General features: G+C 58.3%; 116 protein-coding genes, 2 tRNA genes and 1 riboswitch (2 of these 119 running past the window's edge). Of the genes, 64 read left to right on the top strand and 54 right to left on the bottom strand.

Going from position 1 to position 112,545, the window contains the following annotated elements; genetic code table 11:
• A protein-coding gene (locus tag GS612_RS09300) for a Tad domain-containing protein (RefSeq protein WP_171639739.1) crosses the window boundary here: on the bottom strand, positions 1-259 show its start. Its footprint begins 1,370 nt before the window's first position; 259 of the gene's 1,629 nt are visible here — the first part of the coding sequence; the start codon lies at positions 257-259; its stop codon lies beyond the left edge, outside the window.
• Between the two features lie 390 nt (positions 260-649).
• On the opposite strand from GS612_RS09300, the gene GS612_RS09295 reads away from it, so the two are divergent.
• The 4 genes from GS612_RS09295 to rpoD all read left to right on the top strand — a co-directional run bounded on the left by GS612_RS09295 (position 650) and on the right by rpoD (position 6,625).
• On the top strand, positions 650-2,080 hold the full coding sequence (locus GS612_RS09295; RefSeq protein WP_152457543.1) for a Glu/Leu/Phe/Val dehydrogenase: 1,431 nt from the start codon (positions 650-652) through the stop codon (positions 2,078-2,080).
• A gap of 119 nt (positions 2,081-2,199) precedes the next feature.
• Positions 2,200-2,496 carry a hypothetical protein gene (locus GS612_RS09290; protein ID WP_152457544.1) on the top strand — a complete coding sequence of 99 codons (297 nt, stop codon included), beginning with the start codon at positions 2,200-2,202 and terminating at the stop codon, positions 2,494-2,496.
• Positions 2,497-2,576: 80 nt separating this feature from the next.
• Positions 2,577-4,523 carry a DNA primase gene (gene dnaG, locus GS612_RS09285; RefSeq protein ID WP_171639738.1) on the top strand — a complete coding sequence of 649 codons (1,947 nt, stop codon included), beginning with the start codon at positions 2,577-2,579 and terminating at the stop codon, positions 4,521-4,523.
• A 113-nt stretch (positions 4,524-4,636) separates the two neighbouring features.
• Positions 4,637-6,625: an RNA polymerase sigma factor RpoD gene (rpoD, locus tag GS612_RS09280; RefSeq protein ID WP_171119526.1), complete on the top strand. Its 1,989-nt coding sequence runs from the start codon at positions 4,637-4,639 to the stop codon at positions 6,623-6,625.
• A 161-nt stretch (positions 6,626-6,786) separates the two neighbouring features.
• Here rpoD and GS612_RS09275 read toward each other — a convergent pair whose 3' ends face one another.
• Complete coding sequence (locus GS612_RS09275; RefSeq protein WP_171639737.1) at positions 6,787-7,827, bottom strand: AraC family transcriptional regulator; 1,041 nt, start codon at positions 7,825-7,827, stop codon at positions 6,787-6,789.
• A gap of 459 nt (positions 7,828-8,286) precedes the next feature.
• On the opposite strand from GS612_RS09275, the gene GS612_RS09270 reads away from it, so the two are divergent.
• From GS612_RS09270 to ribD, 4 genes are all read left to right on the top strand, one after another.
• On the top strand, positions 8,287-8,691 hold the full coding sequence (locus GS612_RS09270) for a hypothetical protein (protein WP_171639736.1): 405 nt from the start codon (positions 8,287-8,289) through the stop codon (positions 8,689-8,691).
• 21 nt (positions 8,692-8,712) lie between these two features.
• A complete protein-coding gene (locus GS612_RS09265) occupies positions 8,713-9,126 on the top strand; it encodes a secondary thiamine-phosphate synthase enzyme YjbQ (protein WP_171639735.1) in 414 nt (137 codons plus the stop codon).
• A gap of 120 nt (positions 9,127-9,246) precedes the next feature.
• On the top strand, positions 9,247-9,717 hold the full coding sequence (gene nrdR, locus GS612_RS09260; protein ID WP_171639734.1) for a transcriptional regulator NrdR: 471 nt from the start codon (positions 9,247-9,249) through the stop codon (positions 9,715-9,717).
• A complete protein-coding gene (gene ribD / locus GS612_RS09255) occupies positions 9,714-10,814 on the top strand; it encodes a bifunctional diaminohydroxyphosphoribosylaminopyrimidine deaminase/5-amino-6-(5-phosphoribosylamino)uracil reductase RibD (RefSeq protein ID WP_171639733.1) in 1,101 nt (366 codons plus the stop codon). Before nrdR ends, ribD begins: the two co-directional genes overlap by 4 nt.
• A gap of 2 nt (positions 10,815-10,816) precedes the next feature.
• Here ribD and GS612_RS09250 read toward each other — a convergent pair whose 3' ends face one another.
• The 3 genes from GS612_RS09250 to GS612_RS09240 form a co-directional block, all read right to left on the bottom strand.
• Entirely contained in the window at positions 10,817-12,817 is a 2,001-nt protein-coding gene (locus tag GS612_RS09250; RefSeq protein ID WP_171639732.1) for a capsular polysaccharide biosynthesis protein, read from the bottom strand.
• Positions 12,818-12,820: 3 nt separating this feature from the next.
• Complete coding sequence (locus tag GS612_RS09245) at positions 12,821-13,954, bottom strand: polysaccharide biosynthesis/export family protein (RefSeq protein ID WP_371809325.1); 1,134 nt, start codon at positions 13,952-13,954, stop codon at positions 12,821-12,823.
• An 80-nt stretch (positions 13,955-14,034) separates the two neighbouring features.
• Positions 14,035-15,333: a capsule biosynthesis protein gene (locus GS612_RS09240; protein WP_171639731.1), complete on the bottom strand. Its 1,299-nt coding sequence runs from the start codon at positions 15,331-15,333 to the stop codon at positions 14,035-14,037.
• A 141-nt stretch (positions 15,334-15,474) separates the two neighbouring features.
• Between GS612_RS09240 and GS612_RS09230 the strand changes: the two genes are divergently transcribed.
• From GS612_RS09230 to GS612_RS09210, 5 genes are all read left to right on the top strand, one after another.
• Complete coding sequence (locus GS612_RS09230) at positions 15,475-16,062, top strand: riboflavin synthase (protein ID WP_171639730.1); 588 nt, start codon at positions 15,475-15,477, stop codon at positions 16,060-16,062.
• Positions 16,063-16,161: 99 nt separating this feature from the next.
• A complete protein-coding gene (ribB, locus tag GS612_RS09225; RefSeq protein WP_171639729.1) occupies positions 16,162-17,283 on the top strand; it encodes a 3,4-dihydroxy-2-butanone-4-phosphate synthase in 1,122 nt (373 codons plus the stop codon).
• Between the two features lie 2 nt (positions 17,284-17,285).
• The gene (locus GS612_RS09220; protein ID WP_171231892.1) at positions 17,286-17,837 is read left to right on the top strand and encodes a 6,7-dimethyl-8-ribityllumazine synthase; all 552 of its coding nucleotides are present in this window, start codon (positions 17,286-17,288) and stop codon (positions 17,835-17,837) included.
• On the top strand, positions 17,834-18,316 hold the full coding sequence (nusB, locus tag GS612_RS09215; RefSeq protein WP_171639728.1) for a transcription antitermination factor NusB: 483 nt from the start codon (positions 17,834-17,836) through the stop codon (positions 18,314-18,316). The genes GS612_RS09220 and nusB overlap by 4 nt, the downstream gene beginning before the upstream one ends.
• A 59-nt stretch (positions 18,317-18,375) precedes the next feature.
• The gene (locus tag GS612_RS09210; RefSeq protein WP_171170548.1) at positions 18,376-18,681 is read left to right on the top strand and encodes a hypothetical protein; all 306 of its coding nucleotides are present in this window, start codon (positions 18,376-18,378) and stop codon (positions 18,679-18,681) included.
• A gap of 214 nt (positions 18,682-18,895) precedes the next feature.
• Here GS612_RS09210 and GS612_RS09205 read toward each other — a convergent pair whose 3' ends face one another.
• Both GS612_RS09205 and GS612_RS09200 read right to left on the bottom strand, forming a co-directional pair.
• Positions 18,896-19,321 (bottom strand): SRPBCC domain-containing protein, encoded by a 426-nt coding sequence (locus GS612_RS09205; protein WP_171639727.1) that lies wholly within the window; start codon positions 19,319-19,321, stop codon positions 18,896-18,898.
• Positions 19,314-19,637 (bottom strand): helix-turn-helix transcriptional regulator, encoded by a 324-nt coding sequence (locus GS612_RS09200; RefSeq protein WP_171639726.1) that lies wholly within the window; start codon positions 19,635-19,637, stop codon positions 19,314-19,316. Before GS612_RS09200 ends, GS612_RS09205 begins: the two co-directional genes overlap by 8 nt.
• Positions 19,638-19,751: 114 nt before the next feature.
• Here GS612_RS09200 and GS612_RS09195 point away from each other — a divergent pair, with 114 nt between their 5' ends.
• Positions 19,752-20,183: an MmcB family DNA repair protein gene (locus tag GS612_RS09195; protein WP_152457561.1), complete on the top strand. Its 432-nt coding sequence runs from the start codon at positions 19,752-19,754 to the stop codon at positions 20,181-20,183.
• Between the two features lie 2 nt (positions 20,184-20,185).
• Here GS612_RS09195 and GS612_RS09190 read toward each other — a convergent pair whose 3' ends face one another.
• On the bottom strand, positions 20,186-20,374 hold the full coding sequence (locus GS612_RS09190; RefSeq protein WP_152457562.1) for a DUF6324 family protein: 189 nt from the start codon (positions 20,372-20,374) through the stop codon (positions 20,186-20,188).
• A gap of 77 nt (positions 20,375-20,451) precedes the next feature.
• Here GS612_RS09190 and GS612_RS09185 point away from each other — a divergent pair, with 77 nt between their 5' ends.
• Positions 20,452-20,934, top strand: coding sequence for a GNAT family N-acetyltransferase (locus GS612_RS09185; protein ID WP_171639725.1), 483 nt, complete (start codon positions 20,452-20,454; stop codon positions 20,932-20,934).
• 47 nt (positions 20,935-20,981) lie between these two features.
• A tRNA-His gene (locus GS612_RS09180) sits at positions 20,982-21,058 on the top strand.
• A 94-nt stretch (positions 21,059-21,152) separates the two neighbouring features.
• Here GS612_RS09180 and GS612_RS09175 read toward each other — a convergent pair.
• The 12 genes from GS612_RS09175 to secG all read right to left on the bottom strand — a co-directional run bounded on the left by GS612_RS09175 (position 21,153) and on the right by secG (position 30,396).
• A complete protein-coding gene (locus GS612_RS09175) occupies positions 21,153-21,959 on the bottom strand; it encodes an ABC transporter permease (RefSeq protein WP_152457564.1) in 807 nt (268 codons plus the stop codon).
• On the bottom strand, positions 21,956-22,843 hold the full coding sequence (locus GS612_RS09170) for an ABC transporter permease (protein ID WP_171170555.1): 888 nt from the start codon (positions 22,841-22,843) through the stop codon (positions 21,956-21,958). The genes GS612_RS09175 and GS612_RS09170 overlap by 4 nt, the downstream gene beginning before the upstream one ends.
• 82 nt (positions 22,844-22,925) lie before the next feature.
• Positions 22,926-23,675 (bottom strand): transporter substrate-binding domain-containing protein, encoded by a 750-nt coding sequence (locus GS612_RS09165; RefSeq protein ID WP_152457566.1) that lies wholly within the window; start codon positions 23,673-23,675, stop codon positions 22,926-22,928.
• Between the two features lie 33 nt (positions 23,676-23,708).
• A complete protein-coding gene (locus GS612_RS09160) occupies positions 23,709-24,485 on the bottom strand; it encodes an ABC transporter ATP-binding protein (protein WP_152457567.1) in 777 nt (258 codons plus the stop codon).
• Between the two features lie 109 nt (positions 24,486-24,594).
• Positions 24,595-25,353 (bottom strand): phosphate/phosphite/phosphonate ABC transporter substrate-binding protein, encoded by a 759-nt coding sequence (locus GS612_RS09155; RefSeq protein WP_216603564.1) that lies wholly within the window; start codon positions 25,351-25,353, stop codon positions 24,595-24,597.
• Between the two features lie 5 nt (positions 25,354-25,358).
• Positions 25,359-25,796 (bottom strand): TerB family tellurite resistance protein, encoded by a 438-nt coding sequence (locus tag GS612_RS09150; RefSeq protein WP_171639723.1) that lies wholly within the window; start codon positions 25,794-25,796, stop codon positions 25,359-25,361.
• 20 nt (positions 25,797-25,816) lie between these two features.
• Complete coding sequence (locus GS612_RS09145) at positions 25,817-26,266, bottom strand: TerB family tellurite resistance protein (RefSeq protein WP_152457570.1); 450 nt, start codon at positions 26,264-26,266, stop codon at positions 25,817-25,819.
• Positions 26,267-26,308: 42 nt separating this feature from the next.
• Positions 26,309-26,602, bottom strand: coding sequence for a DUF1330 domain-containing protein (locus GS612_RS09140; RefSeq protein WP_171640012.1), 294 nt, complete (start codon positions 26,600-26,602; stop codon positions 26,309-26,311).
• 75 nt (positions 26,603-26,677) lie between these two features.
• Positions 26,678-27,454 carry an isocitrate lyase/phosphoenolpyruvate mutase family protein gene (locus tag GS612_RS09135; protein ID WP_171639722.1) on the bottom strand — a complete coding sequence of 259 codons (777 nt, stop codon included), beginning with the start codon at positions 27,452-27,454 and terminating at the stop codon, positions 26,678-26,680.
• A gap of 167 nt (positions 27,455-27,621) precedes the next feature.
• On the bottom strand, positions 27,622-28,104 hold the full coding sequence (locus GS612_RS09130; protein ID WP_152457573.1) for a bacterioferritin: 483 nt from the start codon (positions 28,102-28,104) through the stop codon (positions 27,622-27,624).
• A gap of 122 nt (positions 28,105-28,226) precedes the next feature.
• Entirely contained in the window at positions 28,227-29,870 is a 1,644-nt protein-coding gene (locus tag GS612_RS09125; protein WP_152457574.1) for a CTP synthase, read from the bottom strand.
• Between the two features lie 160 nt (positions 29,871-30,030).
• On the bottom strand, positions 30,031-30,396 hold the full coding sequence (gene secG, locus GS612_RS09120) for a preprotein translocase subunit SecG (RefSeq protein ID WP_152457575.1): 366 nt from the start codon (positions 30,394-30,396) through the stop codon (positions 30,031-30,033).
• A 151-nt stretch (positions 30,397-30,547) separates the two neighbouring features.
• Here secG and nthA point away from each other — a divergent pair, with 151 nt between their 5' ends.
• The 5 genes from nthA to GS612_RS09095 all read left to right on the top strand — a co-directional run bounded on the left by nthA (position 30,548) and on the right by GS612_RS09095 (position 33,918).
• Complete coding sequence (gene nthA / locus GS612_RS09115) at positions 30,548-31,162, top strand: nitrile hydratase subunit alpha (RefSeq protein ID WP_171639721.1); 615 nt, start codon at positions 30,548-30,550, stop codon at positions 31,160-31,162.
• Positions 31,159-31,836 (top strand): nitrile hydratase subunit beta, encoded by a 678-nt coding sequence (nthB, locus tag GS612_RS09110; RefSeq protein ID WP_152457577.1) that lies wholly within the window; start codon positions 31,159-31,161, stop codon positions 31,834-31,836. Before nthA ends, nthB begins: the two co-directional genes overlap by 4 nt.
• A complete protein-coding gene (locus tag GS612_RS09105; RefSeq protein ID WP_171639720.1) occupies positions 31,833-32,162 on the top strand; it encodes a nitrile hydratase accessory protein in 330 nt (109 codons plus the stop codon). Before nthB ends, GS612_RS09105 begins: the two co-directional genes overlap by 4 nt.
• A gap of 224 nt (positions 32,163-32,386) precedes the next feature.
• Entirely contained in the window at positions 32,387-33,682 is a 1,296-nt protein-coding gene (locus GS612_RS09100; RefSeq protein ID WP_171639719.1) for an adenylosuccinate synthase, read from the top strand.
• On the top strand, positions 33,682-33,918 hold the full coding sequence (locus GS612_RS09095) for a DUF2842 domain-containing protein (protein WP_171228487.1): 237 nt from the start codon (positions 33,682-33,684) through the stop codon (positions 33,916-33,918). The genes GS612_RS09100 and GS612_RS09095 overlap by 1 nt, the downstream gene beginning before the upstream one ends.
• A 149-nt stretch (positions 33,919-34,067) precedes the next feature.
• Here the strand turns inward: GS612_RS09095 and GS612_RS09090 are convergent, their stop codons facing one another.
• A complete protein-coding gene (locus GS612_RS09090) occupies positions 34,068-35,768 on the bottom strand; it encodes a hypothetical protein (protein ID WP_171639718.1) in 1,701 nt (566 codons plus the stop codon).
• A gap of 123 nt (positions 35,769-35,891) precedes the next feature.
• Here GS612_RS09090 and GS612_RS09085 point away from each other — a divergent pair, with 123 nt between their 5' ends.
• Positions 35,892-36,599 (top strand): thiamine diphosphokinase, encoded by a 708-nt coding sequence (locus tag GS612_RS09085; protein WP_171639717.1) that lies wholly within the window; start codon positions 35,892-35,894, stop codon positions 36,597-36,599.
• On the opposite strand, the gene GS612_RS09080 is transcribed toward GS612_RS09085, so the two are convergent.
• From GS612_RS09080 to GS612_RS09065, 4 genes are read right to left on the bottom strand one after another with little or no spacing between them, the layout of a single operon-like run.
• Entirely contained in the window at positions 36,544-37,458 is a 915-nt protein-coding gene (locus GS612_RS09080; RefSeq protein WP_171639716.1) for a DMT family transporter, read from the bottom strand. The two genes, GS612_RS09085 and GS612_RS09080, sit on opposite strands and share 56 nt — an antisense overlap.
• A gap of 45 nt (positions 37,459-37,503) precedes the next feature.
• On the bottom strand, positions 37,504-37,920 hold the full coding sequence (locus tag GS612_RS09075; RefSeq protein WP_171639715.1) for a GFA family protein: 417 nt from the start codon (positions 37,918-37,920) through the stop codon (positions 37,504-37,506).
• Positions 37,921-37,943: 23 nt separating this feature from the next.
• Positions 37,944-39,317, bottom strand: a complete 1,374-nt coding sequence (locus GS612_RS09070; protein ID WP_171639714.1) for an L-serine ammonia-lyase — start codon at positions 39,315-39,317, stop codon at positions 37,944-37,946.
• Between the two features lies 1 nt (position 39,318).
• Positions 39,319-40,020, bottom strand: coding sequence for a glutathione S-transferase family protein (locus GS612_RS09065; protein ID WP_171639713.1), 702 nt, complete (start codon positions 40,018-40,020; stop codon positions 39,319-39,321).
• 167 nt (positions 40,021-40,187) lie between these two features.
• Between GS612_RS09065 and rpiA the strand changes: the two genes are divergently transcribed.
• The 6 genes from rpiA to GS612_RS09035 all read left to right on the top strand — a co-directional run bounded on the left by rpiA (position 40,188) and on the right by GS612_RS09035 (position 46,391).
• Positions 40,188-40,976 (top strand): ribose-5-phosphate isomerase RpiA, encoded by a 789-nt coding sequence (gene rpiA, locus GS612_RS09060; protein ID WP_171231878.1) that lies wholly within the window; start codon positions 40,188-40,190, stop codon positions 40,974-40,976.
• Positions 40,977-41,102: 126 nt separating this feature from the next.
• Positions 41,103-42,461, top strand: a complete 1,359-nt coding sequence (gene gor / locus GS612_RS09055; protein WP_171639712.1) for a glutathione-disulfide reductase — start codon at positions 41,103-41,105, stop codon at positions 42,459-42,461.
• A 72-nt stretch (positions 42,462-42,533) separates the two neighbouring features.
• Positions 42,534-43,676 (top strand): FtsH protease activity modulator HflK, encoded by a 1,143-nt coding sequence (gene hflK / locus GS612_RS09050; protein ID WP_152457589.1) that lies wholly within the window; start codon positions 42,534-42,536, stop codon positions 43,674-43,676.
• Positions 43,676-44,572: a protease modulator HflC gene (hflC, locus tag GS612_RS09045; RefSeq protein WP_152457590.1), complete on the top strand. Its 897-nt coding sequence runs from the start codon at positions 43,676-43,678 to the stop codon at positions 44,570-44,572. Before hflK ends, hflC begins: the two co-directional genes overlap by 1 nt.
• Complete coding sequence (locus GS612_RS09040; protein WP_152457591.1) at positions 44,572-44,766, top strand: DUF2065 domain-containing protein; 195 nt, start codon at positions 44,572-44,574, stop codon at positions 44,764-44,766. Before hflC ends, GS612_RS09040 begins: the two co-directional genes overlap by 1 nt.
• A gap of 110 nt (positions 44,767-44,876) precedes the next feature.
• Entirely contained in the window at positions 44,877-46,391 is a 1,515-nt protein-coding gene (locus GS612_RS09035; protein WP_171639711.1) for a DegQ family serine endoprotease, read from the top strand.
• 223 nt (positions 46,392-46,614) lie between these two features.
• On the opposite strand, the gene GS612_RS09030 is transcribed toward GS612_RS09035, so the two are convergent.
• The 5 genes from GS612_RS09030 to GS612_RS09010 all read right to left on the bottom strand — a co-directional run bounded on the left by GS612_RS09030 (position 46,615) and on the right by GS612_RS09010 (position 50,850).
• Positions 46,615-47,283 (bottom strand): Crp/Fnr family transcriptional regulator, encoded by a 669-nt coding sequence (locus GS612_RS09030; protein ID WP_171639710.1) that lies wholly within the window; start codon positions 47,281-47,283, stop codon positions 46,615-46,617.
• Between the two features lie 115 nt (positions 47,284-47,398).
• Positions 47,399-48,004, bottom strand: a complete 606-nt coding sequence (locus GS612_RS09025; protein WP_171639709.1) for an inner membrane-spanning protein YciB — start codon at positions 48,002-48,004, stop codon at positions 47,399-47,401.
• Between the two features lie 16 nt (positions 48,005-48,020).
• Positions 48,021-48,923, bottom strand: coding sequence for an EamA family transporter (locus GS612_RS09020; RefSeq protein WP_171170590.1), 903 nt, complete (start codon positions 48,921-48,923; stop codon positions 48,021-48,023).
• Positions 48,924-49,013: 90 nt separating this feature from the next.
• Complete coding sequence (gene ftsY / locus GS612_RS09015) at positions 49,014-50,153, bottom strand: signal recognition particle-docking protein FtsY (RefSeq protein ID WP_171639708.1); 1,140 nt, start codon at positions 50,151-50,153, stop codon at positions 49,014-49,016.
• A gap of 58 nt (positions 50,154-50,211) precedes the next feature.
• Complete coding sequence (locus GS612_RS09010; RefSeq protein ID WP_171639707.1) at positions 50,212-50,850, bottom strand: lysoplasmalogenase; 639 nt, start codon at positions 50,848-50,850, stop codon at positions 50,212-50,214.
• A gap of 140 nt (positions 50,851-50,990) precedes the next feature.
• Between GS612_RS09010 and GS612_RS09005 the strand changes: the two genes are divergently transcribed.
• On the top strand, positions 50,991-51,386 hold the full coding sequence (locus GS612_RS09005; protein ID WP_253286111.1) for a hypothetical protein: 396 nt from the start codon (positions 50,991-50,993) through the stop codon (positions 51,384-51,386).
• Here the strand turns inward: GS612_RS09005 and GS612_RS09000 are convergent, their stop codons facing one another.
• The gene (locus tag GS612_RS09000) at positions 51,387-51,608 is read right to left on the bottom strand and encodes a glutathione binding-like protein (protein WP_152457599.1); all 222 of its coding nucleotides are present in this window, start codon (positions 51,606-51,608) and stop codon (positions 51,387-51,389) included.
• Between the two features lie 22 nt (positions 51,609-51,630).
• Positions 51,631-53,115, bottom strand: a complete 1,485-nt coding sequence (xseA, locus tag GS612_RS08995) for an exodeoxyribonuclease VII large subunit (protein WP_152457600.1) — start codon at positions 53,113-53,115, stop codon at positions 51,631-51,633.
• A gap of 75 nt (positions 53,116-53,190) precedes the next feature.
• Here xseA and purD point away from each other — a divergent pair, with 75 nt between their 5' ends.
• Entirely contained in the window at positions 53,191-54,459 is a 1,269-nt protein-coding gene (purD, locus tag GS612_RS08990; RefSeq protein ID WP_171639706.1) for a phosphoribosylamine--glycine ligase, read from the top strand.
• A gap of 134 nt (positions 54,460-54,593) precedes the next feature.
• On the opposite strand, the gene GS612_RS08985 is transcribed toward purD, so the two are convergent.
• The gene (locus GS612_RS08985; protein ID WP_253286110.1) at positions 54,594-55,337 is read right to left on the bottom strand and encodes a VCBS repeat-containing protein; all 744 of its coding nucleotides are present in this window, start codon (positions 55,335-55,337) and stop codon (positions 54,594-54,596) included.
• Positions 55,337-55,660, bottom strand: a complete 324-nt coding sequence (locus GS612_RS08980) for a 2Fe-2S iron-sulfur cluster-binding protein (protein ID WP_039534845.1) — start codon at positions 55,658-55,660, stop codon at positions 55,337-55,339. Before GS612_RS08980 ends, GS612_RS08985 begins: the two co-directional genes overlap by 1 nt.
• Positions 55,661-55,787: 127 nt before the next feature.
• Between GS612_RS08980 and GS612_RS08975 the strand changes: the two genes are divergently transcribed.
• Entirely contained in the window at positions 55,788-56,180 is a 393-nt protein-coding gene (locus GS612_RS08975) for an OB-fold nucleic acid binding domain-containing protein (RefSeq protein WP_171639705.1), read from the top strand.
• 225 nt (positions 56,181-56,405) lie between these two features.
• The gene (locus tag GS612_RS08970; RefSeq protein ID WP_152457604.1) at positions 56,406-56,792 is read left to right on the top strand and encodes a hypothetical protein; all 387 of its coding nucleotides are present in this window, start codon (positions 56,406-56,408) and stop codon (positions 56,790-56,792) included.
• A 69-nt stretch (positions 56,793-56,861) separates the two neighbouring features.
• On the opposite strand, the gene GS612_RS08965 is transcribed toward GS612_RS08970, so the two are convergent.
• A complete protein-coding gene (locus tag GS612_RS08965) occupies positions 56,862-57,560 on the bottom strand; it encodes a glutathione S-transferase N-terminal domain-containing protein (RefSeq protein WP_171639704.1) in 699 nt (232 codons plus the stop codon).
• A 121-nt stretch (positions 57,561-57,681) separates the two neighbouring features.
• Positions 57,682-57,759, top strand: a riboswitch (SAM riboswitch).
• Positions 57,760-57,821: 62 nt separating this feature from the next.
• Here GS612_RS08965 and metZ point away from each other — a divergent pair.
• The 5 genes from metZ to GS612_RS08940 all read left to right on the top strand — a co-directional run bounded on the left by metZ (position 57,822) and on the right by GS612_RS08940 (position 64,495).
• Complete coding sequence (metZ, locus tag GS612_RS08960; protein WP_171639703.1) at positions 57,822-59,027, top strand: O-succinylhomoserine sulfhydrylase; 1,206 nt, start codon at positions 57,822-57,824, stop codon at positions 59,025-59,027.
• A gap of 232 nt (positions 59,028-59,259) precedes the next feature.
• The gene (gene folE2, locus GS612_RS08955) at positions 59,260-60,363 is read left to right on the top strand and encodes a GTP cyclohydrolase FolE2 (protein ID WP_171639702.1); all 1,104 of its coding nucleotides are present in this window, start codon (positions 59,260-59,262) and stop codon (positions 60,361-60,363) included.
• Positions 60,364-60,496: 133 nt separating this feature from the next.
• Complete coding sequence (locus GS612_RS08950) at positions 60,497-61,420, top strand: hypothetical protein (protein ID WP_216603517.1); 924 nt, start codon at positions 60,497-60,499, stop codon at positions 61,418-61,420.
• Between the two features lie 52 nt (positions 61,421-61,472).
• Positions 61,473-62,921 (top strand): TrkH family potassium uptake protein, encoded by a 1,449-nt coding sequence (locus GS612_RS08945; protein ID WP_171639700.1) that lies wholly within the window; start codon positions 61,473-61,475, stop codon positions 62,919-62,921.
• Positions 62,921-64,495 carry a thiamine pyrophosphate-binding protein gene (locus GS612_RS08940; RefSeq protein WP_171639699.1) on the top strand — a complete coding sequence of 525 codons (1,575 nt, stop codon included), beginning with the start codon at positions 62,921-62,923 and terminating at the stop codon, positions 64,493-64,495. Before GS612_RS08945 ends, GS612_RS08940 begins: the two co-directional genes overlap by 1 nt.
• Before the next feature lie 51 nt (positions 64,496-64,546).
• Here the strand turns inward: GS612_RS08940 and GS612_RS08935 are convergent, their stop codons facing one another.
• Entirely contained in the window at positions 64,547-66,286 is a 1,740-nt protein-coding gene (locus GS612_RS08935) for a serine protease (protein ID WP_171639698.1), read from the bottom strand.
• A 206-nt stretch (positions 66,287-66,492) separates the two neighbouring features.
• Between GS612_RS08935 and GS612_RS08930 the strand changes: the two genes are divergently transcribed.
• Entirely contained in the window at positions 66,493-67,422 is a 930-nt protein-coding gene (locus tag GS612_RS08930) for a glycine--tRNA ligase subunit alpha (protein ID WP_152457612.1), read from the top strand.
• A gap of 8 nt (positions 67,423-67,430) precedes the next feature.
• On the opposite strand, the gene GS612_RS08925 is transcribed toward GS612_RS08930, so the two are convergent.
• Entirely contained in the window at positions 67,431-68,063 is a 633-nt protein-coding gene (locus GS612_RS08925) for a MarC family protein (protein ID WP_171206867.1), read from the bottom strand.
• A 78-nt stretch (positions 68,064-68,141) separates the two neighbouring features.
• Between GS612_RS08925 and GS612_RS08920 the strand changes: the two genes are divergently transcribed.
• From GS612_RS08920 to glmM, 9 genes are all read left to right on the top strand, one after another.
• On the top strand, positions 68,142-68,663 hold the full coding sequence (locus GS612_RS08920) for a DUF6446 family protein (RefSeq protein WP_171170622.1): 522 nt from the start codon (positions 68,142-68,144) through the stop codon (positions 68,661-68,663).
• A gap of 8 nt (positions 68,664-68,671) precedes the next feature.
• A complete protein-coding gene (gltS, locus tag GS612_RS08915) occupies positions 68,672-69,880 on the top strand; it encodes a sodium/glutamate symporter (RefSeq protein WP_171639697.1) in 1,209 nt (402 codons plus the stop codon).
• Positions 69,881-69,889: 9 nt separating this feature from the next.
• A complete protein-coding gene (glyS, locus tag GS612_RS08910; RefSeq protein ID WP_171639696.1) occupies positions 69,890-72,109 on the top strand; it encodes a glycine--tRNA ligase subunit beta in 2,220 nt (739 codons plus the stop codon).
• Positions 72,110-72,198: 89 nt separating this feature from the next.
• On the top strand, positions 72,199-74,739 hold the full coding sequence (locus GS612_RS08905; protein WP_171119583.1) for a pyruvate, phosphate dikinase: 2,541 nt from the start codon (positions 72,199-72,201) through the stop codon (positions 74,737-74,739).
• Positions 74,740-74,926: 187 nt separating this feature from the next.
• Complete coding sequence (locus GS612_RS08900; protein WP_171231857.1) at positions 74,927-75,568, top strand: cell wall hydrolase; 642 nt, start codon at positions 74,927-74,929, stop codon at positions 75,566-75,568.
• A gap of 73 nt (positions 75,569-75,641) precedes the next feature.
• The gene (locus GS612_RS08895; protein WP_171639695.1) at positions 75,642-77,018 is read left to right on the top strand and encodes a multicopper oxidase family protein; all 1,377 of its coding nucleotides are present in this window, start codon (positions 75,642-75,644) and stop codon (positions 77,016-77,018) included.
• Positions 77,019-77,119: 101 nt separating this feature from the next.
• Entirely contained in the window at positions 77,120-78,040 is a 921-nt protein-coding gene (locus tag GS612_RS08890) for a dihydroneopterin aldolase (RefSeq protein ID WP_152457620.1), read from the top strand.
• Positions 78,037-79,035, top strand: coding sequence for a dihydropteroate synthase (folP, locus tag GS612_RS08885; RefSeq protein ID WP_171639694.1), 999 nt, complete (start codon positions 78,037-78,039; stop codon positions 79,033-79,035). Before GS612_RS08890 ends, folP begins: the two co-directional genes overlap by 4 nt.
• Positions 79,036-79,068: 33 nt before the next feature.
• On the top strand, positions 79,069-80,412 hold the full coding sequence (gene glmM, locus GS612_RS08880; protein ID WP_171228515.1) for a phosphoglucosamine mutase: 1,344 nt from the start codon (positions 79,069-79,071) through the stop codon (positions 80,410-80,412).
• Here the strand turns inward: glmM and GS612_RS08875 are convergent.
• On the bottom strand, positions 80,409-81,311 hold the full coding sequence (locus GS612_RS08875) for a DMT family transporter (RefSeq protein ID WP_171639693.1): 903 nt from the start codon (positions 81,309-81,311) through the stop codon (positions 80,409-80,411). The genes glmM and GS612_RS08875 overlap by 4 nt on opposite strands.
• Positions 81,312-81,442: 131 nt before the next feature.
• Positions 81,443-82,465 carry a ketol-acid reductoisomerase gene (gene ilvC / locus GS612_RS08870; protein WP_171170636.1) on the bottom strand — a complete coding sequence of 341 codons (1,023 nt, stop codon included), beginning with the start codon at positions 82,463-82,465 and terminating at the stop codon, positions 81,443-81,445.
• Positions 82,466-82,596: 131 nt separating this feature from the next.
• Between ilvC and GS612_RS08865 the strand changes: the two genes are divergently transcribed.
• Positions 82,597-83,052 (top strand): Lrp/AsnC family transcriptional regulator, encoded by a 456-nt coding sequence (locus tag GS612_RS08865; RefSeq protein WP_171119589.1) that lies wholly within the window; start codon positions 82,597-82,599, stop codon positions 83,050-83,052.
• Positions 83,049-83,507: an Lrp/AsnC family transcriptional regulator gene (locus tag GS612_RS08860; RefSeq protein WP_171639692.1), complete on the top strand. Its 459-nt coding sequence runs from the start codon at positions 83,049-83,051 to the stop codon at positions 83,505-83,507. Before GS612_RS08865 ends, GS612_RS08860 begins: the two co-directional genes overlap by 4 nt.
• Positions 83,508-83,513: 6 nt before the next feature.
• Here the strand turns inward: GS612_RS08860 and GS612_RS08855 are convergent, their stop codons facing one another.
• Positions 83,514-84,215, bottom strand: coding sequence for a GntR family transcriptional regulator (locus GS612_RS08855; protein ID WP_371809324.1), 702 nt, complete (start codon positions 84,213-84,215; stop codon positions 83,514-83,516).
• 229 nt (positions 84,216-84,444) lie between these two features.
• Between GS612_RS08855 and GS612_RS08850 the strand changes: the two genes are divergently transcribed.
• Complete coding sequence (locus GS612_RS08850; protein WP_171639691.1) at positions 84,445-85,572, top strand: aminotransferase class V-fold PLP-dependent enzyme; 1,128 nt, start codon at positions 84,445-84,447, stop codon at positions 85,570-85,572.
• A gap of 12 nt (positions 85,573-85,584) precedes the next feature.
• Here GS612_RS08850 and GS612_RS08845 read toward each other — a convergent pair whose 3' ends face one another.
• The 3 genes from GS612_RS08845 to GS612_RS08835 all read right to left on the bottom strand — a co-directional run bounded on the left by GS612_RS08845 (position 85,585) and on the right by GS612_RS08835 (position 87,834).
• On the bottom strand, positions 85,585-86,781 hold the full coding sequence (locus GS612_RS08845) for a UbiH/UbiF family hydroxylase (RefSeq protein WP_171639690.1): 1,197 nt from the start codon (positions 86,779-86,781) through the stop codon (positions 85,585-85,587).
• Positions 86,782-86,855: 74 nt separating this feature from the next.
• Entirely contained in the window at positions 86,856-87,104 is a 249-nt protein-coding gene (locus GS612_RS08840) for a hypothetical protein (protein ID WP_171639689.1), read from the bottom strand.
• An 85-nt stretch (positions 87,105-87,189) separates the two neighbouring features.
• On the bottom strand, positions 87,190-87,834 hold the full coding sequence (locus tag GS612_RS08835) for a pyrimidine 5'-nucleotidase (protein ID WP_171639688.1): 645 nt from the start codon (positions 87,832-87,834) through the stop codon (positions 87,190-87,192).
• A 100-nt stretch (positions 87,835-87,934) separates the two neighbouring features.
• Here GS612_RS08835 and GS612_RS08830 point away from each other — a divergent pair, with 100 nt between their 5' ends.
• Complete coding sequence (locus GS612_RS08830) at positions 87,935-88,582, top strand: GntR family transcriptional regulator (RefSeq protein WP_171119596.1); 648 nt, start codon at positions 87,935-87,937, stop codon at positions 88,580-88,582.
• Between the two features lie 3 nt (positions 88,583-88,585).
• On the opposite strand, the gene GS612_RS08825 is transcribed toward GS612_RS08830, so the two are convergent.
• The gene (locus GS612_RS08825) at positions 88,586-90,463 is read right to left on the bottom strand and encodes a glycosyltransferase (RefSeq protein WP_171639687.1); all 1,878 of its coding nucleotides are present in this window, start codon (positions 90,461-90,463) and stop codon (positions 88,586-88,588) included.
• Between the two features lie 81 nt (positions 90,464-90,544).
• Positions 90,545-91,711 (bottom strand): glutamine-hydrolyzing carbamoyl-phosphate synthase small subunit, encoded by a 1,167-nt coding sequence (gene carA, locus GS612_RS08820; protein ID WP_152457634.1) that lies wholly within the window; start codon positions 91,709-91,711, stop codon positions 90,545-90,547.
• 183 nt (positions 91,712-91,894) lie between these two features.
• On the opposite strand from carA, the gene GS612_RS08815 reads away from it, so the two are divergent.
• Positions 91,895-92,380, top strand: coding sequence for a GatB/YqeY domain-containing protein (locus GS612_RS08815; RefSeq protein ID WP_152457635.1), 486 nt, complete (start codon positions 91,895-91,897; stop codon positions 92,378-92,380).
• Between the two features lie 18 nt (positions 92,381-92,398).
• Here the strand turns inward: GS612_RS08815 and GS612_RS08810 are convergent, their stop codons facing one another.
• The 3 genes from GS612_RS08810 to ctaD form a co-directional block, all read right to left on the bottom strand.
• Positions 92,399-92,890: a DUF2244 domain-containing protein gene (locus GS612_RS08810; RefSeq protein ID WP_171119599.1), complete on the bottom strand. Its 492-nt coding sequence runs from the start codon at positions 92,888-92,890 to the stop codon at positions 92,399-92,401.
• 44 nt (positions 92,891-92,934) lie between these two features.
• Positions 92,935-93,534, bottom strand: coding sequence for a 2-hydroxychromene-2-carboxylate isomerase (locus tag GS612_RS08805; RefSeq protein WP_171206854.1), 600 nt, complete (start codon positions 93,532-93,534; stop codon positions 92,935-92,937).
• Positions 93,535-93,658: 124 nt separating this feature from the next.
• Positions 93,659-95,317, bottom strand: coding sequence for a cytochrome c oxidase subunit I (ctaD, locus tag GS612_RS08800; RefSeq protein WP_170346621.1), 1,659 nt, complete (start codon positions 95,315-95,317; stop codon positions 93,659-93,661).
• A 305-nt stretch (positions 95,318-95,622) separates the two neighbouring features.
• On the opposite strand from ctaD, the gene GS612_RS08795 reads away from it, so the two are divergent.
• Positions 95,623-96,042, top strand: coding sequence for an HIT family protein (locus GS612_RS08795; RefSeq protein WP_171639686.1), 420 nt, complete (start codon positions 95,623-95,625; stop codon positions 96,040-96,042).
• Here the strand turns inward: GS612_RS08795 and GS612_RS08790 are convergent, their stop codons facing one another.
• Positions 96,043-96,465: a helix-turn-helix domain-containing protein gene (locus GS612_RS08790; RefSeq protein ID WP_171639685.1), complete on the bottom strand. Its 423-nt coding sequence runs from the start codon at positions 96,463-96,465 to the stop codon at positions 96,043-96,045.
• Positions 96,466-96,547: 82 nt separating this feature from the next.
• Between GS612_RS08790 and GS612_RS08785 the strand changes: the two genes are divergently transcribed.
• Complete coding sequence (locus GS612_RS08785; protein ID WP_171228529.1) at positions 96,548-97,489, top strand: cation diffusion facilitator family transporter; 942 nt, start codon at positions 96,548-96,550, stop codon at positions 97,487-97,489.
• 315 nt (positions 97,490-97,804) lie between these two features.
• On the opposite strand, the gene lipB is transcribed toward GS612_RS08785, so the two are convergent.
• The gene (gene lipB / locus GS612_RS08780; protein ID WP_171231840.1) at positions 97,805-98,461 is read right to left on the bottom strand and encodes a lipoyl(octanoyl) transferase LipB; all 657 of its coding nucleotides are present in this window, start codon (positions 98,459-98,461) and stop codon (positions 97,805-97,807) included.
• Positions 98,462-98,500: 39 nt separating this feature from the next.
• Positions 98,501-99,160, bottom strand: coding sequence for a DsbA family oxidoreductase (locus tag GS612_RS08775; RefSeq protein WP_171170660.1), 660 nt, complete (start codon positions 99,158-99,160; stop codon positions 98,501-98,503).
• A 141-nt stretch (positions 99,161-99,301) separates the two neighbouring features.
• Between GS612_RS08775 and GS612_RS08770 the strand changes: the two genes are divergently transcribed.
• Positions 99,302-99,388 (top strand) — tRNA-Leu (locus tag GS612_RS08770).
• 318 nt (positions 99,389-99,706) lie between these two features.
• On the opposite strand, the gene GS612_RS08765 is transcribed toward GS612_RS08770, so the two are convergent.
• The gene (locus GS612_RS08765) at positions 99,707-100,459 is read right to left on the bottom strand and encodes a TylF/MycF/NovP-related O-methyltransferase (RefSeq protein ID WP_171639684.1); all 753 of its coding nucleotides are present in this window, start codon (positions 100,457-100,459) and stop codon (positions 99,707-99,709) included.
• A 567-nt stretch (positions 100,460-101,026) separates the two neighbouring features.
• On the opposite strand from GS612_RS08765, the gene GS612_RS08760 reads away from it, so the two are divergent.
• Positions 101,027-101,659 (top strand): class I SAM-dependent methyltransferase, encoded by a 633-nt coding sequence (locus tag GS612_RS08760; protein ID WP_171639683.1) that lies wholly within the window; start codon positions 101,027-101,029, stop codon positions 101,657-101,659.
• 40 nt (positions 101,660-101,699) lie between these two features.
• Here GS612_RS08760 and GS612_RS08755 read toward each other — a convergent pair whose 3' ends face one another.
• Entirely contained in the window at positions 101,700-102,797 is a 1,098-nt protein-coding gene (locus GS612_RS08755; RefSeq protein WP_171328781.1) for an acyltransferase, read from the bottom strand.
• A gap of 317 nt (positions 102,798-103,114) precedes the next feature.
• Between GS612_RS08755 and GS612_RS08750 the strand changes: the two genes are divergently transcribed.
• The 4 genes from GS612_RS08750 to GS612_RS08735 all read left to right on the top strand — a co-directional run bounded on the left by GS612_RS08750 (position 103,115) and on the right by GS612_RS08735 (position 108,762).
• Complete coding sequence (locus tag GS612_RS08750; protein ID WP_171639682.1) at positions 103,115-104,998, top strand: glycosyltransferase family 2 protein; 1,884 nt, start codon at positions 103,115-103,117, stop codon at positions 104,996-104,998.
• 94 nt (positions 104,999-105,092) lie between these two features.
• The gene (locus tag GS612_RS08745) at positions 105,093-105,764 is read left to right on the top strand and encodes a class I SAM-dependent methyltransferase (RefSeq protein WP_171116453.1); all 672 of its coding nucleotides are present in this window, start codon (positions 105,093-105,095) and stop codon (positions 105,762-105,764) included.
• Between the two features lie 22 nt (positions 105,765-105,786).
• Positions 105,787-106,839, top strand: a complete 1,053-nt coding sequence (locus GS612_RS08740) for a glycosyltransferase family 2 protein (RefSeq protein WP_171639681.1) — start codon at positions 105,787-105,789, stop codon at positions 106,837-106,839.
• A gap of 27 nt (positions 106,840-106,866) precedes the next feature.
• Positions 106,867-108,762 (top strand): ATP-grasp fold amidoligase family protein, encoded by a 1,896-nt coding sequence (locus GS612_RS08735; RefSeq protein ID WP_171639680.1) that lies wholly within the window; start codon positions 106,867-106,869, stop codon positions 108,760-108,762.
• A gap of 49 nt (positions 108,763-108,811) precedes the next feature.
• On the opposite strand, the gene GS612_RS08730 is transcribed toward GS612_RS08735, so the two are convergent.
• Positions 108,812-109,114: a DUF6476 family protein gene (locus GS612_RS08730; protein ID WP_170346635.1), complete on the bottom strand. Its 303-nt coding sequence runs from the start codon at positions 109,112-109,114 to the stop codon at positions 108,812-108,814.
• On the opposite strand from GS612_RS08730, the gene GS612_RS08725 reads away from it, so the two are divergent.
• The 4 genes from GS612_RS08725 to GS612_RS08710 all read left to right on the top strand — a co-directional run.
• The gene (locus tag GS612_RS08725; RefSeq protein ID WP_171639679.1) at positions 109,113-110,147 is read left to right on the top strand and encodes an RluA family pseudouridine synthase; all 1,035 of its coding nucleotides are present in this window, start codon (positions 109,113-109,115) and stop codon (positions 110,145-110,147) included. The two genes, GS612_RS08730 and GS612_RS08725, sit on opposite strands and share 2 nt — an antisense overlap.
• 145 nt (positions 110,148-110,292) lie before the next feature.
• Positions 110,293-111,189: an RNA polymerase sigma factor RpoH gene (rpoH, locus tag GS612_RS08720; RefSeq protein WP_171116444.1), complete on the top strand. Its 897-nt coding sequence runs from the start codon at positions 110,293-110,295 to the stop codon at positions 111,187-111,189.
• A gap of 269 nt (positions 111,190-111,458) precedes the next feature.
• Positions 111,459-112,433 (top strand): Gfo/Idh/MocA family protein, encoded by a 975-nt coding sequence (locus GS612_RS08715; RefSeq protein ID WP_171639678.1) that lies wholly within the window; start codon positions 111,459-111,461, stop codon positions 112,431-112,433.
• Between the two features lie 58 nt (positions 112,434-112,491).
• On the top strand, positions 112,492-112,545 hold the 5' portion of the coding sequence (locus tag GS612_RS08710; protein ID WP_170346639.1) for a DksA/TraR family C4-type zinc finger protein. It continues 216 nt past the right edge of the window; only the first 54 of its 270 coding nucleotides appear in the window; the start codon lies at positions 112,492-112,494; the stop codon falls past the right edge of the window.

Genomic DNA, 112,545 nt, shown 5'->3' with positions numbered 1-112,545 from the left:
CGGTGACGGTCACGGTTTTCTCAAGATGGCCCAGCCCGGCCTTTTCCATATAGGCGTCGACAACATCCTTGGGTGGCAGCTTTTGGTCAAGATCTGCTGCAGCAAGCACCGCGCGGTCCAGCGTGGATTGCAGGCTGGCGCGGTCGCGCTCGTACGTCATCAGATCCATCGCCATGCCGGTAATGGCCAGCATCAGGATTAAAATGAGCAGGGTGAATATCGTAAAAGTGCCGTCTTCTTTTCGGGCAAACAGCCGCAACTGGGAAATCTTGTGTTTCGGCTTCGAGCCGTCGTCCTGAAGCGAGAAAATTATCATTTGATGACTCCGCCTCGCACATAGAAGTCGTGCGCCAAAGAAAGGAAATTCCGGTTAAATTTAATTTTCAAACGTGGCGTGAATTGGGCGAAACAGGCTTGGTTTTGGCCTTTTTGCGCACTCAAGGGGTATAATTTTCACGTTTTCCCCTGGTCTGTCGATGAAATGAAGACAATCAGTTAAGCGATTGACCGGATTGGGCGACTCACCATCAGGAACTCAAGTCTCTGTTAAGAAGGTGATGAAAAAAAGTGCATTGTTTGATTGCAGCCAGACTTGAGTGGTGCGACAAAACGTCATGACGTTTCGTCATCCAGCGGTACGGAGGATTTTATGACCGGCATCCAAGAACCAAGCTTTCGCGAGAGTGTTGACCTGATGTTCAACAGGGCGGCCGCCCTGATGGAACTGCCGCCGGGGCTGGAGCAGAAAATCCGGGTTTGCAACGCGACCTATACAGTTCGGTTTGGTGTGCGTCTGCGAGGTGAGATCCATACGTTCACCGGGTACAGGTCTGTCCATTCCGAACATATGGAGCCGGTCAAAGGCGGCATTCGCTATGCCACTGCAGTGAACCAGGATGAGGTCGAAGCGCTGGCTGCGTTGATGACGTACAAATGCGCTCTTGTCGAAACGCCTTTTGGCGGATCGAAAGGCGGGCTTTGCATTGATCCGCGGAAATACGAAGAACACGAGCTGGAGCAAATCACGCGACGCTTTGCTTATGAACTTGCAAAGCGGGATCTGATAAACCCGTCGCAAAACGTTCCCGCGCCCGACATGGGAACGGGCGAACGCGAGATGGCCTGGATGGCCGACCAATACGCCCGGATGAACACCACCGACATCAATGCACGGGCCTGTGTGACCGGCAAGCCATTGAACGCAGGTGGTATCGCTGGGCGGGTTGAAGCCACCGGACGTGGCATTCAGTACGCTCTGCGCGAATTTTTCCGTCACCCCGAAGACGTCAGGGCGGCAGGCCTGTCGGGCAAGCTGGACGGCAAGCGTGTTGTGGTGCAGGGGCTCGGCAATGTGGGCTATCACGCTGCGAAGTTTCTGAGCGAGGAGGACGGTTCACGCGTTGTAGGTATCATCGAATGGGACGGAGCGCTCTATAACCCGGATGGTATCGACGTCGAAGCCGTCCGCCAGTGGATCGTCAAGCATGGCGGCGTCAAGGATTATCCGGACGCGACTCATTCAGCGGAAGGCACAAGCGTTCTGGAGGCTGAGTGTGATATTCTGATTCCGGCGGCCTTGGAGGGTGTCATCAACCTTTCCAACGCCGAGCGGATCAAGGCACCTTTGATCATCGAAGCAGCGAACGGCCCGGTCACCGCTGGCGCGGATGAGATTCTTCGCAAGAAAGGTACCGTTATCATCCCGGATATGTATGCCAACGCGGGTGGTGTGACGGTGTCTTATTTTGAATGGGTCAAGAACCTTAGCCACATTCGTTTCGGCCGGATGCAGCGTCGGCAGGAAGAGGCGCGACATGAATTGATCGTCAGCGAACTGGAGCGGCTGGACCGTTATCTGGGTGACGCGTGGTCGATGTCTCCGGACTTCAAGGCAAAATACCTCAAGGGTGCCGATGAGCTTGAACTGGTGCGCTCGGGCCTCGATGACACGATGCGTATCGCTTATCAGTCGATGCGTGAAGTGTGGCACAGCCGCGACGATGTCGAAGACCTGCGTACTGCGGCCTATATCGTGGCGATCGACCGCGTGGCCAAAAGCTATCGCGCCAAGGGGCTCTGAAGCAGGCGGGCGGGGTGATCATTTCGCCCCGCCGGTACACGCCGCGGCTTGAATGTCGATGGCGGCCCGTTAGTTTGACGGATAGTAGACACTCAGAGAAACGAATCCCGGAGACCTCCATGTTGCGTATAGCCATTGTCGCGGCTCTGCTGGCCACCCCTTTGGCCGCTCAGGAAACTAAGGAACAAAGCTGCAAGTATCAGGCGGATGTGGTGGCAGCGATCCAGAAGGCGCGGCTGGACCGCGTGAAAGAACGCGATGTGGCGCAAGCCGTGGCTGATAGTGGCCCGACATGGCCCGAGAACTACAACGCCGCGATTCCGCTGATCACACCGTGGGTCTATGAACAAAAGATGCGCGACGTGCGCAAAAAGGATCTGGGTGCCGCTTGGCTTGAGCTGTGTTTGCAGCAATAATCCACAGCCCGGACATTTCCCTGTGGACAAACGCGCGCCTTCCCCTTGGCGCGCTTTCCTGTTTCTGTCAGGTTTGACTCATGTCACTGCCCCCAGGATTTCTGGATGAACTGCGCACCCGCCTGAGCTTGTCTCAGGTCGTCGGGCGCAAGGTGATTTGGGATCAGCGCAAATCCAATCAAGGCAAAGGTGACATGTGGGCGCCTTGCCCTTTTCATCACGAAAAGACGGCCTCATTCCATGTCGATGATCAGAAGGGGTTTTATTACTGCTTCGGCTGTCACGCCAAGGGCGACGCAATCAGCTTTGTGAAAGAAACGGAAAATGTTTCGTTCATCGAAGCGGTAGAAATCCTCGCCCGCGAGGCTGGCATGCCGATGCCTGCGCGGGATCCGAAAGCACAGGAAAAGCAGGATCGCCGCAGTCAGCTTGCCGATGTGATGGAACAGGCGGTGCAGTTTTTCCGCTTGCAGCTGAAAACAGGGGCGGGGGCAGAGGCACGGGATTACCTGTCGCGCCGGGGCTTGGATCAAAGCGCGCTGGATCGGTGGGAGATCGGGTTTGCGCCGGACAGTTGGCAGGCGCTTTGGGATCACCTGCGCGGCAAGAGCATCCAAGAGGAGCTGATCCTTGGCGCCGGGCTGGCCAAGCCTTCAAACAAGGGCAAAAAACCCTATGACACCTTCCGCAACCGGATCATGTTCCCGATCCGGGATCCGCGTGGGCGCTGCATTGCATTCGGTGGCCGCGCGATGGATCCGAATGACAACGCGAAATACCTGAACTCGCCCGAGACCGAGTTGTTCGACAAGGGGCGCAGCCTTTACAATCAAGGTCCGGCGCGGCAGGCGGCGGGCAAAGGGCAGCCGCTGATCGTGGCCGAAGGGTATATGGACGTGATCGCGCTGGCCGAGGCGGGGTTTGGCGCGTCGGTTGCGCCTTTGGGAACGGCCATTACTGAACATCAGTTGCAGCTGCTCTGGCGGATCGCGGATGAACCGATCATTGCACTTGACGGGGATGCCGCGGGTCTGCGGGCGGCCATGCGGGCGGTTGATCTGGCACTGCCGCTGCTGGAGGCCGGAAAATCCCTGCGTTTTGCCTTGATGCCCGAAGGTAAGGACCCGGACGATCTGTTGCGCACCGAAGGCCCGGGCGCCGTTCAGGCCGTTCTGGAAGGGGCCATACCGATGGTCAAACTGCTGTGGCAGCGTGAGACCGAAGGAAAGGTATTCGACAGCCCGGAACGCAAGGCAGCACTGGACAAGGCACTGCGGGACAAGATCAAGCTGATCCGAGATCCCTCGATCCGCTCGCATTACGGTCAGGAAATCAAAGACCTGCGCTGGCAACTGTTCCGCCCCCGACGACAACCTCAAAACCGTCCGTGGCAACCGCGGGGAAAATGGCAGCCGCAGCAGACCGCGACGCCGGGCGCGCGCAGTTCGTTTCTGGCCTCTTCGGAAAACGCGGATATCCAGCTGCGTGAAGCCGCTATTCTGGCGATTTCAATTCTGAATCCCAAGGTTGTTGTACAATTTGAGCAACAGTTGGAAGAAATGGAATGTCACAATCCTGACTACGCGGCGTTGCGCGATGCTGTCCTGCGTCACGCAATTGATGATCCGGACAACCTGAAAGACCACATTATCGCATCAATGGGGCCGGACGCCCTTGAAAACCTGCTGACCCTTCGCCATGTGGCAGTCATCCCCTGTGTGTCCAAGCCAGGCGACGTTGAAAAGGCCGAGATGACACTGGCCGAGGAACTCGCAAAGATCAAAGCGCTCCGGGGGTTGGATGCCGAGATTGCCGAAGCGGCAGAGGAACTGTCCGATCTGCCCGATGAGGCGCTGACATACCGGCTGGCGCAAGCCGCCGAAGAGCGCAACCGCACGAGTCGAAGCCAGAACGAGGATAGGGCCGTTTTCGACATTGCTGACAATGGGGCGCGAATCAATCGTGACGAGAAAGACGCGTTTGCGGCGATCATGTCTGGTATCAAATTCGAGCGGAAACGCCGATAAGTGGTGTTTTCGTAAGGCACTGGAAAAGAAAAACGGGTAAACGGGTGGCCGAATCACTTATACGCGCTAATGATTCGGCTGAGACGAATCACCCATCCCTGCAGGAGCATTGAATGGCCGCCAAGGATACGAACGAAGACCGCAAATCCGACGAGCAGGAACAGGAAATCTCGCTGGACATGAGCCAGGCGAACGTCAAGAAGATGATCGCCGAGGCTCGCGAGAAAGGTTACATTACATACGACCAGCTCAATCAGGTGTTGCCGCCTGATCAGGTCAGTTCGGAACAGATCGAAGACGTAATGTCGATGCTGTCCGAGATGGGCATCAACATCATCGAAGATGAAGAGGCCGAAGAAGAAGAGAACAAAGGCTCGACCGAACTGGTTGCCGCGGAAAGCAACCGTGAGGTTGCACTGGCCGGTTCCGGCACTGAAAAGCTGGATCGCACCGACGACCCTGTGCGCATGTATCTGCGTGAGATGGGGTCGGTCGAACTGCTGAGCCGCGAGGGTGAGATCGCAATCGCCAAGCGGATCGAAGCCGGTCGCAACACGATGATTGCGGGCCTGTGTGAAAGCCCGCTGACCTTTCAGGCGATCACCATCTGGCATGACGAATTGTTGTCCGAAGACATTCTTCTGCGGGATGTCATTGATCTGGAAACCACGTTCGGCAACCAGTTGGACGAAGACGGTGACGTTGAAGAGCCGGTCGTCGATACCTCGGCCGTGCAGGCGAACAAGCCAGCCAAGGATACCGGCCCTGAGCTGGATGCGGATGGCAACCCGCTGAACAACGATGACGATGACGACGAAGACGATCAGGCCAACATGTCGCTGGCCGCGATGGAAGCGGCGCTGAAGGATCAGGTCCTGACCACGTTGGAGCGTATCTCGACCGACTTCTCGATGCTGTCTGAAATGCAGGACAGCCGGATTTCGGCCACGCTGAACGAAGACGGTACGTTCAGTGAAAAGGACGAAGAAACCTATCAGAAACTGCGAGCTGAGATCGTCGAACTGGTGAATGGCCTTCACCTGCACAACAACCGGATCGAGGCGCTGATCGACCAGCTTTATGGCATCAACCGCCGCGTCATGTCTCTGGACAGCGCGATGGTCAAGCTGGCCGATCAGGCACGCATCAACCGCCGTGAGTTCATCGAAGCGTATCGGGGACGTGAGCTGGATCCGAACTGGCTGGCCGAGATGGCCGAAAAGCCGGGCCGGGGATGGCAGATGTTCATCGAACGCTCGACCGCGAAGGTCGAGGAACTGCGCAACGACATGGCTCAGGTCGGCCAGTATGTCGGTCTGGATATCTCGGAATTCCGCCGCATCGTGCAGCAGGTTCAGAAGGGCGAGAAAGAGGCGCGGCAGGCCAAGAAGGAAATGGTCGAAGCCAACCTGCGCCTGGTGATCTCGATCGCCAAAAAGTACACCAACCGTGGCCTGCAATTCCTTGATCTTATTCAGGAAGGCAACATCGGCCTGATGAAGGCAGTGGACAAGTTCGAATACCGTCGTGGCTACAAGTTCTCGACCTATGCGACCTGGTGGATCCGTCAGGCGATCACCCGCTCGATCGCGGATCAGGCCCGCACGATCCGTATTCCGGTTCACATGATCGAAACGATCAACAAGCTGGTGCGCACGGGCCGTCAGATGCTGCATGAAATCGGCCGCGAGCCGACGCCGGAAGAACTGGCCGAAAAGTTGCAGATGCCGCTCGAGAAAGTGCGCAAGGTGATGAAGATCGCCAAAGAGCCGATTTCTCTGGAGACGCCGATTGGCGACGAGGAAGACAGCCAACTGGGCGATTTCATCGAGGACAAGAATGCCGTGCTGCCCCTGGACAGCGCCATTCAGGAAAACCTCAAGGAAACCACCACAAGGGTTCTGGCCTCGCTCACCCCGCGCGAAGAACGGGTTCTGCGGATGCGATTTGGCATCGGCATGAACACCGATCACACTTTGGAAGAAGTCGGCCAGCAGTTCAGCGTGACCCGCGAACGGATCCGTCAGATCGAGGCCAAGGCGCTGCGGAAGCTGAAGCATCCCAGCCGTTCACGAAAACTCCGGTCTTTCCTGGATCAATAAGAACAAAGATCTATCAGAACAAAGGCGCCCCGTCAGAGGCGCCTTTGTTCGTTCACATTGGCTGGTTCTCGCATCACGTTGGCGCGAATGCACAAGGCCGGGGCGGTGTGCCTTTCTATATCGGTCTTGTCCACTCATGGGACAGGCCGGGGCGAGGCTTTTCAGGCTGATGACCCCCGGCCAGCTGGCCGAATGGGATGTTCCACTCGGGTCTTGAAGGCGCTGGGCGGCTGACCTGTCCACCGTTTGAAGGCCGTAGAAAAAGCTGCCTGATCGGCATACCCCAGCGCATATGAGATTTCAGACAGAGTCATGCCATTTGTGATGAAAGTCTGGGCCAGATCACATCTTAGATCGTCCACAATATCGCGATAGCTTGTGCCTTCTTCCTTGAGACGTCGACTGAAGGTTCTGAGGCTCATCCCCAGATCAGCCGCCGCATCTTCGGCTTGCAGGATTGCGCCGGGCAGGGATCGGGTGATCAGACCTTCGACACGGGCGCGGGTCTGGTGCTTGGGAAGTGGTTTTTCGGCCAGCAGACGTTCACCGTATTCCAGCAAATGCTCCCGCAGCTTGGGATCATAGGTCGGCACTTTCAATTCCAGCGCAGATAGCGGCAGAATGATCTCAATCTTTTCAGCGCTGAAAACCACCGGGCAGCCCGCCAGCTTTTCGTAGGTTTTGGCGTGGCTTCCAACTTTGTGCTGAAAGCGCATCTCGATCGGGTGCAACTTCACCTGCGTGAGGTTTCTCATCCTGGCCAGCGCAGCGAACAACAGGAATTCCGTGCGCCGATGATAGCGGGCAAAGCTGGCGTCTTTCCAATCGGCCTCAAGGGCCGCGAAGTTACCGGCAACACGGAAGCTGAGCCCGATGGCCGGATCGATGATGCCGTGAAAACGGGACAGGTTTTCCATCACCTGCCTCAAATCGCGTGAGTATTTACTGATATACCCCGTCACGGTCGAAGCCGACGTGACCTCGAGCCCAGTGCGCGCCGCAAATGTGATGTCACCAACGGCGTCACAGGCGTGCCGGATGAAAAGGGCCTCTTTATGTGCGCTGTAGACTGCGGCAGGGGGCGCGATATCCTGCTGACGCAGCCCAGCCTGTTTCAATACCCGCTGGGATACTTTGCTGTTGCCGGCGTGGCGATCCAGTGCCTGGATCAAAAAATGTAGTCGGTCGATATCTACATCCATCGTGGTACAACACCTTGCATTCTCAAATACACTAACAGTTTACTAGGGGAATCCCTCTTTTGACTTTGGCTATTGGCAGACAGGATTCTGCACTTGAGTACTACTTGTTGGCAAGTTCTCGAAAGGTTTTGACCGGAACGCGCATGAAGTGCAGCGCGCGGCTGTCCAAATCAGCTTTGTTGCCGGGTCGGGACCTTTATGGGGATGAGGTCAGAGCCTCGGAGAAATCACCAATCTCTGCTCAGGGCTCCCCGGCACGCTCTTTTTCCCGCAGGTGACGCGTTGGTCTGCGACACCGGGCTTGGGCCTGCTGATCCGCTGTCAAGGCTGGCTCACACCGGATCACGCTATGTACCAGACGGGCTGAATTGATCGTGAGGCACCCTGTGCACGCGGTGAAGTTCGACTAACCTATTCAGAGGTCACTATTTGGAACAAGCAATCAGGGAAGAAATTACCATGAAACAGTCATACACTTTCGCCGCGCTGGCAGCCTTGGCCTTCAGTGTTCCATTGACAGCAGATGCTGCGCGGAACGGATTTCGAACGGAACCCATAAACGCCACTGATTTTGAGGTCATCCCCCGCGGCGACATGCGTACCGAAGGCTATTGGTGCGCGGCCGCAGATTATGCGCGCCGAACCTTGGGATTGGGTTGGACGGACCGGATTTACGTGCTGCGCGGGTACGGGCCCAGTGTCACAACTGGTCGCAGAACAGCGGTTCAGTTTTCCATCAAGCAACCTCAAACGGTTGATGCGCAACCAAGCAGCTTTGTCTCGTTCGGGTTTCAGCCTGGCAACAGTGAATCTGTACAAGGAGCGAATGCACGGTGTAACTATCGACCGTTCTTCAACGACTGATTAACCCGCAGGATCGTCACGATGCAGACCGAGTTCGTTTTGCACACCCAAGGGCCGGGGCTCTACGAATTCACGCCCGACGTTCTGCAATGGCTTGAACGGGTGGCGAAAGATGGGGTTTTGACCCTGTTCGTTCGCCATACCTCCTGCTCACTGCTGATTCAGGAAAACGCGGACCCCGAAGTTCAAACAGATCTTCAGGCGTTCTTCGGGCGCCTGGTTCCACCGTCAGACAATCCCGCCATGTCGTATCTGCGGCACACATATGAAGGCCCGGACGATATGCCTGCGCATATCAAGGCCGCGCTCCTGCCGGTTTCGCTGACGATCCCGGTGTCGCAGGGACGGCCCGTACTTGGAACATGGCAAGGGATTTACCTGTTTGAACACCGCACTGCGCCGCATCAAAGGAAGGTTGCGGCGTATCTGGCCTGACCCACTATTTAGCGGTTTGAATTTCCGACTACCCAAACCCTAGCGGCTGCCCTATAGTTGTGGATAAGTAAGCCGCAGCGCTTACAAAAAGAGGCCGAACATGGGACGAGGAGACGGCGGATGCGCTGCCCGTTTTGCGGAAATATCGACACTCAGGTGAAAGATTCACGCCCGGCAGAGGACCACGTGGCAATCCGCCGACGCCGGTTCTGTCCGGCCTGTGGCGGACGGTTCACGACCTACGAACGTGTGCAACTGCGTGATCTGGTTGTCATAAAGACCAATGGAAAACGCGAAGATTTCGATCGCGACAAGCTGGAGCGTTCGATCCGCATCTCGATGCAGAAACGCCCCGTTGATCCCGAACGGATCGATCAGATGATTTCGGGCATCGTGCGCCGTCTGGAAAGCATGGGCGAGACGGATATCCCGTCCAACAAGATCGGTGAGATCGTTATGGAAGCTCTGGCGCGGATCGACACTGTCGCCTATGTTCGCTTTGCGAGTGTGTACAAGAATTTCCAGGCGGCCGATGATTTCGAGGAGTTCGTCCACGAACTGCGCCCGCCGCAGCCTTCGACTGACGAGTGAACGAAACAGATAAGCGATTCATGGCGCTTGCCCTGTCTTTGGGGCGGCGCGGTCAGGGGACGTGCTGGCCGAACCCCGCTGTGGGGTGTGTCATCGTTCGTGATGACCGGATCATCGGGCGGGGCTGGACACAGCCGGGTGGCCGCCCTCATGCCGAGACCGAAGCCTTGGCTCAGGCCGGGCAGGGTGCGCGTGGTGCGACCGCCTATGTAACGCTGGAACCCTGTGCCCATCACGGCAAAACGCCGCCCTGCGCCGAGGCCTTGATTGCGGCAGGTGTCTCCCGTGTTGTGGCCGCTGTCGAAGACAGCGATCCGCGCGTGGCCGGGCAGGGTTTTGCCATGTTGCGCGAGGCGGGGATTGACGTTGTAACTGGCGTTCTTGCGGAACAGGCAGAACGGGATCTGGAAGGCTTCTTCCTCAAGACTGAACAAGGCCGGCCTTTCGTGACGCTGAAGATGGCCAGCAGTTTTGACGGGCGCATCGCAACCTCGACAGGGCACAGTCAATGGATTACCGGACCCCATGCACGTCGTGTTGTCCATGCCATGCGTGCGCGTCACGATGCGGTGATGGTCGGGGCAGGGACGGCGCGCGCCGACGACCCCTCGCTGACCGTTCGGGATCTTGGCGTTGAGCATCAACCCGTCCGCGTCGTGGTGTCCCGCCATATGGATATTTCTCTGATGGGGCAGCTGGCGCGCACGGCCTCAAAGATACCTGTCTGGCTCTGCCATGCGCATCACCCGGATGCCGAACGTGCACAGGCGTGGGAGGGATTGGGGGCAAAGCTGATCCCCTGTGCGTTAAAAGACCATCATATCGATGCGGTGGATCTGCTTCAGCAACTGGGTCAGGCCGGTTTGACCAGTGTCTTCTGCGAAGGCGGTGCCGCGCTTGCGGCCTCGCTGCTGGCCGAAGATTTGGTGGATGAGCTGATCGGGTTCACTGCCGGCTTAACCATCGGGGCCGAGGGCCTGGCCGCAGTTGGGACACTAGGTCTGGAAACGCTGGAGGCCGCCCCCAGGTTCGAATTGATCGAGACGCAGGCGGTCGGCGGGGATGTATTGCACCGTTGGCGCAGAGCGTCGGAATAACGTCAACGCCAAAGATGAGCGTGCGTTGCGAACGCGCCCTGAAGCTTTGACAGAAACCGGTTGAACGGACCGGACGGTGCCGAATACCCCAGCGCCAAGCGTTCAACGGCCACTTCGACAGGGCAGGGTTGTCTGGTGATCGGATCGAAATAGCGTGGATAGTCAATCAAGGTGGCGTGCACCAAGCCCATCAGCGATGGCCGTGCACCTCGCCTGACCGGGACGGTATCCAGATCGGTGGTCAGGCCCCATCCCGCATAGAAGGGCGCGCCCAGGGTCGTGACCTTTACCCCGCGCAACAATGCCTCGAACCCAAATAGCGATGTCATCGTCCACACCTCGTCCACCTGCGTCAGCAGCGAGGCAGGGTCAGTCTGGGTCACGACAAGGTCCGCAAGTGACTCTGCGTCTATCTGGCCATCCCGCAAACCGGCTTCGACATCGGGGTGCGGTTTGTAGATCAGGATTGCATCGGGGTTGGCTTCGCGCGCCGTTTTCAGCAAGTCCAGATTGCTGCGCACCGTGTTGGTGCCCAGCAGGATCGAGGCGTCATCTTCAACCTGTCCGGGCACCAGAATTCGGTGCCCATGGGGCAGAACCGGCGCGGATTGGCCCGTGTTGTATTTGCTCAAACCATCGGCCAGCAATCTCTCGACAAGCCGTTCAGCGCGCAATTCCTGATCCGGGCGCAATGTTGCACGCTCGCTGATCAGGTTTTCCAACTGGCTGGGCTTTGTGGGGTCATAGTAGATACCGATTTCGTCGGTTACCAGGGATAGGGGGGGAACAAGCGCCGCCCCCAGTCCGCGGGAACGCAAAAAACCGTCTTCCACACGAACGGCCCCTTCGCTGTCGCGCGCCTGACTGGCCCAGACCATGTGCGGGCGATCCGAGGTGTCGGGCTGTGTGGCCGTAAAGCGCAGCGTGCCATGTCGCCCGAAAATCTGTTGCATGTGCTTGCGTTTCCACAGACGCATACCGGCAGCCGTCCAACCGTGCCTGTCCTGCCGCCATGCGCGGGTCTGCGCCTCCAAAATGTCCAGAACCGTTTCCAGTTCGCACAGCTGATCGCGAAAGGGGTCGTACCAGGTTGGGTAAAGCAGCATCGTGGCCGCGAACAGTTGCGCGCGCGTCAGGTTGCGCTGACGGCGCTGGACTGGGAATTCATCCTGCGTCAGGCCCCAGCCGGCATAGAACGGTTGACCGAAAACGCGCGGTTTGTGACCGGCCAGGATTGCTTCAAAGCCCAGTTGCGAGGACACGGTATAAACCGCAACGGCGCCCTCAAGCAGGGGCCAGGGGCTGATGGGCTTGTCAAACCACGTGACCCGGTCTGACAGGTCCTGATCGGTGAAATGCCCCTGACGATGACCTGCCATCGTTTCTGGATGTGTCTTGATCAGAATGCGCGCGCCTGGGTTTTCCTCCTGCGCGACCACGAGCATTTCACGAAAACGGGCACGATCGGCACCGCTTGCCGAGACGGCGGCATCGCCAACCGTCTGGTCGATGACCAATACGTAACCGGGGTCAGGTGCGGCAAGATCGGGGTCAAACGCGGAATACTTGCTGAGGTGCAATTCCCTGACCCGCTCCATCGCCGCGCGTGCGCGGTTCAGCAGCGCGGTGTCGTCCAAGGGATCAGTGTTCAGCAGCTTCTCAAGGTCCGAAGGTTCTGCCGCATCGAAATGCGGGCCTGAACGGTCCAGCAAAAGACCCAAGGGCGGTTCACCGGCGCGCCCCGGGTGCAGAGACCTGAGAAAGGCATCCTCGACCCGCAGAACGGGTGCACGGTGTTTTTCGGCGATGCGCAGACCCCGATACGCGGTCGGGCTGTTGCCCCATATGCCCACGCAATCGCCATCCTTGGGAAGACCCAGACGGATGTCATATCCGGCAAGCGTCAGAATCCGTCGCAGGCGTTTTTGCGAAAGAAACCCGCCGTTGTAGACGAACAGCCGGGTGCGCTCGGCCCCGGCTGCGTTGTCCGGATCGGGTGCCATGCATCAGCTGCCGGTCAGCGTGGCGACGTTTGCGATGGGGGTCAGGCCACCAGCGATCAGCGAGATCGATTTGCTCCACTGTGCATAGGGTGCTTCGGTCACATAAATCGTATCATCGTCGCGGATCACGAAATCCCGCGCGATGAACAGGCCGTTGGGGGCCGTCAGGTTCAGCAGGTAGATCATGCGTTGATCCCCCTTCAGGTCGGCGCGTCCGGTGATGCTGCGCGCGATGTCCTGACGCTCTTTTCGCAGAATGAAAATGCCGGTTGGATCAGAGGACAGTGTTAGCAGACCACCGACCTGAGCCAATGCTTCCAAGGCGGTAAGGTCCTGACTGTCAAAGGCCACACGAGACTGACCCCCGGTCGCGCCGAGTGCTATGTATGATCTGCTGTCTTCTTCCACCAAAATGCGGTCGCCGCCACGCAAAGCGACATCCAGTTTAGGGTCGCGGAACAGATCTTCGTACCAGACGGTGCCCTTTTGATCCCCTCGGATCAGCGTCACCAGCGCGATATCCGACGCTACTGAGACCCCGCCCGCCTTGGACAGCATGCCAAGCAGGGAACGGGTTGGCCGTTCGATCGGATAGATGCCGGGGGTTGCGACTGTACCCGTCAGCGAGACGGTGGAACCGTCACCCGCAACACGCCGCACTTCGATCTGTGGGTCGGGTGTCTGTTCCCGCAGCTTGTTCGTGATCAAAACGCGAAGCTGTTCCGGCGTGTTTCCCGCGGCCCGAATCCGACCCGCATAGGGGACGAAGATGAACCCATCGCTGTCGACCTGGACTTCATCCAGGGCGGTTGCCGCACCGGTTTCGCCGGACAGCAACCCATCGTCCACGTTTTCCCATATGGTCAGGCCCAGCACGTCACCGGGGCGGACAGTGTCGGCGGTCAAGGCCTGGGCGCTGCTGAACGAGGGCGAAAAGCCAAACTGAGGCACGGCGGATGTAATGCGAGTTACGCGGTCATCGACTTCGACGACAAACGCGTTGCCACCATTCTGGACTGCGCCCGCCAGAATTTCGGTCTTGTTCGGCCCGGATTTCGGAAGTTGGCAGGCCGCCATCAAGCCGATTGCGGCCACAAGGGAAACCCCCCGCATCCATCGCTTAGGAGAGAATTGCACTGCCGGATATCCTCAGTCTTTTGTTGTTGCGGGAAGATTAGCCGGGAAGCAGCACAACTTCCAGTCACAGAGCGCCCGAATTACTCGACGATTTTCAACTGTGGCGTCGGTGCCTCGTTCTTGTTCAGAAGGGCCTGATAAGGGTCACTGCTGCTGAGCATCATGTCCACGGCGCGGCGCAGCAACTGCCGCCTGCCGCGCCGGGAATAAAACCCGCCCGGAACCTGGCTGGTTTCCAGCAGGAATTGCCGGTAACAGCGATAGGCGTCGACATCCGGCGCGTCTGGTTCAGCAAAAAAAGCGGCGATCGTCTGCTGTGATACGAAGTCGGTCTTGTCATAAACCGAACGTCCGAAAATACGCAGCGGAATACCCCGCCACAAGACCTGCTGCCCCGCAGTGGAATTCACGGTGACGGCCGAATTCGCCTCATCCAGCAAACCTGCCAGTTTTCCGCCGGGGACATAGTGAACACGGTTCTGCACCCCGTGTTTCCGGGCAATCTCCATGGCGCGCAGGTGCAATGGTTCACGGTGGTTTTCCAAAGGGTGCTCTTTCACGACCAGCCTGTGATGCGCCGGTGCGCCTTGCGCGAATCCTGCGATGACCAGTTCCAGAAAATCGGACATGCAGGAGAATTCGGAATGGGCCTGAACCGAACTGTCATGCCCCAGTTGCAGCAACACGAGGTGATACGGGAAGCCCCCCCATCTGACGCGCGCCGTGGCAATGCCGCGTTGCAAGCGATGAACGGGCATCAGCATCAGACGTTTGAAATACAACCGGAATTCCTGTGAAACCGACAGATCACGATGAGGCCTGAAATTGCGGTATCTCTCGTTCAGGAACATGACGAACCAATGATAGAGGGCACCGTAGAATATGTGTTGCCGCATATCCCCCCAATGCGATGGCGGCGGGGGCGTTTTGCCGTCCGACCGGGCCAGAGCCTGCCGCATCTGGTCGACATCCAGTGACATCAGGCGCGAGTGCCCGTTTGACCCGTTCCGTTCGTACGTAACCCACCAGGGCCGCAGGTAGCCTTCTTCGAAAACATGAATTGTCAGCCCTTGAGACTTGGCAATTTCAACTGCACGGGCGTGGACCGGTCTCGTGTCGCCATAAAGAACGATATCCGTGACGCCCTTGTCGGCAATCAACCTGTTCAATGTCTCGGGCCAATCGCCGGGCTTGTTACGGAACGCGATGAAACTTGCCTTGTCGAACCAGAACGCCTGATCGCCCGCATTGAACCCAACCCGCCAGACCTGTGCCCCCGTGGCGCGCAACATCTGCCCGAGTGTCGAGAAAAACGGCCCGTGAGGTCCCTGAAGAAACAGGAAGACCCGTTTGTCTGAGCCTGAAGGCATTTGCGGCATCTGGACTGCTCTTTTGGTATTTGTTGCCGAAACTATGCCCGTTTGGGCCTTGTACGGCAAGGCGGGGCTTGCCCGCGCGGCCCATTGGGCTTACCTCGACGGTGAATAGCAGGCACAGGTTAGGAACTGAGGGTTAACGGAATGTTCACAGGGATCGTCACCGACATCGGCACCGTCACCGAGCTGAAACAGCAGGGGGATCTGCGCGCCCGGATCAAGACGGCCTATGACACGGCCGGTATCGATATCGGGGCCTCGATTGCCAGTGATGGTGTGTGCCTGACGGTGATCGCACTGGGCGACGATTGGTATGATGTTCAGATCAGCGCCGAGACGGTTTCGAAGACCAATCTTGATACCTGGGCCGTCGGCAAACGCGTCAATCTGGAGCGAGCGCTGAAAGTCGGTGATGAACTGGGCGGTCACATCGTTTCGGGTCATGTGGATGGCGTGGCCGACGTGGTCGCGGTCGAAGATGAAGGCGACAGCACACGTGTCACCTTGCGCGCACCGAAGGAACTGGCCCGGTTCATAGCGCCCAAAGGGTCGGTTGCGCTGAACGGGACATCGCTGACGGTCAATGACGTGAATGATTGCGAGTTTGGCATCAATTTCATCCCTCACACCAAGGAAGTCACGACCTGGGGCGATGTGGGTGTGGGCGATCGCGTCAATCTTGAGATCGATACGCTGGCCCGGTACGTCGCGCGCCTAGCCGAGATGTCCTGATACGTCGCGTCGGAAAACCCCAGCGCCGTTTGTGGACTGGTCTTTGCGCCCTCAGTGGTCTATTCCGCCGAGCAAACCTGCCATGTGAAAGGCTGCACCATGAGCTTTGAAACCCCCGGACCGGTCGAGGCCCAGTTGCGTGACGCGATCAGCCCGATCGAAGAAATCATCGAAGAGGCGCGCGCCGGCCGGATGTACATTCTGGTCGATCACGAAGATCGCGAGAACGAAGGCGATCTGGTGATCCCGGCCGAGTTTGCGGATGCCGAGGCGATCAACTTCATGGCCACCCACGGGCGCGGCCTGATCTGTTTGCCGATGACGGCGGAACGGATAGATGCGCTGGGCTTGCCGATGATGGCCGTGAACAACTCATCCCGCCACGAGACGGCCTTTACGGTTTCGATTGAGGCGCGCGAAGGTGTCAGCACCGGGATTTCAGCCGCCGATCGGGCGCTGACCGTGGCGACCGCGATCAACGAACAGAACACGATGGCGCATATCGCCACCCCGGGCCATGTCTTTCCGTTGCGGGCAAAGCGGGGCGGGGTGCTGGTGCGCGCAGGCCATACCGAGGCCGCCGTGGATATCTCGCGTCTTGCCGGGCTGAACCCGTCAGGCGTGATCTGCGAGATCATGAATGAAGACGGAACCATGGCGCGCCTGCCAGATCTGGTCGAGTTCGCCAAAAAGCACAACATGAAAATCGGCACGATCAGCGACCTGATCAGCTATCGGGCGCGCAATGACAATCTGGTTGTCGAGACTTCTCGTCAAACAGTCACCTCGGAATACGGCGGTGAGTGGGAAATGCGGATTTTCACCGATCAGACCCACGGCATTGAACATGTTGTCATGATCAAAGGTGACATCACCACGCCCGAGCCCGTTCTGACGCGCACGCACGCCCTGCACGAAGCGCCGGATATCCTGGGGCTTGGTCCGAAATCATCGCGCGAGTTGCCGCGCGCGATGGAAAAGATCGCCGAAGAGGGCCGCGGCGTGGTCTGCCTGTTCCGCCAGCCGCGCAACTCGTTGTATGCGGTCGAAGATGAAGGCCCGCGCACCATCAAGCAAACCGGTCTGGGGGCGCAGATCCTGTCGAAGATGGGCATTCAGGAACTCGTACTGCTGACCGACTCGCCGGAAACCGTGTATCTGGGCCTCGATGCCTTTGGGCTGTCGATTGTGGGGACCCGCTCAATTTTCAAGGATGACTGATCGTGGCTGAACAAGACAAACACGGCGTGCTGCCGACACCGACATTCGACAAGCCGGTGAAACTGCTGATCGTTGTGGCGCCGTTCTATCGCGCCATCGCCGACAATCTGGTTGCAGGCGCAGAGGCCGAGATCGAAGCGGCAGGTGGCACATGCGAAGTCGTTGAGGTGCCCGGTGCGCTGGAAATCCCCACGGCCATTGCAATGGCTGATCGCCAGTGCAACTTCGATGGCTATGTCGCGCTGGGCTGCGTCATTCGCGGTGAGACCACGCATTACGAAACTGTCTGTAACGACTCCAGCCGTGCGATCCAGTTGATGGGCCTTCAGGGGCTGTGTATCGGCAACGGTATCCTAACCGTCGAAAATGACGACCAGGCCGAAGTCCGCGCAAATCCCGAAAAGATGAATAAAGGTGGCGGAGCCGCTGCTGCGGCCTTGCATCTGATCGCACTCAGCCGTAAGTGGGGCTCTTCCAAAAAGGGCGTCGGATTCAAGCCGCCGTCCGAGTCCATCCTTGTGGCGGGCGACAGCAACGGACCCACGACAGCATGACCCAGACAGACGCGCCGAAGCCGGCCAATCAGAAACGACTTATGAAGTCTGCCGCGCGGCTCTATGCCGTGCAGGCCCTGTTCCAGATGGAACAGTCGGGCCAGACGACCGAGCAGGTGGTCGACGAGTTTCTGGACCACCGGTTCGGCGCGGTCTACGAGGGCGACGAGATGCTCGAGGGCGACAGCACGCTGTTCCGCAAGCTGGTGGATGACGCCGTGAACTATCAGGCGCCGATCGACCAGATGACCGACCGCGCGCTGGTGGCGAAATGGCCGATCGCGCGCATCGACCCGACCCTGCGCGCGCTGTTTCGCGCGGCGGGTGCGGAACTGACCCAAAGCGGCACACCGCCCAAGGTGGTGATCACCGAGTTTGTCGATGTGGCGCGTGCCTTTTTTTCAGAAGGTAAAGAACCAAAATTCGTCAATGCCGTGCTGGATCACATGGCGCGCGAGGCCCAGCCCGAGGCGTTCTGACACGTTTACCTGAACCAGACATGCGCTAGGATTGTTGTCGAAGCGCAAGGAGGTTCGCCATGCCCAAACTGATCCGCCTGTATATCACGCAAGTCGCCTGGGGTTTTGTCATTTCGGCAGTGTTTGTCGGGGTGCTCTTGGCGCTGAACGTCGCGAACCTTCGGCATCTGATCACCGGGTCGGAAATCGGCCTGATCGCGTTGGTGATGATCTGGTTCATGAACGGCATCGTCTTTGCCGGCGTTCAGTTCGCGTACAAGATCATGAGCATGGCGGAAAAGCCGCAGGGGCCGCGTCGGGGAACACCGGTCGCACACAGTTTTGAGCCGGCAACCGTGAAACAGGAAGCCCACGCAGGGCGCTGATATTTCAGGGAAAGTGCGGCGGGACCACCAGTCAACCGTGCGGTTTGATTCCCGAGGACCTGTATGTACAGGTGGGCGCCGGGTAATCAGGCCAGGACCTGAACAGAGCCAGCCCCCTCGGAATTGCTTAAGGCCACCAGAATGCTACCTGTCACAAGAAGGGCAGAACCCGCCACGCGCTTAAGTAGGGCGTCTGACGGGTTCGCGCAAGAGGTCAGACGTCAACAGTTTCGTGCAATGACACACGCAACTTGCCGAAATGTTCATCCCATCCTTTGTCCAAAGCCAGGATCAGATCGAATGCAGCGACGCCTTGCGGTAATCCTTCGTGCACAAGCTCAAGACGTGTGCCGCCCAAGACCGGCTCCAATGTCCATTTGACCACGCTTACAGCGTCTCCCATCGGTTTGACGGTGAAGGTGTGTTCAAGATATTTTGGGGGGCGGGCGACACGGACATCTCCCCAGATCAGCAAGTCGCCGTTTGTTGTGCCGAACATCTCAAGCTTCTGACCTTCTGCCAGTGTTCTTTCCGGTTTGTGGAACCATTCCGCCAGATGCTCAGGTTCCGTCAGATAGGCCCAAACGGTTTCCGGTTCCGCCCTGAGGAAAATCGATTTCTTCAATATGGCATCAGTCATTTTGTTTCCTTTCAATGGCTTCCTTGAGAGAGTTGAGGCGATCGTCCCAGAGCTGGTCAAAATAGCTGAGCCAGTCGAGAACCGGGGCCATACCCTGTGGTTCAAGCCGATTGATGCGTTCCCGGCCGCGCGCTTCAACTGTGATCAACCCACCGTCGGACAGAATCGTCAGGTGCTTTTTGACCGCAGCCCGGGTCATGTCGAACCGGTCCGTCAACTGCCCGATCGTCATGTCCTGTGACGAGAGCAGTCGTACGATGTTCCGGCGTGTGGGATCGGCCAGCGCGCGAAACGCGTTTTGAGTTTGGTTCTCCATAAGTAACCCCAAAAACAGTACCTTTTAGTATCATATTTATGCGATACCAAAAGGTACTATGTCAAGGCGCAAAGGTGCTTTACTTTTGTTCGCTAATTGTTCACATTTTCAGCTATGACTTTGGATTTGCAACCTGGACAGAGACTGGCGCGTGGCGTCGCCCGGCATCTTGCGGCCCATGGCTTTGTTTCCGTAGAGGAATTCGTGCCTGCGCGCGGGTTGCGCGTTGATGTGATGGGGCTGGGGCCAAAAGGTGAGTTGTGGGTGATTGAGTGCAAATCCAGCCGTGCCGATTATCAGTCGGATTCGAAATGGCAGGGCTATTTGGAATGGTGTGACCGATTCTTTTGGGCCGTCGACACGGAGTTCCCGACCGATCTGTTGCCAGATGAAACAGGCCTGATCATCGCCGATGCCTATGACGCGGAAATCGTGCGCATGGCGCCCGAGGACAAAATCGCACCGGCGCGGCGCAAGAAGATGATCCAGAAATTTGCAACGGATGCGGCGCGCCGTTTGCACGCGCTTCGGGATCCCAGGCTGTAAGGTCAGCCTTTGACGGCAAGGGCGGCTTGTACCGCAGCGCGAATTTCGTCGGCGATTTCTTCTGCTTCTTCCGGGTCAAAATCCATCGGTATTTCGATGCCGTCAGCTTCGATGAACAGGCGGACCATACCCTGATCGGTCGGGCCGATTTGCAGGTTTGCCTGAATGTCGCGTTCGGTATTGATGCCCATCTGTGCCTCCGAGACTGAGCGTTCCTGCTAGCGCGCACGGGGTTGAGAATCAAGTCACCTTTGCGGTCAGATGAGATATGAAAGACGCCGTTCTCAGACCCTTTCGCCCCGATGACGCCGCGTGGCTGGTTGAACAGCACGGTCTGCTTTATGCGCGCGACGAAGGGTTTGATGACAGCTTTGCGCCCCTGGTGGCCAGCATCCTTGACGACTTCATCACCAACAGTGACCCCGAGCTTGAAAGAGGCTGGATCGCCGAGCAGGACGGGCAGCGTCTGGGCAGTATTTTCTGCGTTGCTGTTGACCGGAATACCGCCAAGTTGCGGCTGTTTCTGCTTGTCCCGAAAGCACGAGGGCTGGGGCTGGGAAAGCGCCTGCTGCAAGCATGTACTGCCTTCGCACGAGGGGCAGGATACAAAGAAATGGTTCTGTGGACGCACGAAAGCCATACCGCCGCCTGCGCACTTTACAAGGCGTCCGGCTGGGAATTGACAGACAGCAAAGCGGTGCATTCCTTCGGTGTCGATCTTGTCGAACAAAGCTGGAAATTTCGGCTTTAATCCTCTTGCATTCCGCGGGCGTGTTCGGTACATCGCCCCTCACGAGTGCCGCCTTAGCTCAGTTGGTTAGAGCGCTGGATTGTGGATCCAGAGGTCCCCTGTTCAAGCCAGGGAGGCGGTACCACTTCTCCCCTTTTGAATGTGCTGCAAAGCGCGCGGGTGCGCGGTGATTGGCGTTGATTTGGTTTGGTGTACAGACGTGACTGGCGCGCCGAAACTCAGCGCGCCAGGTTCAGTTTGAACCGCATCTTGGCCCGTTTTGCGACCGGCAGGTGCCGGTTCAGGCGTTTGTTGATCAGGCCAAAGCCCCCGACGATCACCAGCGTCAGCAGGATGAAATAGAACGCCAGTATCGGGTATGGGATGAACGGGTTGAACGTCTTGTCCGCAAAGTAACTGGCATAATACAGGGCGTCTCCGCGTTGCTGCCATGCCGGGAAGGCTGAAAAGAAGACCAGTGTTGTTGCGTGGAAAAGAAAGATCGCTTCGTTTGTGTAGGCAGGCCAGGCAAGCCGCAACATGGTGGGCCAGACGATCCGGCGAAAACGGGCCCAGCCTGACATGCCATAGGCATCTGCGGCTTCGATATCGCCCTTGGGAATGGACCTTAGCGCTCCGTAAAAGATCTCGCCCGAATAGGCTGCGGTGTTGAGGAACAGCACGATCAGCGCCCCCAGCCAGGCTGAGGTGAAGGCGTCGAACATCGGGTTGGATTTCTTCAGCGACAGGAACAGGAAATAGGCGAAGAAAAACTGGATAAACAAGGGCGAGCCGCGAAACAGGAAAATGAACCATTCCGAAGGCTTGCGAAGCCATTTGTTTGCTGAGGCCTTGCCGACGGCCAGGGCCGTGGCCAGAAAGAATCCGGTCGCCAGCGCCATGATCCCGAAATAGACATTCCAGATCATCCCCGACCCGATCAGCGTGAATTGTTCGCACAGGGTGAAGTCACTTTTGGGCAGCAGGCGCTCGCCGATACCCAGGGACCGCAGGCCGTAATCTTGAATCGTCTGCAAGCAGCTCATGCCGTGGTCTCCTTGCGCAGAAGCTCGCCGCCGGACGTGGCCTGCCCGTGGGACAGTTTCCGCATCAGCTTTTCAAGCCCAAGTTCAGATACGCGCGTCATGCCGAGGTAGAAGACAAGCAGGAACAGGAAGTACCACATGCGCCAGTCGCCATGCGGATACTGGGTGAACTTGGACGTCTTGGTGCCGCCAAGTTCGCGGGCCCAATAAACGATGTCTTCGATCCCCAGCAGGAACAGCAGCGGAGTGGCCTTGATGAGAACCATCCAAAGATTCGACAGGCCGGGCAGGGCATAGACCCACATCTGCGGCACAAGGATGCGCCAGAAGGTCTGGCGACGGGACATGCCATATGCTTCGGCAGTTTCAAGCTGCGCGTGGGGCACGGCGCGCATTCCCCCAAACAGAACGTTTGCCGCAAACGCGCCGAAAACAATCGAGAAGGTAACGACGGCCAGGAAAAAGCCGTAGGTTTCATGCACCCATTCCGGTGCGGTCCCCAATGGCAGCTTGGCCGCCTGACAGACGATAAAGTCATTTCCCTGCCGGATCGGGTCGGTCCATTCGGGGCACAATATCTTGTGCCGCGTCCATTCGAACGCCTGATCCAGGGCTATTACGAAAAACAGGAAGAAAGCGATGTCCGGAACACCGCGCACGATGGCAATATACCCTTTGCCCAGCCAGCTCAGCGGCGGGAAATGTGATCGGGCGGCCATTGCGCCAACAAAACCAAACGCCAATGCGACCGGCGCGGTCACCGCCAGCAATCCCAACACCTTGAGGAACGACAGGTAGAAGGACCAGTGCACGCCGTTGGTCAGGTAGCAGGAGAACCATCGGAATGTTCCGAGCGTGTCAGGGTCAGCGCAATAGGAAAACATGAAGCGTCTTTCGAACGTCGTACCCGGTTGTTCCACCGGGCAGGGTTCGGCGCGATGGACGCGCCGAACCGCTTGATACGGATTAGTTTGTAACGACCGAACCGTCAGCGTTGTAGGTCGGAACGCCTTCGCCGAACCACTTGATGATCAGTTCGTTCAACGAACCGTCCGCTTTCATCGAGGTGATCGCTTCGTCGAACTTTCCGCGCAGTTCGCCATCCGATTCACGGATGCCCAGCCCGATGCCACCGCCCAGCGGAACGTCATCACCCACGAAGACCAGCTCTCCGGCGGATTCCTCAACGATCGGCACCAGGAAGTCCTTGTCGGCAAACACGGCATCGGCTTCACCGTTGCGGACGGCTGCAATGGTTTCTTCCGGAGTTGCAAACTCGACCAGAGTCGCGCCCGACTCGGCTACGTGGCCTGCCTGAATGGTGGCGGTCTGTGCGGCAACGACGCCGGTGGTGACATCAACATCCTCAGACGCACCGACATAGGCCGAAGCCGCAGGCGGGAAGTAGTTCTGGGTGAAGTCGATGACTTCGTCACGTTCGTCCGTGATCGACATGCCCGCGATGATGGTGTCGTAGTTGCCCGAGACCAGGTTCGGAATGATCGAATCCCAGTCGTTCTTGACCCATTCACATTCCAGGTTCGCGCGCTTGCACAGTTCATCGCCGACTTCACGCTCGAAGCCGTCGATTTCGCCTGCATCATTGATGAAGTTGTACGGAGGGTAGGCGCCCTCGGTTCCCATGCGGACGGTGTCGGCCATGGCGATACCGGCGGTCAGCGCCAGTGCGGCAGTGGACAGAATCAGATTTTTCATTGGTTGCTCCCCAGTTTGGTTCTGTTTTTGAAGTTAAGCCGCCTGAGTGGCGGAGAGAAAACCCCGAAGCCGTTCGGATTCAGGAGATGTGAAGATATCTTCGGGCGTGCCTTCTTCCTCGATCAGGCCCTGGTGCAGGAACACCACGTGGCTTGAAATGTCGGCGGCCATTTTCATGTCATGCGTCACGATGATCATGGTACGCCCTTCGGCGGCCAAGTCTTTGATCACCTTGATCACTTCCTGTTCCAGTTCAGGGTCCAAAGCCGAAGTCGGTTCATCAAACAGCAGGGCTTCGGGTTCCATGCACAGGCCGCGGGCAATGGCGGCGCGCTGTTGCTGCCCGCCGGACAATTGCGCCGGATAGGCGTCGCATTTGTCGCCGATGCCAACCTTGTCCAGATACTTGCGCGCGCTCTCTTCCACCTCGGCCCTGTCGCGCCCCAGAACGGTCACGGGGGCTTCCATCACATTTTGCAGGATGGTCATATGCGCCCAAAGATTGAACTGTTGAAACACCATCGACAGGTTAGTTCGTATGCGCAGAACCTGTTTGGAGTCGGCGGGGCGGCGCCCGTGGCTTTCCCCGGACCATTTCACAGGCTCACCCTTGAAAAGGATTTCTCCTTGCTGGCTGTCCTCCAAAAGGTTGCAGCATCGCAGAAGCGTCGACTTGCCGGACCCGGACGACCCAATCAGTGATACCACGTCACCGCGATGTGCCGTGATATCGACCCCCTTCAACACTTCAAGATTTCCGAAGCTTTTGTGAAGGTCTTTGATTTCGATAACGGGTGCAGTTTCTGTCACGGGCAGTCCAGTGGTTGGTGGTGTTGGTCCGGTACTAGGACCGAAAAAAAAGGTCAATGCAATGTGCAAATGACAGAATCAAGCGGAGAAACACCCAAATTGGCCAAAATCAGTCGACAAATTGGGCAGTCGTTGTTCCGCCATCTTTGGGGGGCGCCGGAGTGGGGACAGCCAAGTAGTGCGCCGCGGGAATATCGATCAACCCGCGAATATGTAGCAATCGTTGATCGTCGTCGCAAAGCTGGTCAATCGCGGCCCGAACAGCGCCCGCAATGACCTGCGGATTCCGACCCATCGAAGTGATGTAGGGAAGGGTCGGAGTCGGAGTCGTTCTTGCCAGTTCGCGCAGTTTGGTCCCCAAATTGCTATGTTGTTGCAGCATCAGCCACGTCAGCATGTCCAGCGCGGCAAAGTCCGCTTTGCCATCTGCGACGGCTTGGGCAGACAGCGCATGCCCGCCGGTTTCCAACAATCCGGCGGGGTGCAGGTTTGCCTGGGTCATATGTGTGATCGGGGCAGCCCAGCCGGATTGGGACAAGCCCTCATTATACGCGAAAACCCCTGTGCTCAGCCCCGCCAGATCCCGATCGTCGCCAAGCCGCGCCACAAAGACCGAGCAATAATACCCGGGTGGACATCCGGGCAGGCCGTAGTCCGGGGTGCCAACCAGTTGCACGTGACCATGCAATCGGGTTCGAAGCGGCATGCCACAGGTTTGTGCCAGAATCAGGTTTGGGTCCCGCCAGACCGTCCACACGTCTTTGTCGCGGGTAAGGTGTTCCGGGCCTGATCCAAGTTGTGTGCGAATCAGGTTCCAGAACCTGTCATTGGCGGCTTGCAGGGCAGGCATGTCATACATGCCCAGCATGGCAATCACGATTTTGCAGCCTTTTGCCGTGCCAAAGCGGAATCCACGTCACTTACGCCCAGAAGACTGACCACCAGACGCAGCAGCGAATCTTCCTCGCTTGTGCGGTGCCCATCGGCCAACGCCACGGACCACAGTGCCTGAACGACCGCAAGCCGATCTTCATAGGCAACCGCCTCTTTGATGGCTCGGGTAAAGCGGACGGTGTCAGGGGCCTCGGCCTCAAGATCTTCTGCGCGGGCACGCAGGGCGGCGCATTCGAACGGAGACAGGCCATAGCGTTGCGCCGAAATTCGGTCGATACGGGCCATTTCGGAATCGGAATAGTCATTGTCGGACCGCGCCAGTCGCACCAACAGGGCCGTCAGGGCAAGGCGGGCGTCATCGTCGACAAGAGGATCGGGCTGAGGCTGCGTAAGCCTGGAAAGAAACTCACTGAACATGCGTTAGATATAGCGAGCGCCTAACTCACATCCAAGCGGCTTTGAACGCGTTCACGTGCGGCCTTGCTGTCGTTAAAGCTCAACCCCATGGCAACGCGGGCTTCCTCGACGATTTTCACCTCGCCTTCGTCGGTGTTTCCATCTGCCAGGACAACTTCCCACAGCGCATCCAGAGCGGCCAGGCGTTCCTTTAGATCCGTGGTCTCGCGGATCAGCTTGCCGAAGGTATCGGTATCCGGCGCTGCCGCGTGAAGCTTTTCGCATGTGGCACGCACCTTGGCTGCTTCGATCGCGTTGTGCTGGTAGAGACGGGCCAGGATTTTGTCGATCAGGCGGATTTCTTCCAGCTTGTAGTCCCGATCAGCCTGCGCCACGCGCACCATGAGCGCACCCAGAGCAAGTTCGGCATCCGGGTCCGGAAGATGTTCATGCTGGGGCGGCCTGAGCGCCTGAAGGAACTTTTTCAACATGGCAAAAGGTTATTCCATATTTTGTGGTGCGCCAAGCGTAGTCTACCCGTCATAGCCCTGAATGATCACAAGATCGCCCATCGATACCGGGGCGCGCAGTGCTTTGGCTTTCTGGTAAGCTTCGCTTTCGTAACAGGCAAGCGCATCCTCATAGCTGGGAAATTCGATCACGACGGTCCGGGCGCGCGCTGCGCCTTCCTTCACTTCGCGCTTTCCACCGCGCGTCAGAAAGCGCGCACCGTAAGCTGCAAAGGGTTCTGCATTTGCAGCAATGTAGGTATTGTATGTGTCCATGTCGTCCACATCGACATGTGCAACCCAATAGCCTTTCATCAGGCTAGCCTCCTGTTCGGTTTCAAAAGCAGGGTGATGAGAAGCGGCGGCAATTGCAATCCCACAACTTCTGGGTGATCAGTTGCGGTAGTGAATAGCGGCGTGCGCCTGATCTGTTAACCACTTGATCATCTGGCGATAAGGAACCGGACCATAGCTGACGCGCGCAACCCCCAGTTCAGCCAGACGCGGTGTGCCAGGAGTGCCGGGCAGGGCGATGATGTTGACCGGCAGATTCGTATGCTCGCACAGACGGCTGATCATCGCCTCGTCTTTCAGCCCCGGAGCAAAAAAACCGCTGGCGCCCGCAGCCTCATAGGCCGAAGCACGGGCAATGGCGTCGTTCAGCATGGCCTCATCATGTGTTTCTGCCGGGGCTTTCAGGAATATGTCGGTTCTTGCGTTGACATAGGCAGGTATGCCCGCGTCTTCGCAGGCCGCGCGCATGGCTTCGACGCGTTTGGCCTGAACAGCTGTATCGTACAGCCCGTCACCGCCGATGATCTGATCTTCGAAGTTGAAACCAACCACGCCGCAATACAGCGCACGCTTGACGTTTTGTGCAATGCCCAGTGGATCTTCGGCATATGCCCCTTCGAAATCCAGTGTCACCGGAAGATCAACCGCTGCAACCATGCGGCGCGCATTGTCCAATGCGGTCTCAAGCGGGATGTTCTGACCGTCGCCAAAACCCTGTGCCATGGCAACAGGTGCACTGCCAGTTGCAATGGCTTGCGCGCCTGCATCCCGCACCGCGCCGGCACTGCCAGCATCCCAGATGTTGAACAGAATGACGGGGTCGCCCTTTTTGTGAAGGCTCGCAAAGGTCTTCGCGCGTTGGGATTGATCGCTCATCGGGGCTCTCCTGTCGTGGTGTGATCAACAGTTAACCCCATGAGGGCAGACCGAGTAGAGGTTTTTTGCTCGGCAGCGTCACATTGAAGTGACGGAAACCGCACGGCCCGGTCCATTGCAAGATGGTCCGGGCCATGCTGGTGCATGGGTAAGCGGCGGTGCGTGCCTCAGGCTTCTTCTGCGGCGCCGGATACGAATTTTGCGCTGAAGTTGGCCTCACCCAAACGCTTCAACAGGTTCAGCTGAGTGTCCAGCCAGTCCTTGTGGCCTTCTTCTTCCAGCAAGATGCGTTCGAACAGGGTCCTTGACCCAACGTCGCCGACCTCGGCGGCCTGCAACGCGGCCTTGGTATAGAAGTCGACCGCCTCGGTTTCATCCTTCAGGTCCGCGGCAAACATGTCTTCCAGAGACCCCGCGGCGACTGGGCTTTTCTGAAACGCAAGCTCGGGCACGCCGCCAAGGAACAGGATACGCTCGATGAACGCGTCGGAGTGACCCAATTCTTCCTGCATTTCAGCGCGCATTTTTTCGGCAAGGATGTCCAGCCCCCAGTCCTCCAGCACATGGGCATGCAGCTGGTACTGGTGCGCCGCCGTCAGCTCCATATGAAGCGCTTGCTGGAGGTTGGTAATCGTTGTTGCGTTGCTCATCGGAAATCTCCTGAAACTCTGAACGGCATTGAGCCTGCGAAGCAGAAATTCTGCCTGCACATACAGTTAAGAGATCAGCCCGCACAAAACAACGCGGGGTGACAGTCCGACACAGCCCAGGGTCAGACCAGGCGAGAAGTGTCTTTCGCAGCGCGTACGAAATCGCGGAACAGGGGATGCGGGTCGAACGGTTTGGACTTAAGTTCCGGGTGGTACTGCACGCCGATGAACCATGGGTGATCCGACCATTCCACGATCTCGGGCAGGCGTCCGTCCGGCGACATGCCCGAGAAGTTGAGCCCGGCCTTTTCAAGCTGCTCACGGTACTTGATGTCCACTTCATAGCGGTGACGGTGGCGCTCTTCGATCTGTGTGCCGCCATAAACTTCAGCGACTTTCGATCCCTCTGCCAGCACCGCATTGTAAGCGCCCAGGCGCATGGTGCCGCCCTTGTCGTCACCGACCTTGCGTTCGACCTTGTGATTGCCCTGCACCCATTCCTTCAGATGGTACACGACAGGTTCAAAACGTTTCTTCCCGGCTTCGTGGTCGAATTCTTCCGAACCAGCTTCCTTGATGCCAGCCGCATTTCGGGCGGCCTCGATCACGGCCATCTGCATCCCAAGGCAGATGCCCAGATAGGGGACTTTGTGCTCGCGCGCATATTGCGCGGCCTTGATTTTGCCCTCTGTGCCACGTTCGCCAAAGCCTCCGGGGACGAGGATGGCGTGGAAACCTTCAAGATAGGGTGCGACGTCTTCGTTGTCGAACACCTCGGCGTCAACCCATTCGACCTTGACCTTGACCCGGTTGGCCATGCCGCCATGGGTCAGCGCCTCGGCAATCGATTTATAGGCGTCTTCAAGCTGCGTATACTTGCCTACGATGGCGACCTTCACTTCACCCTCGGCGTTGTGGATGCGGTCGCTGACGTCTTCCCATTTTGCCAGATCAGGTTTGGGCGCAGGGCTGATCTGGAACGCGTCCAGAACGGCCTGATCCAGACCTTCGCGGTGATAGGCCAGCGGCGCGTCATAGATGGTGCTCAGGTCCTGCGCTGCGATCACACTGTCGGGGCGCACGTTGCAGAACAGCGCCAGTTTCTCGCGCTCCTTGGTCGGGATCGGCCCTTCCGAGCGGCAGACCAGAATATCGGGCGCCAGACCGATCGAGCGCAGTTCCTTCACCGAGTGCTGAGTCGGTTTGGTTTTCAGCTCGCCCGAGGCCTTGATATAAGGCAGCAGCGTTAGGTGCATGAAAATGCACTGCCCGCGCGGCTTGTCCTGACTGAACTGGCGGATCGCCTCGAAAAACGGCAGACCCTCGATATCGCCGACGGTGCCACCGATTTCGCACAGCATGAAATCAACCTCATCCTCGCCGATGGCGATGAAATCCTTGATCTCGTTGGTGACGTGCGGGATCACCTGAATGGTCTTGCCCAGATAGTCGCCGCGTCGTTCCTTTTCCAGAACGTTCGAATAGATCCGCCCCGAACTGACCGAGTCGGTCTTGCGCGCGGCCACGCCGGTGAACCGTTCGTAATGGCCCAGGTCCAGGTCGGTTTCGGCCCCGTCATCGGTGACGAATACTTCGCCGTGTTCAAACGGCGACATCGTCCCCGGATCGACGTTCAGATAGGGGTCCAGCTTGCGCAGCCGTACCGAGTATCCCCGGGCCTGCAACAAGGCGCCCAACGCCGCCGAAGCCAGTCCTTTGCCCAAGGACGAAACCACACCACCAGTGATGAAAATAAAACGCGCCATAGTTTTTCGGCTGCTCCCGTGAGACGTCATTATCAGCTGCCCGACGGTTTCGAAAAACCGCTGCATCACGGGACTTCACGTATAAAGGATTCGCGCCAAAAGCGCAAGAGAACCGCAAGATGCTGTTGCAGTCCTCTTCCATGTTTCTAGGTTTTGTAGGTCAGTCGGCCTGCGGGATCAGCGGCGCGTTGTCGCCCTGTGCAGGCGGCAGAAGGTCATCCGCCGACGGAATTGCCGGAGTACTTTCTTCGCTTGAAGCCGGAGCCGGCACGCCCAAACGGTCGATCACCGAGCTGCCCGAAGATTTCTGCGCCGCCAGAATGGTCAGCGTGATCGAGGTCACGATGAAGCAAGCGGCAAGGATCCAGGTCAGTTTGCCCAAAGCCGTCGCTGCTGCGCGGCCTGTCATGGCTCCGCCACCACCGCCACCCATGCCAAGGCCACCGCCTTCGGACCGCTGCATCAGAACAACGGCAATCAAGCCTAGGGCCAAAAGAAGGTGGATGATGAGAACGACGTTTTCCATGGTGTTCCTGTACAGCGTGGCGTGTATCGCGAGGTATCTATGCAAGTTTGCCAGCGGGGGCAAGTCACGAGTTCGCATCACCGCACGTGATATGTCATATCACGTCAAAGGGACTGGACAGAACGCCGATGCGTGACGCAGGCTGCGGCCCATGCCTCATGACGACCACGACCACCCGCACGCCCTTTTGCCGCCCGAACCCGCGCTGCGCGTCAAAGCGCTGGAAACGATTCTGACCCGCAAGGGCCTGATCGACCCGGCGGCTCTGAACGAAATCATCGACACCTATCAGAACAAGATTGGCCCGCAGAACGGAGCGCGGGTGGTTGCCAAAGCCTGGAGCGACCCAACTTTCAAGGCCGCTCTGCTGGAAGACGCCACCTCGATGGTCGCGGATCTTGGTTATTATGGCCGCCAGGGTGAACACATGGTTGTTGTCGAGAACACGCCAACCCGGCACAACATAGTCGTCTGCACCTTGTGCAGCTGCTATCCTTGGCCGTTGCTGGGTATCCCGCCGGGTTGGTACAAATCTGATGCCTACCGTGCCCGAGCGGTGCGTGAACCCCGCAAGGTACTGGCCGAATTCGGCCTCACCCTGCCTGAAGACACTTCGGTGCGGGTGTGGGATTCGACGGCCGAGATTCGCTATCTCGTTCTGCCGATGCGTCCCGATGGAACTGATGGGATGAGTGAGAAGGCGCTTGCCGCACTTGTGACACGTGACAGCATGATCGGCACGGGCCTGCCGAAGGCCCCTTCATGACCCGCGTTCACGATATGGGCGGCCGCTTTGGAGATGGTCCGATAAATCCCGAGGCCGAGGATGGGCCGGTTTTTGCCGAAGACTGGCACGCACGGGCGCTTGCAGTGACACTTGCATCCGGCTTTCTGGGGCAGTGGAATATCGACGTATCCCGTCACGCAAGGGAACGGTTGTCGCCGAAGGACTACGCCCGGTTTTCATACTACGAGAAATGGATTTCGGGCCTGGCTGACCTGTTGGTTGAACGCGGCGTTCTTTCTCTGGATGACCTGCGCAGCGGCGGAGAGGATGGGCCGCATCCGTTGGCAGAACGGATGCTCAAGGCGGACGCCGTGTCAGCCGCCCTGGCCAAAGGTGGGCCAGCGGACAGACCTTCGAACGTGGCGGTGCAGTTTTCTGTCGGTCAACAGGTGGTCACGACCCGTCCGGCGGGAAATCGCATTGTGGATGGCGGGCACACACGCCTGCCGAATTATGCGTCCGGTGCCAGGGGTCGAATACTGCGCCTGCACGGAATCCATGTCCTGCCCGATTCCAATGCCCATGGGCTGGGCGAAGCGCCCGAACCGATCTATGCCGTGGTCTTCCCCGCTTCGGAACTTTGGACCAGCCCGGAGCATCCGGATGACGAAGTGGTTCTGGATCTCTGGCAAAGCTATCTGGAACCGGCATGAGCGGCTGCAACGAGCATTCAGCCCCAGAACCGGTGTTTGCCGAACCCTGGCACGCTCAGGTCTTTGCCGTCACCGTTGCCCTGAACGAGGCGGGGCGGTTCGATTGGTCCGATTGGGCGGCTCGGTTCTCGGACACGTTGAAGCGCCACGGGCTCGCGCGAGAGCTGGACGGCGGCGACGACTATTTCCGTGCATGGCTGGAAACGCTCGAGGGGTTGCTGGCCGAGCAAGGCGTCGCGCCGCCACAGGAGGTAAAAGGGCTACATGAGTCCTGGGAAGAGGCTTATCTGACGACACCTCATGGGCAACCGGTGCATCTGCGTTGATGCCGGGCAGGGGGCTCTGCCCCCGCCGCTCGTTCCGTGCGGCTCCCCCGGGATATTTTCAGCCAGATGAAGCAGGGGATCCGCTTTTCATCTGGCCATAAATATCCCCGCCGGAGGCATCGCGCGTTCGCGCGATTTTCATCTGCGGCGAAATATCGGTTTCCCTGCCGTTTGCGCCCCGCTATATGAGCCGGGTTTGATAACTCAGCGCAAAAGGACCGGATATGGCCAACGTGGTTGTTGTCGGCGCCCAGTGGGGTGACGAAGGAAAAGGCAAGATCGTCGACTGGCTCAGCGAACGGGCGGACGTGATCGCGCGTTTTCAGGGCGGGCATAATGCCGGACATACGCTGGTGATTGATGGCGAGGTTTACAAGCTGCACGCTCTGCCGTCCGGTGTCGTGCGCGGCGGTAAGCTGAGCGTCATCGGCAACGGCGTGGTGTTGGACCCCTGGCATTTGGTCAAAGAAATCGCGACCATCCAGGCACAAGGTGTGGAAATCACCCCCGATACGCTGATGATTGCCGAGAACACCCCGTTGATCCTGCCGATCCACGGCGAGTTGGATCGTGCGCGCGAACAGGCGGCCAGCAAGGGAACCAAGATCGGCACCACAGGTCGTGGGATTGGGCCGGCCTATGAAGACAAGGTCGGGCGCCGTTCCGTTCGCGTCGCGGATCTGGCGGATGAGGCCACGCTCGAGGCTCGGGTAGACCGTGCTTTGCAGCACCATGACCCGCTGCGCAAGGGTCTGGGAATCGAGCCGGTCGACCGCGACGCGCTGATCGCCCAATTGAAAGAGATCGCGCAAGAGATTCTGCCGTTTGCCGCGCCTGTGTGGAAAGTGCTGAACGAAAAACGCAAAGCGGGTAAACGTATCCTGTTCGAAGGGGCGCAAGGCGCTCTGCTGGACATCGATTTCGGCACCTATCCATTCGTGACCTCGTCCAACGTGATCGCAGGTCAGGCTGCGACCGGGGTGGGGATCGGACCGGGATCGATCGACTTTGTGCTGGGGATTGTCAAAGCCTACACCACCCGTGTCGGCGAAGGCCCATTCCCGACAGAACTTGAGGATGCGGATGGTCAGCGCCTTGGGGAACGCGGGCATGAGTTCGGAACAACGACAGGTCGCAAGCGCCGCTGTGGCTGGTTTGATGCGTGCCTGGTCCGTCAGACCTGCGCGACCAGTGGCGTGAACGGGATCTCTCTGACAAAACTGGACGTTCTGGATGGGTTTGAAACCCTGAAGATTTGCACAGGCTATGAACTGGACGGCGAGCGCCTCGACTTTCTGCCGACTGCCGCAGAACAGCAGGCGCGCTGCACCCCGATCTACGAAGAAATGCCGGGCTGGAGCGAATCCACCGAAGGCGCGCGCAGCTGGGCCGAGTTGCCTGCCAACGCAATCAAGTATGTGCGCCGCGTGGAAGAGTTGATCGAATGCCCTGTGGCCCTTTTGTCCACCAGCCCGGAGCGGGACGACACCATTCTGGTGACCGACCCGTTTGCAGATTGATGAACAAAGAGCAGAAAACAGGTCTGAGCTATAAGGCGCGCCGGCGTTGGTCGTTGGTTATTCTTGTGATCGGCCTGCCACTTTACATTGTGGCGGTGGTGACGGTTCTGAACTGGCTGGAGCGCCCCCCGATATGGGTGGAACTTCTGGTCTATATCGTTCTGGGCATTCTTTGGGCCCTGCCGTTCAAGTTCGTTTTTCGCGGCGTTGGCAAAGAAGACCCGGATCAATCCTGAGCCGGGCCATTGCTCGGACCAAGGCGGCTGGTCGGGCCCAGTACAATGGGCAACGCTGAGTCTTGTTTAACAACGGGCGTTTGTCTCTGGACGTGCCATAGCAAAAGGGCCGGGGTTCACCCGGCCCTTTTCGTCAATTGGCGCGGCAGTCAGCCTACTGCGCGCTCATCATCAGGACGGAAGCCGATCAGGTCAGAGGCCGCAAAACGGCCGCCACCGGCTTTTTCGATTTTTCCATCGCGCAGCAGCTGTCCGAAGGAACGCAGGCTTTCTTCGCGATTGAACTCATCTTGCTTCAAAGAACGGACTTTGTTCATCAGTTGGGGGCGCGAGAATTGTTGCTGTCCTTCGATGAAAGACAGGTAGGCCGCCGCCGCTTCAAGCAGGTCCTGGAGCGACTGTGCACCCTGATCCTGTGCGAATTGCGCAAAACCGCCTTCTTCCGACCCGGTTTCTTCCACCTGAGTGGTCACGCGACGCGGCATCACGGGGCCATTGGATTCGCTTTGATCGTCCACGCGCTGCTCAGCAACCAGCTTCAACGGAGCCGGAGCATCTGTTTCCGGGCGTATGCTGGTCACGTTAACTTCGGGGCGGCGCGGGCTGACCGCTGACGCAAGATCAACGCGATACTCATCAACAGGCGAGGTTTTCGGGGCCGGTTGGTCATCACGGTCGGCCTCGGTCGCGGCAACGGCGGTGCGAAGGTGCGAATAGGTTTCTCGCGCGTCGCTGCTGGAGGGATCCTCCATATGTTCACCGGTTTTGGCCATCAGTCGCGAGATATCCTGATCAGGATCGGCGTCATCCGTCAGTTTTTGGCTTGAACGGCCCGCCATGTCTTTTTCGATTTCGGAAATCTCGGACAGCAGCTGAATTTCGTCCTCTTCCGACAATACTCCTTGCGCCTGATCGTCTTGCGGCTCGTCATCTGCTTCATCTTCGGATTCGATCGCCACGTCTTCGACGTTGAGGATGTTTGGAACATCTTCTTCGTCGATTTCCTCGTCGGTATCCTCTTCCAGATCCGAGAACAGGGGCTCAGCAGGAAGCTGCGCGTCGTCCGTTGCGACCTCGATTTCTTCATCCCGCAGGTGGCCGGGGGGCAGCTGCACCTGCTGTTCGGAATCGTTCTCGATATTCGGCGCGGCGGATTCGAAGGCCTGGTTTTCCGATACTGCCGGCGCGTCGTCATGTACGTCTTCGGCGTCAAGCGCTTGCAGATCCTCGATTTCTGCGGCCTCGGGCTCAGCAGGTTCAGCAAAGTCATCCGCATTGAGAGCACCTGCTTCGAACGCGGCTGCCACGGCGTCCACCGGGGGGGCGGTGTTGGCCAGCAGCGAAGATTCCTCGTCTTCGGAATAGGCAGTGGGGGGGACGTCCGAATGGGAAACAACGGCCCGGATGCGTTGCAGTTTTGCGGCAATGCTGTCGGCCGGCGGAGATGTGGTGGCGTCGACGGCCTCCGCGTTCGTGAACGCGGTCTGCCCCGGGCTTGCTTGCGCATATTCGGGAGGGGGAGTGGTCATGACATCTGCATTTTGCGCACGCGGGCCCTCTGCGTCAGAAGCGACTGGTGCCTGGGCTTCGGTGTTTGGAGCGGCACGCAGCAGAAGCCCGGATTCGTTTTGGCTGGCTTCGACGCGTTGCGATGCGTCGCGGCGTGCGATACGGGTCAGCATTTCGGCGTCTGGTTGTGGAGGCTCTGAGCCGAAGTAACGATCATCTGCAGCAAGATCGCGGAAATATTCGGCAATGGCTTTCATCGTTTCAAAGGAATCGTCGAATCCTTCCAAAGTGCAGGAGAAGGTTCCATATGAAACGGTCAATACCTTGTTATTCTGTACCATCAGACGCACGTCCTTTACAAACTACGAGAGCCCACTTACCCGGAATCGGGAGCACACGAAGGCTCTGAACTTTATGCATGAACCTATCATTTTGTGGTCTTAATGTGTCCAAATCCGGGAAAAATGGCCAATCTTTGGAAAAATGAACCAATTGTACGCTCTGCCGATCCAATCGGGTTGTTTGGGGGTGGTTTTGTCGGTTCCGAGGACCTGAATTTGGTGCTGAACCGCGTCACTTCTGTCGTTGCAGCTGATGGTGGAGCGGCAGTTCTGACAGAATCAGGCCGGATTCCGGATGCGGTCATCGGGGACTTCGATTCGCTGGACAAAGCAACGAAAGCCAATATCCCGTCTGACCGGCTTTTTGCCATTCGTGAACAGGACAGCACCGATTTCGACAAGGCCTTGCGTAATGTGCAGGCTCCACTGGTTTTGGGGGCCGGTTTTCTGGGCGGACGGCTTGATCATCAGCTTGCCGTTCTGAACGTGCTGGTCAGGCGTCAGGAACAGGCCTGCATTCTGCTGGGCGCGCATGAGGTGGTGTTTCACGCACCCCGCCAAATGCGGTTGCCGGTTTCTCCAGGGGATGTGGTGTCGCTGTTTCCTATGCGCCCCGTGACGGGGCGCAGCACCGGGCTGGAATGGCCCATCGACGGCCTGCGGTTGCAACCGGACGACCGGGTGGGCACCTCCAATCGTGCGCTGTCGGATGTTGAATTGCAGATGAATGGGCCCGGCCTGTTGGTGATGGTTCCCCGCGCCGCACTCGATCCGCTTATGCAGGTGTTTCTGTCGGGGCAGAGCGAGCGGTGGCCCGTTCGCGAAGAATAACGTACAATCCGGCGGCGACGGTGATCATGATCCCAACCGCCGCCAGCCCGTCCGGCAGGTCGCTGAAGATGGCCCAGCCAATCAGGGTCGCCACAGGGATTTCCAGATATTGCATCGGGGCCAGCGTGACCGAAGGTGCATAGCGCAGCGACCATGTCATCAGCAGATGTGCGACAGTTCCCAAAACTCCTATCGCGATCAGCAGCCCAAACATGTCGGGGGCGGGCAAGGCGGCGGACAGGTTCCAGATACCAAGCGATGTTCCGATCACAAGGACAGGAACCAGCCCCACAGTGGCCATGACACCAGACACCGCCTGCAAGGAAATTGGATCAGTTTCCTTGGCGATTTGCCGCGTGACCAGCATGAACAGGGCAAAGACCACGGCAACGATCAACGGCAGCAGGGCAGGTAGGCCCACCTCGGCAAAGCTGGGCTGGATGACCAGAAGTGTGCCGATGAAACCGACGATGCAGGCCACAAGGCGCCGCGCGCCGACCTCTTCGCCCAGAACGTATCTGCCCAGCAGCAACATGATGAACGGCATGACAAAGGCAATGGCGATGGCGTCAGCCAGGGGCAGGAACTGCAACGCACTGAACATCGCGGTTATGCCGACGATGTGCAGCAGCGTGCGGATGACTGTCAGGCGCAGGATACGCCCGTGCATCCGCCAGGGCCGACCTGTCATCCTCACCAGCGGGATGAGAATCAGCGCTTGGACCGCGAACCGGACTGCAACCAGCAAACCCAACGGTGTCGTTTCACCCAACAGCTTTGCCATCGCATCCCCCAAGGGTGCAAGCACGCAAAAACCGAGCATCAAAAAGATGCCCAAGACGGGACGATCCTGTGTCATGCGCGCGACGCTATCTGCTTAGCGGCGCAGTGGAAAGGTCGAATGTCAGGCGTCGGGCAGCGGTTGAACCTTTGTGTAATCCGGCCCGGTGCAGGTGGGCAGGTTGTCATCCAGGCACAGCCAGCTCAACCTTTCTTCATGCGACACGTGCAATGTGGGCTGCATTGCCTCGGGGGTCTCCAAAGTGGCGACGTAGAGATGCAGAACATCCGACATTTTTGCCGAACGGAACGAGATTGGCGTGCCGCAATCCGGGCAAAAGCTGCGTTCGACACCGGGCGAAGAGTTGAAGCGTTTCGGCTCTTCCCCGATCCAGCGCCACTGACCGTCACGAACCGCGAAATAGGTTGTCATCGGCGCGGCGCATTGGCGTCGGCAGCTGTCGCAATGGCAGGTGACGCAGGACAGGGCAGGAGGGTCGATTTCGTATTTGATGCTGCCGCACAGGCAATGTCCACGCATTTCGACCCCCATTTGTTGCGATCTCAGCAGTTTGGCACGTTCACGGCCAATCCACCAAGCGAGGTTTCCTTGTATTTTTCGTGCATGTCATGACCGGTCTGACGCATCGTTTCGATCACCGCATCCAGCGGCACGAAATGCTCGCCGTCCCCGCGAAGGGACAAAGATGCGGCGGACACAGCCTTGATGGCCCCCAGCCCGTTGCGTTCGATACAGGGCACCTGAACCAGACCGGCAACGGGATCGCAGGTCATGCCCAGATGATGCTCCAACGCGATCTCGGCGGCGTTTTCAACCTGTTCGGGCGTGCCGCCCATCACGGCACAGAGCCCCGCCGCGGCCATGGCTGATGCGCTGCCGACCTCGGCCTGACACCCCGCTTCGGCCCCCGAGATGGACGCATTGTATTTGACCAGCCCGCCAATCGCGGCCGCAGTCAGAAGGAAATCTTCGATATGCCTCTCCGAGGCACCAGGAACGTGGTCCAGGTAATAGCGCAGCACCGCAGGAAGAACGCCCGCCGCCCCATTGGTCGGTGCCGTTACGACTTGCCCACCGGCGGCGTTTTCTTCGTTGACCGCCATGGCGTAGACACTCATCCAGTCGTTGATCGTATGCGGCGCGGTCAGGTTCATGCCGCGTTCGGCCATCAGCGCGTCATAGATACCCTTTGCCCTGCGTCGCACTTTCAGCCCGCCGGGCAGAATGCCGTCGGTCGTCAAACCGCGTTCGATACAGGCATTCATGACGTCCCACAGACGGGCGCATCCTTTGGCGAAACTGTCGGCGCAGCCGCGCGCAATCTCATTGGCGCGCTTCATCTCGGCGATGGTTTTGCCGCTGGATTTGGCCATCTCTAGCATTTCAGCCGCGGACTTGAACGGGAACGGCACCGGTGCGCCTTCATCCGTTGCCTTGCCTTCGGCCAGTTCTTCTTCGGTCAGGACAAAACCGCCACCGATGGAATAGAAAACCTGGCGCAGGATCACGTCCCCCTGCGCGTCCGTAGCCATCAGGATCATCCCGTTGGCGTGTCCCGGCAGGTTGGTGTCATAGTCGAAAATCAGGTCTGTTTTGGGATCGAACTGAAGCGTCGGCAGGCCGTCGGGGGTAACCGTGTGCGTCTTGGCGATATCCGCCAATGCGGCCTCGGCCTTGTCGTTGTCATAGGTGTCCGGAACAAAGCCGGCCAGGCCCAGTATGGTCGCCCGGTCGGTCGCATGGCCGACGCCGGTAAAGGCGAGCGAGCCATGCAGCGAGCCCTTCAGACCCGCAAATTCAAAGGGTGAAGCACGCATCATATCCAGAAAGCGCGCCGCCGCCACCATGGGGCCCATGGTGTGCGAGGAGGACGGGCCGATGCCCACTTTGAACATATCGAAGACAGAGAGGAACATGTCAGGTAGCTGAGCCTTCTAAGGGGTTGGCGTAAATAGGAGAGGTGTAGGGTGCGGGGCCCAGACCCTCGGCCGCGATGGCCGTGTGGGTGGCGGGGCGTGTCTCGAGCTGTGCCAGGATGGTTTGCAGGGCCGGGGTGTCAGCCAGCGCATACCAGCTGCGATCTGCATCGGCCGGATACAAGGCCATCCAACGCATCATGCAGGCGACATAATAGGTCAAAACCGATGGGCATTCCGCGCAGAACCAGGCTGGCGCGCGTTTTGCCAGCGCATCCAACAGTTGCAGGTGCTGCTTCAAACGGGGGCGGATGCCTGCGCGCAGGGTATCAGCCTGTGGTGGGGTGATGTATTTCTCGGCATAGAACATAATGCGCAGATCGGCGTGCAGCGTGTTGGACGCAAAGAACAGCCATTTCAAAAACTCGGCGCGTTCGGGGGCCTCTGTTGCCGGGGCCAGTTGCCCGTGGCGCTCGGACAGCCACAGCAGGATTGCCGCCGTTTCAAAGATCGGCCCTTGCGGAGTTTCAAGCACCGGGATCAGCCCGTTGGGGTTCAATGCCCTGTACGCCGCGCTGTCCTGTTCGTTGCGACGGCGATCGACCAGCACAGTTTCATAGGGCACACCCATTTCTTCCAGCACCAGCCGGATCACCAGCGAGGCGTTGTCAGGGGCGTAGTGCAGGCGGTATCGGGTCAACATGCGGGCAATCTATATGACAAAGATGAGGGTGTAAGACATGATTGCGACGTTTCCGATAGGAAACGCGCAGTCTTCAGGCATCTTTACGCTTGCCGAACCGCAAAATGTGGTCGCAGTCGCGCGGCGCATTCCCTATAACTCCGGCAGGCCAAACTGGGAAAGCTGCCATGACCGGAGAACTGTCGCCCATCGACACCGCAAAATACGTGGCCGCATGTCGTGCCGCCGAGATGGTCGAGGACGGCATGCGCGTGGGTCTTGGAACGGGATCCACTGCGGCCTGGCTGGTCCGTCGTTTGGGCGAACGGGTGCAGGACGAAGGTCTGCGGATCAAGGGCGTTCCCACCTCCACCCGCACCGCGCAGCTGGCACGCGAAGTCGGGATCGAAGTCATTTCTCTGGATCAGGCCGGGTGGCTGGACATGACCATCGACGGCGCGGATGAATTCGACGCCGACCTGAACCTGATCAAGGGCGGCGGCGGCGCGCATTTGCAGGAAAAGATCGTTGCCACGGCCAGCGATCAGATGATCGTCATCGCAGATGCCGGGAAAGAGGTGGAAACGCTGGGTGCTTTCCCCTTGCCGGTCGAGGTTGTTCCATTTGGCTGGCAAACCACGCGAACACTGATCGAAGAAGCGCTGGATGCGATGGATGTACTTGGAACCTCGTCGGCGCTGCGTATGAATGGCGCGGCCCCGTTCGTGACGGATGAGGGCAACCACATTCTGGACCTGCACCTGCAACGCATCGGCAATCCCCGTCAGATGGCCCTGATCCTCAACCAGGTTCCCGGCGTGGTGGAAAACGGCCTGTTCATCGATATCTGTGACAAGGTCATCATCGGACACGGCGACGGGCGGGTCGAACTGCGGGATATCAACGCGGGCACCCTGGAACTGGATCAGCTGCTGAGCGGATCCCGGGAAAACCTGTTTTCCGACCAAACGGACTGAGTTTTATGCAAGCCAATCGGACAAGCGTCGGCAAAAGATCGAAAATTCCACGCCCGGGGGTTGGCACCGGGGTTTTCGCGCCCAGATATCCAGAGGAATTTTGCAAGTTGAACGAAGGAACCCGGCATGAGCTTTGACTATGATCTTTTTGTCATCGGCGGAGGCTCGGGCGGGGTCCGGGCGGCACGCGTGGCGGCGGGTGAAGCCGGTGCAAAGGTCGCGCTGGCTGAAGAAGACCGCTATGGCGGCACCTGTGTGATCCGGGGCTGCGTGCCAAAGAAACTGATGGTCTTTGCCAGTGAATACTCGGGCATGATCGAAGATGCGCAAGCTTATGGTTGGGATGTTCAGCCCGGCGCGTTTGACTGGGGCATGTTTCACGGCAAGCTGGTTGCAGAACTGGACCGGTTGGAAGGGATTTATCGCAGCATCCTGAAAAACAACGGCGTCGAAAGCTTTGATCAGCGCGCGCGCCTCGTGGATGCGCACACGGTCGAGCTGACCGATGGCACCCGCAAAACCGCCAAACACATTTTGATTGCAACAGGCGGTCGACCGGTGGTGCCGGACTTCCCGGGGTCGGATCTTGCGATCACGTCGAATGAGATTTTCCATCTGGACAAGCTGCCCGAAAGCATCCTGATCGTCGGCGGTGGCTATATCGCCAGCGAGTTCGCCGGGATCATGAACGGTCTGGGCGTCAAGACCACGCAATTCTACCGCGGTGCGCAGATCCTGCGTGGCTTTGATGAAGAAGCGCGGGGGCTGATCTGCGAAGAGATGCGCCAGAACGGCATCGATGTACGGCTGGGCACCAATGTGCTGGAAATGGCCAAGGATGGCGACCAGATCCGCGTCAAGGCGACGGACGGCACCGAGGATCGTTTTGACGTGGTCATGTACGCCACGGGCCGGGCACCGAATGCCGACAACCTCGGGCTGGAAGAGCTGGGTGTGGAACGTGGGCGCAAGGGCGAGATCGTCGTGGATGAATACAGCCAGACCGCCGTTCCGTCGATCTATGCCATTGGGGATGTGACCGACCGGGTCAACCTGACACCCGTGGCCATCCGCGAGGGTATGGCTTTTGTGGAAACCGTTTTCAAAGGTAACCCGACCCCTGTGGATCACGCGCTGATCCCAACCGCCATTTTCACGCAACCGGAATTCGGCACAGTTGGCCTGAGCGAGGAAGAAGCCTCAGCCCAGGAACCGATCGATGTGTATGCCACTTCGTTCAAACCGATGCAGAAGGCGTTTGCCGGTGGCACGCAGCGGGTTCTGATGAAGCTGATCGTGTCTCAGGCCACGCGCAAGGTTCTGGGCTGCCATATTGTTGCCCCCGGAGCAGGAGAGATGATCCAGCTGGCCGGAATTGCCGTAAAGATGGGCGCGACAAAGGAAGATTTCGATCGCACGGTTGCAGTACATCCCGTTATGGCGGAAGAACTGGTGACAATGCGGCAACCTGTACGCTCCGCTTGATTTGCAAGCGCGCGCACACAAGTTACAAATGTGCCCGTGATCACACGGGCCTAAACGAAGGAAATGATACATATGGCGGGCAACAGCGGTGGCCCCTGGGGGGGCGGAGGCTCATCCGGAGGTGGAGGAAATCGGGGTAACAACGGGGACGGGCGACGCCCACCCGAAGGCGAAGGCCCGCAGATCCCCGAGATCGACGAGCTGATGAAAAAAGGCCAGGAGCAGCTGCGCGTCCTGATGGGCGGTCGCGGCGGCGGCGGCCGTGGTGGCAGCGGTGGTCAGGGCGGCGGAGGCCCGGCCTTTACCAAAGGTACAGTTGCGATTGGTCTGGTGGCGGCTGCCGTTTTGTGGGGGCTGGCCAGCTTTTATACTGTAAAACCGGAAGAACAGTCGGTTGAGCTGTTTCTGGGTGAGTTTTCTGCGGTTGGCAATCCGGGTCTGAACTTCGCGCCATGGCCGTTTGTCACTGCCGAGGTGATTCCGGTCACCCGCGAACAGACCGAAGATATGGGCGGAGCCCGGGGCAGCGACGATGGCCTCATGCTGACCGGCGACGAAAACGTGGTCGATATCGACTATCAGGTCGTCTGGAATATCAACGACCCGGCCAAGTTCCTGTTCAATTTGCGTGATCCGCGTCAGACGATCCGCGCCGTGTCGGAATCGGCGATGCGCGAGATTATCGCGCAGAGCGAGCTGGCACCAATCCTGAACCGGGATCGCGGCATCATTGCCGAGCGCCTGCAGGAACTGATCCAGACGACGATGGACAGCTACGATTCGGGTGTGAACATCATCCGAGTGAACTTCGACAAGGCCGACCCGCCGCAGGACGTGATCGCCGCCTTCCGCGATGTTCAGGCCGCCGCGCAGGAGCGTGACCGGCTGCAAAACGTCGCCGACGCCTATGCCAACCGGGTTTTGGCTGAGGCGCGCGGTGAAGCTGCCCAGGTTCTGGAAGAAGCCGAAGCCTACCGCGCACAACAGATCAACAGCGCCATGGGTGAGGCGAGCCGTTTCAGCGCGGTTCTGGAAGAATATTCGAAAGCGCCTGATGTGACCCGCAAACGTCTGTACCTGGAGCGGATGGAGCAGGTTCTGGGTGACGTGGACAAGATCATTCTGGACGAAAACTCGACCGGATCGGGGCAGGGCGTCGTACCTTACCTGCCGCTGAACGAACTGCGCCGCAATTCCGGACAGGAGAGCAACTGATGCGTAAAGCGACCTTTATTCTGCCGATCGTTTTCATCGCGATTGTTGGTGTACTGTCTTCGATCTTTATCGTGGATGAACGTGAGCGCGCGTTGGTTCTGCAATTTGGCCGCGTTGTTGCGGTCAAGGAAGAGCCGGGTCTGGCGTTCAAGATCCCGCTGATTCAGGAAGTTGTCCGCTATGACGACCGGATCCTGTCCATCGACGTTCAGCCGTTGGAGGTTACGCCTCTGGATGATCGCCGACTGGTGGTTGATGCCTTCGCCCGCTATCGGATTTCTGATCTGGAACAGTTCCGTCAGGCCGTTGGTGTGGGTGGTATTCCGGTCGCCGAAGACCGTCTGGATCGTATCCTGCGCGCTGAAACCCGCGAAGTACTGGGTTCGGTGTCCTCGCGTGACATCCTCAGTTCAGACCGTGCCGCGCTGATGCTGCGCATCCGCAACAGCGCGATTGCCGAGGCACGTGCGCTGGGCGTCAACGTGATCGACGTTCGCCTGAAGGCAACCGACCTGCCGCAGGCGAACCTTGAGGCAACCTTCGACCGGATGAAGGCTGAACGTGAACGTGAGGCGACCGACGAGCGCGCCCGCGGTAACGAAGCTGCACAACGTGTTCGCGCGCAGGCAGACCGTACCGTGGTCGAACTGGTCTCGGATGCCCGTCGTGAGGCGGAAATCATCCGCGGTGAAGCTGACGCCGAACGCAACGCGATCTTTGCCGAAGCGTATGGTGCAGACCCGGAGTTCTTCGAGTTCTACCGTTCGCTGACCGCGTATGAAAATGCGCTGCAAGGTGGTAATAGCTCATTGATACTGAGCCCGGATTCCGAGTTTTTCAACTACCTCGCTTCGCCAACCGGACGGCGGGCACCGGCGGCTGCGGCGTCTGAATAATGGGTATGATCCTTCTGGCTTTCGGGCTGGTACTGATTGTCGAGGGGCTGGCCTATGCGCTGGCCCCTTCGCTTATAGAGCGGATGCTTGAAGCCTTGCGGGACATGCCAGAGCAAGCCCGGCGCCTGGTCGGATTGCTATGCGTGATCAGCGGTTTGGTCCTGCTTTGGGGCGCGCAACAATTGGGATTTTGACGCTGTGGTTTCACTTGCTGGTGATTTCGCTGCGATCCCGAGTTGCTCGTGGGGGCAAACTGACTACATTGGTTTGTAAGAAAGGCCGAGAACAAGCGGTCTTGGCGTGAATGTCGACAAGGAGAGCTCAAGTGCAGGCGAAAGCGCGCAGTGTATCCGTCCGGTGGGACGAAGTGAGTGTTTGGATGCGGCTGATGTGGCTGGCTTTTGCAGGTTCACTGCTGTTGCTGGCGCAATCGGTTGCGGCGCAGGCCAAAAGTGAAAGTTTGGCACCGCTGGCTGAGGAAATCAGCCCGGCAGTAGTGAACATTACCACCAGCACTTTGATCGAAGGCCAAACTGGACCGCAAGGTATTGTTCCTGAAGGCTCTCCGTTCGAGGATTTCTTTCGCGAGTTTCAGGATCGCAACGGTGACAACGGTGACAACGCGCCGCGCAGAAGCAACGCGCTGGGATCTGGTTTCGTGATCTCGGAAGATGGCTTTATCGTCACAAACAACCATGTGATCGCCGAAGCCGATGAGATACTTGTGGAATTCTTCCCCGGCGATGGGCAACCCAAGAAAGAGCTGGTGGCCAAGGTTATCGGAACGGATGAGAAAACCGATATCGCGCTGCTCAAGGTCGAGGCTTCGGGCCCACTGAAATACGTGAAATTCGGCGACAGCGACGTAGCGCGTGTGGGTGACTGGGTTATCGCCATGGGCAACCCGCTTGGGCAAGGCTTTTCGGTATCGGCAGGGATCGTTTCTGCACGCAACCGAGCGCTGAGCGGAACCTATGACGATTACATTCAAACGGACGCGGCGATCAACCGGGGCAACTCGGGCGGGCCGCTGTTCAACATGGACGGCGAAGTGATCGGTGTGAACACCGCAATCCTGTCGCCCAACGGCGGTTCGATCGGCATCGGTTTCTCGATGGCGTCGAATGTTGTCATGAAGGTCGTGGATCAATTGCGCAAATATGGCGAGACCCGCCGCGGTTGGTTGGGCGTCCGTATTCAGGACGTAACCGAGGACATGGCCGAGGCCATGGGCCTGGAAAAGCCGGGCGGGGCGCTGATCAGCGATGTACCGGACGGCCCCGCCAAGGAAGCTGGGTTGAAGGCGGGTGACGTGATCCTCAGCTTTGATGGCGTCGAGGTGGAAGACACGCGAGGTCTGGTGCGTCAGGTCGGTGAAGCAGAAGTTGGCAAGTCGGTCAGAGTGGTCGTGCACCGCGACGGCGGAACCCAGACCGTACTTGTGACACTGGGGCGTCGGGAAGATGCAGAACGCGCTGACACTGGCGAGGAGGAACCGCAGGAAGCTCCGATTGAAGAGAACGCGGATATTCTGGGCCTGACGATTTCCCCCCTGACCGATACGCTGCGTGCAGATTTGGGTCTGGATGGTGATGCAGACGGCCTTGTGATTACGGATGTCGATGAAGCATCTGAGGCGTATGCCAAGGGAATGCGGGCAGGTGATCTGATTACCGAAGCAGGCCAGCAAAAGGTGGAAACCATCGGAGATCTCGAAGCCCGTATGGAAGAATCGCGCGAAGCTGGTCGCAAATCTCTGCTGCTGTTGGTGCGCAGGGGCGGCGATCCGCGTTTTGTGGCGCTGAGCCTTGAGAACTGATTGAACAGGCCGGGAAAACTTCCCGGCCTTTTTTCTGATTGCGGGCCAGACCAGGTATCACTGATGCGCCAAAAAAATGAGCCATACGCAGTGATTGCGTATGGCTCAGATACAGGGAGAGGTCAGTGGACAGATATCGGGGATGATTCTCTGACCTCCTACGGTAACAATCTCACGTTAGGTCAAAGCGTAATCGATGGTCTGTGAACCAGATCACACCGGATCAAATAAGATCTGAATCAGCCAATTCTCGCAGGGCTTCAAAATCCTGGATCAGCAAACCGCCACGAGAGGCTTCGACCATGTTGTCGCGTTTCCAGATCGAGATGGTTTTGGATACTGCCTCGCGTGTGGCACCGACAAATTCGGCCAGTTCGCTCTGCGACAGTGTGATGCGCGCGGCCGGGTCGTCTTGTAGACTGGACAGGTGCAGCAGCTTGCGGGCCAGCCGAATAGGCATGGGCAGAAAGACCTGCTCGTTCAATTGCAATCCCATCCATCGCATCCGCAAACCGGCCAGACGGATCATATCCACGGCAAGGTCTGGCTGTTTTCTGATCTGGTTCATAACGTCGTTGCGGCGCACACGCAGTACACGCGACTTTTCGGCCGCCGCAATGGTGGCCGTACGCGGACCATTGTCGAACAACGCGATTTCACCGAAGACTTCGCCGGGGCGCATCAAGGTAAGTGTCAGTTTGCGGCCGCTCATTGCCAGAAAGGAAACCTCTAACGTGCCTTCCAAAATGGCATAGAGAGAGTCGCCCTCGTCACCTTGTTCAAAAAGTATTTCACCTTGGGACAGAGATATTTCGGTCGCCTGCGCCGAAAGCATTTCTCTGAGCCCGTCGGAAGCTTCGGCAAGGAAGCCGCTGGTGGGAAAGGCCGTCATGTATGCACCGATCTTGGGCAGGGTATGAGAGTGGGTGGTGGCACAACTTCCCATAGCTGAGCGCTCAAGCCAAGAATTTTGTTTGTTTTGGCAGGTCTGGCGGGTGTAAAGGCCGCTATTTCTGCTCGGGATCGTCCATATAGCGTTGCAGAATGCTGAACTGAAGCATCAGGAAGGCCATCAGCGCGATGGGAAAGCCGAAAGTCTCGATCTTGACCCACAGATCCGTCGACATGGTGCGCCAGACGAATTCGTTTGCGGCGGCCAGAACGGCGAAACAAGCACACAGACGGCGCGTGAGTATCATCCAGCCTTCGTGTTTCATCGGCAGCATTTCGTCCAGAACATAGGCCAGGTAGGATTTCTTTTGCATCAGACCGATGCCGAGGATCAGGGCAAACAGACCATAGACAAGTGTGGTTTTAATCTTGAAGAACCGCTCGTCGTTGAACCAGGCTGTGAGACCGCCGAAGAAAATCACCATGATGGCCGTGAAGATCTGCATCCGGCTGAGTTTGCCAGTCAAATACCATAGGATACCCATTGCCCCCAGCATCAGGGGGACAAAGATAATCGTGGCGATAATGAAGCCGGAATACTCGATGCCGCCGATCAGAAAGCTGTCGTCGCGCAGGCGCAGGTAGATGAAGAAGAAGGCCAGCGGGGGGCCAAGTTCCAGAACCTGTTTCAGAAACGGGTTGATGTCTTTTTTGCCTGTCATCTGTACTTCCTGCTGCTTATCCGCCCATTTCAACTATTACGGCGCCGAGTGCAATCAATGCCATCAAGGCAATGCGTCTGGGGCCAACCGTTTCCTTTAGCACAAGCCAGCCGATCAGCGCCGCAAAGACAGTCGAGGTTTCGCGCAGAACGGCTGCTTCACCGACCTTGTCCAGCCGGGTGGCCAGCATGATCGCCCCGAAGGACAAAGGGGCGATGATACCGCCGGCGAGGCCGCGCAGCATCAGCGGGCCGGGCGCGGGTCTGTGCGCCATCGCGCGCCACCTGAGGAATGCGTAGATCGGCATGGCCGCGCCGTCGATCATGAAGAACCAGGCCAGAAAGGTGAACGGATCGGCGGTGGCGCGAATGCCATAGGCGTCATAGGTGGTGTACAGGGCCACAAACAGGCCAGTGATGATCGCCAGTGTCAGCGCGATGCCCAGCGTATCCCTGTTGGTTTCCAGAAACCTGAAGTTGTAGGCAGCCAACCCGAATATCCCCGCCAGCAAGGTGGCCACGCCCAGCCATTGAACGGCCGAGAATGTTTCGCCGAACAGAAGATAGGCACCGATGACCGTGAACAGCGGGCCCGTCCCGCGCACCACCGGATAGACGACGGTGTAAGAGCCTTTGGTATATGCCATGGCTTGCAGTGTCTTGTAGGCGATGTGGATCAGCCAGACGAGCGCGAAGATCGGCCACATATGAGGTTCGGGCCAGGGCACCACGAAAAAGGCGAAGGGGGCGGCCATGAGGCAATAGCAGGCGTCGATGGCGCCGCGGGACAGCCATGGGTCATGCCTGCCTTTTTGCAATGCACCGAAGACCGCGTGCAGGAACGCCGCCATCAAAGCCAGCGCCAATGCCAGCTGGTGTCCGGCTTCGGTGCCTTCGAGAGAGATCAGCCAGTCGCTCAAATACGCGGACCTTTTGCGGAGCGGAGAGGGTGGGGGGCTGTCGGCCCCCCACACCCCCCGAGGATATTTGGGGCCAGGTGAAGCCTGGGATCAGCCTTTGTCGAGGCCGGTGAGGGCGGCGGCGAATTCTTCGGGGTCGAAAGGGGCAAGGTCGTCAATCTGTTCGCCGACGCCGATCGCGTGGATGGGCAACCCGAATTTGTCTGCCAGGGCAACAAGAACACCGCCTTTGGCCGTGCCATCCAGCTTGGTCATGACCAGGCCGGAAACGTCCGCCAGTTTACGGAACGTTGCCACCTGGCTCAACGCGTTCTGACCAGTGGTGGCGTCGAGTACGAGCAAGGTGTTGTGCGGAGCTGTATCATCAACCTTGCGGATGACGCGGACGATTTTGGCCAGTTCCTCCATCAGGTCGGTACGGTTTTGCAGGCGGCCCGCCGTATCTATCATCAGCAGATCGGCGCCCTCTGCCTGTGCACGGGTCAGCGCGTCAAAGGCGAGGCTGGCGGGGTCCGAGCCTTCGGGGGCGGTCAGAACCGGAACTCCGGCGCGATCACCCCAGACCTGCAACTGTTCCACGGCCGCAGCGCGGAAGGTATCGCCGGCGGCGATGACGACCTTTTTGCCGGCCTCTTTGAACTGGCTGGCCAGTTTTCCAATTGTCGTGGTCTTGCCCGATCCGTTGACGCCAACGACCAGCACCACTTGTGGCCTTTTGGGATAGATCGGCAGAGGCTTGGCCACAGGCTCCATCACGCGGGCGATTTCCCGTGCCAGAAGTTGCTTGATCTCTGTGGTCGACAGTTTGCGGCCAAAGCGGCCCTCGGCCATGTTCGACGTGACACGCAAGGCCGTGTCGACGCCCATGTCCGAGGCGATCAGCAGCTCTTCGAGCTGCTCCAGCATGTCATCGTCCAGGGTGCGGCGCATTTCCGTGACGGCGCCTCGATTGAACAGGCGGTTCAGGATACCCTTGGATTCCGGTATTTCCGGCGGTGGAGCGACAGGCGTTGGGTCAGCCGGGATCGGTGCCGGCGGTTCAACCGGTTGCGGGGCCGGGGCAGGCTCTGGCACTTCCGGAACCGGTTGCGGATCGGGCTGCGGCTGGGGGATCACCGGGTCCGGAGCCGCCGTTTCCTCGCCGCCATCCTCGACGATGGCTTCCAGCCCTTCTTCAAGACGAGATGAAGATTTGAACAGCTTGTCCTTTAGCTTTGAGAAAAACGCCATACTTGGTCTCCACAGGTGTTCCCTTCACCTAATGCGGATTTGCGGCAGTTGCAAAGGGTCACGCAAACGCAAGGACAAAGCCAAGCTGAGCACCCCAGTAAAGGGGCCATACAAGATAGGGCGTCACCTTGAGGGCCGGATGGTGCGGCGGCAGCAGGAACTTCTCGGTTGCGAGGATCAGATCTGACGCGATGAAGGCCATGGCCGCGGGAAAGGCCCACCGAAGAGGACCGGCATCCGGCAGTGCCAGCACCGTGACCCCCATGCCAAGAATGATGGGGATATAGGCCAGAACGGGCCCCTTCAGGTCTCCGGCACGGGGCGCAAGCAATGTGGCCATGATGATGCCCAGAATGATCAAGGACCATACAATCGCAGGCGCGCCGAGGATCAGCCCGGCAGAACTGATCGGCAATGTCAGGAACAGAGCGATATAGGCCAGATGCCCGGCGGCAAATGCGGCGATGCCCGTCATGAAGGTGGCATCTGTTTCGCGCGACAGCAGCGCGTCGCCTGTCGCACAAAGAGCGAGCGCAAGAACCAACAGCCGAGGCCCACCGTTCATGATGGCCGTGACCGCCAATAGGGCGACCGATGCGGTTTTCAGTACAGTGCGCAAAGAACCGGCGGGCCGGGAGGTCAGCGGCAGGTAACCAAGGGCGCAGCCACTGGCGATCCAGAACATTAGGGTTGTCATGTCATCTCCTTGCCGGTTCAGAATAATCTGATCTGGGGCGTGGCGTGAAATCAACCGCTTACGTTGAGTTAAGCGCCTTGTGATGACCCCGATCCAACAGGCGAATGGCATGACCGAAGCGCTTCTGACAAAATGGAAACATGTTCAGGTTCCTGATGATTCTCGTGACTATTGCCGCACATTCCGTGGCGGCACAAACGCCTCTGTCTGGCTCGGAGTTCGACAAGTATACGCAGGGCAAAACTCTGTTTTACGGGTTCGAAGGTCAGATTTACGGGGTGGAGCGGTATCTTCCGAACCGTCGTGTGATCTGGTCTTTTCTCGACGGGAATTGCAAGGAAGGTATCTGGTATCAGCAGGGTGAGCAGATCTGCTTTGTCTACGAAGACAGGCTGGATCCGCAATGCTGGGTTTTCACTCAATCCGGTGGCGGTTTGATTGCGCAGTTCGAAGGCAATCCGCAAGCGACCGAGCTGTATGAGGCCGAGGACCTTGGGGAAGAAATGGTTTGTTACGGGCCGGACGTTGGCGTTTGATCAGTTGGCGCGCAGCTCATCATAATCGATCATGACATGGGTTTGGTAAGCCGTCCTGTCCGTCAACCCTTCATGATAGCGGCGCAAACTGCGCAGTGATGCGCGCGAAATATCGATGTCATAGTAGCGATAGAGTATGTGTCCCAACTGGATATCGGCCAAAGTCAGGCAGGAACCGCACAGGAAAGCGTTTTCAGAAAGTTGCGCATCGGCGATTGTCACGGCCCCAGATGGTGAGCATGGCTTAGAACAGTGATCCCTGATCCGGGGTGTCCGGCCTGGGTTTCTTCGAGGGTGATTTCGCGCCCGGGCCGGTGCTGAGAACACCATCGGCGAATTCGATCTCGAGCGCCGTTTGTTTGGCGGCCTGAACCTTGGTGGTGATCACATTCCCTTCGGCCCGGACGACTGCGTATCCGCGGTCCAAAGTGGCTTTGTAGCTCAGCGTCTCGCGCAGGCGGTCCGTCGCTTCGAGTTGCTGTTTGAGGCGGTCCAGTCGCGTGGTTTGGGCCGTGTGCATTCGATCGCGCAAACGATCGAGGTTTTGCCGCTGCTGGTCGATTTCTCTTTGGATCGGTCGCAAGGACAGGCGCGATGACAGGTTGCGCAGCGATTCCTGTCGCGTCGATATCAAACTTCGCAGGGTCGAGGGGCGCAGATGAGCAGACAATTCCACCACTTGCAGGCGACGGTTCTGAACCCCGCGGATCAAGGCGGGTGTGAGGCGATCTGCAATCAAATCAAGGCGTTGTCTCGGTGTGTTCAACAGGCTGTCCGGGCGCGGCAGGGCGCGGGACAGATCGCGCAGCCTTTGCGTTCGGCGTTGAACGGCATCCGTTGCCGCGCGGGACAGGCGCGCGGCTTGCTCTTCGGTCCAGGCAAGCAGTTCCATGCGCACCGGAACGGCCAGTTCGGCGGCCGCGGTGGGCGTCGGCGCGCGCTGGTCCGACACGAAATCAATCAGGGTGGTGTCGGTTTCATGCCCAACGGCCGAGATCAACGGTATGTCCGACGCGGCTGCGGCGCGGGCGACGATCTCTTCATTGAAGCCCCAGAGGTCTTCGATCGATCCGCCGCCACGGGCGACGATGATCAGGTCGGGCCGCGGCAACGCGCCGCCGGGTGTCAGTTGGTTGAAGCCTTCGATGGCGCGGGCGACCTCGGGGGCGCAGTTGGCCCCTTGAACCGCCACAGGCCAGATCAGCACCTTGCGCGGGAACCTGTCCCTGAGCCGATGCAGAATGTCGCGGATCACGGCACCGGAAGGGGATGTCACAACGCCAATGATCTGCGGCAGGTAAGGCAAGGGTTTCTTGCGTTCCGGCGCGAACAGACCTTCGGATTCCAGTTGTTTCTTGCGCTTCTCCAGCAGCGCCATGAGCGCGCCCTGACCCGCGACAGAAACCTCATCGACGTTCAGGTTGTATTTGGATTGCGCCCCGAAAGCGGTAAGGCGGCCGGTGACGACGACCTCCAACCCTTCTTCGGGCACAACGGACAGGCCGGAAATCTGACCTTTCCACGTGGTGCAGGCCAAAACGTTCCGGTCGTCCTTGATGTCGTAATAAAGATGCCCGGATCGGGCTTTGAACACGCGCCCAACCTCACCGCGCACGCGGATTCGGCCGAATGAGCCTTCGAGCGTCCGTTTCACCTCTCCCGAAATTTCGGACACTGTGTATTCAGGGGTGTTTTGGCCCGGAATCGGGTCATCAAGCAGGTCGGACATTTCAGCGCCTTGTTTCAAATGCGCGCCCAGCTTAGAACGCCGCGCAGGCAAGGCCAAGCAGATCGGAGAGCTTTCATGAATATCCTCATTCTCGGCAGCGGAGGGCGCGAACACAGCCTGGCATGGGCAGTGCTGCAAAACCCCAAATGTGATCGCCTGATCGTTGCTCCGGGGAATGCGGGGATCGCTCAGATCGCGGATTGTGCCGCTCTGGATATTGAAAACGGCGGGGCTGTTGTCGGCTTTGCCGAAGAAAACGCGATTGATTTCGTGATCGTCGGGCCCGAGGCGCCTTTGGCGGCCGGTGTGGGTGATCGGTTGCGCGAAGCCGGAATATTGGTTTTTGGGCCCTCAGCCGAGGCGGCGAAGCTGGAAGCGTCGAAAAGCTTCACCAAGGAAATCTGCGACGCGGCCAACGCCCCCACCGCAGCTTATGCCCGGTTTACCGAGGCTGAGCCTGCCAAAGCCTATATCCGCGAACAGGGCGCACCGATTGTGGTCAAGGCCGATGGTCTGGCCGCAGGCAAGGGCGTTATCGTTGCGATGGACGAAAAGACCGCACTGGACGCCATTGACGACATGTTCGGCGGTGCGTTTGGTGGTGCTGGTGCGGAAGTCGTCATTGAAGAATTCATGGATGGGGAAGAAGCCTCGCTGTTCGTTCTGTGCGATGGTGAGGACATTCTTTCAGTCGGGACGGCCCAGGATCACAAACGGGTTGGCGAGGGCGATACCGGGCTGAACACGGGCGGGATGGGCGCGTATTCTCCGGCGCCAGTGTTGAGCGAAGAGGTGGAAGCGCGCGCGATGGAAGAGATCGTGCGCCCCACCATCGCCGAGATGAAGCGTCGGGGAACGCCGTTTCAGGGCGTTCTTTATGCAGGTTTGATGATCAAGGACGGGCAGCCAAGACTGGTCGAATACAACGTCCGCTTCGGTGATCCTGAATGTCAGGTGTTGATGATGCGATTGGGCGCGCAGGCGATGGACCTGATGCACGCCGCCGCCGAAGGCAGGTTGGGTGAGATGCGGGTGAATTGGGCGGATGACCATGCCATCACGGTTGTAATGGCGGCCAATGGCTATCCGGGTGCTTACAAGAAAGGCACTGCGATCAAAGGGCTTGAAGGCCTGCCGGAAGACAGCCGGAACATGGTGTTCCACGCTGGTACAAAGAGTGTCGATGGACACGTGGTTGTATCGGGCGGGCGCGTGCTGAACGTGACCGCCCGCGGGGACACGCTGCAAGAGGCGCGCGACCGGGCCTATGAAATGGTTGAAGCTGTGGATTGGCCTGACGGGTTTTACCGGCGCGATATCGGATGGCGTGCTTTGGAAGGTTGACGGGGTTGGGGGGGTGCCTCCTCGGCCTTGCGGCCTCCCGGCGCTGCGCGCGTTCGCGGTCGAAATCGTCCACTGGACGATTTCCTTTCAACCGCTCACCCCCCAGGATTTTTTTGGCCAGACGAAGAAGCGGATCAGCAGTTCAGGGCTTGGGCAAGGCTTTTGTGGCCGTTGAACGGGCCCCGGTCGGATGTGATCCAGCCGTCGTCGTAGAAGACGCTGACGATCCGCGTCCAGTCGGCGCTGGCCACGATCAGTTCCGGGCGGTCGCCGCAGGTGCGCAGGCCTCCGGAAATGAAATCTTCACCGATCCTGTGGTTGGTCAATCCGGGCAGAGCCGCGATTTCGGTCAGGGCGTTGTCTTTGTAGCGCCAGATGCGCAGCGTTTTGGCCAAGTGAGGGCGATCGACATAGGCGATCTCGACATGTCCGTCGCCGTCCAGGTCGGCTGCCCCGATCGGGGCGAGCCAGCGGAAGCGGGTACCGATATGAGGCGTGGCCGCGATCTTGTCTCCGGCGGCGTCGTAGATCGCAAGTTGAGCCCCTGATTTGTCGTGGGATTCAACGACAATTGCTTCGCGCGCGCCGTCCAGGTTGACGTCTGCCAAACGCGGAGCGAGGTCTTCGAACACGCGATCCTGCGGCAGTCGAACAGTTACGACCATAGTGTCGGTCGTGAATTCCACCGCGCCATATTCGATCGTGTCACCCAGGACGCCATGGGCGTAGCGGGTGGTTGGTTCTGTGAAGCGGGCGTCGTTGATGGTTTCCGCCGCGTCAGCCGGTTGCAGCGTGAGCCAAAGTCCGAAAGATAGCAAAGCGCCGCGTGCCCGAGATTGCCAAAAGCGGCGGGGCAGGCGCGGCGCCTTGTTGTGCATCAGATCTGCTTTTCGGGCATCTGAACGACCAGCCCGTCCAGCGCATCGGTGACCTTGATCTGGCATGTCAGGCGCGAGCGGGCCGGGTCGGGCTCATAGGCAAAGTCCAGCATGTCTTCTTCCATGTCATCCTTGGCCGGGATTTTCTCGACCCAGTCGGGGTGGATGTAAACATGGCAGGTCGAGCAGGCGCAGGCGCCGCCGCAATCGGCCTCAATGCCGGGGATGTTGTTGTCACGGGCCCCTTCCATGACGGTCAGTCCGTTGGCGACCTCGACTGTGTGTTCGGTACCGCCGTGCTCGACATAGGTGATCTTTGCCATTGCGTGCGTCTTCCTTTTACGATGTTCGATTTCTTCCTTAGTGAAGGCATTTAGGTCTTTCCAGCCTCATTTGCGACTCAGCGCGCCATGTCTGGACTTTCTTGTTGTTTGTTCTATTTTTGTTCTCATGCTTGTTGCACCCGTTCGCCCTGTGGTTTCAAACCGGGATTGGCCACGCCCGCCGTCCTGTCTGCCTTCCAGCCAACTGGATTCCCCGCCCGAGGGCGCGCGCGTGGCTGTGGCCGGGCTTGTGATCCTGCGGCAGAGGCCGGGAACGGCCAAGGGCGTGATCTTTCTGACGCTTGAAGATGAGACCGGGATCGTGAATGTGGTGGTCTGGCGCAAAATCTACGAACGGTTCCGCCGTGCGGTGATTTCGGGGCGGTTGCTGAAGGTGACGGGCCGGATGCAGCGGGCGCATTCAGTGACCCATGTGATTGCGGAAGAAATCGAGGATATTTCGGGGATGCTGGATATGCTGGTTCAGGGCGCAGGGGCGGCCTGCCGTGACGGACAATAGCGAGCGGCTGTCTTGCCGCCTTGCGCCCAGCAAGACCTGTGCGCCGATGAATGTCGGTAAGTTCTCGCATATCACGCTGGGTCAAAGGCGCTTTTCCGCCAATTCGGCATTGGTCGGTCGACTCTTTGATGTCGTGTTAGTACTGCGGGCATCTCTATGCGTTGGCCTGTGTCTGAACGCAGGCGCGACGGCACGCTACTCAACATCTTCTCAGAGTCAGTTCAGATGCCCGAAGTAACACGAAATGGATCGTTCGAAAAAACCGTCCAGCTGGATGAGAGCCAGATTGCCGGTCGCCTTGGCGAACTGTTGGAGCATACGCGTTCAAAAGGATACGTGCATACCGCCAGAATGATCGAGGAAGCGTTGAGTGCCCACTCTTTCGAGCGCAGACACCTTGGGAACACCCAAAAATACCTCTCGGAATTGCAGCGTCTAAAGCGCAAAGAGATGACACGCTTGGTGCGGGAAACGGATGGGAAGAAGCAAGCGGCTTTTATTCTGACACCCCGGATGCGCGTTGACCACAGAAATCCTGCCGCGCTGCGCAGTGGAGCTTGGAGGAACACCCCGATGCCTTTCCCGGCGGAACCCGAATTCAAGTTTCGCTAGCCGAACCTGCCGTGGCCAAGGCGGACAGGGCTGATGATCCGCATCAATCCAAACGGGTTTTCAACGCAGTCATTGTTTGAACAAGACCTCCTGCGCCTGTTTGTCACGATTGTCTCCTCGTAGCTCTGCGTGCAGAGCGCGCCCGGCCCGAACACCGGGGCGGGCGCCGACGGTCTTCAGCCAGCGCGCAAAGTGGGGTTTGTCCTCCAGCACTTGCTGCTGCCCTTCCCACAGGCTGGCCCAGCCCCAGATCGACATGTCTGCAATTGAATAGAAATCTCCGGCAACGTATTCGTTCTCGGCCAGCCGTCTGTCGAGCACCCCGTACAGACGACCGACCTCGGCCCGGTAACGATCTTTGGCATAGGGCAGGTCCTGTGGCGGGTTCAGTTGCGGGGCGTATTTCAGGAAGTGATGCGCCTGACCGGCCATCGGGCCAACACCGCCCATCTGCCACATCAGCCATTCTTCGACGGCGATCCGATCACGCTCGGTCCTGCCATAGAACTGCCCGGTCTTGCGGGCCAGATACATCAGAATTGCCCCGCTTTCAAAAACCGAGATCTGTGCACCATCCGGCCCGTCAGGGTCCACGATTGCGGGCATACGGTTGTTCGGGGCCATCTTCAGGAACTGCGGGTCGAACTGATCGCCCTTTCCGATATTGACCAGATGCGTGGTGTAGGGCAGCTCCATCTCCTCAAGGGCGATGGACACTTTCCAGCCGTTCGGTGTGGGCCAGAAGTACAGATCAATCGGGTCGGCCATGTGTTCTCCTGATGTTGAAGGGATCATGCGGGTTTCTGCCGGTTCGGCAAGGGCCGCTTACGAAAGCGTGACCGAAACGCAGGCCGGGCTTGACCGCAAACCGCCCGAGGCGTATGCCATTCCAGAGCTTCGTGGCGATTTGTTACCGGATTGCGGGCCACGCTAAACAACACCGCTAAAAGGTCAGGATGAAAGACCCCTTTCGCTTGGCCGCGTCTGGGGTTTTTTGTTTGCCTCCGCCGGAGGCTGAAAGGGAATGAGATGAGCGAGATCTGGAACAAACGCACCCAAGCCGTCCATGGCGGTGTCCGCCGCAGTCAGTACAACGAGGTGAGCGAGGCGATTTTCCTGACTCAGGGCTTTGTGTACGAAACTGCCGAACAGGCCGAAGCCCGGTTTCTGGAATGCGGCCCTGATGAGTTCATCTATGCCCGCTATGGCAACCCGACGGTCTCGATGTTCGAACAGCGCGTCGCGGCCCTTGAAGGTGGCGAGGATGCGTTTGCGACGGCTTCGGGCATGGCGGCGGTGAACGGTGCGCTGACCTCGATGCTGAAGGCCGGGGACCATGTTGTTTCAGCAAAGGCACTATTCGGATCCTGCCTGTACATTCTGGAAAACATCCTGACCCGTTTTGGCGTCGAGGTGACTTTTGTGGACGGCACCGATCTGGAGCAATGGCAGGCAGCGATCCGCCCGGACACCAAGGCGGTCTTCTTCGAATCGATGTCAAACCCGACTCTTGAAGTGATCGACATCGCATCCGTGTCCAAGTTGGCCCGCGCCGTTGGGGCGATTGTGGTGGTGGACAACGTGTTTTCGACGCCCGTCTTTTCGCGCGCGATAGAACAGGGCGCGGATGTGGTCGTTTATTCGGCGACCAAGCATATTGACGGACAGGGCCGTGCGCTGGGCGGCGTCATCATCGGCACCAGGGATTTCATCCGCGGAACCGTCGAGCCGTATCTGAAGCATACCGGCGGCGCGCTCAGCCCGTTCAATGCCTGGGTCATGCTCAAAGGTCTGGAAACCATGGCGCTGCGCGTCAATGCGCAGGCCGACAGTGCACAACGGATCGCAGAGGCGCTGGAAGGGCATCACGCGTTGGCGCGCACCCTTTACCCCGGCTTGAAGACCCACGCGCAAAATGCTCTGGTTCAATCGCAACTTGGTGGAAAAGGCGGGACCGTGTTGTCCTTGGATGTCAAGGGCGGCAAGGACGCGGCTTTTGCTTTCCTGAATGCGCTGACCATTCCTGTGATCTCGAACAACCTGGGCGATGCCAAGTCGATCGCAACGCACCCGGCGACCACAACGCACCAGCGTCTCAGCGATGCGCAGAAGGACGAGTTGGGCATTACGCCGGGCCTGATCCGTTTTTCCGTAGGCCTGGAAGACGCCAGAGACCTGCTGGCAGACATCCAGCAGGCATTGGAGGCTTCGCAGAAGCAAACAGCAGCACAGTGAAAAGCCTCTTACCACTAGGGGTCGTCGCGTTGTCTGTGAACGCGGCGTCTTTTCGGGTGGTGTTCGTGGTCGAAGCCTGGCCTTTGTGTCTGCGAAAGGCGTATTCCGTTGCAGAATGACGGTTTTGCGCCGGTTTTTTCAATCCGGACTGCTATTGCCTGCGTATTGGGTTAAACTGGTAAATCACCTGCAGTCGTATATATTTCTACGACCAATCGAGGAACCGCAGCCGATGAACATCCACCCGCGCGACATTGATGAGACCCCGGATCAGGAAAAAGCCGCCGAGGCCCTGAAAGTTCTGCGGCAATGGGCGGAATCTGCGACGGCATCCGAGATCACCCAGCTGGATCCGGCTATTGCGCGGCTGGTGCCCGGCCTGACGCAGGTGAACTATCCTTCGCTTTCGCGCGAGTACCCGGAGGGTTTCTCGGTTGACGCGAATTACCGCGCGTCTTTGCCCGACTTGCAAAACGGCCCGTCCAGCTTGATACGCGGTGCCAAACAACAGATTCAGCATGTTGGCATCTCGAACTTTCGCCTGCCGATCCGTTTCCATCGGAAAGATGGGGAAGACCTGACGCTTGAGACGTCTGTTACGGGCACCGTCAGCCTTGAGGCCGAGAAAAAGGGCATCAATATGTCCCGGATCATGCGGTCTTTTTACAAACATGCCGAGCGCACATTCAGCTTCGAAGTGATGCAGGCGGCGCTTGACGACTACATGAACGACCTGGACAGCTTCGACGCTCGTATCCAAATGCGGTTTTCTTACCCCGACAAGGTCAAGAGCCTGAGATCAGGTCTGGAAGGATATCAATATTACGACATCGCTCTGGAACTGGTGGAGTCGGGCGGTGTGCGCCAGAAGATCATGCACCTGGACTATGTCTATTCCTCGACCTGCCCGTGCTCTCTGGAGTTGAGCGAACATGCCCGTGTCATGCGGGGACAATTGGCAACACCGCATTCGCAACGATCTGTCGCGCGGATTTCCGTGGTGGTGGATTGCGATGCCGACTGTCTTTGGTTTGAAGACCTGATCGGGTTGTGCCGACGCGCGGTGCCGACCGAAACTCAGGTCATGGTCAAACGCGAAGACGAACAGGCTTTTGCCGAGTTGAACGCAGCCAATCCGATTTTTGTCGAAGATGCGGCGCGCTTGTTCTGCGCTGAATTGCTGGCAGATCATCATGTTGGTGATTTCCGGATAATAGCCAGCCATCAGGAGAGCCTGCATAGCCACGACGCTGTGTCGATTCTGACCGAAGGCCCAACCTTTGCGGCATCCAGCTTGGATCCAAGACTGTTCAATTCTTTGTTTCACGTTGGGTGAATACCGCCGTGTAAGCGATTAGGATTTAATCAAAGATTACGGCGGTAGGCGTTCTTTTGCCGCAATGCAGCGAAAATGCTGCATTTGCGCAGTCGTTTGTTATATATCTATCGTGAATGCAGCAGCTGGATGCTTGCCATTTGATTGGCTGGCCGCCCCGAAAAGGATGCCGAGACGTGAGACGCCTTGGACTGCAAGACCGCGACCACCGTTCGAGAAATCGAAGAGGGCAAGGCGTTTTATCCATCACATTTGGGCTGCATCGTTATTACAGGAGAAGCATGTAATGAATCCGATTACCCAACCGCTGGAGTTTCAAGCTGCGGCAATTCGCATGGCTGGTTACGCAATGGTCAACCAGATGAAGATCATGCAGATCGTAGCCCGTTCAGCGTTCGAATTGCCGATGGCTCCTGTGCAGGCGTTGCACGTGGCTGCGGCGTCCCCGGAAAAGCCGGTGGAAAAGACGACGGTCAAGGCAAAAGCCACTGCGCCGCGTGTGCAAAAATCTGCCGTCAAAAAGACCGCAGCAGTGAAAAAAACCGTAACGAAGGTCACCGCCGGTAAACCTGAGCCCAAACCTGCGGAGTTTTCCGCGAAGCCGCGCGCCGCCGTCACGCCAAAGGCTAAACCTGCGGCGATAGCAAAGCCCGCACCAAGACCAGCACCCAAACCGGCGCCGAAGCCAAAAACAGAACCGAAACCGGCCGCAGCTGTTGCAAAATACGCCAAACCGGCTGCGCGGAACGCGACTGCAACCACGTCTTCCTCTGGCGAGTCGGCCCCGGCAAAAAAACCTCGTACCAGACCGGCGGCTTCTGCGACCAAGGCACCTGCTGCGCGTGCCAAAGCCGCTAAGCCTATCGAAAAAACCGTTTCGACCCCAGCAAAAACCGCGCCCCTTGCGCCCAAAGCAGAACCTCAGAAGACGGCGCCCGCTGCTGCGCAGTCAAAACCTGCGGCATCGGCAGAACAATCAAAACCGCAGGCGCGCAAAACGCGACCGCCGTCGAAACCGCCCGCAATGCCGGGGGCAGATACCAAAACCGACACGTAAACCGGGATCATCTGCTTGACACCGTCGGGCTGGCGCGCCAACGCTGCGCGTTATGATGGATCTTCGCCCGGTCGGATATGTGATTGGCTTGCTGGTCGCCATTCTTGGGGCGACCATGCTGTTTCCTATGCTCGCGGACATTATCGAAGGTCGCGGCGAATGGAATGTGTTCCTGGAAAGCGCGATAATCACAATGCTGACCGGATCCGTCCTGGCGATGAGTTGCTCGAACGGCGTGGGCGAGGGGCTGACCATCCGGCAGACCTTTTTGCTGACAACCGGCGTGTGGGTCGCGCTGCCGGTGTTTGGTGCAATCCCGTTTCTGTTCGGTGAAACCGAGCTGCGCTTTGTCGATGCCTATTTCGAGGCGATGTCAGGCCTTACGACGACCGGTTCGACCGTGATATCAGGCTTGGACACGCTGCCAAAGGGCCTTTTGTTGTGGCGCGGTATCCTGCAATGGCTGGGAGGCATCGGTATCATCGTCGTCGCGATGGTATTCCTGCCCGAATTGCGGGTTGGTGGCATGCAAATCTTCCGCTCGGAAGGGTTTGAGACCATGGGGAAAATTCTGCCTCGCGCGCAGGAGATTGCGGGGCAGATTTCCCTGATCTACGTCTTCCTGACACTCGTATGCGTGCTGGTCTATGCCGCGTTTGGGATGAGTTTTTTTGATGCGTTGGTGCATGCTTTCACGACAGTGTCCACGGGCGGTTTTTCGAACTATGATGCCTCGTTTGGAACCTTTTCAGGCCCGGCCGAATATGCTGCATCCGTCTTCATGATTTTGGCGGCTCTTCCCTTTGTGCGCTATGTCCAGTTGGCCAATGGCCATACGGCGTCCTTATGGAAAGACAGTCAAATCCGGGCATTTCTGGCGACCATTCTGGTTCTGGTTGTCATCATGTCAGTCTTTCTGACCTCGGTCTTTCCGCATCACTGGGAACAGGCGTTCCGCGAGTCATTGTTCAACATCACCTCGATCATCTCGGGGACAGGATACGCCAGTGTCGATTACATGGGGTGGGGCAGCTTTCCGATCATGCTGTTTTTCCTGATCGGATTGATCGGTGGATGCGCGGGATCGACGGCGTGTTCGATCAAGATTTTCCGCTATCAGCTGCTGTTCGCCTCAATCAAAAGCCAGATCAAACGGATCCGGTCCCCGCATGGCGTGTTCATGCCGCTCTATGATGGAAGGCCGGTCGGACGGGACGTTCTGACATCGGTGATGAGCTTTTTCATGTTCTTCGTTTTGTCGATGGGGGTGTTGTCCTGGGCGTTGGCACTGACAGGTCTGGACTTCATTACTTCGGTGTCCGGGGCCGCGACGGCGCTGGCGAACGTTGGACCGGGTCTCGGCGATCAGATCGGACCGGCGGGTAATTTTGCGGGTCTCAACGATACGGCCAAATGGCTGCTGACAACTGGAATGCTGGTCGGGCGGCTCGAGCTTTTAGCGGTATACGCGATCTTCACCGTTCAATTCTGGAGAGGCTGATGAAAAGACCCCTTGGCGCGCAAATCTCGCATATGCTCAAGGATCGTGGCGTGGATGTGATTTTCGGTATACCGGGCGTCCACAACCAGGAAATGTATCGTGGTATCGAAGAGGCCGGCATTACGCATGTTCTGGCCCGGCACGAGCAGGGGGCCGGATTCATGGCTGACGGATACGCACGCGCGACCGGCCGCCCCGGCGTCGCCTATGTGATCACCGGCCCCGGTTTGTGCAACATCATGACCCCGATCGGACAGGCCTACAGCGACTCGGTTCCGATGCTGATTCTGTCCTCCTGTCTGGATGAAACGCAGGCTGTCCGGGGTCAGTTGCACCAGATGAAGGATCAACGTGCCGCCGCCGATACGGTTGCGGATTGGTCTGTACAGGCCAACTCTGCCGAAGCTGCCTATGGGCTGATAGAGCGGGCGTTTGAAGAATTCGAGCTTTCGCGCCCGCGCCCCAAGCACATTCAGGTGCCCATCGCGCAGTTGCAGGCCGAGGCCGACCCCGCGCCGTTCCCCAACCAGCCCGCGCTGCGCACCAAAGCCTTGCCGCCTGACGTGTCATCGGTCGTGTCCATGTTGAACCTGGCCCGCAGACCGCTATTCATCCTGGGCGGCGGATGCAGGTCGAATGATTGGCGGCAGATTTTGACACAGCTGGGGGCGGCCTGTTTTACCACCTATGCCGGGCGCGGGCTGCCGGGCGCAAATTATCCGCTGGACTTCGGGTCCATGTTGCCGCGTCCGGGCAGCGCCGAGGTAATCGCGTCGGCGGATCTGGTCGTTGCGGTCGGTGCCGAGCTGGGCGAGGTCGATTTGTGGCGGCAGGATTTGGGGCACAAGGCGACCTTGATACGCGTTGATCTCGACCCCGAGGTTCTGTCTGATCGCCACCGCGCCGCCATCAAGCTGCAAGTCGACAGCCAGAGCTTTGCCCGCGCCTTGTGGCACGTAACTCAGGACATGAAACCAGCAACAGGCTGGTCGCCCGAGGAAGTCGCCGAGATGCGCGCCCGCTGGCGTGCCGAGGTGGATGCCGAGCGGCCCGGAATCGTACCGATCGCAGATGCCCTGCGCGCGGCCATGCCGGCCGACACTATGATCTATTCGGACATGACGCAGTTTGCCTATGTCGCCAAAGAGGTATGGGACATGGCCTATCCTCATCACTGGCATCATCCGACGGGGTTTGGCACCCTTGGCTATGGGTTGCCCGCCGGTATTGGCGGGGCGGTTGCCCGGCGCGGCAAACCCACGGCGGTTATCGCCGGGGATTACGGGTTCCATTACACAATGCAGGAACTGGGCGTGGCGGTTGAGTTGGGATTGTCGCTGCCCATCATTCTATGGGACAATGGCAAACTAAAGGAAATCGAGGATAGTATGGTGCGCAGCCAGATCGCGCCCAACGCGGTCATGGCGCATAATCCCGATTTCTGCAATCTTGCCGAAGCCTTTGGTGCGCGCTCCTCGGCGCCTTCGAATGTGGCAGAGATGCAAAGTGCAGTAAGGGCCGCATTCGATGCGCCTGTGCCGACCTTGATCCACGTGACACCTGATATTCTGTAACGAAAAAGCGCCGCACTTTCATGCGGCGCTTTTTGCTGAGGTGCTGTCTGATCAATCCCAGCAGTGAACCAGAACCGTCATGCCGGTTGCGCGCCGGTTCAACTCATTGGGCGATATCTGTATGGTTTCTTCGCTCGATTGACCGGACACTCCGGCCTCTGCAAGAATTTCGGTCAACCGATCAACGGTGGCCGCAAGGCTGACCGAAGCGGGCAGGGTGCGCCCTTCGGACGGTGTGGGCAACAACATTCCGACGACGTTGCCGCTGTCGTTGAAGACCGGGCCGCCTGCATCACCGGGTTGGGCGTTCAGCGCCAGACGCTTGACGCCGGTCTCACCGCTCAGCCCACGTATGTCCGCGACCTGCCCGTAGGTCAGGGTGGGGCCACCCAATGCGCCCTGATAGGAAAAGCCGGACACGGCCACTTCCGACTTGATGCGCGGCTTGGTGGCACTGAACGCGGCGACGCTCATGGGGGCGAGCGTTTTTGCAGGGCGCAGGACCGCCACGCCAAGTTCAGGGTCAGTCAGGGCCAGTTGAACCTCTTGATCACCATCCAGAGTGATCCGCGTGCAGCTCTCCGCGGCCTCGGAAACCGTCAGTACTGTCCCGTTCTCATCCGCGAAGAAACCAGAGCGCGTCAGCCGAGGCTTGCGGACCTGAAGGCCCGACACCAGATCGATGCGCTGTTCTGCGGAAGCACCGGCGGCGGCATCCAGAACCGCATCCGTCGTGCTGAAGCTGGACGTCATCGCTGACAGAACTCGCAGGCGACGTGCCTCGTCTCCTTCGGGCCAGACAAGGGTGAAGCCCTTGATTTTTCCATCGGCCAATTGCGCTTGCGTAAAGGACACTTTGCCGTTGCCGCGTCCTTCAAGGGTAAACCGGTCGCGGCCCAGTTCACGAGGGCCATTCAGTGGAACGATCTCAAGCGATTGCATCACCTCATAAAGCGCGCGGAGCGTGTTCTTGTCCCCCTCTTGGCTGATCAGCAGCGCCTTGGCGTTCAGGTCAGAGCTGCTTTTGAAATGTGCGAAGGGCGCCTCATAGCGATCAAGGATGACAGCGCCCAGAGGCATGTCGAGCACGATCCCGGCCTTGTCGTCGGAATACCGCTCCATTCCGACAGAGATCAGCGGCGCGTTGTATTCATCCATCAGGGCCTTGCGCTGCAACGTCGTCAGAACGCCCGTGGCGTCAAACCCGTTATAGCGCTGCCAATCGCTCATCGATCGGCGGGTGCCTTGCCCGAACGCACCATCAATGGTCGAGTTGTAAAACCCCGCCGCGCGCAGAGCCGTTTGCAGATCCTTGCGTTCCTGCGCGGTCAACAGACGTTCGGACTGAAGCGCCTGCGCACGGGTTTCATCCGAATCCTGTGGTGTGGCGACTGCCGGAGCCTCTTCCGGTTGTGCCGCTTGTTCAATTGGTGCCGCGACGGCGCCACGGTTCAGAACGTTTGCCCCGATGGGCCAGAACTGTTGCCCCATCGCGCTGGAAAACGCGATGTAACTGTCGCGCGGGATCTGGCCTTCGGCCCGATAGACGCGCAGCACCTGTTCGGCATCGGTCCGCGCATAGGGGCCGATGACGATCGCGTACCAGCCGCTGTTCAGGCGAAAACCGTTCACATCCGGCAAAGCACTGGCATAGGCCTGTGCCCGTTCCTGCGCTTCGCGCAGTGATGGCTGGGCCTCGACCTGGACCCAGACGCCGGGATCTTGTTGTGCGGTTGCGGCGCGCAGGCCGACCAGAAGAAACAATAGGATTGCTGAAAATACGCGTGTCATAGTCTGCCCGTCTTATGCAGTGTTCATGCTTTGGCGCAGAATACGCGAATTCATTTGCGAAAAGCCATGCCGCGAATGCGGGGAATTTACGGTGTGGCCCTGCAGATACAGGCTTGGCCCCAAGCCCCGTTGACGCCCCTTTGCCCCTTGCATAGGAAGGGCAAAACCGACCGGAACCGGGCGCAAAGGCGCCCAGAGGGAATGCCATGACCGAACCGACCAGCGCACCGCGTTCATTTCAGGAGATCATCCTGCGGCTTCAGACCTATTGGGCGTCTAAAGGCTGTGCCATTCTACAGCCCTATGACATGGAAGTCGGGGCCGGAACGTTCCATCCCGCGACCACCCTGCGCGCGCTTGGCTCGAAAGCCTGGGCTGCGGCTTACGTTCAACCGTCACGCCGCCCGACGGATGGGCGTTATGGCGAGAACCCGAACAGGTTGCAGCACTACTATCAGTACCAGGTGCTGATCAAACCCAGCCCACCGGATTTGCAGGAGCTGTATCTGGGAAGCCTCGAGGCGATTGGCATCGACATGGACCTGCACGACATCCGTTTTGTCGAAGATGACTGGGAAAGCCCGACGCTCGGCGCGTGGGGTCTGGGTTGGGAAGTCTGGTGTGACGGAATGGAAGTCAGCCAGTTCACCTATTTCCAACAGGTTGGCGGCCATGACTGCGCGCCGGTATCAGGCGAGCTGACCTATGGGCTTGAGCGTCTGGCCATGTATGTGCTGGGCATTGATCACGTGATGGACATGCCGTTCAATGACCCCCAGTCGCCCAGTCCTTTGACTTACGGCGATATCTTCAAGCAGACCGAAGAGGAGTACGCCCGCTGGAACTTTGACGTGGCAAACACCGAGGTTCTGCTGCGCCACTTCGAAGAGGCCGAGGCCGAGTGTGCCGCCATTCTGAGCCAAGAGCATGTGGACCCGAAGACGGGCAAACGCATCATCATGGCGCACCCGGCCTATGATCAATGCATCAAGGCCAGTCACATCTTCAACCTGCTGGACGCGCGCGGCGTGATCTCGGTGACCGAACGGCAGGCCTATATCGGGCGCGTCCGGGCGTTGGCCAAACAATGTGCGGATGCGTTCGTGCAGACCGAGGCCGCCGGGTTTCAGGCCTGATGAGGCAATCAGGCCAGCCCGGGCAAAAGCGCCTTGAGCCCGTCTGCGATCATGCTGACGGCAATGGCGGCAAGGATCATACCCATGAAGCGGCTCATGATCACGCGCGCGTTGCTGGACAGGCGTTCAGCCAGCCAGGCGGCGTTCCAGAACGTGATCAGAAGCAGACCGACCACGACAAGAAATACTCCCATAAAAACAAAAGCCTCGACCGTGGTTTTAACCTGATGTGCGTACAGGATCAGGGTGGTTATTGTGCCGGGGCCCACAAGAATGGGAAAGGCCAGCGGGTAAAAGGCGACCGTATCGGTTTCGGGGTAAGCTTCCTTCTCTCCTTTTGTTCCATGATGAGAGGTGCTTTCGTTTCCGTTCAGCATGTTGAGGCCGATCATCATAACGACCAGGCCGCCGGCGACGCGCAGGTGATTGACGCTGATGCCAAAAAGGCCAAGCGCCTGACTTCCGACCAGCGCAAAGGCACCGCCAAGGATCAGGCAATAGATCACCGTCTTCACCGCAATCTTGCGCTGGTCGGCAGCAGGCAGATCCTGAGTGACGCTCAGAAACACCGGCAGGTTGGAAACCGGGTTCATGATGGCAAACAATGCGCCGAAAAAACCGACAGCAAGCGTGGATTCCATGGTGTTGACCTCATTGATGCCTGTACCCGGACGAAACCTGTCCTATTTTACAAGAACTTGAAAGAGGCAGCCTGAAACATGACGGGAAAACTGCTGGCAATTGTTCTGTTGTTGTCGGCCTTGGTGGCCGGGGCCGGAATGTATTATTTGCAGATTTACGGTTTCTACTATGAGGTCGAACCGCAGCCCGGCCAGGACGTGGTCCTGATGACGGACCAAAGCGATGCGCCTGTCCCAATCACCTATTCGGACTTTCAGGCGATCGATGCAGACAGTTCTCCGATCCGCTACCGAGGCTGTTTTGAAACGGATCTGAAGCCGGATCAGATGGCCGGGTTTATTGCTGTTGAAAACCCAGAACCCTTGACCGCGCCGGGTTGGTTTGACTGTTACGACGCCGTTTCGCTGGGCGATGCACTGAAATCGGGGCAGGCGCAGGCGTTTTTGAGTGAGAAGAACATCCATTTCGGCGTCGACCGGATCGTGGCGATTACCAGGGATGGCAAGGGATATGTCTGGCACGCGTTGAACAACTGCGGTGAAAAAGCCTATGACGGTACGGTGGTGGGTGAGGAGTGCCCGAAACGCCCTGAAAACTGAGGAAAACCATGGCTGACGCCGTTTTGATCCCGGACTTCATTACTGCAACTCTGGGGTTTGCGGTGTATTTGTTGGGTGCCCGGATCAACGGCAAAGTCGCAGTTCTGAGGCAGTTCAATATTCCTGAACCGGTCACGGGCGGCCTTTTGGCTTCGCTCGTGGTTTTGCTTCTGTATCTCTTTGCCAATGTTGAGCTGTCATTCGAGTTGCAGACCCGGGACGCTCTGCTGGTTCTGTTCTTTGCCGGGATCGGACTGAACGCGCGGCTTTCTGACTTGATTGCCGGTGGTAAGCCTTTGTTGATCCTTCTGATTTTGACGCTTGTCACGATTGTTGCGCAGAACGTTATCGGCGCGGCAGGGGCTTCCTTGTTTGGCTATCCGGCGCAAGCAGGCGTTCTGTTCGGTTCGGCCGCTTTGATTGGTGGACACGGAACCGCAATCGCATGGGCACCCGAAGTTGCCAGCGCAACGGGTCTGGACGGTGCAACCGAACTTGGCGTTGCCGTGGCGACGCTCGGACTGGTGCTTGCTGCGCTGGTGGGTGGCCCCATCGCCCGTCTTCTGGTGGAAACACGAGGCCTGTCGCCGGACCGACCTGACGAAGAACATACGGTCGGACTGCCGGAAGAAACGACCGCGGCCACCGAAATTGACCATGTGACAATCATGCGCGTGCTGCTGCATCTGAACCTTGCGATTATTCTGGGCTATGCGCTGGGCGAGGCGATTTCGGCCGCTGGGCTGAAACTGCCGCTGTTTGTGCCCTGTCTGATCATGGGCATCGTGATTTCGAATGTCCGAGCGGCCATCGCTCCGACCGCGCCGCCGGTTGCACGGACACCGTCGCTGGCATTGCTGTCTGAATTTGCGCTTGGGGCCTTTCTGGCAATGTCACTGATGAGCTTGCAGTTGTGGACCATCGCGGAACTGGGTGTGGCAATTGCCGTGATCATGACGGCGCAAACGGTGTTTACGGTCGTCTTCGTGATTTGGGTACTGTTTCCCCTGATGGGCTCGAATTATCGCGGAGCGGTGCTGGCAGCGGGCTTCGGAGGCTTTGCCCTGGGCGCCACACCCACGGCGATTGCAAATATGACGGCAGTAACCAAGCGATATGGGCCGTCGCCTATTGCCTTTATTGTGCTGCCCCTTGTATCCGCCTTCTTTGTGGATATCGCCAATGCCATCGTCATTCAGACGATTGTGAACTTCTAAGGACCGACTATGCCCGACCTGCTGATCGAACTGTTTTCCGAAGAAATTCCTGCGCGGATGCAAACCCGTGCCGGTGAGGATCTGAAAAAGCGGATTACCGATGGCCTGGTCGAGGCCGGTTTGACCTATTCAAACGCGGCCGCACTGACCACACCCCGCCGCCTGACACTGGCGGTGGAAGGTCTGCTGGCGCAAAGCCCGACAATCCGGGAAGAGCGCAAAGGGCCCAAGGTTGGCGCGCCGGACAAGGCGATCGAAGGTTTCCTGCGCGGCGCGGGCCTGACCCGCGACCAACTGGAAGAGCGTGAGACACCCAAGGGCGCTGTCTATTTCGCCACCATCGAGAAACCGGGCCGCCCGGCCGCCGAGATCATTGCCGAAGTGCTGGAAGCCACCATTCGCAATTTCCCATGGCCCAAATCCATGCGTTGGGGCAGTGGCAGTCTGCGGTGGGTGCGCCCGTTGCATTCCATTCTGTGCATCTTGTCCGATGACTCCGGGGCGCAGGTTGTTCCGATGCAGGTCGATGGCATCCGCTCCGGTGACACCACGGTCGGTCATCGTTTCATGGCCCCCAACCGGTTCCCGGTTACGTCTTTCGAGGACTATGCCGCCAAGCTGAAACGCGCATTCGTTTTGCTGTCACAGGATGAACGTGCCGAACACATCTGGAATGATGCGCAGAACATGGCTTTTGCCGCCGGTCTGGAAATCGTCGAAGACAAGGGGCTGTTGGCCGAGGTTGCCGGGCTGGTGGAATGGCCTGTGGTGTTGATGGGGAAAATCGACGAGGAATTCCTCGAATTGCCGCCCGAGGTGTTGCAGACCTCGATGAAAGAGCATCAGAAGTTCTTTTCGGTGAAGAACCCCAAGACCGGTCGGATCGAGCGTTTCATCACCGTCGCCAATCGCGAGACCACCGACAACGGCGCGACCATTCTGGCCGGCAACCAAAAGGTGCTGTCGGCGCGTCTGGCCGATGCCAAATTTTTTTGGGAAAACGACCTGCGCATTGCCAAAGCGGACATCACCCAATGGACCCGCGCGCTGGAGAACGTGACCTTCCACAACAAGCTGGGCACCCAGGCCCAGCGGATCGAGCGCATCGCCGCGCTGGCCCGCGAACTGGCCCCCGTAACCGGCGCCGACCCGGATCAGGCCGAGAAGGCCGCGCGCCTGGCCAAGGCCGATCTGAGTTCAGAGATGGTCTATGAATTTCCCGAACTTCAGGGGCTCATGGGGCGGTATTACATCGAAGCCGCCGGCGAGGATTCCGCGGTGGCTGCTGTTGCGCAGGAACATTACTCGCCGCTGGGGCCGTCGGATGATGTGCCTGCGGCACCTCTGTCGGTCGCCGTGGCGCTTGCGGACAAGCTGGACACGCTGACCGGGTTCTGGGCGATTGATGAGAAGCCGACTGGCTCGAAAGACCCGTTTGCGCTGCGTCGCGCGGCCTTGGGGGTGATCCGGTTGATCCTGAACAATGATCTGCGGCTGAAGCTCGACCGTTTCTTCGACGCACAACTCGTTCGGGCCGAAGCGGCTTCGAACGAAGCCTTGCACGACGGGCACGTCGCAGAGCTGTTGGGTGAAATCGCGGACCATGGCGTCTTTGGCGCGGCGTTTCAGGCGGTCAAGGAAAAGCTGGCCGAGATGCCGAACGGCGATTTCCTGCGATTGGAAAAAAAGGTACCCGATACGTCCGATGACCTTTTGTCCTTCTTCCACGACCGCCTCAAGGTCTTCCTGCGTGACGAGGGCATCCGCCACGACATCATCGACGCGTGCATCGCGATGGAAGGCAATGACGACCTCAACCTGCTGGTCAAACGTGCCCGCGCGCTGAACGCCGTGATCGCGACCGAGGATGGGGAAAACCTCGTGCAGGGGTTCAAGCGAGCCAACAACATCCTGACCCAGGCCGAGGAAAAGGACGGCGTGGAATACTCTTACGGTGCGGATGTGAAATTCGCCGAGACCGACAGCGAGAAGGCGCTTTTCGCGGCTTTGGATGGGGCGCAGACGCAAATCGACGTGGCCCTGAAATCCGAAGACTTCCCAACTGCAATGGCGGCCATGGCCGCGCTGCGCGGGCCGGTGGATGCGTTCTTTGAAGACGTACAGGTCAACACCGACAATGACGTGATCCGCCGCAACCGGTTGAACCTGCTAAGCCAGATTCGGCAGGTTTGTTCCAGCGTGGCCGATCTGTCGCGGATCGAAGGTTAAAACTTCGGGCACGCAGCGATGCGTGCCCACAACGCCCTTGCACGAAGGGCGCAAGCGCTTATGCTGCACGCAAATCAAAAGGTGCTGCAGTGCAGAATAATCCGCATACCACGCTCATTACATCCGATGCGCCGGTCACGGCCCATACCCATGGCGGGCGGGCCAAGTGTCTGCAGCGGCTGGTCCGACTGGACCTGCCGGTGCCCCGGACCGTCGCCTTGTCGTTTGATGCGGTCCATCAGATTGCGGAAGGCGACGTTCCGAACCTTGACGCGATCCTTGAGCAATTCGATCCCACGACTTTGCTGTGCGTCCGACCAAGTTCTGAAGATCCCGATTGGGGTGGGCCCGGTGCGGTTCTGAACATTGGCATGAATGATGCCCGCTATGTGGACCTGTCCGACACCATGGGGGCAGAGGCCGCTGCTGCGCTGTATCTCAGGTTCGTTCAAAGCTATGCGATCCACGTGGCGCGGCTGGACGCGGATGTGTTTGATGACATCGACATGGATGGCAGCGAGGGCTTGCGCCATTCCCTGCGCGCGTACGAAGATGAAACGGACGAAGCCTTCCCGCAGGACCGGGGTGAGCAGTTGATCGGGGTTTTACGCTCGATGGCCCGCGCATGGGACGGGACATCCGCCCGGCTGTTGCGGCAGGCCAAGGGGGCCCCGGCAGATGCGGGTCTTGGGCTTGTCATTCAAGAGATGATCCCGGGCGTCGGGCAGGGTGAGTGCGGATCAGGCGTGCTGCAACTGGTCGACTCCACCACCGGAATGCCGCAGATCACGGGGCGCTACCTGAGCCAGAGCCAGGGCCGGGATGCGCTGGGCGAAGATGTGGCCGCGCTGTTTCTTGAAAAAGACCCGCGAGGACCGTCGCTTGAAGAAGTCGCGCCCAAAGCCTTTGCCGAGTTGAAAGAACAAGCCGCGCTGATGCGTGAAAAACTGCGCGAAGAAATGCAGGTCGAGTTCGTCATTCAAAACGGCAAAGTGCACATTCTGGATGGCGTCCGGGTTCAGAGAACGTCGCGCGCGGCGATGCGCATCGCGGTTCGCCTGGCTGAAGACGGGATCATACCGCCGCAAGAGGCGGTGATGCGTGTGGACCCCCATGCGTTGAATGAACTTTTGCACCGCCAGGTCCATCCGGAAGCGCGGCGTGATGTGCTGACGACGGCCATCGGTGCCAGCCCGGGCGCCTCAACCGGGAAAATTGTGTTTACGTCCGCAGAAGCGCAGGCCAGTGCCGCGCGCGGAGAGGCCTGCGTTCTGGTCCGCCGCGAAACCTCGCCCGAGGATGTGCGCGGGATGCATGCGGCCGTAGCGGTTCTGACGGAAAAGGGCGGCATGACCAGCCACGCCGCCGTGATTGGACGTGGACTTGGCCTGCCGTGTATCGTTGGTGCCTCGGACATGCGGTTCCAGACCAAAAAGAAGATGCTGACCGCGCCCGATGGCCGTGTTTTCAAAACCGGTGATATTCTGACCATCGATGGCAGTTCCGGTCAGGTGCTGGCAGGGCAGCCTGCCATGCTTGAGGCCGCGTTGGATGATTGTTTTCAGACATTGATGGCCTGGGCCGATGCCGAGCGTGATATTGACATCCGCGCCAATGCCGACACGCCGGCCGATGCGCAGACGGCGCGCAATTTTCAGGCTCAGGGCATCGGCCTGTGCCGGACGGAGCATATGTTCTTTGAACCCGGTCGCCTGATCGTGATGCGCGAGATGATTTTTGCGCAAACGTCTTCGGGCAGGGCGGCTGTGCTGGAACGTTTGCTTCCGATGCAACGTGAAGACTTTGTTCAACTGTTCAGAATCATGGAAGGGCAGCCTGTCTGCATTCGCCTGTTCGACCCGCCCTTGCACGAGTTCCTGCCCACCACGCGCAGCGGTCAACGGGAATTGGCCGAGGCGCTGGATTTGCCGGTTTCCGATGTCGAACGCCGGGTCAATGCGATGACTGAATACAACCCGATGCTGGGTTTGCGCGGCGTTCGTCTGGGCGTAACGGTGCCGGAAATCTATGACATGCAAGCGCGCGCGATCTTCGAAGCCACGCTTGATGCCAGAAAGAACGGCGCCCCGGTCGTGCCCGAAGTGATGATCCCGCTGGTCTCTGCGAAACGAGAGGTCGAACTGGTCAAGTCCCGTATTGATTCGGTGGCGGCCGCGGTCGCGTCAGAACGAGGGCAGGAATTTGAATATCGGCTGGGTGTGATGGTTGAAACCCCGCGTGCCTGTCTGCGCGCAGAAGAGATCGCCCCGCAGACCGCGTTCATGAGTTTCGGTACCAATGACCTGACGCAGATGACATATGGTCTGTCCCGCGACGATGCTGGCCGTTTCATGTCCGCCTATGTTCGCCAGGGTGTCTTCGGCGAAGATCCGTTCCACGTTCTTGATCCGGATGGGGTCGGGGAATTGCTGAAGCTGGGAGCCGAGCGGGGACGAGCCGCAAAACCGGATGTAACCCTTTCGGTTTGCGGAGAGCACGGCGGAAACCCCGAATCAATCGCCATTTGCAGGGATTTGGGGTTCGACTATGTTTCGTGTTCGCCGTTCCGGGTTCCTGTCGCTCGGCTGGCTGCCGCTCAACTGGCGATTTCCTCCAGACTTGGGGGTTGACAGGGGCTGAAAACCCAAGGATTAGTGGGTTATCCGGACACTCGCAGGCGAAATTTATCTTCGCTGCGGGCAAGATTCCACTTGCATTTTCCGAAAGACTGGACCTTTGCGCTCGATTGCGTTAGATGCCTCGTCGCGCCCGCCGGGGGAGGGTATGGCGCGTGAAGTGCCTGTGCGAGGTTATCTGATGCTACGTTACATAATGGCTGTTGCCACAATGGCGGCAACCGTGCTGCCGAGTGCGTCCTTCGCCGAGAGGGAAGCAATTGATACTGCAAAGAAAGAACTTGTCGCCCGCAGCGAATTGCCGGCGCAAAGCTTTCGCGACTATTTCAAACTGTTCCAACCGCGCAAGTCGGCCAAACCTGTTGAAGTAACATACTCCAAGGACTGGCTTGACCAACAGCCCAAGGCGACCGGTGACGAAAACTGGAAGTGCCTTTCCGAGGCGCTGTACTTCGAAGCGCGTGGCGAAAGCGTGCGTGGTCAGTTTGCGGTGGCCGAGGTCATTCTGAACCGGGTCAAAAGCAGCCGCTTTCCAAGCTCACTGTGTGGTGTGATCCGCCAGGGCACCGGCAAGAAATACCAGTGCCAGTTCACCTATACATGTGACGGTCGCAAAGAGGTCATCCACGAGAAGAAAGCGTATGAGCGCGTGTCCAAGGTCGCTCGGGCCGCCATTGATGGTATCGGCCAAGAGCTGACCGAAGGGGCGACCCACTACCACACGACGGCGGTTCGGCCATCTTGGTCGCGGGTCTATAAACAGACCGCGCGGATCGGTGTGCACATTTTCTACCGCCACAACTATCGGACAGCGAGCAACTGATTGACGCACCCGCGCTGGAAGCTTGGTGGCGCGCGGCAGGTTGCAGTCTATATTGCGGGCCAGGAGGCCCGTAATGCTTTTCACCCGACGACACATTCTGAAAACAGCCGCCGCAGTCACCATTGTGCCGGTCGCGGCCGGGGCCGCCGGTTATCCGCCCCTCAAGGCGCGTCTGAGCCGACAGCGCGTTGCGCCCGATGGGTTTCCTGACACGACGGTCTGGAGTTACGGTGACACAGTCCCCGGTACGATCATAAAGGTCGATCAGGGCGCAAGCGTTCAGCGCAAGCTGGTGAATGACCTTCCCCAACCCACATCGGTGCATTGGCACGGAATACGCATCGATAACGCCATGGATGGTGTGCCCGGCCTGACGCAGGATGTTGTCGAACCGGGCGGCACTTTTGACTATGACTTCGTTGCCCCGGATGCAGGCACCTATTGGTACCACGCGCACAACCAGTCGATGGAACAAGTTGCCCGCGGGCTTTACGGGCCGCTGATCGTTGCAGAGGCCACGGCACCGGATGTCGATCAGGATCTGGTGCTGATGTTGGATGATTGGCGGTTGAACCCTGAGACCGCGCAGATAACGGATGATTTCGACAATGGCCATGATCTGAGCCATGCAGGCCGGCTTGGAAACATCCTGACCGTCAACGGATCATTCGATCCTGCATTTGCGGTGCGAAGAAACGAGCGACTGCGACTGCGATTGGTCAACGCCTCCAATGCCAGGATATTTGATCTGGATCTTGATGGTCTTGCGGGGTGGATCGTTGCCTTGGATGGAATGCCCTTGGAAACACCACTGAGGCTGTCGGGCTCTTTCCCGCTGGCACCTGCGCAGCGCGCGGACCTGATTTTGGATGTCATCACCGAGGGTGAAACGGCAAGCCTGGTCAGTGTCGAAAGAGATGGCTCCTATGGGCTGGCGCGGTTCGAAGTCGGTGGAACCGCTGCCAGGGCGCGCAGGCAGGGCGTGTCAGCATTGCCGCCTAACCCCTTGCCTGAGATCGGAAATATTCAAGAAGCACAAACGCACCAGATGCGTCTGCAAGGTGGTGCAATGCGCTGGCTGGAAAGTGCCCGGCTGGGTGAAACGGAACTGTCTGGCCGCGAGCTGGCGCAGTTGGGCAAGTTCTGGGCACTGAACGGGTACGCCGAGCGCCCCGAAGATCCTTTTCTGGATGCAGCCGTCGGCAGTTTGCACAGGATCGAGTTCGTGAATGAATCCGCGTTTGCGCACGCGATGCATCTGCACGGGCATCACTTCCGATTGATCCTGGGTGATGGTTCACTTGGCCCCTGGCGTGATACCGTTCTGGTCGGGCGGGGACAGACACGCCAAATCGCACTGATCGCGGACAATCCGGGGAACTGGTTGCTGCATTGCCATATGCTGGGGCACGCCGCGTCCGGGATGATGAGCTGGTTTCGGGTCTCGTGACGCCGCATTCGGCGGTTGGAATGGCGCTTGTTTGAATGCTATAGGCCCTCGCAACGCCTATAGTGGGCAAACTATGCAACGAGCCCGAAAAGGCCTGACCCATGAGTTCTGAAATCCGTCTGGCATTCGCACACCCGTCCGAACGGTCCGAGGCGACGTCTCCTCGGGGGCCGTTGGATCGTATCTCGTTGCGCGACCATATCGTCGAAGTCGAAATCGGTGCCTTCCAGGCCGAGCGGGGAACAACCCAGCGGATCTGCTTCAACATCGTGGTCGAAGTCCGACCTCTGACGGACCCGATTGATGATGATGTGGATCGCATCCTGTCATATGACCGCGTAACGGAATCCATCGCCTATGAGCTGGCGGCCGAGCGCCTGAACCTGCTTGAGACATTGGCCGAACGCGTTGCGGAACGCATCCTGCTTGAACCTCAGGCTGTAAGGGTTTTTGTTCGCATCGAAAAACTGGATCGGGGCCCGGGTGCGTTGGGGGTTGAGATCGTGCGCGGAAAAGACTCGGTCCATCATGAGGTGGCCGAAGAAGAACGCCCGCATCCCCGCCTTGTCTTCCTGTCGAATGACGCCATCGCCTCGGAAAACCTGAAGGGTTGGATCGATCAGTTGGAGAACCGCCAGCGCCCGCTGATCCTGTGTGTCGGGGCGTCCGACCTGGCCGCTCCGCAAACGGGTCATGCGATGACGCAACGCCGAATTGACCTGTTGGCAATTGAACAGAATGCCTGGGTTCTGGCGGCACGGGACCATCGCTGTGTGGTGGTCTCAACGCGGACCGAATTGGATTGGGCGATGAAGAATGGCCAGATCTGTGTCTGGGCCCCATCCAAGATCGTACTGGATGCCGTTGACGGCCCGTCTGCCGCCCCGTCGGATGCCGTGGCGCTGGCTGCATGGTTCGCGGCGACCTTTGAAGCGAGCGAAATGATGGTGATCGGCGGCGCATTGCCGACGGAACCCAAAACGCCTTTGCGCGCTGTAGCGGTGGATCAGGCCCAGCTGTGAGAACCTATTTCAGACCACTGGTCCAGCATGGAACGACCCGTCCCGCAGGCGCTGTGCCGCTGGCGGGCCAACCCCTTTGGTTCACCCATGTCGAAGCCCTGCGGCGCGGGTCCGAACCCGAAATCGTCGCGGCCTCGGACGTTCCGTCAGATTACCTGAGCCGTTTGAGCCAACCGCGGGCTGACGTGACGGGCCTTGATATGCAGCTGCCTCATATCATGGGGATTCTGAATGCCACGCCGGACAGTTTCTCGGATGGCGGTGTACACAGCTCGGTAGATGCTGCTCGCGTGGCTGCGGTGAATATGGTGGCGCATGGTGCCGCGATTCTGGATATCGGCGGAGAGTCCACCCGTCCGGGTGCGGATTTTGTCCCGGCCGAGGAAGAAATCGCCCGAACCCGTCCGTTGATCGAAGCGATCCGGTTTGAAACAGGCGCTTTGGTTTCCATCGATACACGAAAGGTCGATGTCGCCAAGGCTGCCTGCGCGGCCGGGGCAGGGTTGGTCAACGATGTCTCGGGCTTCACCTTCGATCCGGCATTGGCACCGTTCTGTGCCGCGCAGGGTGTGCCTGTATGCGTCATGCACATGCAGGGTGATCCGGCGACGATGCAGATCAATCCGCGATACGACAATGTATTGCTGGATGTTTACGATTTTCTCGAAGGCCAGATCGCGTTGCTGGAACGTCTTGGCCTGAGCCGCGATCAGGTCGTTGTGGATCCTGGGATCGGGTTTGGGAAGACCGAGGATCATAACCTGACCCTTCTGCGCAATCTCAGCCTGTTCCACGGCTTGGGCTGCCCGATCCTGCTGGGCGTGTCGCGCAAGGGCTTTATTGGTAGCATCGGAAAAGAGCCTCGCAAGACTGCCCGCGCGCCGGGATCAATCGCGGTGGCTCTGGCGGGATTGTCTCAGGGCGTGCAGATCATCCGCGTTCATGACGTGGCCGAGACCTCTCAGGCCTTGCGCCTATGGGCTGCTGTCCGGTAATCCGGTCGCACGGCAAATCACGGAGTGACACCTATGCGCAAGCTGTTCGGAACCGACGGGGTGCGGGGCACCGCCAACACGCATCCGATGACGGCAGAGATGGCGTTGCGCATCGGGGCCGCAGTCGGGCGGTATTTCCGACGGGACGCGACAGGGGTGCACCGGGTTGTCATCGGCAAGGATACGCGTTTGTCCGGCTATATGCTGGAAAACGCGCTGACGGCCGGTTTGACGTCCACTGGAATGAACGTGCTGCTGCTGGGGCCCGTTCCGACGCCCGCCGTTGGCCTCATGACGCGCTCCATGAGGGCTGATCTGGGCGTCATGATCTCGGCCAGCCACAACCCTGCCGAAGACAACGGAATCAAGTTCTTTGGGCCGGACGGCTATAAACTGTCCGATCAGGCCGAGGTCGAGATCGAAAGACTGATCGACGAAGGCGTCAGACCCGCCCAGGCGCAGAATATCGGCCGAGCGCGCCGGGTTGATGACGCACGGTTTCGCTATGGCGAACGTGTAAAGTCGTCGTTGCCGCGGAACGTCAGTCTGGATGGTTTGAAGGTGGTGATCGATTGTGCGAACGGCGCAGCCCACCGCACCGCGCCGGAGGTTCTGTGGGAGCTGGGCGCAGAAGTGATCCCCGTGGGAATCGCGCCCAACGGCAAGAACATCAATCTCAACTGCGGATCGACCAAGCCACAACTGGCCGCAGAAACCGTTGTCGCGCATGGCGCCGACGTGGGCATTTGTCTGGACGGCGACGCGGACAGGGTGGTTGTCGTCGACGAAACCGGTCAGGTGGCTGACGGCGATCAGCTTATGGCTTTGCTAGCGACGGCATGGAAGAAATCGGGCCAGTTGAAGGGCGACGCCCTGGTCGCGACCGTCATGTCCAACCTGGGCCTGGAACGCCACCTGACAGCGCAGGGTTTGCGTCTGGAGCGAACGGCCGTCGGTGATCGCTACGTGGTCGAACGGATGCGTGAAGGCGGGTTCAACCTTGGTGGGGAACAGTCCGGCCATATCGTGATGAGCGATTACGCCACCACCGGTGATGGGTTGATGGCAGGGCTGCATTTCCTGGCGGAAATGGTTCTGTCGGGGCGCAAGGCATCTGATCTGTCCAAGCAGTTCGAAACCGTTCCGCAGTTGCTGAAGAATGTGCGCTATTCCAGCGATCAAACACCGTTGGAGGTTCAAAGTGTTCAGGCGGCCATCGCCGATGCCGAGGCGCGGTTGAACGGGCAGGGCCGGTTGTTGATCCGCAAATCCGGGACCGAGCCTCTGATCCGCGTGATGGCTGAATGCGAAGACGATGGGTTGCTGACCCAAGTTGTCGACAGCATCGTGGCAGAGGTCGAAGCCGCCACAAGCTAATTCCCGAACAAAACCTTTCGCAGGCTGAACCACTGGCTGATGGCCATGCCGGTCAGGATCAGGGCCAGAGCGATGAAAAAGCGCAGGGGCAGGGCCTCGGACAGGATCCATGCGCCGAACACCATCGACCAGATCGGCACCTGGTAATTCACCAATGTCAGGAAAACCGACCCGGCGCTGCGGGTGATCGAAACGCGCAAAAGGGTGGCAAACGCGGTTGGCAGCAAACCCAGAACGATCAGGGCGATTGTCGGGCGTGGGCCTTGCCAGGTCGGCAGCCCCTCGGTGAGCAGCATTATGGGCAGAAGTAGTGCGGCCCCGACAACCAGCGTCAGGGCAGCCAGTACCAAAGGGTCAATCGGCGGGCAGCGTCGCGTCAGCACGGATGAGCTTGCGTAACACAGCGCCGCCGTGATGCAGGCCAGTTGTGCGACGGGTTCTGCCCCCTGGCCCAATTGTGCAAGGCCGGGTCCGATCAAAACCAGGGCCCCCGAAAAGCCAAGGCACACCCCCAGAAACCGGCGCAGGTTCAGTGGTTCATCCGAGAAGAAATGCGCAAGCGGCAGCACCATCAGCGGGATGGCAGCCATGGACAGCCCCGCAAAGGCAGATGGCACAAATTGCTGCCCCCAACTCAGCAACATGAATGGCACGGCGGTGGACAGCACGCCAATAAGGACAATCGACACACTCAGCGCCGGTGTCAGAACCGGCAGCTTGCGACCGGTCGCCCTCATCATCAGCAGCAGGGTAACAGCGCCCAGCGTGGTTCGCGAGGTGGCAACGGTGATTGGGCCATACCCTTCAAGTGCCATGGCAACGACCATGAAGGTCGCGCCCCAGATCAGGCCCAGCGTGAAGACGCCGCTCCAGTCCTGTTTTGTCGGCTGTTGAACCATTGATTGTCCTGTCGGAACGCGCGGCTGCGCCAAAAATTAAACCTGACCGGCTGTTTATGTGCCTTGCCGGACCTTTGTTCAAACGAAAAGGGCGGCCACATGGGCCGCCCTGTGACAGGCATCCGCCCTTCTTAGTTCTTTTCTTTGTCGACCATCTTTCCGGCCGAGATCCACGGCATCATGCCGCGCAGCTTGGCGCCGGTTTCTTCGATCATATGCTCGTCATTGGCGCGGCGCGCCGCTTTGATGGTCGGCTGGCCGACGGCGTTTTCCAGCATGAAGTCACGAACGAATTTACCCTGCTGGATGTCGTTCAGAACCTCTTTCATGCGCGCTTTGGTCTCGTCGTATTTCAGGATACGCGGCCCGGTGACGTACTGGCCGTATTCGGCGGTGTTCGAGATCGAATAATCCATGTTGGCGATGCCGCCTTCATAGATCAGGTCAACGATCAGTTTCACTTCGTGCAGACACTCGAAATAGGCCATTTCAGGGGCGTAACCGGCTTCGACCAGAGTTTCAAAGCCGCAGCGGATCAGTTCGACCAGACCGCCGCACAGAACCGCCTGTTCGCCGAACAGGTCGGTTTCACATTCTTCACGGAAGTTGGTTTCGATGATGCCCGAGCGCCCGCCACCGATGGCCGAGCAGTAGGACAGGCCGATTTCCAGCGCCTTGCCGGTTGCATCGTTGTGGACAGCGACCAGGCAGGGCACGCCGCCGCCTTTGGTGTATTCGCCGCGCACGGTGTGGCCGGGGCCCTTGGGGGCCATCATGATGACGTCGACGCCTTCTTTCGGCTCGATCAGGCCGAAATGGACGTTCAGGCCGTGGGCGAATGCAATCGCGGCACCCGGCTTGATGTTGTCGTGGACGTATTTTTTGTAGGTCTCGGCCTGAAGCTCGTCGGGCATGGTGAACATGATCACGTCACACCAGGCGGCCGCCTCGGCGATGCCCATGACTTCCAGGCCCTCGGCTTCGGCTTTCTTGGCCGAAGGCGAACCTTCGCGCAGCGCGATGACCAGGTTCTTTGCACCTGAATCGCGCAGGTTCAGCGCGTGCGCGTGACCTTGCGAGCCATAGCCCAGGATGGCCACTTTCTTGTCTTTGATCAGGTTGATATCGCAATCGCGATCGTAATAGACGCGCATTTCGCCGGTCCTTTCTGGTTTGATTGCGGCGGTTGTATCTGCCCGTTCGCGCAATGGCGATAGGGTTGGGCTTGAGTATTTGCAAAAAAGATGAAGAATAATTCGCAAAAAACGGAGACTGTGAAAAAATCATGCTTGATGACATTGATCGGCGCATTCTGCGCCACTTTCAAGCAGACCCGAGCCTGACAACAGCGGAACTGGCCGATCTTTGCCGGATCAGCGCGGGCGTCTGTTGGCGGCGAATCGAAAAGATGCAGGCTGCAGGGATCATCGAAGGTCAGGAGGCCGTGATAGACTGGGCCGCGATGGGATATGCCGTCGAGGTTTCGCTTCGGATCACGCTCGACAAGACGCAGGCCCGCGCTTTCGACGATTTCACGCAGGCGGCGCGTGACGTGGCAGAGGTGATCGAAATCCAGACCTTTCTGGGTCGTGTCGATGTTCGCCTTTCCGTCATTGCAAGAGATATGAAGCATTATCAGCAGCTTTATCGCGACCGGATTCTGACCCTGCCGCATATTGCCGATATCGAGGCCCTTATGCACATCGCGCGGGTCAAGCGGGACGAGGTGCTGCCGGTATGACTGAGCTGGATGAGATTGATCGTCGTCTTCTTCGCGCGCTGCAACAGGATGCCACGCAAAGTGCCGGAGCATTGGGGCGCCGGTTCGGGTTGTCCCAACCCGCCACCTGGCGTCGCATTCGCCGGCTGGAAGAGGCAGGAATAATCAAGGGCCGTCGGCTGCGTCTGAATGCCGAGGCGCTGGGATTCGGTGTCACAGTCTTTCTGGGCATCAAGCTGGGGCGCAAGGGCCAAGTCAGCCTTGAAGATTTTGAGCGCGCTGTCAGTGCCGTTCCCGAGGTGCAGACCGTCGAGCACGTGCTGGGGCTGTATGATTATCGACTGCGTGTCGTGGCCCGAGACTTGGCCGATTTCGAGCGTGTATTGCGGCGCCGGATCATGACTCTGCCGGGTGCAGGCGACGTCGAGGCCAATGTTCTGCTGAGCGAAGAACGTCTGCCCGGTCCCATTGGCTGAACAGAGTCAGTACTTGGTGCGGATGCAATAGCCCGGATGATGCGTCATGCGCGCAAAGGTAAGCGGCCTGTCTTCTTTCCAGGTGGTCCGCTCCATTTGAATCATGGATGTTCCCGCCGTGGTGCCCATGAATTCTGCCAGTCGCGCATCTGCGGAAATGGCACAGAAAGCGACCTCGGCATCGGTGAAAGGTGCGGCCGTCAACAGCCATTCATGTGGCCCCTGTTCGAACAGGTCCGCGTCCTCCACATCAGGTACGGCCTCGATGTTGATCCATCGTTCTTCCATCTGGAAGGGCCGATTGTCCGCATAGTGCATACAGATTACATGTAGAACACGCGCATCCGGTGCCACGTTGATCTGCGAGGAAAGCCATCCTGGGCTGGTGACGACATTCCTTTCCACAAGCGCATAACGATAGTTTGCATTCTGGCTTTCGACCACTTGCCGCGCCAGTGACAATTCGAGTTTGGCGTGTTTGCTGGGCTCTTTCTTGACGCGTGTGCCGCTCTTGCGTTTGCGCTCGACAAAGCCCTGTTCGGCCAGTTCTCTCAAGGCTCTGTTCACAGTGGCCCGGGCGCAATTGAACTCCTCTGCCAGTTGGGTCTCCGTCGGCAAAAGCGATCCTTGTGGCCAGACACGGCTTTCAATGCGTCGTTTTACTTCGTCTCGAACGAACTGGAAGCTGATCCGCTTTTGTATCGTCACGGGTGAATCTATCCCTTCAAGTATAAAGTGTGCGCATCTGTTCAGAAGCAAGTAGAAGTGTAAAGGGGAAGTGACACTGGTTGGCGTCATTTTCGTGCTTTCACGAATTTAAGCGAAAAAAATTATGTGTTTGTTAAGCTTTACGTTGGGTCAAATTTTGCCGCGAAAGGGCTTTACCCGAACTGACAAAGCGGACAAGACTTCGAAAACGCTTTGGAGAGGATGCGCCATGCCAGGCTTGCTGGAAACCGTTGACCCGAACGGGCTCGAAGAATTCTCGGTCGTATTTACGGACCGCTCGCTGAACCATATGTCGCAGAAGTTTCAGCAGGTGATGCGCGACATTTCGGATATGTTGAAGGGCGTGTACAATGCAGATGGCGTCGCCGTTATTCCCGGCGGTGGAACCTATGCCATGGAAGCGGTCGCCCGACAGTTCGGGCACGGCGCAGATGTGCTTGTGGTTCGCAATGGATGGTTTTCGTACCGGTGGAGCCAGATCATTGAAAGCGGGTCTCTGACAAACTCGACCACAGTCATGAAGGCGCGCGAGACTGGCAATTCCAGCCCATCGCCTTTTGCGCCTGCTCCGATCGAAGAGGTCGTCGCCGCGATTCGCGAACAAAAGCCCGGTGTTGTTTTTGCTCCGCATGTCGAAACGTCGGCGGGGGTCATTCTGCCGGATGACTATGTGACCGTGCTGGCAAGCGCGGCGCATGAGGTGGGTGCGTTGATGGTGTTGGATTGCATTGCGTCGGGTTGCGCCTGGGTGGACATGAAAGCCACCGGTGTCGATGTTCTGATCTCGGCGCCGCAGAAAGGGTGGAGCGCCTCGCCATGTGCCGGTCTGGTCATGTTGTCTGAACGCGGAGAGGCACGTCTGGAGCAGACCAGTTCCGACAGTTTCGCCCTTGATCTGAAGAAATGGCGGCAGATCATGCAAGCCTATGAAAACGGCGGCCACGCCTACCATGCCACGATGCCGACCGATGCGTTGCTGGCCTTCCGCGACACCATGGCAGAGACGCGTGAATACGGGTTCGAAAAGTTGCGTGCGGCGCAATGGGCGCTGGGTGACGGTGTGCGATCGATGCTCAAGGACACGGGTGTCGTTTCGGTTGCGGCCGACGGTTTCGGCGCGCCCGGAGTTGTGGTCAGCTACACCTCGGATCCCGAAATCCAGAATGGCAAGAAATTTGCGGCACTTGGCATGCAGATTGCCGCGGGTGTTCCGTTGCAATGTGATGAGCCCGAAGGGTTCAGCACGTTCCGGTTGGGTCTGTTCGGGCTCGACAAGCTGTACGACGTGGACGGCACCATCGCGCGTTTGAAACGGGTGCTGGATCAGGTTCTGTAAGCGGACCGGACCTTAGCGAACGCCGAGGCCCATCTGCATCAAAGTCTTGCGCACTGGCGGCAGGGAATAGAGCGCGCTCAGCCCCATCGCCCGTGCATCCCGCAGCGGCCGCGTCTCGATCATCGAGGCGCGGTTCAGCAGATCAATGCCTTTGATGCGCATCTCGATCTCGGTGTGACGGGCCTTGTGATAGGCACCCAGCATCTGTTCGTCTCCCAGAACTTCGGGCCGGGCCTGTGCCAAATCCAGCAGGCAACGCAGGTCGCCCAGAGACATGTTCAATCCTTGTGCCCCGATGGGAGGCACCACATGCGCCGCCTCGGCCATCAGCGCGATGCGTTCACCCGCCAGCCGTTCCGCCGATTGGCTGATGATGGGCCAGATCGTTCTGCGGGATGCTAATTTCAGCGGGCCGAACAACCCGCAGGACCGAGAGGTCATGGCGGCCTCGAATGCATCGGGTTTCAGGTTCAGGAGTTCAACGGCCTTCGGTCCGCGTTCCATCCAGACGATGGCGGACGAGGGCTGCCCGTTCCAGTCCGGTAGAGGCACCAGCGTGAACGGCCCCCCGGATCTGTGAATTTCGGTCGAAACATTCTCGTGTGGAATTGGGTGCGTCACCGCAAATGCCAGCGCCTTTTGCCCATATCGTGTTGTGTGCACCTTGATGCCGGCTGCTTCGCGCATTGGCGAGTTGCGACCATCGGCAGCAAGCACAAGCTTGCACCGGACGCGGCTGCCATCACTCAGGCTCACGCGGGCCTCGGCGGTTCGGGTAAACAGGCTGGTGGTCGCGGTGCCGGGACGGAAACCGACATTTGGCAACTCGGCCAGTCGTGCCACCATTTCACGGCGCAACAGCCAGTTGGGTAGGTTCCAGCCGAAAGGTTGTTCGGAGATGTCGGCCGCGTTGAAGTCGCGAACGACGCGTGGCTCGGGCAAGTCGCCCCCGGCGTCAACGATCCGCATGACTTGCAACGGGGCCGCCTGTGCATCCAGTCTTGCCCACAGACCGCATTGTTCCAGCAGGCCGCGCGCAGGCTGCAAAAAAGCCGTGGTGCGCAGATCTGACCCGTCCACGTCCCGCTCGGTGATTGGAGGGCTCGGATCAACGCAGATCACTTCAAAACCTGCCGTTCCGAATACCGCCGCAGCGGTCAGACCGGCGATCCCGCCACCGGAAATCAGGATGTCACAGCTGTCGGACATGGCGCCTCTCATCATTCTGGGCAGAACCTAGTTCGGATCTGCCCCGAGTGCCAAGTGACATCCTGTCCCGTATTTCAGCCCCGTGAAATCAGGATGAGGATCAGAAACATCAGCGGCACCATCATAAGGGCAGGGATGTAGAGGCCGGGAAGGCCGAACAACATGATGGAACAGCCCCACATGCTGAAAATCGCAGCGGCGGTGTAATACAAGTCTTCTGCCTTGGCGTTGACCGCCTCGCGCGCCAGCCATCCAAAGACGGGAATTGCGAAGAAAAGGCGCTGCCAGATCGGCAGGCGCAGCGGCATCTCAATCGCGCTCATCGGGGTCTCCATCTGTTCGTCGCTGCAGCGCATATAAGGACGCAGATGGGTGTGCAGAACGTGCAGATCGTCGCACTGTGACAGCCTATCGCAGGCGCGCCAGAAACGCGGTCAGATCGTCCGTGTGATGGTGGATGTGATCGGCTTCATGCGGGTCCGGAGAAACATGAACCGTGCGCATTCCCATCTCGTGCGGGGCCGCGAGATTGCGTGGTTCATCTTCGAACATGGCTGCCATTTCGGTCTGAAGACCGTCTTTTTCAAAAATCGCTTCGAACGCAGCTTTTTCGGGTTTTGGTCGGTACCCTGCATGTTCAACACCGTATATCGCGTCGAACAGGCCTGTCAGGCCGCGTGCCTCAAGGACTCGTTCCGCGTAGGGCGCGCTGCCGTTGGTGTAGACGATCCGCCGGCCGGGAAGGGCGCGGATGTGATCGGCCAGTTCCGCATCCGGGTCCATGTGGCTCATGTCAACCTGATGTACCGCGTGCAGGTAGGGGTCGGGGTCCAGATCATGTTCGGCCATCAACCCGGCCAGCGTGGTCCCGTATTCCCGCCAGTAATGCGCGCGCAGCCGGTCGGCTTCGGCCCGGTCAACACCGATGGCTTGCACGACATAATCCGTCATCAGAACTTCTATCTGATCGAACAGCCGCATATGCGGTGGGTACAGGGTGTTGTCCAGATCGAACACCCATTGTGTGACATGACTAAACGAAGGTTTGACCATGGCTTGGGTTTAGGGCGCAGTCGGTCGGTTTTCAATGCTGTACTTGATCGCCGCCCCCTGTCACGGCTAGACATGTCCGAACGAGGAGACAAACGATCCCATGAGCCAGACCCGATCCCCGACCAAGGACGCCTACAGCCTTATCCTGGAAGCCATCGATGTGGGCGTCTACAAGCCAGGTGATCGGTTGGTCGAAAGCGAACTGGCAGACCGTTTCGGAGTGTCACGCACCCCGATCCGCGAAGCGTTGCAACGGTTGGAAACCCAGTCTCTGCTGGAACGGGACGGGCGGTCGTTGATCGTCGCGTCCCTGGATCACAACCAGATGGCCGAGCTTTACATCGTGCGCCGGGAACTTGAAGGGCTGGCTGCGCGCCTGGCCGCAAAACACGCCACCGAAGAAGAAATCAAGGTTCTTCAGGACATGGTCGTCGAAGATGACAAGCTGATCGATGACCCAACGGCCTTGTCGCGCGCCAACCGACGGTTTCACGAACAGATTCATCTGGCGTCACACAACCGCTATCTGGTTCAGCAGCTTGATCTGGTTCACCGGACGATGGCCCTGATGGCGACCACTTCGCTGGCAGTTCAGGGGCGTGGTGAGATTGCGCAAAGTGAGCATAAGGGAATCGTCGATGCCATCGCAGCCCGAGACGAGGAGGCTGCGGGGCAGGCGTTGAAGGAACATATTTCGGTCGCCTTCATGACACGTCTGAAACAGGATGCCAGTCGTCGCGACAAATAAACGTCAGGTCAGCGGAACGTCTTCGCTGGCCTGCCCGTGTTGGGTTTTGTCCCAAAAAAACGGATTTGTCGCCAGTTCCCACAGGGCCTTGTAACCGGCGACCACCCCCAGAGGGAAATACAGACACATCGTCGGAACCCACGGCAGCAAAAACCGACGTTCACGCGCGGATACAGCGATGATCCCGACGCAAATATTCAGGGCCTCGGTCGCCAGAAACAGGCAGATCAGCGCCGTCGTGATCTGCTGCGGCAGGATCTGCTCCATCGGATTGGGTATACCCAGGGCGTATAGCCAGAAAACCCATAGAACGGGGGCCAGCAGGAACTGACCCAGAGTGCCCAGAAAAAATGCCTGCAGGCCGATAAACTTGGCCGCACCCAAATCAGCATACAGTTTCCGCGGGTCCCGCATGTGCACAAGGTAGGTGACCGTGAACCCCTTGAGCCAGCGTGAGCGTTGCTTCACCCACGGCCAGGCACGGAAATTCGCCTCTTCGAAGGTGGCGGTGTCCACCATCTCGGTCCGGTAACCCGCCCGGCAAAGCCGCACACCCAAATCGGCATCTTCGGTGACATTGTGGGCGTCCCAACCGCCCAGTTCCAAGAGCTTTTCGCGGCGGAAAAAGAACGTCGTTCCCCCAAGCGGGACGACCAGCCCCATACGTGCGATGCCCGGCAGGATCACCCGAAACCAGCTGTTGTATTCGATGGTAAAACAGCGTGACCGCCAGTTCGTGCGGGGGTTGTAGTAATCCAAAACACCTTGCAGGCAAACCACCTCGGGCGAAGCTTGGGTGAAATGCGCAACCACACGTTCAATCTGATCCGGCTGTGGTGCGTCTTCGGCATCCCAAACGCCAACGATGTCACCGCGGCAAAAGTCCAGCGCGTAATTCATGGCGCGCGGTTTGGTGGTCAACCCGTTCAGTTCGGGGACTTCAACAACACGCATCCAACTGGGCAGAGCCACTCGCGCAAGGGCGTCGCGCGTCACATCATCCGTCGCCTCAAGCACGAGAATGACGTCCAGCAGCGCTTTGGGATAGGTCAGCCTTTGAAGCCGTTGCACCAGAGCACTCGCGATTTCTCGCTCCTTGTACAACGGCACCATGATGGACACGCAGGGGTGACGCAGCGCGATCGCCGCCTCTGTTGGCTCGGTCGGCTTTTTCATGCGGTCGCTGAGACAGGCCAGGGCGCCCATTATCCGAAAGGCTGCAAAAAGAACCAAACTACCTACGGCCGCGCCCAACAAAACCATCAATCCAAACGAAGGGAACAGGGCGAAAAGACACAGCACACCCAGCGTTGTTGCTGATGATACGAGCCGGGACCCGGCGGTCCAGTTGCGGCAGCTTTGTGCCGCGTTCACACGGGTTTCGGCCGCTTTTGCGAGCGTCCGCGAGAAGTACTGTGCAATGACCCTGTCTATGTGATGAGAATCCGCAAGAACGGGCAGGATGGAATAGTCGCAATCCTGCATCTCGGCTGCCACGGTTGCAAAACGATCGGGCCGGGCAGTGGCGACCAAAAGCAACGGGCCGATGCGCATCCAAGGGATAACATTGTGCTCAAGCCAGAAGTCCACCGGCTTCAGGTCACACAATCCGGGCATCGGTGGAATTTGTTCGAGGTCCGCGATCTGCCACCCGAACTGCGTGGACAGAGCTTTCAGAACGTCCTGCCTGGTGGCATACCCCTCGCCAACCAGAATCTCGCCAAGCGGCGCTTTCTGCCTGGTCTGCAGGCTCAGCGCATGGTCCAGTTGCGAGCGCGTGATGACCTCGGTTTCCAGCAGGCATGTGCCCAGCGGTTTGCGAAATCCGGGCGCCGGGATCGGGGACGCGTTTGTAAAATCCTGAAGGTTAAGTTCAACCATTAAAAAACCCTGGCACAGTTACCTGCGCTCAGGGTTGATCAAACAAGGTTAATGTGCCGTTAACTCTGGTAACTTAAGGGTTTATGCCTGCTCTTTTTTCTTTTCCATCGCATCGGCGAAACGTTCGAACAGGTAAAAACTGTCCTGGGGGCCGGGCGAAGCTTCGGGGTGGTATTGCACCGAGTATACAGGTCTGTCAGTCATGCGGATCCCGCAGTTCGAGCCGTCAAACAGCGATCTGTGGGTCTCGACCACGCCTTCCGGCAAAGACTGTGCGTCCACGGCAAAACCGTGATTCATCGACGTGATTTCGACCTTGCCGGTTTCCAGATCCTTGACCGGATGGTTCGCGCCGTGGTGGCCGTGATTCATCTTGACTGTCTGACCGCCCAACGCCAGCGCCAGCATCTGGTGGCCAAGGCAGATACCAAAGACGGGCAGATCGGTTGTGTCCAGAATTTCCTTGATCATCGGCACAGCATAGGCACCCGTTGCGGCCGGGTCGCCGGGACCGTTCGACAGGAAAACGCCATCCGGCTGATGGGCCAGCACTTCGGCAGCGGTTGCCGTTGCTGGCAGCACGGTTACATCACATCCAGCCGAGGCGAGACAGCGCAGAATATTGCGCTTTGCACCATAGTCGACAGCCACGACTTTGTGGGCGGGGGCCTCTTGCCGCTTGTACCCTTCCGGCCACGCCCAGCGCATTTCATCCCAGCGGTAGCTTTGGGCACAGGTGACATCCTTGGCCAAGTCCATCCCCTCCAGCCCGGCAAAGCCGCGGGCCGCAGCAACCAGTGCTTCGATGTCGAAATTGCCCTCGGGATCATGAGCCAGCGCCACATGCGGCGCGCCTTGTTGGCGAATGGCGCGGGTCAGACGGCGGGTATCGACGCCGCCGATGGCGATGCGTCCACGGCGGGCAAGCCAGCCCTTGAGTTCTTCGGCCGAGCGCCAGTTGGACGGCTGGGTCGGATCCCATTTGACGACCATGCCAGCGGCAACCGGATCAGCGGTTTCGTCATCTTCGGGGTTCACGCCGACATTGCCGATATGGGGGAAGGTAAAGGTGACGATCTGCCCGGCATAGGATGGATCGGTCATGATTTCCTGATATCCGGTCATCGCTGTGTTGAAGCAGAGTTCTGCCACGGTCTGCCCGGTTGCACCGAAACCGATGCCGTAAAACAGCGTTCCGTCGGCCAAAGCCAGACATGCGGTGGGCTTGGACGGGGCGTTCTGGGCCATGGCGCGACTCTCCTGCAAGGTAAACCGGCGCATACCTAAGGGTGTTAAGCGCTTGGGTCAAGTCTGTCCAATTTTTGGGCCATCGTTATTTTTCAATGGGTTAAGCTTGTTCGCCCCCGGTTGTAACGCGCTTTTTGTTTAGATATGTTCGGGGTTCCGTTGTCATGGGGATGGACAAGCCAAATGGACATGCGATCACGGGTGAATGCCGCCCTGAAGCAAGCAATGAAAGACAAAGCAGCCGAGCGTCTGTCGACGCTGCGGTTGATCAACGCGGCCATCAAGGACCGCGACATCGCCGCGCGCGCCTCGGACAATGAAGAGGTCAAGGGCTGTGGTGATGCAGAGGTGCTTGAAATTCTTGGCAAAATGACCAAGCAACGCAAGGAAAGTGCGCGCGCCTATGAAGAGGGCGGTCGCCTGGACCTGGCCGAGCGCGAGATGCAGGAAGTCGCCGTCATCGAAGAGTTTCTGCCCAAGCAGCTGGATGATGATGAGGTGTCAAAGGCGATTCAGGCTGCAATCACTTCGACCGGTGCCGGTTCCATTCGCGACATGGGCAAGGTCATGGGCGAGTTGAAGACCCGTTATACCGGACAGATGGATTTCGGCAAGGTCGGGCCTATGGTCAAGGACCACCTCTGCGCCGCGTCAAACGGCGACTGCTGAGACATCAGGCTGAAACACCTACTGCGCGACAGGGTCGCGCAGTTTCCTGGCCAAATCGTCATAGAGCGTGATGCGCTCATCTTCCGACAAAAACGCCCCGATTTCTACTTCACGCCCGTCTCCGACGAGCGTGACATAGTGTGGAACCGGGCCGCCTCTTTCGTACATTTCAGGTCGTGCCCAATAGCGATTGCACGACCATTCCTGTTGGTCTTTGCCCGGAGTGTGATGCACCAGGCGGGCTTGTGAACCGGACAAGGTGAAAACCTCAAACGCACTGCGCGCGCGATAGTTCGCCTGAATCGCCAGCCAAAGCCCAAGCACCGTCAACAGCAGAAACGGTAACAGGCCCCACAACACGACCGACCCAAGCACGGCCAACAATGGGATCAAACCGAACAGAAATACGGACAGGATGGCAATCATCGCCCCACGTCGCGGCAGTGAGTTATGCGGCCAGAGGCGCAGTTCCTGTTCGGTCTCGGATGTCTGATTCCATTTGTACGGCATACCGGAAACATATCGCAGTGCCGCCTCATGTCGACGGATTTTGATCAGACCACGTGGCCCACACGCGCCCAGGACAAGGCGTCATCCAAACGGTCGTCGCCCCAGAACACCTCTTGCCTCACCACGAAGCTGGGGGCGCCGAAAACACCCAGTTTCACGGCGATGTCTGTTTCAGCTTCCAGCGCGGTGACGATATCCGGGCTGCGCGCGCGAGCCAGCGTCAGGCGAGGATCCTGCTGGCACCGCAGCAATGCTTCGGACAGGGCGCTTTCGCTGCCTGCCTCGACGCCATCCTCGAACCAGATGCGGTATAGGTTCTGGGTAAATGACTTGCCCCATCCATCCCTCATACCAAACAAAGCGACCTGATTGGCCAGGGCAAGATCGGAAATCGGATAGGGTGCGGGCAGGCTGGCGTGGATGTGATACTTGGCACAGCGACGTTCGATATCACGCCACATATATGCGGATTTTTCGGGTTTTCCGGCGAACGGGATATTCTGCTGGGCTGACATGACCGTGCGCACATTAAAGGGCCGCCAGTTCACGGTGGCGTCATGTTCTGCGCACCAGTCGTCCAGACGCATCACGGTAAGGAAGCTGTAAGTGCTGCCGATTGAATACCAAAAGTCGATTTCCGGCATTGCCGATCCTCCGACTGTTCTGCGGGGGTATCATAGCGGATTTTGGTACACTTGGCGAACCGGCAGAGGTGGAAACGAAAAAACCCCGCCACTTGGGCGGGGTTTTTTTGGGATCAGATCGGGATCAGTGCGCGTGGCCTTTGTCCCAGTCTTCCTGCTTGGGCAGCTGCTCGAACGTGTGTTCGGGCGGCGGCGTCGGCAGGGTCCATTCCAGCGTATCCGCGTATTCGTTCCACGGGTTCGGACGTGTCTCTTTCGCACCACGGAACAGGGCGTAGAACACGATCCCGAAGAACAGCAGGAACGAGGCGAACGAGATGAACGCGCCGATCGACGAAACGAAGTTCCACTGGGCGAATGCCTCGGGGTAGTCGATGTAGCGGCGCGGCATGCCCTGACGGCCCAGGAAGTGCTGCGGGAAGAAGGTCAGGTTGGCGCCGATGAAGAACAGCCAGAAATGAACCTTGCCCCAGAACTCGGAGTATTGACGGCCCGTCATCTTGCTGAAGTAGAAGTACACCCCGGCAAAGATCGCGAAGACAGCACCCAGCGACATCACATAGTGGAAATGTGCCACGACATAGTAGGTGTCATGATAGGCACGGTCGACACCGGCCTGCGACAGAACCACACCGGTCACACCGCCGACGGTGAACAGGAACAGGAAGCCGAAGGCGAACAGCATCGGTGTCTTGAACTCGATCGAGCCGCCCCACATGGTGGCGATCCACGAGAACACCTTGACCCCCGTCGGAACCGCGATGACCATCGTGGCCAGCATGAAATAGGCCTGCTGACGCAGCGACATGCCGACGGTGTACATGTGGTGCGCCCACACGACAAAGCCCAGCACGCCGATTGCGATGATCGCCCATACCATCGGCAGATAGCCGAAGATCGGCTTGCGCGAGAAGGTGGCGATCACGTGGCTGATGATGCCGAAACCGGGCAGGATCACGATGTACACTTCGGGGTGGCCGAAGAACCACAGGATGTGCTGATACAGGATAGGGTCACCGCCGCCGGCCGGATCAAAGAAGGTGAAGCCAAAGTTGCGGTCCATCAGCAGCATGGTGATCGCGCCTGCCAGAACCGGCAGCGACAGCAGAATCAGCCATGAGGTGACGAAGATCGACCAGCTGAACAGCGGTACCTTGAACAGGGTCATGCCAGGGGCACGCATGTTCAGGAAGGTGGTGATCATGTTGATCGCGCCGAGGATCGAAGAGGCGCCCGATACGTGCACGGCAAAAATCGCCAGGTCCATGGACATGCCGCCTTCGGTCGTCGACAGCGGCGGATACAGAACCCAGCCCACACCCGAGCCGAGCTGATCGTTCCCACCCGGGCTGAGCAGCGAGGCAACACCCAGCGAGGTGCCGGCGACATACAGCCAGAAGGACAGGTTGTTCATCCGCGGGAACGCCATGTCCGGCGCACCGATCTGCAACGGCATGAAATAGTTGCCAAATCCACCGAACAGGGCAGGGATGACAACGAAGAACATCATCAGAACACCGTGATAGGTGATCATCACGTTCCACAAGTGTCCGTTGGGGGTACACGGGTCGGCCATGAAGCCTTCCAGGCACATGTACTGAACGCCCGGGTGCATCAGCTCGAGCCGCATGTAAACGGTCATCGCCACCGAGATCAGACCGGCAAGGGCCGAAACGACCAGGTACAGAATCCCGATGTCCTTGTGGTTGGTCGACATGAACCAGCGCTGGAAAAAGCTGCGCTGATCTTCATGGTCGTGACCGTGAATGGCTGCGTCTGCCATTATAGGTGCCTCCTGTTGCAACTGCACCGCGCAGTCGGACCTCTCCAACGCGCGGGATTCCTGCTGGTTTTAGAATGTGAAGAGGGCACCTTCAATGGCCGAGTTTGATCTGGATCAAGATTAATTGTCGCGGGCACGCGGGCGCCGCACGATTTTCCGGCCTTGAATGTGGGGTATCTGGGCATGGCGGATGAGAATTCAAGCCCGGACCGTCGATGCGGCATGGGCGTTGGCAGAGTTCCGCCTTGACCGTCGCCCGCGCGCGTCTCAGAACTGTGCCAACACCCGCAATCCAGAGGTTTGAGATGGCTGATTACGACCCCGACAATATCTTTGCCAAAATCCTGCGCGAAGAAATCCCGTGCATGCGCGTGTACGAGGATGATGAAACGCTGGCTTTCATGGACATCATGCCGCGCGCGGACGGGCATCTTTTGGTGATCCCCAAAACACCATGCCGCAACGTACTGGATGCCACGCCCGAGCAACTGACGGCGGTTATAAAAACGGTGCAGAAGATGGCCCGGGCGGTCAAGTCTGCATTCGACGCGGACGGGGTGACGATCCAGCAATTCAACGAGGCGGCAGGCGGGCAGGAAGTCTTCCACCTGCATTTTCACGTCCTGCCGCGCCACGAAGGGGTTTCCATGCGCCCGCCGGGCAAGATGGGGGATTTCGAGCTTATCGGTGAACACGCGAAAAAGATCAGCGCCGCTCTCGCCTGATCATTCGGCGCCACGCGGCCCCATGCATTCGCCATGATCCTGAAACGCGTGCAGCACGGCACAGACATGATCGTGCTGCCCGTCGCAGGCCGCTGAAATTCGGGTCAGTTCCGCTTCGAGGTTTTGCAGGCGGGCAATTCGGTCCCGCAGATCGGCCAGTTGTTTTTGGGCAATTTCGTGGGCCCGGTTAAGGTCGCTGCCAGACGCGCCTTCAAGGGACAGCAGGCCCACGACGTCGGCCAGTGGCAATCCCAGATCACGGCAATGGCGAATGAAGATCAGCCGTTTCAACGCGACTTCGTCATACCGGCGTTGATTGCCCGCGGTTCGGTCTGGTTTGGGTAACAGGCCTTTGTCTTCATAGAACCGGATTGTCGGAATTTTCACTCCGGTTCGGCGCGATAAGTCCCCGATCGAGTACATTTTCCGGTTTTGACCTCTTGAACCTCTAGTGGCTAGAGGAATTACATGCTCTGGGAAGCCGTAACAAGGGATATGAAACGATATGGCACACCAGCATTCCCACACCGGGCATGGTCACCAGCACAACCACATTGATCCAGACGCTGGCGATGCGCGCGTCGCCTGGGCAATTGCGGTGAACATGTTCCTGACATTGGCTCAGGTCATCGGGGGTATCATTTCGGGTTCTCTGGCGTTGATTGCCGATGCGCTGCACAACTTTTCGGACGCTGTTGCGCTGATCATTGCGTTTTTTGCCCGCAAGATCGCACGGCGTCCGGCCGATCCACGGATGAGCTTTGGCTATGGCCGGGCCGAAGTCGTTGCGGCCTTGGTCAATTACACTACGTTGATCGTGTTGTCGGTCTATCTGTTCTACGAAGGCGTCATGCGGTTTTTTGAACCCGAGCCGATCAACGGATGGCTTGTGGTCTGGGTCGCCGCGCTGGCATTGGTGGTCGATCTCGTAACCGCTGCGCTGACGTATACCATGGCCAAGGACAGCATGAATATCCGGGCCGCATTCATCCATAATGTTGCGGACGCCTTGGGATCAATCGCCGTGATCGTAGCGGGCACCGCAGTGATCCTGTTCGGCTGGACATGGGTAGACCCGGCTGTGACGATCCTGATCTCGGTCTACATCATGTGGCATGTCAAAGAAGAGATAGGCGAGACGGTCCGCGTTCTGATGCTGGGCGCTCCGCCCGACCTGGAGCCAGAGCAGGTTGCCGCGGCGATCGAAGAAACGGATGGGGTGGCCGAAGTGCATCACGTGCATTTGTGGGCCATGCAGGAGCGGCAGCCCGCGCTGACGGCGCATCTGGTCATCGATGCGAACGCGTGGTCAGATGCCGAAATGGTACGGGACAGTGTCAGGCACACGCTGCAAGTTCGTTTCGGGGTGGGCCATGCGACGCTCGAACTGGAACAGGCTGGCCGCGCCTGCGTCGGTTCGTCCCGATTTGGCCACCAGGAAGAATAGCGGTGCCTGAAAGAGAATTGCCGTTCCGATTTGGGGTCGGAACGGCAGACTCGTAACCAAACACTTCTCGGATTTCGAGGGCGAGCCCTGGATCACCGGTTAACATACCACTCACTCTTGATTGGCAGTTCCATATTACTCGTTAACGGGGCCTTTGTATCCACCTGAGTTAAAAAATGCTTAAAGACTTCTACAAATCCACCGAATTCAGGGTTAATTGCCTTACGCATGGGAAACAGAGCCAGCCTGTCACAGGGATTGTTGTTTGCAACAGTGGCGCGCAGCGATTCGCTGCGCAGTGATCGACAGATGGATTCAGGGTGCCACTGGGCCAAAAACGTCTGCGAAAGTCTTTTTCAGTGCGGCATCAAGGTCTGCCATCGTTACCGGCAAGCCCAGGTCGACCAATGAGGTCACGCCGTATTCGCTTATCCCGCAAGGGACGATGCCGGAAAAATGTTCCAGATCCGGTTCGACATTCACTGAGATTCCGTGAAAACTGACCCATTTGCGCAGGCGCAAACCAATGGCGGCGATCTTGTCTTCCGCCGGTTTGCCGGTCGCTGTCAACGGCTTGTCATCACGCCGAACCCAAACCCCCACGCGCCCTTCACGGATCTCGCCTTGCACGTTGAATTCCGCCAGCGCCGAGATCACCCAGGTCTCCAGCTGTTTCACAAACTGACGCACGTCGCGACCACGTTTGTTCAAATCCAGCATGACATAGGCCACACGCTGGCCGGGCCCGTGATAGGTGTATTCGCCGCCGCGTTTGCTTTCGTAAACCGGAAACCGATCGGGGTCGGTCAGATCTTCGATCCTGGCCGAAGTGCCGGCCGTATAAAGCGGCGGGTGTTCCAGCAGCCAGACACATTCTTCGGCTTCGCCATTTGCAATTGCGGCGACGCGCGCCTCCATAAAGGCAACGGCGTCGTCATAGCTGGTCAGACCATCGGTGATTTTCCATTCCATGCCGGTCTCATATCCGTCTGAATCGGTCAAGAAAAGGGGTCAGGCGGCCTCGGACAGGCAACGTTGCAGCACCTGGGCATAGGTTTCAGAACCCTGTGCGCCGGTCAGCAGGTATTTCCCGCCAAAAACCATGGATGGCACGCCTGAAATTCCCCGGCTGGTCCAGAACAGCTGCTTTTCACGCACCGGGGCTATGTGTTCTCCGCTTTCAAGTGCTTGTCGCGCCGTATCCGCGTCCAGCCCGATGGATCGAACAACTTCCAGCAGAACATCCATATCGGAAACATCCCGCTGCGCTGTGAAATACGCGTCGAACAGAGCCAGTTTCAAAGGATGCTGTCGGCCGACTGATTCCGCCCAATCCAGCAACTGATGCGCTGCGAATGTGTTCACCATTCTGCTGTCATCGTCGAAGTTAAAGGCAAAGCCGAGCTCGGCCCCGATCGAGGTAAGCTTGTCCCGTGCCTGCTGACTTTGCTCGGCGGTCGAGCCGTATTTCGCCATGATATGTTCACGCAGGTTCTGGCCTTCGGGTGGCATGTCCGGGTTCAACTCGAACGGATGCCAGCAAAGCCGGGCAAGGACACCCTGTTGCTGCAACGCCATGTCAAGCTGTCGAAAGCCGACAATGCACCAGGGGCACACAACATCCGAGACGATATCGATCTGAACGATCGGGAGGTTTTCGGGCGGGGGCATCGGCGGCTCCTGTCAGGTCAATGGCGTGTTGTCCAGTGGCAGAGATAAGCCCGTGGTGAAGGAATTTAAACCACTGCGTTTTTGCCTCTTCACATCGCGCGCACCAACGTCTATACGCCGCTTTACCAAGTCATTGGCAGTGCGGTCGTGGCGGAATTGGTAGACGCGCAGCGTTGAGGTCGCTGTGGGGTAACTCCCGTGGAAGTTCGAGTCTTCTCGACCGCACCATCTCTCAGTGAAAGAACAAGAAATTGAGGGCGGGTGCAAAGATTGCATCCGGTGTGGCACCCACTGTGCGACGTCCAAAAGGGTTGCCGAAGACGACTGTACCACGTGAAAGAATTGCTTTCAGAACCTGAATCAGTTCCATGTTTTGGGTGTTCTATCGGAATGTGCAGGATTCTGTTTGGTAGCACCCCAAGGGTGTCAGCCTGGTCGGCCATTCTTAAACACGAACAGGCCGCAGCCTTGCTGAGCGTGACGTTTCAGGTGTTCAGGTGACGGGCGCAACCTGACCCATGACCTGAACCCAAGGCCTGGTCCTCTCTAGACCTTTTGGAAATAGACGCCCACGCCATCGATTTCGTTGATCGCGGGTGGCTTATAGCCCACCTCGTCAAGATAATCATGCACGGCCGCTTTGGCTGCGGGAACCACGTGATAGTCGTCAACGATGATCCAACCGCCTTCCGAGACCTTACCGAAAAGGTGCCGCAAAGGATCTATGGTTGATTCATACATGTCGCCGTCAAGACGCAGCACTGCAATCTGCTCACTGGGTACCAGTGGCATGGTGTCTTTGAAGAAGCCTTCAATGAACACGACATTATCGTCCAGGAGCCCGAACTTTTCAAAATTCGCCCTTACAGAATCGGCTGACACGGCCAGAGCGTCGTACTTATGGAAATCAGACCCCTTGTCGTGAGGATACAGTTCTTCATTCGGCTTGGGCAGTCCCATGAAAGAGTCACACAGAACGACACGTCTGTCATTCTGGCCATATGTAAAGAGAACCGCTTTCGCGAAGATGCTGGCACCACCACGCCATACTCCGGTTTCGACAAAATCGCCGGGAACCTGGTTGCCGATGACGGATTCCACCATGGCGCGAACATTGGCCAATCTCTTGCTGCCCACCATAGTGAAAGCAACAGACGGCCAATCCCAGCCGTATTCACGGTTTTTGGAGTCATAATCCGGTTTGGTGTCTCCAAACAGAATTGGTGGGTCTTCATAGATCGTGCCATCTAGGGCACGGGCAACCGTGGTCAGATATTGTTCCCGAAGTTCCGCGAGCATAGATTATAACCTTGCATAGATGTCTGGCTGGTTCTGACCTCTCTGCTGTGAAGTTTCAACAAGATTCGCTGGAAATCGCCTACGGCGTTGGATAAATGGAGTCACATTTCCTGTTAACTGTGTTTTTTTTCAACTCAGACGTGCCTTAACTCTCAATTTTGACGTCCAGAGTGAAACATATCTTTTTTGACGCTACGAATTACGCGAATGTTTGCGCCAACTTCAGCATCAGTCTTGGCGAATATGGTCGGACCCAACCCATTTGTTAGGTCGTGAAACAACTGCCCTGCGTTTCTTTCTGCATTTGATGTTCAGTAAGCTTGTAAACCCGGGACTTTCAGGTGATGAAGCAGCACTACAACAAGTAAGGGCATATTGGTGAGCAAATTTAAGGAAGTCATCTCAACTGCTTTGCGCTCAATTTCAGGCAGTTCGAAATAGAAGAAGGTTCAACCGATTTTCTGTTCAGAGCGGAACAGATGTACCGTTGACGGCGTCAATTTTTTCGCCACGGTTGATGTTGAAGAATATCATGAATTCGCATCGAACGACTACGAGTTTCTGCTGGTGAAATCCCGCGAAATGATTGAGGCTGAACTTGATTGTACCTCGAAGTTCGATGTTCATAATGTCGTCGATATAGGAGTATGGCAGGGAGGGAGCGTTGCTCTCTTCGATTGTGTATTTCGGCCTGACAAACTGGTTGCAGTTGAATATTCGACGCGCGATCTGCCTCACCTTGAGGCGTATGTCGACAGGTGTTCGCGGCAGGATAATGTGCGGCTTTGCAAGGGGATAAGTCAGGCGGACATCAGTCGGTTCGGCGAATTGCTGGACGCAGAGTACGGCAACGAGAAGATTGATCTCGTTATAGATGACGCTTCGCGCCAGTATTTGGAAACGATGTTGTCGTTCAACCTCGTTTTTCCGCGCATGTCGGAAGGGGGCATCTTCGTCATTGAAGATTGGCAATGGTCTACGATGGAACCACATTACAATTCCGACCACTTCAAAGGGAAAGAGGGGCTGGCGAACCTAGTGCTTCAAGCGTCATGTCCTGCGCCTGTCGCCCGGACATTGTTCGTGAAGTCATCGTCAAAAATCACTCTGTTATGGTTGTTCGGGCTGAGGCTGAACTGCAAGGCGGCGCTTTTGACATTGCCGAGATCGCCCGCAATCGAGGCGAGATTGTTCCCCTGATGCTATAGATCCGCATTGTTTTGGTAGGCGTGCTCTGCCGTTACGACGCCAATTGTTGTGAAGCCGGGTTTCTCAAATCAGGCTTGGTTATCCGGCGGGCAAGGCGGATGAATGGAACTTCGACAGCATAATAGATAACAGTCGCAATAGGTATCGCTACGGCAAGGGTAATAACACAGACAATGGGCACCACAAGATCCGGATTGTCCGTAAGTGTTGCGGCCCATCGGGTCAGGTTTGTGTTATAGATAAGAAACGGATGCATCAGATATAGGCTGTAACTGATCTTTCCAAGAAAGCGGGTAAAAGGGTTATAGAGAAAAAAAACGGGTCGAAGTGCCTGCGATAGCGCTAGGCTTGCAAAGGCAAAGCCCCAGCCCAAAACCAGTGCGAGTGGAACCGGTTTGTTTAGCGTTTGCGCCTGATCAAGAACCGGGCCAAACAGATACATGTAAATCAACCCGGCGATCCCGGCACCGAGCGCTAAATAGCCGACGGGGCGCTCGTATGACTTAGGTGTCCAACGGTAGGCGCACCAAACGATCAGACCCAACGCAAAGTACGGGGCGTTCGTGAAAAAGCTGGTCCAATAATAAAAATCGGGAACTTCACCCTGACTGGATAAGTTTACATACCCCCATCCCAAGCAGGCGAGCAAAAAGAGAAACACCGCTGACCAAATGTTCCGCCAAATCCAAAGGAAGGGGAACAGAAGATAGAAGATAGCTTCGACGCCGATTGACCAACCCGCCGGAACAAGACTGGTTTGTTCACTGGGGACAAACCCAAACAGAAATGTAATATTCCTGATGATCGTACCTGTTTCGGCCTGGACCCCAATATACAGCCAAGCAAAGAGCATCACGTAGAAGAGTGGTGCAATTCGAAAAAATCTGCGCAAGGCATAGGCCCAGCTTCGATCAAAGGACACTCCCTTTGGATAAGCTAGCGACATGGACATCGCGCTTATTATGAAAAACAGCGGCACTCCCATCGCATAGTAGTCGGCACCCCAGTTCTTGTAGTAGACGCCGAGTGGATGAATGTGCACTGCGTGTACAAACACGACCGCAGACGCAGCGATACCGCGCAGTGAATCAAGGCCATGCGCCCTTTGATCTTTAAGATTACCTGTCATGATCCACTCGAGATACCGCATCCTTGCTGCCAAAAACCTTTGGCGACATTGAACGTCAGCTATAAATGGTTGGCGCCCGAAGGCAATCAAATTGTCGTTTTCAAGCGTAAAGCCCTACGCATTGAACGCTGCCCACGGGGCTGCGATCGTCCGCGGAATTTGGAGTTGGCAGTCAGTTAACCGGAGGGCTCGTCCACTTGCATTGCATTTCCGGGGCCCGTAACAAAGCCGCAGGCAGGGATGCGCGCTATACATCTGCAAAGATGCGTTTTTTCCCGCTATCCTGAATTTGCGGGCCACGGGTACAGGTAGACGCGATGAGACTTGTCATATCCACGATGAAAGACGAAGGGCCGTTCATCCTGGAATGGATTGCATACTATCTTTCGATCGGCTTCACCCATTTTATCGTCAATTCGAACGATTGTTCCGATGGCACCGACGCGATCCTTCAGCGATGCCAGGAACTGGGGTTTCTGGCGCATATCGACAACCCCGGCCCGTGGGAATTTGGACCCCAGGCTTCAGCTTATGCAAACGCCATGGAACACCCCTGGTGCAAAGAAGCCGAATGGATATTGGTCTGCGATGTGGATGAATTTCTTGATATTCGCGTCGGCGACGGAACACTGGACGATTTGTTTCGTGCATTGCCGCATGCGGACGGATTTGCCGCAATCTGGCAGCTGTTCGGGCACAACGGAATCGTCGAGTTCGAAGACAGGTTCATTGTCGAGCAATTCACCCGTGCGGGCGAGCTTGGCGCCGTCAGTCCTCACAACTTGCGGGCGTTCAAATCGCTGTTTCGCAACAACGGATCGTATCGCACAATCAGCACGCATCGACCGCGCGGTCCGATACCCAGCAAGGCGGATCGATTTGCCTGGGTCGACGGGGACGGTGATCCGTTGCCGCCGGCCATGCGAAGACGAGGGTGGGCGTATTCATCAACGGGCGCCGGGTTCGGGCGCAGGCTGTTTCGGATGAACCACTATGCGGTGAGGTCCGTGGAAAGCTATCTGATGAAACGGTTGCGCGGGGATGTGAATACCTCGAGTTTTCATCCGAAGATGGAGGCAACAGGTCAGGCCTACTGGAATCTGCATTGCTATAACGACATCGAAGAAACCTCGATCCTGTCCAAAGTTGCGCGACTTCGGGAGGTTTATGAAAAGCTGCGATCCGATCCTGTTCTGGGGCAATTGCATCATCAGGCGGTTGCATTTCACAAGGAGCGCATCGCAAGCCTCAGAAAAACCGAGGTGGCGCAGGATTTTGTTGCAAAGTTCAGCCGCTTTCGCAGCGGGCGCTATGTGAAGGCGCTGGACCTCGGCGTGATGGAAGATGGCGATCTGTCTTTCAACGCTGAAATGTACAAGGACCCGGAAATCACATTTGCCCAGGTCGCGAAATGGACGCGGCTCGGCAAGATGTCCAAGCCCGAGAACTCCAAGCCATACAATTTTCCTTGGTTCGTTCGGCTCGATGCCCTCGAAACCTCGTTTGATTACGAAGAGGCCGCGGCGCAGCATGCGCAAATTACGGATGCCAAACAGGTTTCGGTGCCGTTCGATCCCAAGGATCCTGTCTACCTGCCTTCTGTCCCTCCTGAGGTTGAAAGAACAAAAGACCAGCGGCAGAGTTTTCTTCGATCAATCAGTGGCAAGAAGAATTGGGTGCTGATCGGACATGTTGAGACTGAAATCATCGAAGAAATACTTGATCTGGACGCTGTCGAGAAATTGACGGTCATAGGACCGTGGGGGCTGTCATGGGACGGTTTTACATGTCCGGATGCAACTCAGGATCCCGAGCTACAAGCGTTGGATCGCACGTTTTATGCATTGCTGGAATATTTCCGCGACCCCATTCTTGCCGGGCGATTGCATATCTACCGGGCGCTGCCCCCCTTGATGCTGAAGCTGTTTGAAGACGAAAGCGTCGGCGTCGTCATCATCCGCGGGGTGCGGGCAGAGCAGGTGATGACCCAGCTGTTGCGCCGTATCGACCGGGTTCTTGCCCCCGGGGGCAGTATCGCGTTCACATCCTATCGCCGTCACGGAGGCGGGTCGTATACGGGTATGAATGCGGCGATAAACAGTTTCCTCGGGCGCAATGCTGCACGATACCGGATAACCAGCTTGCAGCCACCGTGGCTTGGTATCGACAAGTTGCCACCGCTTGGCAAAAAGGACACATAGCTTCTGGTTCTTGAGGCTGTGGCGTGGTAGCCATGGCGCAATGAACAAAACGGGTTTTGAGTGAATTGGATACCCGTCTGCAAGTGAGGTCGAGATGTCGAACGAACCCAAGGTTATCGGTGTTGCGCCCGGCGGCCAGAAGAAACCGAAGGCTGACAAAGCGACCAAACGCAAAAACAGCAAAGAAGCAATCCGCCGAACATTCCTTTCGCGTTTGCCAAAGGGGGGCTTGGCCGTTGAAATCGGTGTCTGGCAGGGTGAGTTCTCTCCGACCATTCTGAAACTGATCGAGCCCAGTCAGCTTTTTCTGATCGACCCGTGGAAGCATATTGGTGAGGAATCGCACACAACCGCGTTTGTGGGTCGGACCGAAGACGAAAAGATGGAGGCCATCTTCCAGAAGGTCGTAAAGACTTTCGAGGCCGAGATCGAAGAAGGCAAGGTCGGTATTATCCGCGATTTTTCGGTGCCTGCGTTGGAGCTTTTTGATGATGAAAGCATCTCGTTCGCCTATGTCGACGGAGACCATTCGTATGAAGGCGTGACCGCTGATCTGGCCGCTTTGTTTCCCAAGATCAAACCTGGGGGGATCATGGCGTTCGACGACTACCACCGCCGCGGCTGGTGGGGCGACGGCGTGATCCGTGCGGTCAACGAATTTCTGGGCCAGCACCCCCGAGAGTTGCGCATCCGCGCGATTGCCGGCGCGCAGATCGCCATCGAAAAAATTGTCCCGCAAGATGACAGCAAAGGTCAGAACAACTAGGCGGCGGGGATAAGTGGCAGCGATGGAAAAGCCTGAAAAAGTCCTCATCACTGCGATGAAGAACGAGGGTCCCTATATTCTGGAATGGGTGGCCCATCACAAGGTGCTGGGGTTTGACCGGATCATTGTCTACACCAATGATTGTACAGACGGCACCAACCAGATTCTGAGACGGTTGCAGGACTTGGGCCATGTGGAGTTTCACAGAAACCGGGTTGGAACCGGAGGCATTCACCGGTCTGCGCTGAGGCAGGCACGGCGTTTGCCGGTGGTGAAAGACGCAAAGTGGATATACGTCGGGGACGCGGATGAGTTCCTGAATATTCACGTTGGAAATCACAGGGTTGATGATCTGATCGAGGCAACGCCCGGCGTTGACGTCATCTCCATCCCCTGGAAGATTTTCTCGAACAGTGGTCGGCATGTTATGCGCGATACGCTGGTGACGCGGCAATTCTTCGATTGTGAACTGGATTTCGAACAAGGCGGGGCAGGGCGCCGGTTTGTCAAATCCCTGTTCAGGCAGGGCGATTTCTATCTTCGCTTCGGGTTGCACAACCCGCACCCCCGTCCCGAACTTCAGGCCGGCGTGTTCCGGTCCGTGCCCGGAGGGCACGCCACGGAACCTGCCCCATTCGGCAACCATGTCTCGCCCCCGTTCGGTTTTGAAGTTGCACAGATCAACCACTATGCCGTCAGATCCACGCAGGCCTATCTGGCCAAGCGCAGCCGAGGTCGGGCAAATCATTCCTCGCAGACACTTGGAACCGAATATTGGGACCGCTGGAACCGTGGCGGTGCCAAAGATGAAACAATCCTGCGGTACAAGGATGAAGTGGATGCGGTGCTGGAAGAGTTTCGCGCTGATGACAGGCTTCGACGGCTGCATAGAAGAGCGTTCCGCTGGCACAAGGCCCTGATCAACGATCTGCTGAAACTGCCAGAGTATGATGAGCTGTACCAGAAACTTCTTGAAAAACCGGCTGTGGATTTTGTCGCAAAGGACCGTGGCGTAAGGGAACGCCTGTCGGCCAGCGCGCCGTCTTCGACTGACGAAAACCGGACAGAGTCCTGACAAAACGGCCCTTGGAGAAATAGACGAATGGTTGCGGATCACTCTCTTCCGACGATTGGGATGCTGTGGATGGAAGGCAGCCTGAGCTTTCTGGAGCAGATGTGCATGCTGTCATTCGTCGAATGCGGTCACAGGGTCGTCTTATTCCACTATGGGCAAGTCGACAACGTTCCGGATGGTATCGAACTGGTGTCGGCAAATGAAATCCACGAACCCAGGCAGTTCATCGTGAACAACCAGTTCAAGACGCCGGTGCCCCAATCCGATATCTTCAGATTGCACCTGATGAAGAAAACGGATTTTCTGTGGTGCGACACGGATGTGTTGGCGCTTGCCCCGATACCAAGGGCCGATCATGTCTTTGGGTATTTCAACCGCGATACCATCTGCAATGCCGTTATGCGGCTGCCCTTCGACAGCCCCACCTTGAACGCGTATTCCGAATACTGCCAGGATCCCTATCCGATCCGCCCCTGGGTTGAAGGGGAGGAACGGAAAGAACTGGAACGCCTGAAACAGGCTGGAGAGTTGCCTCATGCGTCAGATCAGGAACACAGTGTTTACGGCCCCGGCGTCATGACATGGTTTCTGCGCCATTTCGACGAGTTGAAGCATGCCAGCCCCATCCCGGTCTTTTATCCTTTGCCGTTCAGACGGGCAGGGCATGCCAATGACATTCACGTCCGAGAGTTCAGGGACGCGTATATCAAAGAGGAAACGCTTGCCGTGCATCTGTGGGGGCGCCGGATGCGTTGGTGGATTGCAAACGGGATCAAGCGGCATTCGTTTCTGGACCGACGTTTGCGGAACCTGGGGGTGAGACCGGGCGACGCGCCTTTGCCGCGCCACGGCCGTGGGGGCCTGAAACCGGTGGAGTTTCCGGCAAACCTGCCCACCTTGCGCGCTTCGACCGAAGAAATCCACGACGCCACCGGCGGCGTCGTGTCCGTTGCGCTGCTCTCTGACCGGGAAGATTATCTCAAGGCGGCACAGGCTGATCTCGACGCAATTGCAGCCGACAATCTGCATGGCGCCAACACCCCTACACGCGTCGGTTTTTCGCGCGGTTGGGAACACTATGGCAGTGACCCTGCACGGCTGAATGCGCTTGGCATGTCTTTGTACAACTATGCGGATAGCCATCGGTCGTTACCCGATCTGCGCGCGCCAAAGACATTCGCCGAAAAGCTGGTGGTCATGAAGCTGTTTGGCGAAGTTCCTGATGCGTTGATCTCTGACCGGTCCAAATACGTGGGCAGCGCCTCGGGACTGCTTGCCTGCCCGCAGCGCATGTGGGAGGCGCCCATTCCGGCATTGCCCGAAACACTCGACCTCGGGCCCGGCCAGTATTGGTTGAAAGGAACGATGAGCCATGGTCACAAGCTGGCCCTGTCGTTCCCGCTGGATCGCACGCAGCGCGACGATGCCAACCAGAAACTGGCCGCGTGGCACAAGACAAAAACGCCCGAAGGGTTCTGGACAGGCGAATGGTGGCGCGCCATGCAAAAGCCCCTCTATTACATCGAAGAAGACTTGTCCGCCGGGGATCGACAGGCCGGCACCTGGAAATTCTGGGTGATCGCCGGACGCGTGCAGCTGGTGCAGGTTGACCGTGACCGGGGGCGTGGGCGTATCCAGATGCTCCATGATTGCGACTATGATTACCTTGCAGATGAGCTGTATTCACCAACCAGCAGCACCGTTGAACCCCGGCCCGAACGGTTTGAAGACATGATCCGGATCGCTGAAACCCTGGGGCAAGACGTTGAATGCGCAAGCGTAGAGCTTTTCCCGGTTGGTGACAGGATTTGCTTGGGTGACATGATGTTGGCGCCGGTGTCAGGCAAGCACAAGATGCGGTCGGATGCGCTGGATCAGCGTCTGGGTGCTGCGTGGACCGGAACTCGGCTGTTTCCCGGCTGAGGCTGGACGATCCCCGGATCTTTCATGCCGCCGGAACAGGTGGCAGGGCCTATTCGACCGCGATTTCCTGGCGCAGTTTTCCTGTTGTTTTGTCAAAGATCAGAATGCGATTGTCATCGGTTGCGACGGCATACCAGTTTGACCCGATGGTCAGGGCCTGCGCCCGGGCGCCGTCGGGCAGCGCGATCTGATCCGGCAAGGTGGGTGTGCGGTCCGATAGGCGGATGACAATCAGGGCGAATGTCACTAGAACCCCGCCAATCATCACCGCGGTCAACAGCATGACCATCCGCCGCAGCAATCGCAGTTGCGGAGTTTCCTGCGGTTCTTGAGGTTCGGAAGGGACAGTCATGGGCACCCGCCAGATTGAGTTTCAGATCGCGGCCGATCCGCCGCCTCGCCTTGATAAGGCGCTTTCCCGCGATGTGCCAGACGGGGAAAACCTGTCGCGCACCCGACTTGCGCGTCTGATCGAAGGGGGCGCGGTGCAGATCGACGGTGCCGAGGCGCGCGACCCCAAGGCCAAGGTGGCCGAAGGGGCGCGGGTCACGATTGCCGTGGCCGAGGCCGAAGACAGCCATATCGGCCCCGAGGACATCCCGCTGGAGGTCGTCTTCGAGGATGCGGACGTAATCGTCGTCAACAAACCCGCAGGCATGGTCGTGCATCCCGCGCCGGGATCACCCAGCGGGACATTGGTGAATGCTTTGCTCCACCATTGCGGAGACGATCTGTCGGGCGTCGGGGGGGTGAAACGCCCCGGTATCGTGCATCGCATCGACAAGGAAACCAGTGGCCTTCTGGTGGTCGCTAAGTCAGACGCGGCGCATCACGGTCTGGCCGAACAATTCGCGGCGCATAGCGTCGAACGGTATTACCGTGCGGTGTGTTACGGGGTGCCGGATGCTAACGATCCTCGTTTGCGCGGTGTCAAAGGGATCAGCTTTGAACCCGGCAACATCATGCGCGTCACGACGCAACTTGCGCGACACAAGACCGACCGTCAGAAACAGGCGGTGCTGTTCCATGGCGGGCGGCATGCCGTGACACGCGCACGCGTTGTCGAGACATTTGGTGTGCCGGCGGGTCTTGCCCTGATCGAATGCTGGCTTGAAACCGGCCGAACGCATCAAATCCGCGTTCACATGGCCCACGCAGGGCACGGGCTGGTGGGCGACCCGGTTTATGGCGGCAAGCGCAAGCTGTCCGCCAAAGCGTTCTCTGCCGCCGCTGCCGGTTTTGTAGGCGCTTTTCCCCGTCAGGCGCTTCATGCTGCCGTTTTGGGATTCGAACACCCTGTCACCGGTGAATCCCTGCGGTTTGAGGCTGACTTGCCGCAAGATATGCAAAACCTTGTCGAACGTCTGCGCGCACCGCTGTCATAATAAGCAAACTCCTGTGAAAAAGGGCTTTTTACCTTTCCTTAACGTAAGATTAATTCCAGACTGTTAGCAGCACCTCTTGAATGGGAAGGGTTCCTTACCCATATCCTATGTTAAACATCTAAACATTTGTCGGAGGGACACAATAATGGCAAACTACGCAAATCTTCCCGCACCGACGCCCGAGGGCGGCCTGAATCGCTATATGCAGGAAATCCGCAAGTTTCCTCTGCTGGAGCCGGAAGAAGAATACATGCTGGCCAAACGCTGGGTCGAAGAGCAGGACACCGAAGCCGCGCACAAGATGGTGACGTCTCACCTGCGTCTGGCGGCCAAGATCGCCATGGGCTATCGCGGCTATGGTCTGCCGCAGGCCGAAGTGATTTCCGAGGCCAATGTGGGCCTGATGCAGGCGGTCAAACGGTTTGACCCTGAAAAAGGCTTCCGTCTGGCGACCTATGCAATGTGGTGGATACGTGCCTCGATCCAGGAATACATCCTGCGGTCCTGGTCTCTGGTGAAACTGGGCACGACCTCGGCGCAGAAAAAGCTGTTCTTTAATCTGCGCAAGGCCAAGGCCCGCATCGGTGCATTGGAAGAGGGCGACCTGCGCCCTGAAAACGTCAAGAAGATCGCCACTGATCTGGGCGTGACCGAAGAAGAAGTGATCAGCATGAACCGCCGGATGTCCGGTGGTGATGCGTCCCTGAACGCCACGGTCGGGTCCGAAGGCGAAGGCACCATGCAATGGCAGGACTGGCTTGAGGATGAGGATGCCGATCAGGCCGGTGATTACGAAGCACGCGATGAACTGGAAGCACGTCGGGAATTGCTGGCGGCGGCTTTGGATGTGCTAAATGATCGGGAAAAGGATATCTTGACCCAGCGCCGTCTGATGGATCAGCCTGTCACGCTCGAGGAGTTGAGCACTCAGTACAACGTAAGCCGAGAGCGCATTCGCCAGATCGAAGTGCGCGCGTTCGAGAAGCTGCAAAAGAAAATGCGGGATCTGGCGCGGGAAAAAGGCATGCTGGGCGTCAGCTAACAGTTGCGCCCCTGCTTGCCTCGCAGGCCCCTGCTTGCCTCGCAGGAAGATTCTTTGCGTTCAAGCATTAACGGAAAACGCCCTCTGATGATCAGGGGGCGTTTTTTGCGAATGTTGGCGGAAACTGAACCAAAGCCCTGAATCAATGGCTGAAGGTCGAAAGCTGTGTTAGAAAAAGACGTGTTTTGTCTTTGATTTCGCAGCAGAACGAGCGCTGGTGACCCCTCGGGAAGCGCGTAATTTGAAACAAGCCAAGTACGGAGGGCGCAATGCAAAGACCGGTTCAATTTGGTGTATTGGGTGCCGCGAAATTTGCCCGCGAATACATGGCCCCGGCGATACATGCCGCAAATGGCGCGCGCTTGGCCGCGCTGGCAACCTCGGATGCCGCAAAAGCAGAGCCGTTTCAGTCCTTTTGCCCGGATTTGCAAGTATTTGACAGCTATGATGCATTGTTGGCAGACGCCGGAATCGACGCAATCTACATCCCGTTGCCCAACCATATGCATGCGGAATGGAGCCTTAAGGCTTTAAAGGCTGGCAAGCATGTTCTGTGCGAAAAGCCCATGACCATGAAGGCGGATGAATTCGACGCATTGATCCAAAAGCGAGACCAAAGCGGCCTGTTGGCCGCCGAGGCATACATGATCGTCCATCACCCTCAATGGCAGCTTGCAAGGAAACTGATCGCTGATGGTGCCATCGGCAATTTGGTACATGTGACCGGTGCATTCACTTTCGACAATCGCTCTGACACTCGGAACATTCGAAACCGTGCGGAAACGGGCGGCGGAGGATTGCGTGACATCGGGGTCTACGTGATCGGTGGAGCACGCTTTGCAACCGGGCAAGAGCCTGTGTCGGTGCAATCCGCGATCCGTTGGAAGGATGATATCGACATCTTCACTGAAATTCGCGCCCAGTTCCCCGGATTTACCTATTCCAGCTATGTGTCCATACGGATGCATCCCCATCAAGAGATGGTATTTCACGGCGAGAGCGGTTTGATCCGCCTGACGACCCCGTTCAATGCGCGTGTGTTCGGAGAGGCGCGGGTCGAGCTGCACCGGCCGGGGCTTGAAGTTCAGGTCACCCGCTTCCCCGGAGCAGACCATTACAAGTTGCAGGTCGAGGCCTTTTGCCGATCAATCAGGGATGGGGCGGAATATCCTTGCCCTTTGGAATTCTCACGCGGGACGCAAGAGGTGATTGATCGTGTATTCGAGGGCGCGGTTTCACTGTAACTTGCGTTGCGGCCAACGGCTCAGCTATCCTGAGTTTCACAGTTTCAGGAGATGACCGATGGCCGGAGGTTGGGCACGCGACGGCGCTGTAAGCGAACAGATCGAAGCGTCG

It is taken from the genome of Ruegeria sp. HKCCD6157 (assembly GCF_013110685.1).
In the GTDB taxonomy this organism is placed as follows: Bacteria; Pseudomonadota; Alphaproteobacteria; order Rhodobacterales; family Rhodobacteraceae; genus Ruegeria.
Note: the sequence above shows the minus strand (reverse complement) of the source record. Positions and strands in the feature narration are given on the sequence as shown.

Coding starts and splice junctions, on each gene's coding strand:
- hflC (WP_152457590.1), top strand. CDS start 43,676: ATGCGTAAAGCGACCTTTATTCTGCCGATCGTTTTCATCGCGATTGTT.
- GS612_RS09040 (WP_152457591.1), top strand. CDS start 44,572: ATGGGTATGATCCTTCTGGCTTTCGGGCTGGTACTGATTGTCGAGGGG.
- GS612_RS09135 (WP_171639722.1), bottom strand. CDS start 27,454: ATGAGCGATCAATCCCAACGCGCGAAGACCTTTGCGAGCCTTCACAAA.
- GS612_RS08835 (WP_171639688.1), bottom strand. CDS start 87,834: ATGGTCAAACCTTCGTTTAGTCATGTCACACAATGGGTGTTCGATCTG.
- GS612_RS08970 (WP_152457604.1), top strand. CDS start 56,406: ATGCCCGAAGTAACACGAAATGGATCGTTCGAAAAAACCGTCCAGCTG.
- GS612_RS08975 (WP_171639705.1), top strand. CDS start 55,788: ATGCTTGTTGCACCCGTTCGCCCTGTGGTTTCAAACCGGGATTGGCCA.
- lipB (WP_171231840.1), bottom strand. CDS start 98,461: ATGGAATGGAAAATCACCGATGGTCTGACCAGCTATGACGACGCCGTT.
- glyS (WP_171639696.1), top strand. CDS start 69,890: ATGCCCGACCTGCTGATCGAACTGTTTTCCGAAGAAATTCCTGCGCGG.
- rpoD (WP_171119526.1), top strand. CDS start 4,637: ATGGCCGCCAAGGATACGAACGAAGACCGCAAATCCGACGAGCAGGAA.
- GS612_RS08900 (WP_171231857.1), top strand. CDS start 74,927: ATGCTACGTTACATAATGGCTGTTGCCACAATGGCGGCAACCGTGCTG.
- GS612_RS08895 (WP_171639695.1), top strand. CDS start 75,642: ATGCTTTTCACCCGACGACACATTCTGAAAACAGCCGCCGCAGTCACC.
- GS612_RS08980 (WP_039534845.1), bottom strand. CDS start 55,660: ATGGCAAAGATCACCTATGTCGAGCACGGCGGTACCGAACACACAGTC.
- GS612_RS09025 (WP_171639709.1), bottom strand. CDS start 48,004: ATGACAGGCAAAAAAGACATCAACCCGTTTCTGAAACAGGTTCTGGAA.
- GS612_RS09005 (WP_253286111.1), top strand. CDS start 50,991: ATGTTCAGGTTCCTGATGATTCTCGTGACTATTGCCGCACATTCCGTG.
- GS612_RS08785 (WP_171228529.1), top strand. CDS start 96,548: ATGGCACACCAGCATTCCCACACCGGGCATGGTCACCAGCACAACCAC.
- ilvC (WP_171170636.1), bottom strand. CDS start 82,465: ATGCGCGTCTATTACGATCGCGATTGCGATATCAACCTGATCAAAGAC.
- nthB (WP_152457577.1), top strand. CDS start 31,159: ATGACCCGCGTTCACGATATGGGCGGCCGCTTTGGAGATGGTCCGATA.
- GS612_RS09150 (WP_171639723.1), bottom strand. CDS start 25,796: ATGTTCAGTGAGTTTCTTTCCAGGCTTACGCAGCCTCAGCCCGATCCT.
- metZ (WP_171639703.1), top strand. CDS start 57,822: ATGAGCGAGATCTGGAACAAACGCACCCAAGCCGTCCATGGCGGTGTC.
- GS612_RS09210 (WP_171170548.1), top strand. CDS start 18,376: ATGCCCAAACTGATCCGCCTGTATATCACGCAAGTCGCCTGGGGTTTT.
- GS612_RS09265 (WP_171639735.1), top strand. CDS start 8,713: ATGCAGACCGAGTTCGTTTTGCACACCCAAGGGCCGGGGCTCTACGAA.
- GS612_RS08840 (WP_171639689.1), bottom strand. CDS start 87,104: ATGAGCGCGATTGAGATGCCGCTGCGCCTGCCGATCTGGCAGCGCCTT.
- carA (WP_152457634.1), bottom strand. CDS start 91,711: ATGGCCCAGAACGCCCCGTCCAAGCCCACCGCATGTCTGGCTTTGGCC.
- GS612_RS08730 (WP_170346635.1), bottom strand. CDS start 109,114: ATGACTGTCCCTTCCGAACCTCAAGAACCGCAGGAAACTCCGCAACTG.
- GS612_RS08755 (WP_171328781.1), bottom strand. CDS start 102,797: ATGACAGGTAATCTTAAAGATCAAAGGGCGCATGGCCTTGATTCACTG.
- GS612_RS09075 (WP_171639715.1), bottom strand. CDS start 37,920: ATGCGTGGACATTGCCTGTGCGGCAGCATCAAATACGAAATCGACCCT.
- GS612_RS09105 (WP_171639720.1), top strand. CDS start 31,833: ATGAGCGGCTGCAACGAGCATTCAGCCCCAGAACCGGTGTTTGCCGAA.
- GS612_RS08860 (WP_171639692.1), top strand. CDS start 83,049: ATGACTGAGCTGGATGAGATTGATCGTCGTCTTCTTCGCGCGCTGCAA.
- GS612_RS08890 (WP_152457620.1), top strand. CDS start 77,120: ATGAGTTCTGAAATCCGTCTGGCATTCGCACACCCGTCCGAACGGTCC.
- GS612_RS09090 (WP_171639718.1), bottom strand. CDS start 35,768: ATGGTACAGAATAACAAGGTATTGACCGTTTCATATGGAACCTTCTCC.
- xseA (WP_152457600.1), bottom strand. CDS start 53,115: ATGTCCGACCTGCTTGATGACCCGATTCCGGGCCAAAACACCCCTGAA.
- GS612_RS09270 (WP_171639736.1), top strand. CDS start 8,287: ATGAAACAGTCATACACTTTCGCCGCGCTGGCAGCCTTGGCCTTCAGT.
- hflK (WP_152457589.1), top strand. CDS start 42,534: ATGGCGGGCAACAGCGGTGGCCCCTGGGGGGGCGGAGGCTCATCCGGA.
- GS612_RS08850 (WP_171639691.1), top strand. CDS start 84,445: ATGCCAGGCTTGCTGGAAACCGTTGACCCGAACGGGCTCGAAGAATTC.
- GS612_RS09175 (WP_152457564.1), bottom strand. CDS start 21,959: ATGAGCTGCTTGCAGACGATTCAAGATTACGGCCTGCGGTCCCTGGGT.
- GS612_RS08920 (WP_171170622.1), top strand. CDS start 68,142: ATGACGGGAAAACTGCTGGCAATTGTTCTGTTGTTGTCGGCCTTGGTG.
- GS612_RS08925 (WP_171206867.1), bottom strand. CDS start 68,063: ATGGAATCCACGCTTGCTGTCGGTTTTTTCGGCGCATTGTTTGCCATC.
- GS612_RS08805 (WP_171206854.1), bottom strand. CDS start 93,534: ATGCCGGAAATCGACTTTTGGTATTCAATCGGCAGCACTTACAGCTTC.
- GS612_RS08810 (WP_171119599.1), bottom strand. CDS start 92,890: ATGCCGTACAAATGGAATCAGACATCCGAGACCGAACAGGAACTGCGC.
- GS612_RS09250 (WP_171639732.1), bottom strand. CDS start 12,817: ATGGCACCCGATCCGGACAACGCAGCCGGGGCCGAGCGCACCCGGCTG.
- GS612_RS09290 (WP_152457544.1), top strand. CDS start 2,200: ATGTTGCGTATAGCCATTGTCGCGGCTCTGCTGGCCACCCCTTTGGCC.
- GS612_RS08965 (WP_171639704.1), bottom strand. CDS start 57,560: ATGGCCGACCCGATTGATCTGTACTTCTGGCCCACACCGAACGGCTGG.
- GS612_RS08745 (WP_171116453.1), top strand. CDS start 105,093: ATGTCGAACGAACCCAAGGTTATCGGTGTTGCGCCCGGCGGCCAGAAG.
- GS612_RS09230 (WP_171639730.1), top strand. CDS start 15,475: ATGTTCACAGGGATCGTCACCGACATCGGCACCGTCACCGAGCTGAAA.
- GS612_RS08815 (WP_152457635.1), top strand. CDS start 91,895: ATGGACATGCGATCACGGGTGAATGCCGCCCTGAAGCAAGCAATGAAA.
- GS612_RS09170 (WP_171170555.1), bottom strand. CDS start 22,843: ATGTTTTCCTATTGCGCTGACCCTGACACGCTCGGAACATTCCGATGG.
- GS612_RS09165 (WP_152457566.1), bottom strand. CDS start 23,675: ATGAAAAATCTGATTCTGTCCACTGCCGCACTGGCGCTGACCGCCGGT.
- GS612_RS09010 (WP_171639707.1), bottom strand. CDS start 50,850: ATGACAACCCTAATGTTCTGGATCGCCAGTGGCTGCGCCCTTGGTTAC.
- GS612_RS09095 (WP_171228487.1), top strand. CDS start 33,682: ATGAACAAAGAGCAGAAAACAGGTCTGAGCTATAAGGCGCGCCGGCGT.
- GS612_RS09030 (WP_171639710.1), bottom strand. CDS start 47,283: ATGACGGCCTTTCCCACCAGCGGCTTCCTTGCCGAAGCTTCCGACGGG.
- GS612_RS09125 (WP_152457574.1), bottom strand. CDS start 29,870: ATGGCGCGTTTTATTTTCATCACTGGTGGTGTGGTTTCGTCCTTGGGC.
- GS612_RS09240 (WP_171639731.1), bottom strand. CDS start 15,333: ATGCCGCAAATGCCTTCAGGCTCAGACAAACGGGTCTTCCTGTTTCTT.
- GS612_RS09035 (WP_171639711.1), top strand. CDS start 44,877: ATGTCGACAAGGAGAGCTCAAGTGCAGGCGAAAGCGCGCAGTGTATCC.
- GS612_RS09080 (WP_171639716.1), bottom strand. CDS start 37,458: ATGACACAGGATCGTCCCGTCTTGGGCATCTTTTTGATGCTCGGTTTT.
- GS612_RS08795 (WP_171639686.1), top strand. CDS start 95,623: ATGGCTGATTACGACCCCGACAATATCTTTGCCAAAATCCTGCGCGAA.
- GS612_RS09205 (WP_171639727.1), bottom strand. CDS start 19,321: ATGACTGATGCCATATTGAAGAAATCGATTTTCCTCAGGGCGGAACCG.
- GS612_RS09130 (WP_152457573.1), bottom strand. CDS start 28,104: ATGAGCAACGCAACAACGATTACCAACCTCCAGCAAGCGCTTCATATG.
- gltS (WP_171639697.1), top strand. CDS start 68,672: ATGGCTGACGCCGTTTTGATCCCGGACTTCATTACTGCAACTCTGGGG.
- GS612_RS09185 (WP_171639725.1), top strand. CDS start 20,452: ATGAAAGACGCCGTTCTCAGACCCTTTCGCCCCGATGACGCCGCGTGG.
- GS612_RS09065 (WP_171639713.1), bottom strand. CDS start 40,020: ATGTTGACCCGATACCGCCTGCACTACGCCCCTGACAACGCCTCGCTG.
- GS612_RS08845 (WP_171639690.1), bottom strand. CDS start 86,781: ATGTCCGACAGCTGTGACATCCTGATTTCCGGTGGCGGGATCGCCGGT.
- GS612_RS08865 (WP_171119589.1), top strand. CDS start 82,597: ATGCTTGATGACATTGATCGGCGCATTCTGCGCCACTTTCAAGCAGAC.
- GS612_RS09155 (WP_216603564.1), bottom strand. CDS start 25,353: ATGCTGGGCATGTATGACATGCCTGCCCTGCAAGCCGCCAATGACAGG.
- folE2 (WP_171639702.1), top strand. CDS start 59,260: ATGAACATCCACCCGCGCGACATTGATGAGACCCCGGATCAGGAAAAA.
- GS612_RS09070 (WP_171639714.1), bottom strand. CDS start 39,317: ATGTTCCTCTCTGTCTTCGATATGTTCAAAGTGGGCATCGGCCCGTCC.
- GS612_RS09295 (WP_152457543.1), top strand. CDS start 650: ATGACCGGCATCCAAGAACCAAGCTTTCGCGAGAGTGTTGACCTGATG.
- GS612_RS08765 (WP_171639684.1), bottom strand. CDS start 100,459: ATGCTCGCGGAACTTCGGGAACAATATCTGACCACGGTTGCCCGTGCC.
- ftsY (WP_171639708.1), bottom strand. CDS start 50,153: ATGGCGTTTTTCTCAAAGCTAAAGGACAAGCTGTTCAAATCTTCATCT.
- GS612_RS08945 (WP_171639700.1), top strand. CDS start 61,473: ATGATGGATCTTCGCCCGGTCGGATATGTGATTGGCTTGCTGGTCGCC.
- rpiA (WP_171231878.1), top strand. CDS start 40,188: ATGACCGGAGAACTGTCGCCCATCGACACCGCAAAATACGTGGCCGCA.
- GS612_RS09200 (WP_171639726.1), bottom strand. CDS start 19,637: ATGGAGAACCAAACTCAAAACGCGTTTCGCGCGCTGGCCGATCCCACA.
- rpoH (WP_171116444.1), top strand. CDS start 110,293: ATGGCAAACTACGCAAATCTTCCCGCACCGACGCCCGAGGGCGGCCTG.
- GS612_RS08735 (WP_171639680.1), top strand. CDS start 106,867: ATGGTTGCGGATCACTCTCTTCCGACGATTGGGATGCTGTGGATGGAA.
- GS612_RS08935 (WP_171639698.1), bottom strand. CDS start 66,286: ATGACACGCGTATTTTCAGCAATCCTATTGTTTCTTCTGGTCGGCCTG.
- ctaD (WP_170346621.1), bottom strand. CDS start 95,317: ATGGCAGACGCAGCCATTCACGGTCACGACCATGAAGATCAGCGCAGC.
- GS612_RS08825 (WP_171639687.1), bottom strand. CDS start 90,463: ATGGTTGAACTTAACCTTCAGGATTTTACAAACGCGTCCCCGATCCCG.
- GS612_RS09195 (WP_152457561.1), top strand. CDS start 19,752: ATGACTTTGGATTTGCAACCTGGACAGAGACTGGCGCGTGGCGTCGCC.
- GS612_RS08725 (WP_171639679.1), top strand. CDS start 109,113: ATGGGCACCCGCCAGATTGAGTTTCAGATCGCGGCCGATCCGCCGCCT.
- GS612_RS08930 (WP_152457612.1), top strand. CDS start 66,493: ATGACCGAACCGACCAGCGCACCGCGTTCATTTCAGGAGATCATCCTG.
- secG (WP_152457575.1), bottom strand. CDS start 30,396: ATGGAAAACGTCGTTCTCATCATCCACCTTCTTTTGGCCCTAGGCTTG.
- GS612_RS09145 (WP_152457570.1), bottom strand. CDS start 26,266: ATGTTGAAAAAGTTCCTTCAGGCGCTCAGGCCGCCCCAGCATGAACAT.
- GS612_RS08790 (WP_171639685.1), bottom strand. CDS start 96,465: ATGTACTCGATCGGGGACTTATCGCGCCGAACCGGAGTGAAAATTCCG.
- GS612_RS09275 (WP_171639737.1), bottom strand. CDS start 7,827: ATGGATGTAGATATCGACCGACTACATTTTTTGATCCAGGCACTGGAT.
- glmM (WP_171228515.1), top strand. CDS start 79,069: ATGCGCAAGCTGTTCGGAACCGACGGGGTGCGGGGCACCGCCAACACG.
- GS612_RS08875 (WP_171639693.1), bottom strand. CDS start 81,311: ATGGTTCAACAGCCGACAAAACAGGACTGGAGCGGCGTCTTCACGCTG.
- GS612_RS08715 (WP_171639678.1), top strand. CDS start 111,459: ATGCAAAGACCGGTTCAATTTGGTGTATTGGGTGCCGCGAAATTTGCC.
- GS612_RS09100 (WP_171639719.1), top strand. CDS start 32,387: ATGGCCAACGTGGTTGTTGTCGGCGCCCAGTGGGGTGACGAAGGAAAA.
- ribB (WP_171639729.1), top strand. CDS start 16,162: ATGAGCTTTGAAACCCCCGGACCGGTCGAGGCCCAGTTGCGTGACGCG.
- GS612_RS08830 (WP_171119596.1), top strand. CDS start 87,935: ATGAGCCAGACCCGATCCCCGACCAAGGACGCCTACAGCCTTATCCTG.
- GS612_RS09190 (WP_152457562.1), bottom strand. CDS start 20,374: ATGGGCATCAATACCGAACGCGACATTCAGGCAAACCTGCAAATCGGC.
- GS612_RS09085 (WP_171639717.1), top strand. CDS start 35,892: ATGGCCAATCTTTGGAAAAATGAACCAATTGTACGCTCTGCCGATCCA.
- GS612_RS08740 (WP_171639681.1), top strand. CDS start 105,787: ATGGAAAAGCCTGAAAAAGTCCTCATCACTGCGATGAAGAACGAGGGT.
- GS612_RS08750 (WP_171639682.1), top strand. CDS start 103,115: ATGAGACTTGTCATATCCACGATGAAAGACGAAGGGCCGTTCATCCTG.
- GS612_RS08940 (WP_171639699.1), top strand. CDS start 62,921: ATGAAAAGACCCCTTGGCGCGCAAATCTCGCATATGCTCAAGGATCGT.
- gor (WP_171639712.1), top strand. CDS start 41,103: ATGAGCTTTGACTATGATCTTTTTGTCATCGGCGGAGGCTCGGGCGGG.
- nrdR (WP_171639734.1), top strand. CDS start 9,247: ATGCGCTGCCCGTTTTGCGGAAATATCGACACTCAGGTGAAAGATTCA.
- GS612_RS08985 (WP_253286110.1), bottom strand. CDS start 55,337: ATGCACAACAAGGCGCCGCGCCTGCCCCGCCGCTTTTGGCAATCTCGG.
- nusB (WP_171639728.1), top strand. CDS start 17,834: ATGACCCAGACAGACGCGCCGAAGCCGGCCAATCAGAAACGACTTATG.
- dnaG (WP_171639738.1), top strand. CDS start 2,577: ATGTCACTGCCCCCAGGATTTCTGGATGAACTGCGCACCCGCCTGAGC.
- nthA (WP_171639721.1), top strand. CDS start 30,548: ATGCCTCATGACGACCACGACCACCCGCACGCCCTTTTGCCGCCCGAA.
- purD (WP_171639706.1), top strand. CDS start 53,191: ATGAATATCCTCATTCTCGGCAGCGGAGGGCGCGAACACAGCCTGGCA.
- GS612_RS08775 (WP_171170660.1), bottom strand. CDS start 99,160: ATGCCCCCGCCCGAAAACCTCCCGATCGTTCAGATCGATATCGTCTCG.